Here is a 113,118-nt window from a genome sequence, read left to right as displayed (position 1 = left end):
ACCCGGCCCCACGACCCGCCGACCGGCCTGGCCGAGGCGGCCGAGATGGCCCTGCGCGTACGAGCCCACTACGAGCAGCTCGAACAACGCCTCCTGGGCAGGACCTGGACACTGCCGGAACTCGCGGTCGGCTTCACCAACGACGCCGCCTACGTCGGCCGCCTGGTGCTGGCCGCCGAACGCACCTGGGACATCGACGGCGACGTGGACGCCGAACTACGCCACAAGCTGGCCGAATGCCTTTGGTGGGCGTTCGTCCTGGCCGACAAGCTCGGCGTCGATCTCCCGGAGGCCTACGAGGCCACGATGGACCGCATCGACACCGGCCTGCGCAAGACGCTGCGCGGCACCCCTTGGGACGGACAGTGAGATCCGGACTGCACGGCGTCGACACCGCGCCCTGCGTGATCTCGCAGGGCGCTTTCGAGATCAGCTACGGAGGTACACAGAATGGGTCAGCTTGACGGCAGGACTGCGGTGGTCACCGGGGGCAGCTCGGGCATCGGGCTTGCCACCGCCCGGCGGTTCGCCGAAGAAGGGGCGCACGTTTACCTGACGGGCCGCCGCGCACCCGAGTTGGCCGTCGCGGCGGAGCAGATCGGCGAGCGGGCGACGCCCGTGCGGGCCGACATGGCCGAACCGGCCGACATCACCCGGCTCATGGACACGATCGCCGCCGCCGGGGAAGGGATCGACGTCCTGTTCGTCAACGCGGGCGGCGGATCCTTCGCCACGCTGGAGGAGGTGACCGAGCAACACCTCGACCAGATCTTCCGGACCAACGTACACGGCGTCGTCCTCACCGTGCAGAAGGCATTGCCCCTGCTCCACGAGGGCTCCTCGGTAATCTTGAACGGATCCACCGCCGCCTTCACCGGCACACCGTCCTTCGGGGTGTACGGGGCGTCGAAAGCGGCCGTGCACGCCCTGGGCCGGGTCTGGGCCAACGAACTGGCTCCCCGCGGCATTCGAGTCAACACCCTGGCTCCCGGCTACATCGAAACGCCCGGGATCCTCACTGACGCCGGCGACGACGAGACCGCTCGCGCCCGTCTGCGAGACCGGCTCGCCGAGGGCGTGCCCCTCGGACGGCTGGGGCAGGCGGCCGAGGCCGCCGAAGCGGCGCTCTTCCTGGCCACCGATCGCGCCGGCTTCGTCACCGGAGCCGAACTCGTCATCGACGGCGGCGAGAGCCGTCGGCGTTGACGCCCGAGTCGCACCTTCGCCGACAACTCAGGAGGACCCATGGACAACACCGGCACCACCGGCAACACCGCGATTCCGGCGACAGCGCACCTGCACGCCGCCGACACGCCCGAGCTCGTGCGGGCACCGCGCGCCACCTTCGTCTCCACCACCGGTAAGGGGCGTCCGGGCACCGACGGCTTCTACCGCAAGAAGGCGCTCGTCGCGGCGGTCGCCGCCGCCCTCCCACCCGCCCTGCAGCCGGACGACACCGCGAACGTCGTCGAGATCCTCTACCGATACCCCGCCGACGCCGTCCCCGTCGAAATCGCCGACTTCTACAGCGTCAATCCCGTCGACACACTCGAATACCGCGTGCTGGCACACGTCAGCGACGACACCACCGCCGCTGACCTCGCGTCCGCGCGACGCGCGGTTCCCTCGGCCGACGACGAGCTGACGCTCTTCGCGCTGCCCGAACAACTGGTCGTGCAGATCATGCACCACGGCCCTTTCGCGGACGAATTCGGCACCCTCGCGCGGCTCGGCGCCTTCGCATCGGAGCGCGGCCTGCGGCGCGTCGGCGCGCACCACGAGATCCACCTGGACCCCTTCACCGCCACCACCCCGCAGGAGCACCTGCGTACCATTCTGCGGGACCCGGTCAGATGACACCGCGCGGTCGCCGACGATGCGGGGTCGCATCATCGGCGGCCGGGTCTGCACGGCTTGGACCTCCTGTAGCTACGGCGAGCCGCCACCCTGCCGGTCCTGGAACCGTTCGAGCGATATGCGAAGCGTTAGCTATCGGTTTCGACAACCCCTCACCGTGGCAGTGCGCGACTTCGGCACGTTATCCGGTACATCACCGCCGACGTGGCGCGGCGGCCGGAATGAGCGCCGTCCCGAAGGTCGCCGCGCCACGGGGTGGTGATGTCAGTCTCGCCGCGGCCGCCGACGTCTTCTTGGCCACTTCGCGCACGGCCAACTCGAACACCCACCGCGCCTACGCCTCGGCCGTCGCCCGCGTCATCGCCCTGCTTGGCCGTGACCGGCCACTGGCCGAAGTCTCCGCCGCCGAGCTCGGCACCGCGCTCACCGAGTTGCGGGGCGCGAGCGCGTAGGCGACTTGGAACCGCAACCGTGCCGCCGTCACCTCCTGGCGGCAGCGCAACACCGTCGAACGCTGTTTCCAGAAGATCAAGACCTGGCGCGGTCTGGCCACCCGCTACGACAAAACCCTGGAAAATTACGAGGCCGGGCTTTACCTCCGAGGCTCGATCATGTGGCTGAAGCTCCTCACCTCAACCACATGATCCAAACCTCGAACAGCTCCTGGAGGAGTTCCGGGCCGTCACCGACGACGCCATGCTGTCCATGACCCTGCACCTACGCCAACAGAACCTCAGCCTGCGCGAGATCGCCGCCCGTCTCGTGATCACCAAAGGCGAGAAGAGAGGCCGGCCCTCTCCCCAGCCACGGTCCTGCGCATGCTCCGCGAACACGACGAAGCCGTCCTCGCATCGACATCCGTCACAGGCTGACCGCAGCATCAGTGGTCGCCAGAGCTGACCCAGATCCGCAAACACACACAGTAGCCATAATCACGCAGAGCTACTTTGGGGGCCCATCGCACGAACCCGAGCGGAGGGCCTACTCGGCCGGGTCGCGCCTCGGTGCCGCACGGACGTGCGCGCGCTCGCCCTGTTTGCCGATGAGGCTCAGGAACTCGACGGGACCGGAGCCGGTGGCGCCGAACCAGTGCGGGGTGCGCGTGTCGAACTCCGCGGCCTCCCCCGGCTTGAGGATGAGGTCGTGTTCCCCGAGCACGAGGCGGAGCGTCCCGTTGAGGACGTAGGCCCAGTCGTAACCCTCGTGGGTGCGCAACTCGGGTTCGGCGTCGTCCCTTCCGGCCGGGAGGACGAACTTGTAGGCCTGGATCCCTCCGGGCCTGCGGGTCAGTGGCAGGACGACCGAGCCGTCGCCGCGGGAGACGGGCCGCAGGTTGACGCGGGGGTCGCCGGTCGGCGGCGCGTCGACGAGCTCGTCGAGCGTGACCCCGTGGGCGCGGGCGAGCGGAAGCAGCTGCTCGAGCGTGGGACGCCGCAGGCCCGCCTCCAGCCGCGACAGGGTGCTGGTGGAGATGCCGGTCTCCTCCGCGAGGTCGGCGAGCGTGACGTCCCGCTGCAGCCGGAGGCGCTTCAACCTCGGTCCGACGGCGTCAAGGGTGCGGTCGATGGCTTCGTCCATCCTTCCATTTTGCCATTCGGCAACAGGGTTTGCCCATCCGCCTTCCCCGTCGGCACCATGAGGGACGAACCGGGGGACGCGCCCGCGGCGGGGCCGTCGGCGCGTCGCCACGGCGGAGAGATCATCGCGAACGAGAAGGACGACCTGTGACGCACGCATTCGACAAGGACTTCTGGGAGCGGCACTGGCAGGAGGGACGAGTCGAGGGTTCCGCATCCATGGGCGGCAACCCGCCGAACCCCTACCTCGCCCGTGAGACCGGCGGCCTGACACCGGGCACGGCGCTGGACGCGGGGTGCGGCGGCGGCGCCGAGGCGATCTGGCTCGCCTCCCACGGCTGGCACGTCACCGCGGCCGACATCTCCTCCGAGGCCCTGGCCCGCGCCGCCGAGCGCGCTGCGGCGGTCAGGGCCCCCGAGCACCTGCGGTGGGTCGAGGCGGATCTGAGCGTCTGGGAACCGGACACGCGGTTCGACCTGGTCATGACCCACTACGCCCACCCGGCGACATCCCAGCTGGATTTCTACGACCGCATCGCCGGATGGGTGGCCCCCGGCGGCACGCTGCTCATCGTGGGGCACCTGCGCACCCCGGACTCCACCGGCCACGGGCACGGACATGAGCACGAGCACGAGCACCACCATCCCCCCGCCGAGGCGTCGGTCACCCCCGCGGCCATCACCGCGCGCATGGACGGCACGCGGTGGGAGATCGTCACCGCCGAGGAGCACCTGCGCACGCTCACCGGCCACGAGGGCCGGGCGGTCACCCTGCACGACGTCGTCGTACGCGCCACCCGGCGCCGGTGATCACACCGTCCGGCGCGCGGAACCGGCGGCGGCCGTGCCAGGAGGCGCTCGTCCGCCGCCGCCCACGAGGCTCCGGCCGCGGATCGCCCGGCCGGGGAGCCGGTCAGCCCAGGCTCGCGGTGATGGTGATCTGGTCCGGCGCCGCGTCCAGGAGGATCAGGACTCCCGCTATCGCGACGATCCAGCGCAGCGTCGAGCGGGATCCGGAGGAGAGCGTGGCGCGCCACCGTTCGAACCGGCCGCGCGTCCGTTCTCCCAGGGCGGCCCAGGCGGCGAGGAGCAGCAGACCCGGAAGCACCATGACGGTCACGTACGCGCCGAGGAGCGGCGACCACTGGACGGCGGGCAGGCCGGCCGCGGTCATGACGCCGATCGCGGCGAAGTACGGCACGGCGGTGGCGAACTCGAACAGCCAGGTCCCCAGCCCCAGCAGCAGCATGGAGCGTACGGTGAAGGACCGGGTTTGGACGGGCGCGCGTCCGGGGTCCTTGTCGGGGATGAAGTAGCTGCCCACGAAGAGCGCCACGCCGAGGACGGCCTGCCCCCAGGCCCACACGGTGTCGTCGACGACCGGCACGACGGCGCCCAGGCCGAGCATGAGCAGGACGCCCAGGGCGAAGTAGGCGATCGCGACCGTCCCGAGGTACACCCCCAGCAGCGCGCCCACGCGGCGTGGCCCGGCCAGCAGCAGGTAGAGGGTCACTCCGATCACGGTGGGGCTCAGCGTGTCGAGCAGGGCCAGTCCGAGCACCGCCCCGATGGTCTGGATCGACAAAACCGTCCCCTTCCGGGAGTCGGCGAACCGTAATAACACGCCTGTGTTAGCTAAAGTAACACACCCGTGTTAGCATGTGAACGTGCCTCGACTCGTTGATCATGACCGGCGGCGGGCCGAGCTGGGCGAGGCCGCCATCCGGGTGATCCTGCGCGAGGGTCTCGCCGGTGTGACCGTCCGCGGGGTCGCCGCCGAGGCCGGCTGGTCCACCGGGTCCCTGCGGCACTACTTCGGCAACCAGCACGAGCTGCAGGCCTACGTCGTCCAGGCCACCACCGACACCCTCCGCCGGCGAGTCCTCCCGCGCGTCCAGCGGCCCCGCGCCCACGGCTCGCCGATCGAGCGAATCGCCACGATCGTGGAGGAGATGCTGCCGCTCGACGACGAGCGGCGCGAGGAGTACGCGCTGTGGTCGGCGATCGTGGAATGGGAACGCCTGCACCCTCCGGCGGGAGGCTCGGTGACGTGGGGCGACCAGCGGGCGCTGCACCGCCAGTGCGTCGCCGCCCTGTACGGGTACGAGTCGGCCCGCGAGCCCGAGCGGGCCAGGCTCCCCCACCCCGACGACCAGGTCGAGTTCTGGGCGGCACTCCTGCACACGTTCGTCGACGGGCTCGCCGCCCAGATCGTGAACACCCCCGGCGAGATGTCCGCGGACACCGCCGCGCGGCTGCTGCGCTCACTGCTGCACGCCGTGCTCCGCGCACGGCAGGACCGGCACGAGCACCCTCCGGGAGCGGAGAGCGCGGCGCGGGCCGCCGGCGAGGCCCTCAGGCGTGGAGGGTGAGGGGGGCGGGCATCCCGTCGGTGAACAGCCGCGCGTCGACCTGGTCCAGGGCGACGCGCAGGGCGCCGAGGGCGACGCTGTCGGCGCCGAGGTCGGAGGCCCTGATCTCCGGGACGCGCAGGCACAGGCGGCCCAGCTCCTGCTCCAGGGGGTCGATGAGCAGGTCGGCGGAGCGGGAGTAGCCGCCGCCCAGGATGACGACCTGCGGGTCGAGGGTGAGCACGAGGGCCGCGGCCCCGACGGCCAGGTCCTTGACGTAGCGGCGCAGCGCGGTCCTGGCGTCGCGGTCGCCCTCGCGGGCGCGTTCGAAGACCCAGGCTGCCTTGTCGTTCGGGTGGATGTCTCCGGGCACCCCGGGACAGTTCTCGAGGCGGGAGGGGGCCGACAGCCACCGGAGCGTCTTGAGCGCGCCGATCTCGCCGGCGGCTCCCCCGTAGCCGCGCCGCAGGGTGCCGTCGATGATGAGGCCCGCGCCGATTCGCATGCCCGCCAGCAGGTAGACGATGTCGTCGGCGTCCTGCGCGGCGCCCTGCCAGCGCTCGGCGACGGCGGCGAGCTTGCAGTCGTTCTCGACGAGGACCGGGCAGGTGAACCGGGCCGCGAGGTGCTCGGCGGGCGAGACGCTCGCCCAGCCCGGCAGCGGGGTGAACAGCGTGGTGCGGCCGGTCGCGTCGACGGGGCCGGTCACCCCGACCGTCACCGCCCAGATCTGGTCGGGCCGCATCCCTGCGGCGTCCAGGCACTGGGAGATGGCGGTGTCGACGGCCTCCAGCCGGGCGGCCGGGTCGGCGTCGGGCTCGACCGGCAGCCGGTGGCTGCGCAGCACCCGTCCTTCGAGGTCGGCGAGCAGGACGAGTATCTTGTGGCCGCCGACGTCGACGCCGAGCACGTGCCCGGCGTCGGCGTTGAAGTGGTAGCGGCGGGCCGGGCGGCCGACGCTGCTGCCGTCGGGCTCGACGATCTTCACCCACCCGTCGGTGACCAGCCCGCGGACCACGACGTCGGTCCCGGGCCGGGACAGGCCGGTGCGGGCGGCGAGCTCGGTGACGGTGGCGGGCGGCTGCCCCCTCATCGCCCGGACGATGCTGAGCGAGTTGAGTTCGCGGAGCTTGCTGACGTCGGCTCCGGCCGCCTCGGGCACCACTACCCCCCCAATTATGCTTTGTTAAAGCGAAATTCTAGCGGCCCGTCACGAGATCGGATACTGCTGTCCCGGGTTCAGCGCGGCGGTGAAGTCGACGACACGGCCGTCGATGGCGAAACGGTACCTGCCTTCCTGGACGATCTCTGGCTGTTCGGCGAGATAGGCGGCCATGTGATCGAGTTCGTCCGGGCTGAGCCAGGACGGCGGGTCGGAGACGGCCTTGAACCCGCAGATCGCGGCCAGGTCGCGCAGCCAGTCCTTCTGGACGTCGGTGAGCAGGTTGAGGCGGCTGCGGAAGTAGACGATGTCGGGGTCGACCTGCAGGAGGGGCGACTGCCACAGCCGGTGCAGCGTGTTGACGACGGCGTTGTAGGCCATCGCGTCCGAGGGGTCGTCGGTGGCGTAGTTGGTCCACAGCGGGGCGACGTCGGGGCCGCTGCGCAGCCCGTCGACGAGCCCGAGCGAGGGCAGCGGCAGGCCGCCGCTGCCCAGCAGGTAGACCTCCGGCCCCGCGACGCGCCGGATCAGGGCGAGCGCGTCCCGGTAGGCCTGCTCGCGGGGCGCCCCGGAGTGCCTGACACCGGGGACGGCGCCGGCGTTGATGAAGTCGATCTTGAGGTAGGTGAAGCCCCATTCGTGGACCACGCGGTGGATCATCTGTGTGAGGTGTTCCCGGGCGCCGGGGTGGGTGAGGTCCAGCGCCCAGTAGCCGGTGCCCCAGTTGTGACCGGCGACGACCGGCTCCCCGCCGGCGTCGCGCAGCAGGAACTCGGGGTGCTCGCGCGCCGTGGCCGAGGTGGGCAGCACGATGAACGGCGCGAGCCACAGGCCGGGGCTCATCCCGGCGGCGGTGATCCGCTCGGCCAGGGCCCGCATGCCGGAGGGGAACTTGTCGTTGGGCTCCCAGTCGCCGACGGCCCGCTCCCAGCCGTCGTCGATCTGGGCGACGTCGAAGCGCAGGCCGGTCAGGCTGGCGATGTCCTTGTTCAGCACCTGCTCGGTGATGCCCTCGTAGTAGGCGTACCACGTGCACCACACGTTGCCGGCGCGCCGGTCGCTGCTGCCCAGCCGCTCGGCCAGCTGCTCGGCGTAGCGGGCGAAGACCTCCTGCTCGGGACCGTAGGCGAGGAACCAGGGGGCCCCGTCGTCCTCGCACCAGCCGGCGAGGGTGTCGTGGTCGGCGGCCAGGCGGGGGGTGCCCAGCCCGAGGGAGCCCAGCAGCAGCACCTGGCCGTCGGCGCCCTGCAGCGCGGCCACGGCCGAGGAGTGGTGGCGGGCCGGATCGTCCCAGACGGTGTCGTCGGCGGTCAGGCGCCGTACGGGATTGGCGATCCGCAGGGGCGGCTCGCTGAGGCGGCGCCACCCGCACGGGCTCCAGGAGTTCTGGCCGTGGCGGTAGAACAGGGCGTCGCCCAGACCGTGCAGGATCGCGACCCGGCCTGGCGGCAGGACCAGACCGCCGCCGACGGGCTCGGGGGGTTCGGAACCGGTGAGTTCGACCGCGAGGGTGCGGCCGGCCAGGTCGACGAGCAGGGGCATGGTTCTCCTTCGAGCAGTGGTGCGGTGGCCGTTCGGCGGGACGCTCAGGGGATCCCGCCGAACGGGGCAGAGAATGGAACGGTCAGCCGAACAGGGCGTTGACCTGCTGGTTGGCCTTCGTCAGCGCCTCGGCGGGCTCTGACTGGCCGAGGATGACCGACTGCAGGGCGTCCTGCACGATCTGGCTGACCTCGGTGCCGTGGTCGGTGATCGGCAGCAGGAACGTGCCGCCGGGGGTCTTGGTGTAGTCGACGTAGACCTGCACGTCACGGCCCTTGGCCTTGTGGGCGGCGAGCGCCTTCTCGGTCGAGGTCTTGATCGCGGGGAACACCGCGGCGTTGCCGCCGACCACGTCCTGGCAGTCGGCCGACCCGAGGTACTTCACCCACTTCCACGCGGCGTCCTTGTGCTCGGTGCCCGCCCAGATCGCGTCCGACAGGCCGTTGATGGCGCTCTTGCGGGCTCCGACCGGGCCGACGGGCAGGGGGGCGAGCGCGAACTTCTGCTTGGCGTCGGGGCCGAGGTAGGTGTTGATGGTCCAGGAGCCCGCGATCGTCAGCGCGGCCTTGCCCGCGTTCATCACCGCGTCGATGCCGAGCGTCGACTGCTTGTCGAAGCGGGGGGCGTACCCCTTGTCGGTCAGCGCCTTGTACCAGCCGATGGTCTCGATCAGCTTGGGGTCGTCGTACCTGAACTTGGTGCCCCAGGGGTTCTTGTCCAGGTAGGTGAAGCCGTTGGCGGCGGCCAGCTCGCCCCACCCGTTCTGGCCCTGGGAGCCGTCGTTCCACTCGGGCTGGTACCCGTAGACCGCGACGTTGTCCTTGTCGAAGTCCGGGTCCAGGCCGTTGCGGCCCTTTTCGTCGACGGTGAGCTTGGCGATGACCTGCTCGAAGCTGCCGCCGTCGGCGGGGTTCCAGGTGAGGTCGGCCAGGTCGGCGGCCTTGACGCCGGCCTTGTCGAGCATCTCGCCGTTGTAGACGATCGCCTCGGTGTCCCAGTCCTTGGGCAGCCCGTACCGCTTGCCGTCCTTGGTCCAGAGGTCGGCCAGCCCCTCCTGGTACTGGCCCAGGTCGACCTTGTCGGCGTCGACGTAGGGCTGGATGTCGAGGATCTGCTGGCTGGAGACGAACTGCGGGTAGTACGAGACCTGGTTGGTCCACACGTCCGGGGCCTCGCCGGCGGCCAGCTGCGTGGTCAGGTTCTGCCAGTACTGCGCCCAGGCCGTCTGAGTGATCTTGACGGTGATGTTCGGGTTCGCGGCGTGGAAGGCGTCGGCGCAGGCCTGGTAGGAGGCCTGCTGCTTGTCGTCCCACAGCCAGTAGTCGAGCGTGACCTGGCCGTTCGCCGGCTCGTCGGTCTCGGAGCCGGCGCACGCCGTGAGCGCGGTGCCCACCAGCAGCCCGCACAGCAGCGCCGTACCGACCCGCTTCCTATTGATCATCGAGGTGCCTCTTCCTGGGGGGTGGGGCCGAGGGTCGGAAAAAGTTCCCTCTTGCCTTGTTCGCTCTCTCGAATAATGATGTGGCTCATCGAAAATTTGTCAAGGCTAGCTCATAAATGCTTTGGCGAACGTCATGTGGAGGCTTCGATGGTCCACCCCCCGGTCAACCGGCTCGCCCGAATGGCGCTGGTCACCGTCCTGGCCGCGACCGCGGCGGCACTGCCCGCCCCGAGCTCGGCCGCCGCCACGCGGCCGGACTCCCGGCCGGACTGGCGGCCCCTGGCGGCGGCGGAGGCTCCGGACGCCAACCCGCTGCAGGGCTTCATCCCCTACGCGGGCGCCTATTCGACGTTCCCGCACTCGATGGAGTGGTTCTACCTGCCGCTGAACGCGGTGATGACCGGTCCCCGCCGGTTCGACTGGCGGGCACTGGAGGAGCAGCTGGACGCGATCGCCGCCCGCGGCCACCAGGCGGCGTTCCGCTTCTACCTCGACTATCCGGGCAAGCCCAGCGGCATCCCGAAGTTCCTGCTCGACCAGGGCCTGCTCACCCGCCCCTACGACGACTTCGACAACAACGGGCAGAGCGTCTCGCCCGACTACGACGACCCGAACCTGGCCGCCGCGCTCGACCGGTTCATCGCCGCGCTCGGGCACCGCTACGACGGCGACCCCCGGGTGGGGTTCGTCCAGCTCGGCCTGCTGGGATTCTGGGGCGAGTGGCACACCTGGCCGCACAACGGCGACCCCGGCACGGAGAACTGGTTCGCCTCCCAGGCCGGGCAGGTCAGGGTCCTGAACGCCTTCGACGCGGCCTTCGACGAGACCAGGCTGATGGTCCGCTACCCCGGCGCCGACAACAAGGCGCTCGACATGGGCTATCACGACGACTCCTTCGCCTACTCCACCCTGCCGGGGCCCGGCTGGCACTTCATGGACCTGATGGCGCAGGCCGGGACCACCGACAAGTGGAAGACCTCCACCGTCGCCGGCGAGCTGCGGCCCGAGCTGCAGGGGTGCATCTTCAACACGCCGATGGACTGCGCCGGCGACGGCGACAAGGACTTCGCCGGAAGCGTCGCCCAGACCCACGCCACCTGGCTGCTCAACCACTACGCCTTCAGCCCCGGCTACACCGGCGCCGCCTACGACAAGGCCCTGGCCGGCGCGAAGTCGCTGGGCTACCGGCTGCGGGCCACCGCGGTGCGGACCGGCCGGCGGCACCACGGCCTCGACCTCTCCGTCCGGATCCAGAACGACGGCGTCGCCCCGTTCGCCTACGACTGGCCCGTGCAGGTGGCCGCCGTCGGCCGCGACGGCCGGATCGCCAGGACCTGGACGACGTCGTGGAAGCTGACCGGCCTCATGCCCGGCGCCCCGGCCGAGCTCGACGCCGCCCTGCCCGCGGGGGGCCTGCGAAAGGGCGACTACACCCTGGTGCTGCGGGCCGCCAACCCGCTGCGCGGCGGCCTGCCGCTGCGCTTCGCCAACGCCGGCCAGGACACCACCGTCCCCGGCTGGCTCACCCTCGGCCGGACCCGGGTCTCCTGACCCGGGCCGGTTCGCCCTCGGCCGGACCCGGATCTCCTGACCCGGGCCGTCCACCCGTCAGGAAACTCCACCCACCTCACACCCGGCCGGTCCCGGGCCGTCCGCCCATCAGGAAGCTCCACCCACCTCACACCCGGGCGGACCCGGGTCTTATGACCCGGGCCGTCCACCCATCGGGGACCCCATCCATTTCCTCACCGGAGGTCACCACCCCATGCATCCCCTCCTGGCGCGGTCCTGCCGTGCCGCCGTCGCCCTCGCCGTCGGGGCGCTGCTGGCGCTGTCGCCGGCGGCCCCCGCGACGGCGGCCCCCCAGGGGCCGCCGCCCAGGCCGGCGCCCCCCGCCTCCCCCGACCCGTCCCTGACCGTCCACCCGCTCACCCCGGCCGACGGCCCGGTGGACAACCCGCTGAAGGGCTTCGCCCGCTTCTACAGCCCCGGCGGCAACCAGAACCTGGGCTACCCCCACTCGCTCACCTGGACCTACTTCGGGCTGTCGGAGGTGATGACCAACGCCTCCAACTGCGGCTCCTACGACTGGTCGCTGGTCGACAGCGCCCTCAACGAGAGCGCCTCCTACGGCAACCAGGTCGCGATGCGCTTCTACATGGAGTATCCCGGCGGCAGCGGCAGCCACCCGGCCAACGCCATCCCGCGCTGCTTCGACGGCCACGTCAATTACCGGACCAACACCTACTGGGGCACCACCAGCCCCGACTACGACAACGCCTACCTGATCAGCGCCCTGAAGAACTTCATCGCCGCCTTCGGCGCCCGCTACGACGGCGACCCGCGCGTCGGCTTCATCCACACCGGCCTCGTCGGCCTGTGGGGTGAATGGCACACCTGGCCCTACGACACCGACACCGGCGGCGACAGCTACCCCAACTACATGCCGACCGACGCCAACGGCACGCAGATCCTGCAGGCCTTCGACGACGCGTTCGACACGACCAAGCTCGAGGTCCGCTATCCGGGCGCCGGCGGGGCCGGGGCCAAGAACCTGCGCATCGGCTACCACGACGACTCGTTCTGCTACCGCGAGGGAAGCCCCTTGGCCGGGGTGACCCTGCCCCAGTCGCTCGGCGGCGCGAGCTACTCCCAGCTCCAGCGGGCGATCGACCAGGGCGTGGAGAACAAGTGGATCACCGAGTCGATGGGCGGTGAGGTCAGGCCCGAGATCCAGTCCCAGGCCTTCTCCTTCTGGCCCGGCGGCTCCGGTCAGGTCGACAACATGAAGGCCTGCATCGAGCTGGAACACGCCACCTGGAAGATGAACGAGCAGAGCTCCGGGTACAGCGCGTCCGATCCCAAGGTCGCGGCCGCGGTACGGCTCATGGGCTACAACCTCGGCGTCACCAACGCCTACTACCCGAACTCCGCGACCGGCACCGCGCAGGTCGGCGTCCAGATCAGCAACGACGGCGTGGCCCCGTTCTACTACCCCTGGACGGTGACGCTGGGCCTGAAGAACGGCTCGGGAAGCGTCGTCAAGACCTGGGACACCCCCTGGGACCTGCGTACGGTGATGCCCCGCAAGATCAGGGCCTTCCCCGACTGGAACGTGGGCTCCGACCCCACCTACCTCGACTACGGCTACCCCCAGTACTTCGCGACCACCGTCAACCTCTCCGGCGTCGCAGGCGGTGCCTACCAGCTCGTCATGCGGGTGAAGAACCCGCTGGAGACCGTGAGCGCCAACGCCAAGAAGCTGCGCTTCGCCAACGCCACCCAGAACGCCGACGGCTGGCTCGGGCTCGGCGCCATGACCGTCGGGACGGGCGGCGGCGACCAGACCGCGCCGAGCGTGCCGACCGGCCTGACCTCGCCCTCCTCCACCACCACCTCGGCCACCCTGGCCTGGAACGCCTCCACCGACAACGTCGCCGTCACCTCCTACCAGGTGCTGCGCAACGGCTCCCCGGTGGCCACGACCGCCGCCACCACCCACACCGACACGGGCCTGACGCCCGCCACCGCCTACACCTACACGGTCAGGGCCCTCGACGCCGCGGGCAACTCCTCGGCCGCCTCCTCCCCCCTCACCGTCACCACGCAGTCCACCTCCACCCCGCCGGCGGGCACGGTGGAGGCGGAGAGTTCCGCCAACACCCTGACCGGCGGTGCCGCGACCGCCTCGTGCCCGGCCTGCTCGGGCGGCGCCAAGGTCGGCTACCTCGGCAACGGGGCGACCCTCACCTTCAACAACGTCAGCGCGAGCACCGCCGGATCCCGCACGCTGACGATCTCCTACCTGTCGGCGGCCGCGCGGACCGCGACGGTCAAGGTCAACAACGGGACCGCGGCCACCGTCGACTTCCCGGCCACCGCCGACTGGAACACCGTCGGCGTACGTACCCTGACCGTCACCCTCGCCGCGGGCAACAACACCGTCACCATCGCCAACCCCGGCGGCTGGGCCCCCGACATCGACAAGATCGGCGTCACGTCCACGTCCACCCCGCCCGCCGGTACGGTGGAGGCCGAGAGTTCCGCCAACACCCTGACCGGCGGCGCCGCGACCGCCTCGTGCCCGGCCTGCTCGGGCGGCGCCAAGGTCGGCTACCTCGGCAACGGCGCGACCCTCACCTTCAACAACGTCAGCGCGAGCACCGCCGGATCCCGCACGCTGACGATCTCCTATCTCTCCGCGGAGGCCCGCACGGCGACGGTCAAGGTCAACAACGGGACGGCGACCACCGTCAGCTTCCCGGCCACCGCCGACTGGAACACCGTCGGCGTACGCACCCTGACCGTCACCCTCGCCGCGGGCAACAACACCGTCACCATCGCCAACCCCGGCGGCTGGGCCCCCGACATCGACAAGATCAACATTGCGGGCTGAGAACCCCTGGACGCCCCCGGACCGGTCACCGGTCCGGGGGTTCCCGCGTTCCATCAGGAAGGAAGACCATGACCGACTCCTGCGACCTGCGCCTGGGCGTGATCGGCGCGGGGCAGCGCGGCATCCTCGCCGCGGCCGCCCACCGGCCCGGCCGGGGCTCCCGCGTCACCGCGCTGTGCGACACCGACCCCGCGACGCTGGCGCACAGCGCGCGGCGGTTCGGCGTGGAGGACGCCGCCCTCCACGCCGACCACCGTGCCCTGCTGGCCCGGGGCGACGTGGACGCCGTCCTCATCGCCACACCGGACGACACCCACGCCGCGATCGCCGTCGACGCCCTGACCGCGGGCAAGGCCGTCTACCTCGAAAAGCCCCTCGCCATCACCGTCGACGACTGCGACGAGGTGTTGCGCGTGGCGGCCAAGACCGGGACGCGCCTGTACCTCGGGCACAACATGCGGCACATGGGCGTGATCCGGCTGATGCGCGACATCATCGCCCGCGGCGACATCGGCGTCCCCAAGACCGTCTGGGTACGGCACTTCGTCGGCCGCGGCGGCGACTACTACTTCAAGGACTGGCACGCCGACCGGCGGCGTACCACCGGCCTGCTCATCCAGAAGGCCGCGCACGACATCGACGTGATCCACTGGCTCGCCGGCGGCTACACCGAGCGCGTCAACGCCCTGGGCGACCTCATGCTCTACGGCGGGCTGCCCCGCCGCGCGGAGGGCACCCCGCCGGCGGAGGGCTGGCTCACCGACTGGCCGTGGCCGCCGACGTCCTCGACCGGCCTGCACCACCACATCGACGTCGAGGACGTGTCCGTCATGAACATGCGCCTGGACAACGGCGTCATCGCCGCCTACCAGCAGTGCCACTTCAGCCCCGACTACTGGCGCAACTACACGGTCATCGGCACCCACGGCCGCCTGGAGAACTTCGGGGACGAGGAGGGCGCCGTCGTCAAGGTGTGGAACCGGGGCCCCTCCTCCTACCGGGAGGACTGCGACGCCGCCTACACCGTCCCCCCGGCCGAGGGCGGGCACGGAGGAGCCGACGAGGCCATCATCGAGGAGTTCCTGCGCTTCGCCCGGCACGGCGGCCCGACCGACACCTCACCGGTGTCGGCCCGGATGAGCGTCGCGGCCGGCTACCTGGCCACCCTCTCGCTGCGCGAGGGCGGCACCCCCCACACCGTCCCGCCCCTGGAGCCCGAGCTCCTGGACTACTTCGCCCGCCACCAGAACCCGGGCCCGCAGGCGCCAGGGCGATGAGCCGGCCACCGAAGCCCCGGCCCGCGGGTACGAGGGCGACGGGCCGGCCGCCGGAGCCCCGGCCCGCAGGCGCCAGGGCGACGGGCCGGCCACCGCGGGCGCGGCGGCCGGCCCGTCGCGGGTGCCGTCAGGGGTTCGTCACTTCATGCCGGAGAAGTTCATCGACTGCACCAGCCGCTTGCCGAGGAGGATCAGCAGCAGGAGCACCGGGACGATGGACAGGACCGATCCGGCCATGAGCCCGGTCCAGTCCGGTGCCGTGTTCGGCGACTGCTGGAGGAACACGCCCAGGCCGACGGTGAGGACACGGGTGCTCTCCCCCTTGCCCACCAGCAACGGCCACAGGTAGTCCTTCCAGCTCCACACGATGGTGGTCAGCCCGATGGTGATCAGCGGGCCCCGGCTCATCGGAAGCACGATCTTCCAGAACATCCCCCACCGGCTGATGCCCTCCAGCTTCGCGGCCTCCTCCACGTCCCTGGGGATGGACAGGAAGAACTGGCGCAGGAAGAACACCGCGAACGGCGTCATCAGCAGGCTGGGCAGCACCAGGCCCGGGATGGTGTTCAGGATCCCCAGCTGCTTGACCAGGACGAAGTTCGGCAGCAGCGTGAAGATCGGCGGCACCATCAGCGCGGCGACGATGATCCCGAACACCAGGTCCCTGCCCGGGAAGCGCAGCCGGGCGAAGGCGTAGCCCGCCATGGCACAGCAGAAGGTCTGCACGACGGCGATCAGCCCGCTGTAGATCAGCGAGTTCACCGTGTACAGCAGGAAGTTGATCTGCGCGCCCGACCCGCCCGCCGCCCTGGCCTCCTCGGGGCCGACCAGCCCCAGGATCCGGGCGAAGTTGATCATTGTGGGGTTCTCGGGCCACAGCGCGGTCGAGTCGCGGTAGAGGTCGGCCGCGGGGGTCAGGGCCGTACGGACCATCCAGTAGAAGGGGAAGATGGTGAGTACGAGCGCGGCGATGAGGACGAACCAGGTGACGCCTCTGCCGATCTTCAATCCGGAGAACATCCGATGGCTCCTTAGCCCAGGTCCGAGCGCGAGGCGCGCAGCATCCGCATCTGCACGGCGGTCAGCACGCCGAGGATGAGCACCAGGACCATCGCCACCGCGGCGGCGTATCCCATGTGGAAGTAGGTGAAGGCCTGCTGGTAGATGTAGTAGTAGATGACGCGGGTCTCCGGGATGGGCGCCTTGCCGCCGTAGACGACCGCGACCGTGTCGAAGATCTGGAACGAGCCGATCAGCGACACCACCAGCACCAGCGCCAGGATCGGCCGCAAGAGCGGCAGGGTGATCGACCGGAACATCCGCACCTCCCCCGCGCCGTCGATCGCCGCTCCCTCGTACAGGTGCTGGGGTATCTGCAGCATCCCGGCGTAGAGCAGCAGCGCGGTGTAGCCGGTGTAGGCCCAGCTGTTGACCAGCGCCACCAGGGGCATCGCCCAGGTCGGTGAGTTGAACGACAGCGTCGTGTCGAGCCCGGCCAGGCCGATGAGGTGGTTGACGAACCCGAGGTCGGGATCCAGCATCCACGCCCACAGCAGGCCGATCGTCACGTTCGGCACCAGCCAGGGAACCAGCAGCGCCGCGCGCAGCACGACCGACCTGGTCAGCCGGTGCATCAGCGCCGCCAGCCCCAGCGCCACCACCGTCTGCGAGACGATGTTCACGACCACGTAGTAGCCGGTGGCCTTCAGCGCGTTCCAGAACTGCTCGTCGCCGATCAGCTGCCGGTAGTTGTCGGCGCCCACGTACGACGGGTCGTTGAGCAGGCTGTAGTCCGTGAACGAGTACCACACGCCCCGGAGCGTCGGGTAGGCGTAGAAGACGACGAAACCGACGATCACCGGCAGCAGGAACAGCCAGCCGACCAGCCGGTCGTCCCGCTGTCCCCGCCGGCCGCCTCCACGGCCGAGGGTCCCCGGATGCCGGTCGGCTCCGGCATCGAGTCGTGTCCCAACCGCGTGCATGCGCGCTCCTTATCGAGAGCCACTCACCGGCCTTCCAGGGCCGGCCATCGGTTAATAATGATGTGGGCTAGCGATAATTTGTCAAGAGCTAATCATATATATCGGACGGGCCGGGGAACGGGACGGCGGAGCCCGGTGGCGGGGCCAGGCAGGAACAGGCGGGATCACGCGGGACGGTCCCCGCGACGGCCGTCCTGACCGGCCCGGCCGTCACCGGAACCGGCGTCTCACCGCCGGGGTCCGCCCCGGCCGGCAGTGCCGTCGGCGGACGGCGACGGGCGGCGACGGACGGCGACGGACGGCGACCGGCGGCGGCGGGCCGCTTTCGCCGCGCCCCACGCTCTCATGCCGGCGTCGACGGGCGGTCGGCGACCCCCGCGCGCCCCCGCGCCCCGGTCGTCGGCGATGTCGGCGGCACCGGCGGCATCGGCGTGCGGAAGCGTGCCCGACCGGCGGGGTGTCGCCATGCACGGCGCGTCACCGCTTCGAGAGGGGCCTGTCCGTTCATAACGGACGACAAAAAGAAAAAGCAAGGAGATTTCGCACTCCTTGCCACTCTCAATGTATAGCGCACCGGGGGGCTTGCGGCAAGACCCCGGTCGTGCTGCAGAATCGTCGGCCGAGGCCGGTACCTGCGGAAATCAGGGATTCGCGAAGCACGTGCGCTTTGCCGGCACGTGGATCGGGGCACGCGTGCCCTGTCGGCGTGTGGATGGCGTGTGGGTCTCGCGGGACGCAGGAGCGCCACCGAGCTCGGCGTCGCGACGGCGGCACCCCGGGGCGGGGGTGGGCGTGCCACGGGACCGCGCGGGGCGACCGGCCGGGAAGCAGTCTGTCGAACGGGGGATTTCATGATCGACGTGATCGTCGCCGGTGGCGGGCCTACCGGCCTGATGCTCGCCGCCGAGCTGCGGCTGCACGGCGTGCGCACACTCGTACTGGAGAAGGAGACCGAACCGGCCGCGTACGTCCGCTCGCTCGGCCTGCACGTGCGCAGCATCGAGGTGATGGACCAGCGCGGCCTGCTGGAGCGGTTCCTCGCGCACGGCAGGAGGCACCCGCTCGGCGGTTTCTTCGCCGGCATCGTCAAGCCCTCGCCCGGCGGACTGGACACCACGCACCCCTACGTCCTCGGCATCCCGCAGCCCACCACCGACCGCCTGCTGGCCGAGCGCGCCACCGAGCTCGGCGCCGAGATCCGGCGCGGCCGCGAGCTGGTGGGGCTGGACCAGGACGAGCACGGGGTGAGCGTCGAGCTGGCCGACGGCACGCGGCTGCGCTCGCGCTACCTCGTCGGCTGCGACGGCGGCCGCAGCACGGTGCGCAGGCTGCTCGGCGTCGGCTTCCCCGGCGAGCCCTCCAGGAACGACACCCTGCTGGGCGAGATGGAGGTGGCCGCGCCCCCGGAGACGGTGGCCGCCGTGGTGGCCGAGGTCCGCAAGACCCATCTGAGATTCGGCGTCGGCCCCTTCGGGGAGGGCGTGTACCGCGTCGTCGTGCCCGCCGAGGGGGTGGCCGAGGACCGCTCGCTCCCGCCGACCCTGGAGGAGGTCAGGCAGCGGCTTCGGGTCTTCGCCGGCACCGACTTCGGCGTGCACTCGCCGCGCTGGCTGTCCCGCTTCGGCGACGCCACCCGATTGGCCGAGCGCTACCGGACCGGCCGGGTGCTGCTGGCCGGCGACGCGGCGCACATCCACCCGCCGATGGGCGGGCAGGGGCTCAACCTCGGCGTCCAGGACGCGTTCAACCTCGGCTGGAAACTGGCCGCCGAGGTGAACGGCTGGGCGCCGGAGGGGCTGCTGGACAGCTACCACGCCGAACGGCACCCGGTGGCCGCCGACGTGCTGGACAACACCCGCGCGCAGGCGGAGCTGATGTCCACCGAGCCGGGCCCCCTGGCGGTACGCCGGCTGCTGGCGGAGCTGATGGACTTCGAGGAGGTGAACCGCCACCTGATCGAGAAGATCGTCGCGATCGGGGTCCGCTACGACCTCGGCGAGGGGCACGACCTGCTCGGCCGAAGGATGCGGGACGTGGCGCTGAAGCACGGCCGCCTCTACGAGCTGACGCACGCCGGCCGCGGCCTGCTGCTCGACCGGACCGGCCGGCTGTCGGTGGCGGGCTGGGCGGATCGGGTCGACCACGTCGTCGACGTCGGCGACGAACCGGACGTGCCCGCGGTGCTGCTGCGGCCGGACGGCCACGTGGCGTGGGTGGGTGACGACCAGCGGGATCTGCTCGACCGGCTGCCCAGGTGGTTCGGCGCCGCCACCGGCTGAGCGCGGGCCCGGCCCGAGAGGGCGGGGCCTCAGCGCCACACGTGACCGCCGCTCGCGCCGGTCGGCGGTCTCGCCACGCCGGTCGAAGGACCGCGGGGCCCGTGACCGGCCTTCGAGGGGACCGGGTCGCCGTCCGGTCCCCTCCGAGCGCCGGGGACGCGGAGCGCGGGGTCAGGGTTCGGCGTGCCGGTCGATGCCGAGCGTGGCGATGAGGTCCTCGTGAAGCTCGAACCAGACACGGTGGCAGGAGTCGACATCGGTACGGTCGACCCAGTCGCCCTCCCCGGCCCGGGCGCGCGCCAGAGCCGTGGCGAACCGTGCGTCGTACCCGCGAAACCGCGTCAGGACGCTCCCGAGCCGGTCGGCCAGGGGCGAGAGCGCGCGTTCGACACCGGCGAGCTCGTGGAGGATCCGGGCGTCCCAGGCGGGATCGGAGTGGTCGTTGACGGCGAGCCGATCGCCGGCGACGGGCCGGAGTTGCCAGTCGGTGCAGGCCCGCAGCAGGAGGGTGTTCAGCGGCAGGAACTCACGGTAGACCTCGCGGACCTCGTCGGCACCGCCGGCGTCCGCGAGCTCGGCCGCCAGCCGGCGCTCGTCCTCGGCCCGGCCCGCCTCGGTCAGCGACCACCCCCCTGTGCCGGCGAAGGCGGTGTGCCCGACCCACCCGAACGCCTGGGCGTCGCGCAGCGTCTCCTCCGTCTCGGCCGCGTCGAGCCCGTACCGGCGAGCGATCACCGGGGTGTCCGCGAACCCGGTGACGCGCACGGCGTGCAGGACCAGGAGGTCCGGCGAGGAGTCCCGCGTCACGAGCCGGCCTCCTGCCGTGCCGTCAGGCGGGTGTAGTGCTGCTGGCACGCCTGCGGGGAGTTGAATCCCATCACGTGCGCCATCTGCGTCCAGGTCAGCCCCGCGCTCCGGGCCGTGAACAGCAGGGCGGACTCCAGCCCCTCGACCTCGGCGCGCGCGGCGGGCAGGAGGGCGAGCGCGCTCAGGACGTCCTCCGGGCCCAGGTCGGCGCAGCGCCAGACGGCGAACTGCGCCAGGTCGACCGCCGACGGCGGGACGGGCGAGGGACGCCACGGGCGGGCGTCGAGCGCGTCAGCGCCCATACCCATAAGACGCTCACGCGCGTCCTGCTCACGGCGGGCCTGGGCATGATCGGCGTGCATGGTGTGACTGATGTCCTGCTTGCGTGGCATGCGACTCATGATTCACAATCGGCGGAGCATCGTCAACATTTTGTTGAAAGGTCAGGGCTGGATGATCGTCCCCCTCACGAGGGCCACCGCCGACACCTGCGGGGGCAAGGCCGGCACGCTCGGCACACTCCTTCGCGCGGGCCTGCCGGTCCCTGGCGGCTTCGTCGTCCCGTTCGCCGCCTACCTCGCCGCCGTCCACGACCTGGACCTCGCACGGCTCACCGGCGACCCGGACGACCCCGGCGCGGCCCGGCGGGCGATCGAGGCCCGCCCGGTCCACGCCACCGTGACCGCCGCGCTGGGACGCGCGCTCGACGAGCTCGGCGATCCCCCCGTGGCGGTGAGATCGTCGGCGGCGAACGAGGACACCGCCCAGGCCTCGGCGGCCGGTCAGCACGACAGCTTCCTCGCCGTCCACGGCATCGGCGAGGTCACCGACGCCGTACGCGCCTGCTGGGCCTCGCTGTTCTCGCCACGCGCCGTCGGCTACCGGGACGCGCCCGGCCGCGACGACGACCTCGCGATGGCCGTCATCGTCCAGCGCCACCTGGACGCCGAGGCGTCCGGGGTCATGTTCACCCCCGGCACCCCCGGCACCCCTGGCGGCACGACGGAGATCGAGGCGTCCTGGGGCCTGGGGCCCAGCGTCGTCGGCGGCACGGTCACCCCCGACACCTACCGCGTCACCGCGGACGGGCAGGTCACACGCACCCTCGCCGACAAACGGACCCGCCTCGACCGGCACGGCAGGCGACTCGTCGTCCGCGACGTGCCCGGCCACGCCCGGAACCGGCCCGCGATCGACGACGCGACCGCCACGCGACTCGCCGAACTGGGCGAGGAGATCGCCGCCGTCCTCGGCGGACCGCAGGACATCGAGTGGGCGGTCGCCGACGGTCGCGTCTGGATCCTGCAGGCACGACCGGTCACCGCCCCGCCCCCGCCCCCGGCCCCGCCGTCCTCCGGCACCGCGAGCACCCCGGCCGCCACGCTCACCGGGACACCGGGCAGCCGCGGGACCGTGACCGGCACCGCGAGAATCGTCCGCGGTCCCGGCGACTTCGCACGCGTGCACCCGGGCGACATCCTCGTCTGCCCCTTCACCGACCCCGCATGGACGCCACTGCTGCGCATCGCCTCCGGCGTCGTCACCGAGACCGGAGGCGTGCTCTCCCACGCCGCGATCGTCGCTCGCGAGCACGCCATCCCCGCCGTTCTCGGCGTCCCGGACGCGACGAGCAGGCTCCGCGACGACACCGTCGTCACCGTCGACGGCACCGCCGGCACCGTCACGGCGGCGAACGCGTGACCACCGGCACCGTCACGGCGGCGAACGCGTGACCACCGGCACCGTCACGGCGGCGAACGCGTGACCACCGGCCATCCCACCCCCACGAACCGGAAGGAGACGGGAACCGGGTCCGCACGGACACCGCGCCCCTGAACACCCATGACGATGCGACGCCTCTACCTGGCACGCCACGGCGCGGCCGACGCTTTCGGAGAGCTCACCGACACCGGCCGCCGGCAGGCGGGCCTGCTGGGCGAACGACTGGCCGGCCTGCCGGTCGACGCCGTGTGGCACTCCCCGCTCCCGCGCGCCGCGGCGAGCGCGCGCGAACTCGCCCGGCACCTGCCCGGCGTGCCCGTCGCCGAGGCCGCCGAGCTCGTCGACCACGTGCCCTACGTGCCCGGCCCGGCCGAGACCCTCCCACACTGGGCCGGCTTCTTCGACGGCTACGACGAGGCCGAGGCCGCCTCGGGCCGGAAACTCGCCGATGCCCTGGTCGCCCGGTTCGCGAAGACCCCCGGCACGACCGCGGAGGACCCCGGGACCGACACGTACGAGGTCCTGGTGACGCACGCCTACCAGATCGCCTGGCTGCTGCGGCACGCGCTGGACGCGCCGCCGTCCCGCTGGCTCGGGCTGAACAGCGCCAACACCGCCCTGACGGTCATCGACTACCGCGGCGGCCTGCCGCCCACGATCGTGATGTTCAACGACATGAGCCACCTCCCGGCCGACCTGCGCTGGACCGGGTTCCCCGGCGGCACGAAACCCTGAGACGGCTCCCGCGCAGGACGCGGATCGCCTACCCTCCCACCGCGTCCGCACGGTGCGCCCGGGCCCCGAACCAGGTGGCCGACGCGGTGGAGAGGGTGGTGACGGGTTGCGGATCGGCCTCGGCGGACACCCAGACGGCGTGCCCGTCGGGACGGATCAGCACCCCTTCGAGGCCGGGCCACTCGGGACAGCGGGCGCGGCAGGTCTCCACCCCGCCACCCGAGACCGGCGGCAGGACACGCTCGCCCAGCTGGAGCATGAGCGGACGGGCCGGCCGCAGCAGCTCGGCGACGCCGGTGTGCCGCTCCCCCACGACCAGCTTGAGGTTCGGCACGAGCCCGCCCAGCCACGGATGGTCACCGGGGATCTTCGGGTCGTACCTCGTACTCACCCCGGTCACCATCTCGGCGAGATACTTGCCGACCGCCGGCAGCCCGGTGAGCTCGCCGAACAGGTCCCGTACCGCGTCGAGGCCGGGGTCGCGCCGCCCGAGGGCCGCCTGCGCGCGGGTGGTACGCAACACGCGCGCCCCCACCTCGTGCCGCTCCCGGTGATAGCTGTCCAGGAGACCGTCCGGAGCGTGTCCCAGCGCGGTGGCGGCCAGCTTCCAGCCGAGGTTGACCGCGTCCGCCAACGCCACGTTCACCCCCACCGCCCCCGCCGGGGGATGGATGTGCGCGGCGTCCCCGGCCAGCACCACCCGCCCCGCGACATAGCGATCCGCCTGCCGGGCCGCGTCGGAGAACCGCGTGAGCCAGCGCGGCTCGCGAAGCCGGACCGGACGACCGAGCTCCTCGTCCAGCAGCCGCTGGAAGTAGGCCGGCGACACCGGCTCGGCACGGTCGGCGGGCGGCGACGGCTCGTCGAGCACGATGCGCACGTAACCGGGCCGCGGGATCACGAACACCGCCCCGCGCTCGCCCTCGGTCACGCCGAACGGCAGATCGGAGGGATCGACCGGCTCCACATCCGCCAGCAGGCCGAACGCGGTGGCCCGCGTGCCGGGAAAACCGATCCCCGCGAGCTTGCGGACCAGGCTGCGGCTGCCGTCGCAACCCACGAGGTAATCGACCCGGCAGCGCCGGCGCTCACCGCCGGCCAGGAGGGTCACATCGACCCCGTCGCCGTCCTGGTCGAGGCCGACGACCTCCTGCCCCCAGCGCACCGTCACCCCCAGCTCGGCCAGCCACCGCTCGAGAAGCTCCTCCACCCGCGTCTGCGCGATGCCGAGCACGTACGGATGGTCGGTGTCCATCACCGTCATATCCAGCGGCCGGCGCGGATCGGCGAACATGCCGTACGGCACCGTCGGCCCCTCGGCCAGGAAGCGGTCGGCGATGCCGCGCCGCTCCAGCAGTTCCAGGCTGCGGGCGTTGAGGGTGAACCCCCGGCAGTACGGCGAGCGTCGCGGCAGCCGATCCACCACCGCCACCTCGACCCCGGCGAGCGCGAGCTCCGCCGCGAGCATCAGACCGGCCGGACCGGCACCGGCCACCATGATCGTCATCGAACCTCCGCCTCTCCGTCTCCCGGTTCCTCTCCGTCTCCCGGTTCCTCTCCGTCTCCCGATTTCTCTCCGTCTCCCGGTTCCTCTCCGGCGCGCACCCAGCCGGTCACGGGCTCGGGCCAGGTCAACCGGCCCGCCTCGACGTCACCGACGATCTCCTCGATCCAGGCCAGCTCGGCCTCCTGCATCCGCACCGCGTACTCCGCCTCCACCACGAACAGGCGCGGCACCCCGTCGACCTCCAGCGCCTCGCGATACCCCCGCCGGATCTCCTCCAGCGACGCGCGCACCCGCCCGGCCCGCTCCCGCAACGCCTCCACGGCACCCTCCGGCCCGAGCGCGCCCAGATAGCTGACCGCCGACAGGAACTTCGGATACTCCTCGGCCGGGACGCGGATCAGCTCGTCCACCCAGCGCACGAACTCCCCGCGCCCCAGCGCGGTGTGCCGGTAAACGGTCCGCTCCGGCCGGGCACCGACCCGGACCGTCTCCAGCGACTCGATCCACCCGGCCCTATCCAGGGCTCGGACCACGTCATACAGGGAGCCGGTGGTCACCTTGAACACCCGGTCCAGGCCGCGCTCCCGCAGGGCCGCAGCCATGGCGTGCGGATGCATGGGGGCCTCCATCAACAGGCCCAGCACCGCCAGCCCCAACGAATTCGACACCGCACGACGAACACCAGGACTCAATTACTCGCCTCCTATCACTCGGATCCGAGTATTTAGACGCCGACCATGCCTGTCAAGAGCCGCAGCACCGGCAACGGACCGGCGGAGCCCCTGCCGGCAACCGACTCTCGCCCCCCGGACTCTCGACCCCCAGACTCTCGACCACCCGCGCCGGCCCGGTCGCGCTTCGACGAACGGAGGCGAAATACATTCGCCCGCTCCACCGGGAGCCCGTTAGTGTCGCGCGCACAAGGAACGTCCTCCTACCGGATTGGAGACGCGGGATGACCTCTCAGCTCTTCGCGCTCTGCTTCGACGCGAACGACCCGCACCGTCTCGCGCACTTCTGGGCCGGACTCCTGGGCTGGAAGACGGCCGACGACCCCCACGAGGGCATCACGCTCCTGCCGAACGACGACACCGGGTTCCGGATCCGATGTCTTCCGTCCCAGGAGAGGAAAACCGGCCCGAACCAGATGCACTTCGACCTGACGAGCACATCCCTCGAAGACCAGCGGCGAACGGTGGCCAGAGCACTCGAACTCGGCGCGCGGCACATCGACGTCGGCCAACTCCCGGAAGAGGAGCACGTGGTGCTCGCCGACCCCGAGGGCAACGAGTTCTGCGTCATCGAACCCGGCAACGAATTCCTCGCCGACTGCGGATTCATCGGGGCGCTCGCGTGCGACGGCTCGCAGGAGGTCGGATACTTCTGGAGCGAGGCGCTGGGCTGGCCACTGGTCTGGGACCAGGACCAGGAGACCGCGATCCGCTCGCCGCACGGCGGCCCGAAGATCACATGGGGCGGCCCGCCCGTGGCACCGAAGACCGGGAAGAACAGGCTGCACTTCGACCTCGCCCCGCCCGCGCACGGCGACCAGGAGGCGGAGGCCGACCGCCTCGTCTCCCTCGGGGCGACCCGCATCGACACCGGCCGTCACGGGGCCGGCCAGGTGGCGATGACCGACCCCGACGGCAACGAGTTCCTCGTACTGCCCTTCCGACAGGTGTGGCCGGAGTAACCGGAAAAAGCTCCGCGGGTTCCCCGCCACGATCCGACCTCCGCGGCCGGAAACGCGTCCACGAGACTGGCGAGAGCCACCGTGACGCCCGGCCTCCCGCCTGTCGAGGTCTGGTTTTCGAGGGCTTTCGTCGATCTTGAAACCACCAGACGCCTTTACGATGTAGATTTCCACGAAAGACCGTCCCGGCCCTCCTGGACGGTCTGCCACGATAGGGCGCGTGTCTGATCTTCGATCCGGCCCCGGCGGCGTGTGGGCCGACAACGAGAGCCCGCTCCCCCCTGACTCCTGGGGGCGTACGGGCTCGGCGGGCGGCGCCCTGCCCTGGGGGTTCGCGCTCGTCGTCGTCCTGCTGGTGGTGGGCCGCCTCGTTCTCGCGCCGTATTTGACAGCGCCCGCGCTGCAGACGTGGGCAACGATCTTCGTGGCGATCTGCGTGCAGGCGCTGCCGTTCCTGGTCTTCGGGGTGGCGCTGTCGGCGGCGATCACGGCGTTCGTGCCCGCGTCGTTCTGGACCAGGGCGCTGCCCAGGCACCCGGCCGCCGCCGTACCGGTCGCCGGGGTGGCGGGGGCGGTGCTGCCGGGGTGCGAGTGCGCGTCCGTCCCGGTCGCGTCGGGGTTGATGGCCAGGGGGGTGGCCCCGGCCGCCGCGCTGGCGTTCCTGCTCGCCTCCCCCGCGATCAACCCGATCGTGCTGGTCGCGACCGCCGTCGCCTTCCCCGGGCAGCCGCTGATGGTGCTGGCCCGCTTCGGCGCGTCGCTGACCGTGGCGGTGCTGGTCGGCTGGCTGTGGCTGAGGTTCGGCCGCGCCGACTGGCTACGGATCCCCTCCCGGCCGCACGGCGACGGCCGTAAATGGGCGCGGTTCGGCGAGGCGATGCGGCACGACCTGCTGCACGCGGGCGGGTTCCTCATCGTCGGCGGCCTGGCCGCGGCGACGATGAACGTCACGGTCCCCCGCGAGTGGCTGAACGCGATCGCCGAGGTGCCGTGGCTGGCCATCCTGGTCATGGCGCTCCTGGCGGTGCTGCTGTCGATCTGCTCGGAGGCCGACGCGTTCGTGGCCGCCTCGATGACCGCCTTCTCCCCCACCGCCAAGCTCGCCTTCCTGGTGGTCGGGCCGATGGTCGACCTGAAGCTGATCGCGCTGCAGACCGGCACGTTCGGCAAGGCCTTCGCCGTGCGGTTCGTCCCGATGACCTTCGCCCTCGCCGTCGGAGTGAGCACCCTCTTCGGGTGGCTGCTGCTGTGACGCTCCCCGCCCTCCCCTCGCGCCCCGTTACCGCGGAAGGAACCCGCGTCCCCCGATGAACCGTGTGACCCAGAACCTCGTCCTGACCCTGCTGGGCTGCGCCGTGCTCCGGATCTCGGCGTTCTCCACGACCTACCTCAACTACGTCAAACCCGGCTTCCGGCCGTTCCTGATCGGCGCCGGAGCGGTGCTGGTCATCCTCGGGCTCATCGGGCTGTTCCAGGCGAGCCGGGCCGGCGACACCGCGGTGAAGGAGAGCGCGAAGGACGGCGAGCACGACCATCCGCATGATCACGACCGGACGGTCACGAGCGAACACGGGCCCGGTGACGGTGACGGGCATGACCACGCGCACGGCGGCCCCCGGGTCGCGTGGCTGCTGTGCCTGCCGGTGTTCGCGATCTTCCTGATCGCGCCGCCCGCGCTGGGATCGTTCGCCGCCTCCCGCGACGACACCCCGCCGCCCCGCGACCAGACCCTGAGCTCCTTCACCCCGCTCACCGGCACCGGCGCCGTGGAGATGACCATCGGCGACTTCATCGGCCGCGCCTGGGACGACGACAAGAAGTCCCTCACCGGCCGCGAGGTCAAGCTGACCGGTTTCGTCTCCCCCGCGAAGAAGAAGGGGCAGTGGTACGTCACCCGCATGCAGATCGCCTGTTGCGCCGCGGACGCCTTCCCCCTGAAGGTCGCGGTCAGGGGACTGCAGGCACCGCCCGCCGACACCTGGGTCGAGGTCACCGGCACCTGGATCCCGCAGACCTTCGGCAAGATGACCACCGGCGTCGTCTACCCCCAGCTCACCGGCAAGAGCCTCATCAGGATCGATCCCCCCAAGGAGCAGTACGAGTAACACCGAAGAGGACGTACGGGCTCGGGCTCGCCTTCCCGGGCATGGCCGGCCACCAGGCGGTACGACCTCGCCAGGCCCCGGCGGGCCGTCCGCGGAGAGTCGCCGTCGATCCGGCCCATCGGGTTCCTGACCACGTCGGCGGCCGCGCGGCCCGTGTCGACGAGATCCGATGGCCCGCGCCGGAATTTCGGCGGATGGCCGCGCCGCCCCGCGTCTCTCCTCTCTCGACGAGTGGCGCGGCCCCTCACCGCAGGATCAGGGGCACGCCGGGAACTCCCCCAACCCGGGATCGCCTCGGCGGCGGCCTGCCCGCGTTGAGCCCCGGGCGACGACCCGCCGTCCCACTCCCCCGGCCGCCCCCTTGAGCAGGCGGTCTCCCTGGGCGGAGCATCGTGGAGCGTGCGGCGGACACGGGCGCCGGCGATCTCCATGAGCCCCCTCCCGGGTGCGCGACGGGAGGGTCCCATCGCGTGCCCGAGCTCGCGTCGAGGCCGTTCCCGCTCCTGTCGCCGACGATCAGCTCCCGGAGCGGTGGCGCGGCGCGGTCGAGCCCGCGTCCAGAAACCCGGGCGGCGCGGTCACGCGGATCGCCGTCCTTCCGGTTTCGCAAATGAAAACGATTATCGCTATCATTGCATCACCCACCCCTTCAAGGAGTGAAGACGCTTGGCCAGAAACGACGTACGGCCGGTGGTCAAGCTGCGATCCACCGCAGGCACCGGCCACACCTACGTGACCCGCAAGAACCGCCGCAACGACCCCGACCGGCTCACCCTGCGCAAATACGACCCGGTCATCCGCCGGCACGTGCTGTTCCGAGAGGACCGCTGAAGCGGTGAGAGAAGACGTCCAACCCGTGATGTGAGGAAGGAAACCGCGTGTCCGCACACTGCCAGCTCACCGGCGTCAAGCCGGTGTTCGGCAACAACGTCTCCCACTCCCACCGGCGCACCCGCCGCCGCTGGAGTCCCAACATCCAGCCCCGCCGCTACTGGCTGCCCGCCGAGGGCCGCTTCGTACGGCTGACGCTCAGCGCCCGAGCCGTCAGGACCATCGACAAGATCGGCATCGAGGCCGCGGTGGCCCGCGTCCGTGCCCGGGGGGAACGCGTCTGATGGCGAAGAAAAGCAAGATCGCGGCCAACGAGCGGCGCAAGCGCGTCGTCATCCGCTACGCGGAGCGCCGGGCCGAGCTCAAGGAGATCATCCGTACCGGCTCCCCCGCCGAGCGAACCCGGGCCGCCCGCGAGCTGGGCCGCCAGCCGCGCGACGCCGCCGCCGGCCGCGTGCGCAACCGCGACAGCACCGACGGCCGCCCTCGCGGACACCTGCGCAAGTTCGGGCTCTCCCGGATCCGCTTCCGCGAACTGGCCCACCGCGGCGAGCTGCCCGGCGTCACCAAGTCCAGCTGGTAGGAGCATCACGACATGGCAGTCCCCAAGCGCAAGACCTCCCGAAGCAACACCCGCCACCGCCGCTCACAGTGGAAGGCCGCCGCGCCCGACCTCGTCCCGATCACCGTCGGCGGACGCGAGCTGCTGGTGCCACGCCGGCTCGTCCGCGCCTACCGGCGCGGCCTCCTCACCCCCTGAGACCGGCCCGCGCCGTGAACCCCGTACAACGAGAGGAGCTGTCATGTCCGTCCCCGTCGTCATCGTCTCCGGACTGCATCCCGAACCGCGCTCGGCCCTGGTGGACCGCCTGCTCGCCGAGCATCCAGGATCGGTGGCGATCCACCACGACCTGCGGCAGGTGAGCACCGGGCTGGTGCGGCGCGTCGTGCGGGACGCGTCGGGGACGCTGGATCTGCACGAGGTGCGGCTCGCGCACGGCTGCGTCACCTGCACCGTGCGCGAGGACCTCGTCCCCGTACTCCTGTCCCTGGCGGGCTCGGCGCCGCTGCTCATCGTGGAGCTGTGGGACTCGGTGGAGCCCAGGACCGTGGCCGAGGCGCTCGCCTGGCACGAGGACACCGTGCACCGCCTGCGCCTGACCGGGGTGCTGACCGCGCTGGACGCGGCGCGGACGACCGACGAGGTCTGCTGCGACGACACCCTCGCCACCCACGGGAAACACGCGGCGGCGGGCGACGCCCGCCACGTGGCGGAGGTGCTCGTCCGCCAGATCGAGTACGCCACCGCGCTCGTCGTGTCCGGCGCGGACGAGGAGGACGTCGAGCTGGCCCTGGCCGTGCTCGGCCACCTCGCCCCCACCACCCCGGCCGCTCCCGCGGACCTCGCCCTGCCCGCCGTCACCGGCGCGGGGATCGACGTGGAGATGCTCGGGGCCCGCGTCGACCCGGCGACCGCCCAGCTGCCCTGCGACGCGCGGACCGGAGAGATCTCCACCGTGGTCTGGCACCGGTTGCGCCCCCTGCACCCCCAGCGGCTGTTCGATGCCGTCGACGAGCTCGTCACCGAGACCGTCCGCAGTCGCGGCCGGTTCTGGCTGGCCAACCGGCACGAACGCCTGCTCGCCTGGGACGCCGTCGCGGGTGTCATCACCGTCGAGGACGCCGGCCCCTGGCTGGTCACCCTGCCCGAGGCCGCCTGGGAGATGGAGAGCCCCGCCCGCCGCATGGCGGCCACCCTCGACTGGTCCGCCCCGCTGGGCGACCGCGTCCAGCACCTCGTCTTCACCGGCCCCGACCTGGACCGCGACCGTATCCATCGGCTGCTGGACTCCTGCCTGCTCACCGAGGCGGAAGCCCTGGCCGGCTCCGACGTCTGGGCCGGATACCCCGACCCGTTCGCGTTCGTGCTCGACCTCGACCTGAAGGAGACCTCCGCGTGAAACCTCGCCGCGCGCCCCGTGCGAAGACCAATCCGCTGCACGGCGTGAGCCACATCGACTACAAGGACACCGGCCTGCTCCGCAAATTCGTCTCCGACCGCGGCAAGATCCGCAGCCGTCGCGTCACCGGGGTCACCGTCCGGCAACAGCGCCTGCTGGCCACCGCGATCAAGAACGCCCGCGAGATGGCCCTGCTCCCCTACGCCTCCACCTCACCGTCCCGCTGAACCGTCCCGCCGAACCGTCCCGCTGCCCGGGCAGGTGAGCGGTCCTCGGGCTGATCCGCCGGACCTCGGCGCATCAGCCTGAGGCCCCGGCACGGATCCAGCGGTCAGATGGGAGTGCGCCTTCGCGCCGGCCGCCGGACGGGGACGGACGATCGGCCGCCGCGCGCCCGTCCGGTCCGGCGAGTCCCGGTCCTCGATTTCCCAAAATATAATCTCCCTCGAACTCGAAGAAAGACATAAAACCCGCAAAGGCAGAACAGCGGCCGACAATGATTATCCGGATCGAATCGCCGCGCGTTCTCGAATTTTGAAAGACAAATCCCCTTGGGTATCGTCGAATATGGCAAACCAGTTCAGCAGGGGGAGTCATGTCTGTTTCAACCGAGCATCGTCCGCACACCGGACACGACCACCGCCACGGTGAGGGCTGCGGCCACGCGGCGATCCCGCACAACGGCCACACCGACTACGTCCACGACGGTCACCTGCACCGATCCCACGACGATCATGCCGACGAGTGCGGCTCGGCCACCCATGTCGAGCACGCCGGACACGACCACCGCCACGGTGAGGGCTGCGGCCACGCGGCGATCCCGCACGACGGCCACACCGACTACGTCCACGACGGCCATCGCCACGCCTCACACGAGGGACACTGGGACGACCACTGACGTCCGAAGGAATATCACGGCGTTCACACAATCAGCGAAGGGCCGTGAAATCATCATGAAAATCCGGCCTGTGCCGGTCACCGCCACGGACGGTGAATGACCTTCTCCGTGGAACGGCCCGGGTAGACGACGATCAGGTGCTCCTCGACGGGCGCGCCGGGGTCGTCCTCGTCCCATTCGAACGGACGGGCATAGACACGCATCCGGTAGCGGCCGGGACCGTCGACGGCCAGGTTGGGCAACGGCCCGACCGCCCCGCTGTCGCCGCCCTCGGGGTACGGCGGTACGACCAGGCGGCCGGTGCGGCTGAGGACGCCCACCTCGACCACCTTGTCCCAGCCCCTGAGCCGGAGCGGCGGGGCGGTGCCGAAGGCCTTGACCGTGAGGCACATCGGCTCGTTCTCACCGTAGGTGGTGACGACCACGCTACTGCCGGCGGCGTCGACGAAACCGTCGTCGATGGCCTTGAAGAAGTCACCGGCCGGGCCCTCGACGCTGTCGCGGTCGTCGAAGACGAAGTAGCCGCCTCCTTCGAAGAGCGTGTACGCTGCCGTGCCCTGCCGCCCGGTGCGTAGCCTCGGCCAGGGATCGGCGCATCTGGCGTTCATCCCGGCCTTCCATTCGGCCAGCTCCCGCTCCCGCTCGGCCTCCTCGCGCGCCTGTTCACGTGCCTGCTCCGCCCGCTGCCGGGCGACGACGCCGGGGCACAGGAACTCCAGGGCGTCACCGAGTCGGACCGCGTCCGCCGACCCGCCCGCTCGCCGGAGCAGTGCCCGCTGATCCTCGACGCCGGGCACCGCGCACAGCTTCTCGCCGTGAGCCAGGATGCGCTGATCCGGCAGGTCATCGGGGAACATCGGCGTCCCGGTGGAGATGTCGTCCCTGGCGAGGCAGAGGAACGTCCGCCGCCGGTCCTGCGGCCGGGTGTCGGCGTAGGACAGGATCCGCTCGCGGCAGCCGTCGTCCGCGCCGGTGAAGCTGAACAGGGCGCCCTCCTCGGCGCTGACGACGACGAGCGGCAGCGCGAGCGCGGCGGCGACCAGCAGGCGCGGCTCGCGACCGGCGACGGGCCGGGGGACGGTTTCGGCGGCGGGCCCGGCGAGCTCGTGCGCGGTGCGCGCCAGCCACACCGTGGTGAACACGCCGAGCACGTCCACCACGAGCCATGAGCCGTCGAACAGCGGCGGCCTCGCCTGGAAGGCGAGGCCGAGCACGTAGGAGGCCAGCGAGACGACGAGGGCGATCCTCCCGATGGTGATCGTGGCGTCGCTCCACCGCCCGTCGCGGCGCTGCCCGGCGAGGACCGTCGCCGTCCAGCCGAGGCTCGCCAGCCCCAGCAGGCCGATCACCTGGAAGTACGGGCCGTCGAAGAGGAACACCAGCGGCGAGGCCAGCACGTTGATCAGGCCCAGCACGAGAACGACCGCCCGGAACCGGGCCGAGACCCCGGAGAGGACCCGCGCCAGCAGGATCACCGTGGCGGCCCGCAGGAGCAGGCTCGCGAGGTCCTCCACGGTGTCGGACAGCTCCTCAACGAGTTCCCAGAGCACCAGGTCACCGGCGACGCCCGCGTAGAGCGCGCGCCGGAGCCAGACCACGCGGCGCGGCAGCCCCCCGGCGCGCGGCGGCGCGGGACCGCGCAGCACCTGCCACAGCGCCCACGCGTTGAGCCCGCAGACCCCGATGAGCAGGGGCTCCGCCCAGTCCGCCCACATGAGGACGGCCCACGTCCTGGCCGTCGCGGCCAGCGACAGCGCCCACAGCTCGCCGGACACGACGGCGGCCACCCCGGCGACGGCCACGGCGGCCAGGTAGAGCGCGACGGCGGCGGCGGCCACCCGTCCGAAGCGGTATCGGCCGACGGCGGCCCGGATTCGATCGACGATGCGGATGATCTTAGCGACGTGGCCGGGACGATCGTCACGTCGTGCCGTCCGTCGGGCGTACACCGGACGCCGCCGGTCCGCCGGTCCGCCGGTCGGGCATCCGCGCACGGCCGGGCGGGCCGTGCGGGCACCTCGTACGGCAGCCGTCAGGCGGTGCTCGGGCGCCCGCGCTCCCACCAGAGCGCGGCCCCGGTGGCCAGCGCACCCACGCCCTCCCAGATGCCGACGCCGATGAACGGGGCGGGGGCGGCTCCGGTCACCACCAGGAGGGTGAAGACCGTGAACGTCAGCAGGCGGAACGGCACCGTCCACAGGAAGAAGGGCCGGTAGTCGGCCGCGGCGGCCAGGAGGTAGTAGACGCCCATGTTCACCGCGGCCATCGAGGAGGCGGCGAGGTACACCTTCGTGTAGTCGCCGGGGCCACGCGTCAGCGGCGTCTCGAAGCCCAGGAGGGCGAGCATGGTGTCCGGCGACACCAGGCCGAGGACGCCGAGCAGCACGGCGAGCAGGCCGAAGACGGCCATCGTCCAGCCGGACAGGGAACGCGGGAGTCGCATGGGGGGATCCTCCGGATACCGGGGCGGCGATCGTTGGGGGTGGCCTTCCAGCGATCTTAGGATCACCACCCGTGCCGGTCGGCACCACGGGGCGCACCGGAGCCGCCGGCACGGACCGTCCGCTCCCGCCGGCCGGGGACGTTCCACTCCGAAAATGACGGCCCGCTCCAGAAAGGGCCGCTCCAGAAGGGGCCGCTCCGGAAGGACGGTCCACAGAAGGACGGCCCGCCCCGGAGGGGGCGTCCCGCCGCGAAGGGGCCGTGCCGCTCCGGAGAGCGGCGGCCCTCGGAGGAACCGGCGCTTTTCGACGGCACGGGGAGGGTGTTGGATGAGGGAATGCGTGAAGCGGGCGGGGAGTGGGAGCCGGTGCCGGGGGCGGCGGACCCGGAGAGCCCGTCCACCTCGCCGCCGCGTCCGCCCCTCGCCCGCGACGCGGGGTGGCGTCCCACCCGTGGCGCCCCCGGCGTGAGCGGTCCGGGTGCACGCCGGCCCCCCGGAGACGACCCCGGGCCCCGCCCGCGCGCCGGGCTCCCGCCCCAGGCAGGGCCGCCACCGGGCCGGAGCGGGGAGAACCGGTTCCGTCCGGCGCTTCGGGCCTTCAACCAGCTCGCCCTCGGCTCCTACAACGAGAAGCTGGTCATCGAGAGCATCCGGCAGGCCGTGTCGACGAGCAGGGTGGAGATCGCCGAGCGCACCGGCCTCACGCCGCAGGCGGTGTCGCGGATCACCCGCAACCTGCTGACCTCGGGCCTGCTGACCGAGGACGCCCGCCAGCCGGCGGGCGCGGGAAAGCCCCGGGTGCCGCTGCGGCTGCGCCCCGACGCCGGTTCGGCCATCGGCGTCCACCTCGACCCGAAGATGATCACCGTGGTCGCCGTCGACCTGTGCGGCGACCTGCTCGACCAGCGGCACCTGCCCCTGCCCGAACGGCCCGACCCGCAGTGGTGCCTGGCGCAGATGACCCGTCTGACGCTGGAGTCGGCCCAGGCGGCCGGTCCCGCGTCCGAGGCCCTGCTGGGGGTGGGGGTCGCCGTGCCGGGCCCGCTCGACACCCACGCCGGGCTGCTGCTCGACCCGCCGCTGTTCCAGGGCTGGAAGCACGTGGCGCTCAAGGCCGAGCTGGCCACCCGGCTGGACGTCACCGTCATCGTCGAGAAGGACTCCACGGCGGCGGCGATCGGCGAGCGCTGGCTGGGCGCGGCCGACCGCGCCGGTGACTTCGTCTACCTCTACCTGGGCGCGGGCGTCGGCAGCGGCGCCTTCCTCAACGGCGACGTCTACCGGGGACGTACGGGCAACGCGGGCGAGGTCGGCCAGCTGTGCGCGATCGCGACCGGCAGGCTCACCCCGCAGGGCGGTCCCGACCTCGTCCCGGAGTGCGCCCCGACGTCCGCGGTGGTGGAGCGTGCCGGTGCCGCGGGCATGGCGGTCCCGCCGGGTGACGCCGCCTACGAGTGGGTCTGCGCGGCCGCGGCGCGCGGCGACCGGCGGGCGGTCACGGTTATCGAGGAGGTGGCCCGCGTGATCGGCCTGGGCGCCGCCGGGCTCATCGACCTGCTGGACGTCGAGCTGCTCATCATCGGCGGGCCCGCCGTCCTGCCCGCCGTGGCCGACATCTACCACGGGCAGATCGCCGCCGCCGTCAACGGGTTCCCGATGGCCAGGCACCTGCGCGAGGTGGAGGTCGCCCACTCGCACCTCAACCGTGCCGCGGCGGCGGTGGGGGCCGCGTCCAGCGTGTTCCACGAGGTGTTCACGCCCAGCCTGGGCTCACGGACGCGAACGGCGCACCCGGACGCCGTGTGACCGCACCCGCGGCGACGCGGGAACTTTACAGGGACGGTGACCGGGGTTCCGTCGTGGATTGACATAGTCAATCCAATGGATTTACATATTCGTAACCTCCGTCACCCCCCATCGAAGGCTAATCCGTGAATAACCGCCACAAATCTCTCCTGAGAGCGACGCTGGCCGTCTCCCTTCTCGCGACCGCCCTGGGCTGGTCGGCCACGACCCCGGCCCTCGGCGCGCAGGCCGCCGCGGCTCCCACCGTGAAGAACAAGGTCTACGCGGGCTACCAGGGGTGGTTCAACGCCCAGGGCGACGGCTCGCCGCTCAACAACTGGCGGCACTGGTCCCGCGGGACCCAGCCCTCGCCGGGCAACCAGACCTTCGAGCTCTACCCGGACATGAGCAGGTACCCCGCCTCGGCCAGGTACCAGACCGGGTACGCGGCGCTGGGCAACGGCCAGCCCGCGACGCTCTTCTCCTCCTATCCGACGGCCGTGATCGACCAGCACTTCCAGTGGATGAGCCAGCACGGCATCGACGGCGCCGCGATCCAGCGCTTCGGCAGCGACGTCGCCGATCCCGGCTCGGCCAACGCCCAGGTCCGCAACACGATCACCTCCAGGGCCAGGGACGCGGCCGAGAAGCACGGCCGCGGTTTCTACGTCGAGTACGACGTCAGCGGCCTGACCGACGCCAACGTGGAGCAGGTCCTCACCCGGGACTGGACCGACGTGATCACCGGTCAGCTCCACCTCACCGACTCCCCGGCGTACGCCAGGGAGAACGGCAAGCCCGTGGTCGAGATCTGGGGCTTCGGCTTCGAGGACCGGCCGGGCACGGCCGCCCAGGCCGAGCGCATCGTGCGCTGGTTCAAGGACCGCGGCCTGTACGTCATCGGCGGCGTGCCGCGCGAGTGGCGCACCGGTGCCGGCAAGCCCGGGTTCGCCCCGGTGTACCGCGCGTTCGACATGATCTCGCCGTGGATGGTGGGATACGTCGGCGACACGAACGGCCTGCTCACCGGCGACCGTGACGCGCTGAACGCGACCGGCCAGGCCTACCAGCCGGTCATCTACCCGGGCTTCGCCTGGTCCAACTGGAACGGCGGCGCGCGCAACATGATCCCGCGCCGGTCCGGCGACTTCATGTGGGAGCAGGCCACCAGCGTGCGCCGGGCGGGGGTGCCGCAGGCGTTCATCGCGATGTTCGACGAGTACGACGAGGGCACGGCCCTCGCGCCGGGCGCCGAGGACTCCTCGCAGGTGCCGACCAACCAGTACTTCCTGACCACCAGCGCCGACGGCAAGTACGTGGCGTCGGACTTCTACCTGCGCCTGGCGGGCAAGGCGACCCGCATGATCACCGGCCTCGACCCGCTGGTGAACACGGTGCCCATCCCGCTCAGCACCGGGCCGGTCTTCTTCCGCACCAGCGTGGAGCAGGGAACCGACGCCCAGCCGACCTGGAACAACACGCCGGGCGGTGGCGGCACCACCAACGTCACCGGCCAGTCGCTCGCGGTCGCCACCGGGGAGGACAACCAGATCGGCTCGTCCGCCCTGCGCATCCAGGGCAACGCCGCCTCCGCCGCGGCCTCGCACGCCTACTTCCAGGTGTTCGACGTGAACATCCCGGTTGCCGCCGCGACCAAGCTGCAGTACTCCTTCCTGCCGAAGGACGCGGGCGGGCGCAACGTCGCGGTCGACTTCGTGATGACCGACGGCACCACGCTCCGCGACAGCGCCGCCGCCACGACCACCGGCGTCGACATGCACCCGGGCGCGCCCAAGGGCACGGTCGGCTCGTGGACGCGGATCCAGAGCGACCTCGGCTCCGCGCTGAACGGCAAGACGATCGACAAGATCCTCGTCGGCTACGACCGCGGCGGCACGGCGGGTCCCTTCACCGCCTACATCGACGACATCACCGTCACCAACTCCTGACCCCGCCCCCGGCCGGACGGCGTCACGACGTCACAGCGTCACTGCGTCACGGCGTGCCTCGCCGGACATCTCGCGTCCGGGAACGTCCGGCCGGCCGGAACCGAAGAAGCGGGACGCGTGGGCGCCGAGGGCGTCGTGCTCATGTGGCGACGCGGCAGGGCTGAAGGAGGGAGAAAGAGGACTACAATAGATCCTCGCTCTGAAAACAAAAACACTCCCTTTCCATTATCCCACGGAGGGCCCAAAGTGTCAATTCCCGAGGAGATCGCCCAGGAGATCGCCGAGGAGCGGGAGTACGTCACCGGGTTGTACGGCCGGCTGGACGAGCTCCGGAGGCGGGTCTCCGGCCGGTTGGACGCGGCCCTGGCCGACAGCGCGGGCGGTCCCCAGGCACGGGCCGAGCGGGAGGCCGCCGCGGCGAGGTACGCCGAGCGGCTCGCCGGGCTGCGGGCCGCCGAGAACCGGCTGTGCTTCGGCCGCCTCGACCTGCACGACGGCGAGCGCCGCCACATCGGCCGGGTCGCGCTGCACGACGAGGACTACGAACCGCTGCTCGTCGACTGGCGCGCCCCCGCCGCCCGGCCCTTCTACCTGGCCACCGCCGCCGCCCCGGACGGCGTGCGGCGGCGCAGGCACATCAGGACGAGGCAGCGCACGGTCGTCGCGGTCAGCGACGAGATCCTCGACCTCGACGCGGCGGACGCGGAGAAGGGCGGGGAGGCGGCCCTGCTCGCCGCGCTCGCCACCGGCCGCACCGGGCGGATGGGCGACATCGTCGAGACCATCCAGGCCGAACAGGACCGGGTCATCCGCTGCGACCACCGGGGCGTCCTCGTCGTGCAGGGCGGCCCGGGCACCGGCAAGACGGTCGTCGCCCTGCATCGGGCCGCCTACCTGCTCTACACGCACCGGGAGGTGCTCGACCGGCGCGGTGTGCTGATCGTCGGCCCGAACGCCACCTTCCTGCGCTACATCGGCCAGGTGCTGCCCTCGCTGGGCGAGACCGGCGTCCTGCCGGCCACCGTCGGCGAGCTCTACCCGGGGGTCGACGCCCGCCGCGAGGAGGCGCCCGAGGTGGCCGCGATCAAGGGCAGGGCGGAGATGGCCGACGTGGTGGCCGCGGCCGTACGGGACCGGCAGTGGGCGCCTGACGACGCGCTGGAGGTCGTCACCGACGACATGACGCTGCGGCTGGACCGCGCGGCCTGCCTGCGCGCCCGCGACGCGGCCCGGCGTTCCATGCTGCCCGGCGACGAGGGCCGTACCCACAACCAGGCCGCGCCGATCGCCGCGCGGGAGATCGTGCGCGCGCTGGTCCGCGAGGTCGCCGACCGGCTCGGCGGGGACCTGCTCACCGACGCCGACCTCGACCTCATCCGCGACGACCTGCGCCACGACCCGGGGGTGCTGCGGGCGATCGACGCCGTGTGGCCCGTCCTCACCCCGCAGCGCCTGATCGAGGACCTGTTCGCCGTGCCGGAACGGCTCGCCCGCGCCGCGCCCGGCCTCACCGCGGCGGAACGCGGCCTGCTGCGCCGCGACCCCGGCGGCGGCTGGACCCCGGCCGACGTGCCGCTGCTCGACGAGGCGGCGGAGCTGCTCGGCGAGGACACCTCCGCCGAGCGGGCCGCGGCCCGGCTCCGGCACCGGCGCCGGGTCGCCTACGCCCAGGGGGTGCTGGACATCTCCCACGGCTCCCGCCCCACCGACCTGGAGGAGGGGCAGGTGGCCGAGATCCTCACGGCCGCCGACCTGGTGGACGCCGAGCGGCTGGCCGAGCGGCACGAGGAGGCCGACACCAGGACCACGGCCGAGCGGGCCGCAGCCGACCGCACCTGGAGCTTCGGCCACGTGATCGTGGACGAGGCGCAGGAGCTGTCCCCGATGGCCTGGCGGCTGCTGATGCGGCGCTGCCCGGGACGGTGGATGACGCTGGTGGGTGACGTCGCCCAGACCGGCGACCCGGCGGGCGCGTCATCCTGGCAGGAGGTCCTCGGGCCGTACGCGGGAGAGCGGTGGCGGCTCGCCGAGCTGACCGTGAACTACCGGGTGCCCGCCGAGATCGCGGCCCTGGCGGCCGAGGTCCTCGACGCGCTCGGCACCGGGCTCACCCCGCCGCGCCCGGTGCGCGGCACCGGCATCGAGCCGTGGCGGGTCCGCGCCGACTCGGCGGGCGCGGTCGCGGACCTCGTCGTCCGCGAGGCCGCCGCGCTCGGCGAGCCGCCCGACGGGCGGCTGGCGGTGATCGTGCCCGCCGGGCGGCTCGCCGAGCTGGGCGCGGAGATCGCCGCCGCGCTGCCGGACGCCTCGATCGGCGAGGACCCCGAGCTGGAACGCCGGGTCGTGGTGCTGGACGTGCGCCGGTCCAAGGGCCTGGAGTTCGACACGGTGCTCGTCGTCGACCCGGCGCGGATCGCGGCCGAGTCGCCGCGCGGCCCCAACGACCTCTACGTCGCGCTCACCCGGCCCACCCGGCGGCTGGGCGTGCTCCACCCCGGCGAGCCGCCCGCCCTGTTCGCCCGCCTGTCCGCACCCCCCGGAGCGGACGACCGGGAACCGGCGGGGCGGGCTCACCGGCAGGGCCCCGCCGGCCCGCCCTGACGCTCCCGCCCACCCTGACGCTCCCGAAGGCGCGAACCGGGTACGCGCGCACGGCGTCCGGGGCAGGATGATCACATGACAGGGAAGAACGGCGGGCGATGGAACCACAACATCCATCACCACCCCCACATCCTGCGCGCCGTCCCCGGCGACGCCCGGCGCGCCCTCGACGTCGGCTGCGGCGAGGGCACGCTCGCCCGTGAGCTGCGCCGGGCCGTGCCGCACGTCACCGGCATCGACCTCGACGCGCCCAGCATCGGCCAGGCCCGCGAGCACCGGGACGACGTCGACTACGTCCTGGGCGACTTCCTCACCCACCCCTTCGAGCCCGCCTCGTTCGACGTCGTCGCCTCCGTGGCCACCCTTCACCACATGGACGCCGCCACCGGGCTGGCCCGCATGCGCGACCTGCTGCGCCCCGGCGGCGTGCTGGCCGTCGTCGGTCTCGCCCGCAGCACCATGCCCAAGGACCTGCCGCGCGACCTGGCCGGCGTCGCCGTCGGCACCTTCCACCGTGCCACGAAGGGCCACTGGGAGCACCCCTCCCCCGTGGTGTGGCCGCCGCCGGTGACCTACCCGCAGATGCGGGCGCTGGCCGCCGGGATCCTGCCCGGCTCCCGCTACCGCCGTCACCTGCTGTTGCGCTACAGCATCACCTGGCGCAAGCCTCGGGACTGAGCGGGGCCGCGGGAGCCACTCCTCCACCGGTGTTCATCGCAGGGTGAGCGAGGTCTCGGATTCGACGCGGGTCAGCTTCGCCGGGTTGCGGACGTAGTAGAGACCGGTGACGCGGGCGTTCTCGACGCGGACCGCCATGACGCCGTCGATCTCGCCGTCGAGGCGCAGGATGAGTGCCGGGTTGCCGTTGACCACGGTGGGAACGACGGTGAACGTGCCCTCGGTCCTGCCGAGACCACCGGTGATCATGCGGACCACCTTCTCGGCGCCGACGACCGGCCGCGGCACGGCCTGCCTGACCCCGCCGCCGTCGCCTATGAGGACGACCTCCGGGGCGAGCACGTCGAGGAGGCCCCGCGGGTCGCCGGTCTCCAGCACGCGCCGGAACGACTCCAGGGCCGCCCGTACCTCGCCCGGGGAGACCACCTCGCGCGGACGACGGGCGTCGACGTGCCGGCGGGCGCGATGGGCGATCTGGCGGACGGCCGCGGGACTCTTGCCGACGGCGGCCGCGATCTCGTCGTAGCCGAAGTCGAAGGCCTCGCGCAGCACGAAGACGGCGCGCTCGGTCGGCGACAGCGTTTCGAGGACGAGCATCAGCGCCATCGACACGCTCTCGGCGAGCTCGGCGTCCTCGGCCACGTCCGGCGCGGTGAGCAGCGGCTCGGGCAGCCAGGAGCCGACGTAGGCCTCCCTGCGGCGCCTCATCGCGCGCAGCCGGTTGAGCGACTGCCGGGTCGTGATCCGCACCAGGTAGGCGCGCCGGTCGCGCACCCGCCCCAGGTCGACCTCGGCCCACCGCAGCCAGGTCTCCTGCAGGACGTCCTCGGCGTCGGCCGCCGATCCGAGCATCTCGTACGCGACGGTGAAGAGCAAGTCGCGGTGGGCGACGAACGCCTCGGTCGCCGGGCCGGCGGCGCGGTCGCCCGTCTCCCGCTCCCCCTCCTTCGCGGCCGGCCCGTGCTCTCCGGCGGCGGTCAGGCGCGCGTCCATGACGTGGTCCCCTCTTCCCCGATGTCCGATCCGGCGGCCGTGACACGCCGGTTCAACGGGCCGGCGCCTCGGCGCGCCCGTCCCGCAGCGACCGCCGGCGCCCGTCGCCCGCGGCCCAGGCCGGAACCCTGAGCGAGCCGGGCCTGCTCGCCTCCATGGCCATCTGCTTGACCGTGCCCCAGCAGATGAACTCCTTGAGCCTCGCGGCGGGGCGGCCGCCGAGGTGGAACCTCGTCGCGGTGTCGTCCCTGTGGGAGAACTGGAAGATGCCCGCCCCGCGGCCCAGGCTGACGCACTGGCCGACGAACAGCATGGCGAGAGGCGCGGGCCGCTCACCCGCGATCCGGCTGAGCACCGTGTCGGCGGCGTGCGCGCCCAGCGGCCCCGCGGCCTGGCAGCTCATCCGGAACGGCAGGCCGGAGGGCGCCGCCGAGTCCCCGGCCGCGACCACGCGCGCGTCGTCCACGCTCGTCAACGTCTCGTCCGTGAGGAGGCGGCCCAGGGCGTCGGTGCTCAGCCCGCTGCGGCCCGCCAGGTCCGGCACGCCGAATCCGGCGGTCCAGACGGTCACCGCGCTCGGGAGCTCGCGGCCGTCGCCGAGCCGCACGGCGTCGCGCGTCACGCCGGTCACCTTGGCGGCGGGGCCTTCGAGCACGGTCACCCCGAGCTCGGCCAGCCGCCCGGCGACCGCGCGCCGCCCCCGGGGGTGCAGGTACGGGCCGAGCACCTCACCGCAGACCAGGGTCACGGCGCGGCCCCGCTCCGCCAGCTCGGCGGCGACCTCGATGCCGGTAGGGCCCGCTCCGACGACCGTCGTCGCGGCCGTGGCGGGAGCGGCGCCGACGGCGGCCCGCAGCCGCTCCGCCTCCTCCAGGGTGGCGATCGGGTAGGCGAACTCGGCCGCCCCGGGCACGCCCGGGTCGGCGCTGCCGCTTCCCACCGCGTAGACCAGGTAGTCGTAGCCGACCGTGCCGCCCGTCGCCAGCCGCACGCCGCGCCCGGAGACGTCGATCCGCGTCACGGTGTCGACGACCAGCCGGACGCTCCCGGCCAGGACGTCCCGGTAGCCGACGACCGCGTCGTCGGACCCGCCCACCAGCTGGTGCAGGCGGATCCGCTCGACGAAGCTCGGGCGCGGGTTGATCAGGGTCACCGTCACGTCGTCGCGCCGGGTCAGCCGGTTGGCCGCCATGACGCCGGCGTACCCGCCGCCGACCACGACGACCTCGGTGTTCTCTGCCATGGTGTCTCCTCCGCTCCAGGGGTTCGACCACAAGACACCGCGTGGACGGCCGCTGTGACACGGCGCGCGAAATCCTCACGGCATCCTCACGGCCGGAGCCGGCGCTCCGGGGACGCGCGCCGGGTGCGGGGCGGGCGTATCGTCTCACGGTGCGCGTACGAACGCACTCGAGGCCATCTCCCTGCGCCCGTCCGCCTTCCTGCGGTCCTCGTGGCCGTGGAGGTCGCTGGCGTACCTCTTGTCGAGCGTCCTGTTGTGCGGTCTCGCCGGGCTGGTCGCGGCGGCCCTCGCCCTCCTGGAGCCGGTGCCGGTCCGGGTGACCGCCGGGCTGGTCGTCCTGGTGGCGGCGGCCCCGCTGGTGGCCGGGATCGAGCGCCGGCGGCTGCGGCTGGTGGACACCGTTCCGGTGGCGGGCACCGGCGGGCACCGCCGCGTGCTCGCCGTCCTCGCCTATCTGGGCGTCTGAGGGTAGTGCCGGCTCTACCCCGCAGGCTCGCCCCAGCGCCAGTGCGGCGGCCGGGCCGCGCCGGTTGAATCTCGGGCATGACGAGAACACACGGCGTGCCGTCCGCCTTCCGCCTCCCCGGCCGCTGGACGGAGGGCGCGGGGCTGGTCCTGGGCCCGGTCCTGGTCCTGGCGGGCGTGCTGCTGCGCCTGGGAGCCGGAGACTTCTTTCCCGACCAGCTCGCGGCCTTCTCCGACGCCCCCGCGCTGATGACCGCCTCCTACAGCGCCTTCGCCGCCGGGATCGTCCTGCTGGCGCCCGCGGCGATGGCCGTGGCCGGACGGATCGGGGTCTCCCACCCCCGCTGGGCGCTGTGGGGCGGGGGGCTGGTCCTGGCCGGGCTGTTCGCCCGCGTCTTCCACGCGGGCGTCGACCATCTGGCGTTCCAGCTGGTGGACGTGCGGGGATTGGAAGTCGCGCTGAAGGTCGTGGGTGACCAGTACTCGGCGTTCCACATCTTCCAGACGTTCAACGTCGCGATCGTCTCCGGATGGGTCGTCCTGGCCGTCGGCGCCCGGCGGGCCGGCGTGTTCGGCACCGGGGTGACGGGGACCGCGCGGTCCGTCGCGCTCGGGCTGATGTCGGCCATGCCTCTGGGCGTGCTCAAGGGAACGGGCCCGATGTCGGTCCTCGCCGCGGCGGGCCTGTGCGCCGCGCTGGTACCGCTCGGCGTCACGGTCCTGAGGGAGGGGAAGGCGCCCAGGTGGTGGGTGTACCCGGTGGCGGTGGCCGTGGCGGCCGGGGCCGCGTTCCTCGGCACCCTGGGCTAGCGCCTCGTACCTCGCGGCGGCCGGTACGGGTGAGCGGCCGAGAGAGTCATCCAGGCCACTTCAACCCCAAAACACGCAGTTAGCTAGCATTCGGTCGAAAAAGCGAGATCGGTCACAAAGGTCTGGGGTTGCTATTTTGGGTAGCCTAACCTAACTTTGGGGCGAAGTTTTTTCTTGTGAGATAGGAACACCGCATGCGCACGTTGCGTCGGGTTCTCGTCGTGGCGACGTTGGGCCTTGCGCTCAGTGGTTGCGGTGCGCAGAACTCCCCCGGCACGCAGAACTCCTCCGGCACCCAGCCCCCGTCGGGTGCCCAGCCCCCGTCGGCCGGCCCGTGGTCGTTCACCGACGGCTCCGGCGAGACGGTCAAGGCCGACAAGGTCCCCACCCGGATCATCGCCCACTCGGGTGAGGCGGCCGCGCTGATGTCGTTCGGCATCAAGCCGGTCGGCATCTACGCCGACGAGTCGGTCAAGACCGACCCCAACCTCAAGGACCTCGACCTCTCCGGGATCGAGCTCCTCGGCCAGGAGTGGGGCAAGATCGACGTGGAGAAGGCGGCCGGGTTGCGGCCGGATCTGATCGTCGCCGACTGGTGGCCCGCGGAGAAGGCGCACAGCGGCCTGGAGGAGGGCGTCGACGAGAAGAGCAAGAAGCTCGCCGAGCTGGCCCCCGTCGTGGGCGTCTCCCAGGGCAAGTCCATCGAGGACCTGGCCGAGGGGTACGAGAGCCTCGCCAAGAGCCTGGGCGCCAAGGTGGACGCCCCCGAGATCGCCGCGAACAAGAAGCGCTTCGAGGAGTCCGTCGAGAAGTTCAAGGCCGCGGTCGCCGAGAAGCCCGGCCTGACGGCCCTCGGTATGTCGCCCGCCGACGACAAGCTGTACGCCGCCAACCCCGAGTACGCGCCCGAGCTGCTGGACTTCCAGCGCTGGGGCCTGAAGGTGATCAACCCGGCCAAGCCGGACCCCGGTTTCCCGTACTGGGAGAACCTCAGCTGGGAGAACGCCGACAAGTACCAGCCCGACCTGATCCTGTGGGACGGCCGGTCCTTCACCCCGACGGCCAACGCCGAGTGGGGCAAGAAGCAGCCCACCTGGTTCAAGATCAAGGCGGCCAAGGCCGGCGCGGTGGCGGCCTGGCCCGCGTACTGGCTGCACACCTTCGGCGACTTCGCCACCGAGGTGGACAAGCTCACCGAGGCGATCAAGACCGCCGACGAGAACCTCGGCGACTGATCCCTCTCGATGTCCAGCACGATTTCACCGCGACGAGCCCCGGTCCTCGGACTCGGGCTCGTCGCGCTCTGCGTCCTGCTCGCCGCGGTGGCGTTCCTCAGCGTGACCCTCGGCTCGCGTGACATCGGCCTGCCCGACGTCCTGCGGGCACTGGGCGGCCTCGGCGCCGACGAGTCGATCGCCGGCACGGTGACCCTGGAGCTGCGCGTGCCGCGCACGCTCCTGGGCGTCCTGGTGGGCGCGGCCCTGGGCCTGGCCGGCGCGATCCTGCAGGGCGTCACGCGCAACCCGCTGGCCGACGCCGGGATCATGGGGATCAACTCCGGCGCCGCCGTCATGGTGGTCTTCGCGTTCACGGTCCTGGGAATCCGGGGCGTGGGCGTCTACATCTGGTTCGCCTTCGCGGGCGCGATCATCGCGACCCTGCTGGGGTACGCGATCGCGTCGCTCGGCCGCGAGGGCGCCACCCCCGTCAAGCTGGCCCTGGCCGGCGCGGCGGTCACGGCCGGCCTCGGCTCCGTCACCACGGGCATCGTCATGACCAACGTCGACGCGCTGAACGAGCTGCGCTTCTGGCAGGTCGGGTCGCTCGCCGGCCGGTACGCGCCGGTCCTGGAGAGCGTCGCGCCGTTCCTGCTCGCCGGCCTGGCCGCGGCGCTGTGCCTGGGCAGGGCGCTCAACGGGCTCGCGCTCGGCGAGGACGTCGCGCGAGGGCTCGGCCAGCGGGTCGGTCTCACCAGGGCCGTCGCCTTCGGCGTCGTCGCGGTGCTCGCCGGCGCGGCCACGGCGGCCTGCGGGCCGATCGTCTTCATCGGGCTGGTGGTGCCGCACCTCGCGCGGGCGCTCTGCGGCCCGGACCACCGGTGGATCCTGCCGTACTCGATGCTGCTGGCGCCGGTCGTGCTGCTGCTGGCCGACGTGCTCGGCCGGGTCGTGGCCGCTCCCGGGGAGCTGCAGGTCGGCGTGGTCCTCGGGGTGCTCGGCGCGCCGGTCTTCGTGGTGATCGTGCGCTACGGCCGGCTGTCGGAGGTGTGAGGACATGACTGAGAACACGGCAATGACCCACGACGCCCTCACGGCCGTCTCCGACGCCGTCCGCGCCACCCGGCGCGGCCGTACGGCCCGGAGCGTGGTGGTGACCTCCGCGCTGACCGCGACCGTCGCCGCCCTGTTCGTGGTGACCATGATGGTGGGCAGCTTCCGCCTCTCCGCCGCCGAGGTCCTCGGGTCGCTGCTGGGCACCGTCGACGACCCGAGCCTGGACTTCGTCGTCCTGGGCCTGCGGCTGCCCACCGCCGCGACCGCCCTCGCGGTCGGGCTCGCCCTCGGCGCGTCCGGGACGATCTTCCAGCACCTGCTCCGCAATCCCCTCGCCTCGCCCGACTTCGTGGGCATCTCCTCGGGCGCCAGCCTGGCCGCGGTCACCGGCATCGTGTTCCTGCAGGTCAGCGGGATCGCCATAGCCGGGCTCGCGCTGGCCGGGGCCATCGTGTCCGCCCTGCTGATGTATCTGCTCGCCTGGCGCGACGGGGTGAGCGGCTACCGCTTCATCCTGCTCGGCATCGGCGTGGCGGCCTTCTTCGAGGGGCTCACCGGGTTCGTGCTGACCCGTGCCCAGCTGTTCGAGGCGCGCCAGGCGATGCACTGGCTGACCGGCTCGGTCGGGCAGGCCAGCGACGCCGAGCTGCGGCTCCTGCTGGGCGCGCTGGTCGTCCTGCTGCCCCTGGCCATGCTGCTGCAGCGGCAGCTTCGCGTGCTCGAACTCGGCGACGACGCCGCGCGGGGGCTGGGCGTGCCCACCGAGCTCGCCCGCGCGGGCCTGCTCGCCACCGCCGTGGTCCTGGTCGCGCTGGCCGTCGCGGCGGCCGGGCCCCTCGTCTTCGTCGCGCTCGTCGCGGGGCCGATCGCCAACCGGCTGCTGGGCCCCGCCACCGGCGGCATCGTCGCCGCGGCCCTGGTGGGCGCGATGGTCCTGCTCACCGCCGACCTGGTCGCCGTACAGCTGCTGCCGACCGCGCTGCCCACCGGCGTGGTCACCGGAGCGGTCGGCGCGCCGTACCTTCTGTGGCTGCTCGCCACCACGAACCGACAAGGAGCAGGCGGATGAGCCGTCTCCGCGCCGAGGGCCTGTCCCTGGGCTACGACGATCGAGCCGTCATCACCGACCTCGACGTCTCCGTACTCGACGGGAAGGTCACCGCGATCGTCGGTGCCAACGCCTGCGGCAAGTCGACGCTGCTGCGCGGCCTGGCCCGGCTCATCAAGCCACGCCGGGGGACCGTCTATCTCGACGACAGGACGCTCGCCGAGCTGAGCACCCTCGACGTGGCCAAGGTGCTCGGCCTGCTGCCGCAGACCCCCGTGGCGCCCGACGGCATCACGGTCGCCGACCTGGTCTCCCGGGGCCGCTACCCGCACCAGGGCTGGTTTCGCCGGTGGACCGAGCGCGACCACGAGGCGGTGACCCGGGCGCTGGCCGCGACCGACACCGCAGACCTGATCGACCGCCCGCTGCGCGCCCTGTCCGGCGGGCAGCGGCAGCGGGTCTGGGTCGCCATGGCGCTGGCCCAGGACACCGACCTGCTGCTGCTCGACGAGCCCACCACGTTCCTCGACATCAACCACCAGGTGGAGCTGCTACGGCTGCTGCGCGGGCTCAACGCCGAGTCCGGCAAGACCATCGTCGCCGTCCTGCACGACCTCAACCTCGCCTGCCGCTTCTGCGACCACATCATCGCCATGGCCGGCGGCACGATCGTCGCCGAGGGCCCCCCGTCCGAGGTGATCACCGCCGAACTGGTCGAGAAGGTCTTCGGCCTGTCCTGCCTGATCGTCCCCGACCCGGTCGCCGGGACTCCCATCGTGGTGCCCGCCTAGAAGGCTCACCGGAGCCCCCGTGACGCCGAGGGCCGGGCCGTCGTCGAGCCGCCCGGCTCTCGGCGTCACGGAGGACCGCCGGGAGGCCGACGCGCCTCCCGGCGTGACGGCGGCCTGGCCGCCGCGCCGCGGGGAACCGGCGCGGCCCTTTCTGACTGCGGAGTTGACCAAGGCGTAAGTCTTCTGTTTCCCCTATGTACGGCCGACCCCGGGCGATGCACGATCGACATCCGGCACCCCCCAGCCAGAGGTAGGTCCCTTGTCGAAACGCCATGCCCTCCGCATCGCCCTCGTCCTCGCCGCGGCCCTCGGCTGGGCCGTGGTCCCCGCGGCCCCCGCGGTGTCCGCCACCTCGGACACCGTCGCGCCGCCCACCTCCATGTCCGGCCTGGGCGACTCGATCACCCGCGGGTTCAACGCCTGCGGCTGGTTCGCCGACTGCACCGGCCGGTCGTGGTCGACGGGGTCGAGCACCTCGGTCGACAGCCATCGCAACCGGATCAGGGCGCAGAACCCCGATCTCACCGCCTACAACGACGCCCGCTCGGGCGCGAAGATCGCCGATCTCGCCGGGCAGGCGAGGACCGCCGCCTCCCGGAACGTCGACTACGTGACGATCCTCATGGGCGCCAACGACGCGTGCACCTCCTCGGAGTCGTCGATGACGTCGGTGGCCGACTTCGAGAGCCGCTTCCGGGAGGCGATGCGGGAGCTGGCGGCCGGGATCCCGCAGGCGTCGGTGTTCGTCGCCAGCATCCCCGACCTCAAGCGCCTGTGGTTCGTCGGCAAGGACAGCTCCTCGGCGCGTACGGCCTGGGCCGCCTTCTCCATCTGCCGCTCGATGCTGGCCTCCCCCCGCTCGACCTCCGCCGAGGACGAGGCACGCCGTGACCGGGTCAGGCAGCGGGTGATCGACTTCAACGGCGTGCTCGCCCGGGTCTGCGCGGAGTACAGCACCTGCAGGTACGACGGCGACGCCGTCTTCTCCTACCCCTTCACCCTCGGGCAGCTCAGCACCTGGGACTACTTCCATCCCAACACCAGCGGGCAGCGGGTCCTCGCCGAGGTGACCTACCCGGTCAGCCAGCCCGGCTCGCCGCCGGTGCCCGCCCTGTAACCGGCCGCCCCCCGGCCCGCCGAAAGGACCCCGCCCCGGTCCTGGAGGCGGGCCGACGGTTCGCCTCCAGAACCGGGGCGGCCCGTGAGCGCCGGTCCGCACGCACCGGAGACGGCGGCATGCCCCTCGCCCGCCCGCACCGCTACCCGTCGGAGGATCGCGGGGTGCCGGGGCGCCGGTCGTAGGTGAGGAAGGCCACCCCGCTGTCGAGGACGGTATGGCCGGCGAGCTCCCAGGCGGCGGGCGCGAAGACCGCCCTCCGCCCGAAGAGGGGGATGCCGGTGCCGGCGGTGAGCGGGTTGAGCTTGACGACCAGGCGGTCGATCTCGCCGTAGAGCGTGCCGGCCAGCTCGCCGCCGCCGACGAGCCAGACGTCCTTGCCGCCCTTGCCGCCCTTGCCGCCCTTGCCGCCCTTGCCGCCCTCGCGCTTCAGCTCACGCACCGCCGCCACCGGGTCACCGGCGACGAGCTCGACGCCGGGGTCCGGGCTCTCGGCGAGGGTCCGGGAGAAGACCAGGTGCCTGAGGTGGGCGTAGGCGTTGGTCACACCGGCCGCGAGGCCGACCTCATAGCTTTTACGGCCTTCGACGACGGTGTCGAAGTGGACGCCTTCGGCGGTGACACCGAGCGCGGCCCGGGCCGGCCCCGGCAGGGTCTCGGGGTACTCCTCGACGAGGTGGCGGACGTAGTCCTGGGACGGGGAGAAGAAGCCTCCGGGGCCGGTGGGGTCGGAGCCGTCGGGGCCGGCGACGAAACCGTCGAGCGTGGAGGCGACGAAGTACACGAGCTTGCGCAAGACAGGTCCTTTGTCGATCGCTCAAGGTGAAAGGTGGCGGGGAGCCACCGGGGGTCACTTCGTGACGGCAGGGAACGGGGTGACGATGCGCTCCACCGCCCGCGTGACCAGCTCCTCACGCTCGGCGTCGGTGAAGACGTCCGGCAGCGTGAGCTGCTCCACGACCAGCCAGTTCATGGCCAGGTACATCAGCAGGACGGCGGTCGCGCCGCCGGGCAGGCCGGCGGCCTCGTGCCGGGCGACGTTCTCGTCGATGTCGGCGCGGACCCGCTCGGTGAGCAGCGTACGCAGCTCCGGCCTTCTGGTGGCCTCCAGCCGGAGCTCCAGCAGCGCCAGGTGCCCGGCCCGGAAGGCGGTGACCCTGCCGACGCTCTCGCGCAGCATCACGCCGTACGACGCGGCGTCGCGCGCCCGGCCGAACATCTCGGCGAGCGCGTCCTCGTCGGGCCTGAGCCGCTCGTAGACGCGGGCTCCGGCCTGGACGAGCAGGTCGTCGCGGTTGCGGAAGTAGTTGGACGCGGTGCCCACGGGCACCCCCGCCTCCTTGTCGACGGCGCGCTGGGTCAGGCCGCGCGCGCCCTCGCGGGCGAGGACCTCGATGGCGCCGTCGAGCAGCGCGGCCCGCCGGGCCGGATTCTGGCGCATCCCGCACCCCTTCCTGGTTCCGAAGCACTCCAAGTAGAGCACTCCGATTGAAGTACGTCAATTGAAGTGGTTTGGATGCCGGACGCTCCGCCGGACGCTTCGCCGGAAGCGGGCCCCCGATCCACGACGGGAGCCGTTCCGGCTTAAATTTGCACGACACGCATCGATGCGCGTCGTGTACGTTTGACGCCTGGACTGCCCCTTCGCCGCGAGCGGCCCGACGGCCCGCCCGAGAACAGGACGTGCGGATGAACGACGACAACCTGACCGAGGAGTCCCCGAGCGCGAGCCCCACCGCGATGCGCCGGATCCTGCCCCCCGAGATGGTGGAGCGCGGCCGGTGCCCGTTCGACCCGCCACCCGGCCTACGGCAGCGGGACGGCCAGGAGGCGGTCCGGCCGCTGCCGTTGCTCAACGGGGCACAGGCCTGGCTGGTGACCGGCTTCGAGGAGGCCCGCACCGTGCTGGCCGACGCGCGCTTCAGCGCCGACAAGATGCGCCACCGCGACGCCACCTCGCTGCAGCCGCACGAGGTGGCCGAGCTGGCGGGCAGGGCACCCGAGCCGCCGGGCGTGGAAACCCGCGAGGACGGGTTCTTCGTCTTCATGGACCCGCCGGAGCACACCCGGTTGCGACGGCTGCTGACCGGCCAGTTCACCGTCCGGCGGATGCGCGAGCTGGAGTCGCGGGTCACCGAGATCGCGGTGGAGCACATCGAGGCGATGAAGGCGGCCGGCACCGAGGCCGACCTCGTGCCGGCGTTCGCGCTGCCGCTGCCCTCGCTGGTCATCTGCGAGCTGCTCGGCGTCGACTACGCCGACCGGGGCGAGTTCCAGGAACGCACGGCCGTCTCGCTGGACTCCACCAGCAGCGCCGACGAGCGGGCCCGGGCCGGCGCCGAGCTGTACGCGTTCATGCAGCGGCTGGTGGCCGCCAAGCGCGCCGATCCCGCGGACGACCTGCTGTCCGGGCTGATCCACGACGCGGACCCGCCGCTGACCGACGCCCAGCTCGTCGACGTCGCCCTCGTCCTGCTCGGGGCGGGCCACGAGACCACCGCCAACATGCTCGGCCTGGGCACCTTCGCGCTGCTGGAGAACCCCGGCCAGCTCGCCGCGCTGCGCGCCGACCCCACGCTGATCGACAACACCGTCGAGGAACTGCTGCGCTTCCTGAGCATCATCCAGCTCGGCGTCAGCCGGGTCACCACCGAGCCCGTCACCCTGGGCGGCGTGGACATCCCCGCCGGCGCGACCGTGGTCATCGCCACGCCCGAGGTCAACCGGGACCCGCAGCACTGGCCCGACCCCGACCGCCTCGACCTGACGCGTTCCCGCACCCCGCACCTGGCCTTCGGCCACGGCGTCCACCAGTGCCTGGGCCAGCAGCTGGCCCGCGTCGAGATGAAGGTCGGGCTCGGCGAGCTGGTCACCCGCCTGCCCGGCCTGCGCCTGGCCGTACCCGTCGGCGAGGTTCCGGTCCGCAACGAGATGCTCATCTTCGGCGTGCACTCGCTGCCGGTGACCTGGTCCTGACCCCCTCCCGGCCCGGCGGGCCGCCCCGAGACCGGCCGGCCCGCCGGGGAGCCCATAATGGGAGCGGTCACGGGGCGTGAGGAGGTCGGATGGTCAGCTCGGCGCCGGTCGGCGAGGAGGCCCGCTCCGCGGCGCCGGCGGCCGGACGCCGCGAGCGCAAGAAGCAGGCCACCCGGGCCGCGCTGCGCGAGGCGGCCCTTCGCCTGTCCATCCGCCACGGCGTGGAGAACGTCACCGTCGAGCAGATCGCCGAAGAGGCCGACATCGCGCTGCGCACCTTCTTCAACTACTTCTCCAGCAAGGAGGAGGCCGTGCTCGCCTCGTCGGCGGCGGCGGCCGAGGCGCTCATCGCCGAGTTCCGGGCGCGGCCGCGGGCGGAGTCGGTGCTGCGGGCGTTCCGCGAGGCGGTGCTCGTCATCATGGACCAGGGCGACGCCACCCGTGACCACATCGAGGCGCTGCGGCTGATCCGCAAGGCGCCGTCGCTGGTGCCCCAGCAGCTCGCCGTGCTCGCCGCCCAGGAGAAGGCGCTCGCCGGGGCGATCGCCGAACGCGTCGGACTGGCACCGGCGAGCCGGCCCCCGGAACCCGTCTACCCCGCGCTGTGCGCGGCCGCCGCGCTGGCGGCGCTCCGCGTCGTCCTGGACCAGTGGCTGGTGCCGGGCCTGGAGGAGACGCCGCCCACCGCCATGCTGAGCCGGCAGATCGACGAGGTGATCGCCGAGCTCGCCAGGGGCCTCGACCGCCCCAGCGTCACCGTCACTCCGGTGCCCGAGGGATGAGCCTTTCAGGCCGGTACGGCTACTCGTGGCTGCCTTCCGGAACCGTGTCCGCGGACATGCCCCCTTCTCCCGGGGCGCTCGTCAGGTAGACGTGCTGGTGACCCTTGCCGGCGTCGATGTTGATCTGGTCGAGCTGTGTCGCCGCGACGGACCACGTCGTGACGGCGGCGGACCGCTGGCGGGCCGCCAGATCGAGGAAGGGCTTCCGCAGGTCCGCGGGAAGCTCCCGGCCGGCCGCGTACGCGTCGACCGCGATCGCCATGGCGTCCACCGCGCTGCGAAGCCCCGCACGGGCCACGTTGGTCGCGGTCGTTCCCGAGGGGGTCTCCGCGTGCCTGTCGACGGCCTGCCGCATGGCGCGCTTCCAGCCGTCGACCTCCGCCTGCTCCGCCGACCGCGTGCCGGGCGCCCCGTCCCGGGGAAGCACCTCGGCGAGCCCGGCGAGCACCCCGTTCAGCTCCTCGACGGTCTTCCGCGCCGTGGTCGTCAGCTCGCCGATCTGCTGGACGTCCCGCTTCGTCTCCGCCGCCCGCATGTCGGCGACGGCGACCTGGGAGGCGTCGGGGAGAGCGAGGAAGTAGCCCAGCGGCCCGGCTATCGCGACGGCGGCGAGAGCGGTCACGAGGTAACCCGTCCAGCTGGACGAACGGGCATCCGGCCGGGCCGGAACCCGAGGTCGCCTCGCCGTTTTCGATGACATCCAGCAGCTCCCGTCGCCATGACTACGGGGTCGACGCTACCGCCTTCAACGATCTACGTCCATATGCCCGGTATCTCCCTCTTTGGGGCTCCGCACGGACGTACCCCCCGGGGGCGGTGAGGCTCACACAAGCACCTGGAAAAGCGATCGGATCCGCCCGGCGAGCTCCTCCGGTTCCCCCTCGGCGAGCGCCGTCGTACCCAGGACCCTGCGCATGAGCCACACCCCCGCCTGGACGGCGAGCATCAGCTCCGCCCGGACCCCGGCCCCATCCCCATCCCCGTTCCCGTCCCCGGACAGCTCCTCGTGGAGGTGGCGCCCGGCATGCCTGCCGATCGCCTCGCGCATGATCCGCGCGGCCCCGGGGTTGGCCGCCGACCTCAGCATGAGCAGGAACGGCCCGAGCTCCTCCGCCTCCGGCGCCGTCCGCGCCACCAACGCGCGCGCGGTCTCGCCGGCCAGCTCCGCGCCGGTGCCCGCGATCACGGTGCGCGGCGCGAAGGCGACGTCGACCGCCTCCGCGAACAGCCGCTCCTTCGAGCCGAAGTAACGGTTGATGAGCATCGCGGTCACGCCCGCGCTCTGGGCGATGTCGCGGACCCCCACCCCGTCGTAGCCGAACCGGGTGAAGGCCTCGACCGCCGCGTCCAGGATGGCCTGCCGGGTGGCGGCGGCGTCGCGGCGTCGCCTGCCCGGGGCGTCGCCTCCCCGCTGCGGCCGGTCCGAGGGGGCGCCGGACCCGGTGTCATCACTCATGTCTACAAGCGTATACTCAAATTAAGTCTACGAGTGTAGACATAGCGGGGCCGGGTCGTGCCGGCACCCGGACCACGATGTGAGGATGAGATGGATCTTCAACTGACAGGTAGGCGCGCGCTGGTCACCGGCTCCAGCTCCGGCCTCGGCGAGGCCGTCGCCAGGGCCCTGGCCGCCGAGGGCGCCGACGTCGTCGTCCACGGCCGCGACCGCGCCCGCACCGAGGCCGTCGCCGACGCCGTCCGGGCGGCCGGTGGCGGCGCCCACGTCGCCATCGGCGACCTGACCACCGACGCCGGCGCCGACGCGACGGCCGAGGCCGCGCTGGCCGGGGGCCCGATCGACATCCTCGTCAACAACGCCGGCGCCTACCCCCACCGCGGGTGGAAGGACGCCACCGCCGAGGACTGGCTCCAGACCTACGAGCTCAACGTCGTCTCCGGCGTCCGCATGATCCGGCGCCTGGTCCCCGGCATGCACAGGCGCGGCTGGGGCCGCGTCATCCAGATCGGCGGCGGGCTCGGCCTGCAGCCGGGCGCCGACCTGCCCCACTACAACGCCACCCTCGCCGCCCGCCACAACCTCACGGTCTCCCTGGCCCGCGAGCTGAAGGACACCGGGGTCACCTCCAACACCGTCGCCCCCGGCGCCATCCTGGTCGACAGCGTCCAGCGCTTCCTCACCGACCTCGCCCCGGCCCGCGGCTGGGGCGAGGCGTGGCAGGACATCGAACGCAACGCGATCGCGGAACTGGTGCCCAACGACGTCGGCCGGATGGGCCGTCCCGAGGAGATCGCCGCCGCGGTCCTCTATCTCAGCGGCCCGCTCGCCGACTACGTCACCGGCACCACCCTGCGAGTGGACGGCGGCACCGTCCGCGGCGTCCACTGACCGCCTTCGGGAAACCGGCCGCCGTCCGCGAGAGGACGTCCGCGGGCCGCCCTTTACGAAAAGGCACCACGAAAAGGCACCACGAAAAGGCGGCACGGAACCGGCCGGACCGGCTGGACGCCCGCGCGGGTGGACGACCGCGCGGGTGGACGACCGCCCCCGGGACGCGGCGCCGCGGGGGTCACCCGATCGGGAAGCCGACGATCCCGTCGGCCCAGCGGTCCAGCAGGACCTGGTCGTGGCTGATCGCCAGCACCCCCGCCCCGGTGCGCTCCCGGTAGGTGTTCACCACGCCGACCAGGTGCGCCTGGGTGGAGGCGTCCAGCATGGTGGTCATCTCGTCGCAGATCAGGTAGCGGGGTTCCAGGGTCAGCGCCCTGGCCACGCAGGCCCGCTGCAGCTGCCCGTCGGAGACCTCGTGCGGCCACCGGGTGAGCAGCTCACCGGTGAGGCCCGTCTCCTCGGCCAGCTCGGCGACGCGTCCCGCGCCGGGCCGCCCGTTCGCGGCCAGCGGCTCGCCGATCACCTCGGCGAGCGTGAGACGCGGGTCCACCGCGAGCCTGGGCTGCTGGTAGATCAGTGCCACCCGGGTACGCAGCTCGCGCGCCGCGCGCTGCCGCCAGCGCGTCACGGGCGTGCCGTCCACGGCGAGGGTGCCCGACGACGGGCGCAGCATCATCGCCATGACCCTGGCCAGGGTCGACTTCCCGCAGCCGCTCGGCCCGGCGAGGCCGGTCACCTCACCGGGCCTGACGGTCAGGGACGCCCCGTCCAGGGCGGTGTGCGCGCCGTACCTGACGGTGACGCCGGCCGCTTCAAGCATGCCTGTCCTCCAGGGGGTGGTGGCAGGCCACGCCGCCGTCCATCGGCGGCGGCGCGGCGCACCGCTCGGTGTGGCGGCCGCAGCGCGGCCGGAACGCGCATCCCCGGGGCAGCCGGGTCAGCTCGGGCGGCATCCCGGGGATGGGGACGAACTCCCGGTCCGGCTGGGCGGCCACCAGGCCCGCCGTGTACGGGTGGCGGGGGCGCCCGAGCACCTCGGCCGCCGGTCCGGCCTCGACCAGGCGGCCGGCGTACATGACCGCGAGGTCGTCGGCGACCCGCTCGGCGGCGCGCAGGTCGTGCGTGATCAGCAGTACGGCGCGCCCCTCGTCGCACAGCTCGCGCAGCGTCGCCATCGCCCGGTCCACCAGCGGCCGGTCCAGCCCGCTGGTCGGCTCGTCGGCCAGCACCAGCCACGGGTCGCCCGCCAGCGCGATCGCGTTCGCCACCCGCTGGGCCATGCCGCCCGACAGCTCGTGCGGGTAGCGGTCCAGCTCGTGCGGGCTCAGGCCGTACCGTGCCGCCAGGTCGTCGGCGGTGGCGGGCGAGCCCAGCTCGCGGACGACCTCCTGGAGCTGCGCCCGCGCGGTGCGCACCGGCGTGAGGTGGGTGGCCGGGCTCTGCGGGATGAGACCGATCGCGCGCCCGCGCACCCGCCTCGCCAGTACGGCCCGCGAGGCGCCGACCAGCTCCACCGGCTCCCCGCCCCCGTGTTCCAGCCAGGCCTGGCCGGAGACGGAGGCGTTGGCGGGCAGCAGGCCGAGCAGCGCGTGCGCGAGCACCGACTTGCCGCAGCCGGACTCCCCCACCAGCGCCAGGCACCTGCCCTGGCGTACCTCGAAACTCGCGTCGTTCACCGCCCGCACCGTCGCGCCGGGGACGCGGAAGCCGACGCTCAGGTCCCGGACCCGTAGCCGTCCCTGGTCGGTCACAGTTCCAGCTCCGATCTCCAGCGGGGGGTGTGCCGGTCGCGCCAGCGCTGGGCCAGCACCGACACCGCCAGCGTGGGTACGAGGATGAACAGCCCCGGCAGCAGGCTCGACCACCAGTCACCGGTGAGCAGCGACCGCTGCCCGTCGTTGATCATGTTGCCGAGCGAGGCGAGGTGCGGCGGGAGTCCCAGGCCGAGGAAGCTCAGCGCGGTCTCGTGCCAGATCGCGTGCGGCACCATCAGCACCGTCGCCAGCACCAGATGGGGAAGGAGGTGCGGCAGCAGGTGGCGGCGGATGACGCGCGTCCTGGTCGCCCCTGCGGAGACCGCCGCCTCCACGAACGGGCGCGAGCGCAGCGAGAGCACCTCGGAGCGGACGATCCGCGCCGCCGTCGTCCAGTGCGTCACGCCGACGGAGACCACCACCGCGGCGGCGCTCGGCGCGAACAGCGCGACGATGAAGATGCCGAACAGCAGGTGCGGCAGGGCGTTGAAACCGTCCACCACCCGCATGAGGACGCGGTCGGCCGCTCCCCCCAGGCTGCCCGCCGCCAGGCCCACGAGCCCGCCGATCACCATGCTGACCAGCGCGGCCACCAGCCCGACGAGGAAGGATACGCGCAGGCCGTAGATCGACCTGATCAGCACGTCCCGCCCGACCTCGTCGGTGCCGAGGAGATGGGACGGGGAGGGTGGCTGCCCGGCCGCGCGCAGGTCCACCAGGCTCTGGTCGAGCTGCACGATCGGCGGCACCAGGAGTACGGCCAGCGCCAGCACCACCAGGGTGCCGGCCGCGAGTCTCACCGGCATTCAGCCCACCTCCGGAGTTCGTGCCTGTGGAACCGGCATTCAGCCCACCCCCAGCGTTCGCACCCGCGGATCGGCCACGGTGTAGGCGATGTCGGCCAGCAGGTTGCCGGCCAGCACCGCCGCCGTGCCCAGCAGCGTGAGCGCCGCCAGCAGCGGGAAGTCCATGGCCAGCGCCGCCTGTACGGAGGCCGCGGCGACACCCGGCCAGGAGAAGACCGTCTCGACCAGGATCGCGCCGGTGACCAGTTCCGGGACGCGGGCGCCGAGCAGCGTGAGGAAGGGCAGCAGCGCCGACCTCAGCGCGTGCCGCACGACCACGGTCCGCTCGCGCAGGCCGCGAGCGCGGGCGCCGATCACGAAGTCCTCCCGCAGTACCCCGATGACCGACTCGCGCACGTAGAGCACCAGCCACGACGACTGGGAGACGGCCAGCACCGTGACCGGCAGGATCATGTGCCGGGCCACGTCGAGGGGGTCGACCGTGGTCGACGCCGGGTCGGTCAGGCCGCCCGCGGGCAGCCAGCCCAGCTGGACCGCGAAGACCCAGACGGCGAGCAGCCCCAGCCAGAACACCGGGGCGGCCTCGTTGGCGAACGCGCCACCGGTGATCACCCGGTCCAGCCAGGAGTCACGCCGCCAGGCGGCGAGGGTGCCCACCACCAGGCTGCCGGCGAGCATCAGCACCAGCGCCGAGCCGGTGGCCAGCAGCGTCCAGCCGAGCCGCTCGCCGATGACCTCGGCGACCGGCCGGTGCAGGGAGCGCGACTCGCCCAGCTCTCCGGCGGCCAGGTTGCCGAACCAGGTGGCGAACTGCTCGACGACCGGCCGGTCCAGGCCCCAGTTCCGCCTGATCGACTCGGCCACCTCCGGCGAGGTGACCAGCGCGCGCTCGCCGAGGTACTGCCTGACCGGGTCGAACGGGGACGCCTGGGCCAGCGCGAACATGCCGATCGTGACGACCATCAGCAGCGGTACGGCGAAGGCCGCCCGCCAGGCGATCATCTTCAGTACCGCCCTCACGCGGCCGGCTTCCAGGTGTGGATTCCGGCGAACAGGCCCCCGGTGGCGTGCTCGTGCGCGTCCACGCCCGGCACGATGCCCTCGTACTCGCCGCGGACCACGTACACGTGCTTGAGGAAGACCAGGTAGGAGAAGACCTCGTCGTCCCTGACGATCTTCTGGAAGCCGGTGTAGGCCCGTTCGCGCTCCGCCTTCTCGCCCGCGGCCCTGCCCCGCTCCAGCAGCCTGTCGACCTCGGGGTTGTCGTAGCGGCCCGGGTTGAGGAAGCCCCGGCCCTTGAAGTCGGAGTGGAACAGCTCGTAGTTGACGTAGTCGGGGTCGTAGGGGCTGCCGAACCCCATGACCGCCGCGTCCGTGCCCAGCCGCGCCTCGATGGCGTCCCAGTCCAGGCCGGCAGGCTCGACCAGCAGCCCGATCCCCTTGGCGTCGGAGGCGGCGGCCAGGGCGAGTTCCTTGCGCAGCGAGTCGCCCGCCGGATACATCAGGGTGAACCGGGCCTTCTTCTCGTCCTTCTCCCTGACGCCGTCCTCACCCAGGGTCCAGCCCGCCTCGTCGAGCAGCCTGCCGGCCGCCGCGGGGTCGGCGGCGCCGCCGGTCACCTCGGGGTCGTGCCACCCGGTGTCGGGCGAGATCGGCCCGTAGGCGGGGGTGCCCGCGCCGGCGAGGATCGTGTCGGCCATCGCCTGCCGGTCCAGGGCCAGGCCGAACGCCTTGCGCACGGCCCGGTCGCCGGTCACCGGCCGGGTCATCGGGAACATGACCGCGCGGTAGTCGGCGCTCGGCACGTCGTACACGGTCACGCCCGGCTGTCCCCGCAGGCCGGTGGCGGCCTTCGGCGGGAGCACGGTGGCGTCGAAGTCGCCCGCCCGGATCCGGGTCGCGCGCACGTTGTCGTCGGGCGCGAAGGCGAGCACCAGCCTGGGGATCGCCGGGGCGCCGCCCCAGTACTCCCTGTTGGCCTCCAGCACGATCTTGTCGCCGGGCGTCCAGGAGACGAACCGGTAGGGGCCGCTGCCGACCGGCCTGGTCTTCTCCAGCGTGCCCTTGGGCACGATGCCGAGCGTGGTGCGCTGCACGAGCGGCGCGTAGGGGTGCTTGAGCCTGAACACCACGGTCCGCGCGTCGGGAGCCGCCACGTCCTCGATCGCCGAGTAGTCGCTCCTGATCGTGGAGTTGTTGGCGGGATCGAGCAGCGCCTCGTAGGTGTACTCCACGTCCTGGCTGGTCAGCGGCTTGCCGTCGTGAAACTTCAACCCTTCCCTCAGGGTGAAGGTGACGCTCTTCCCGTCCTCGGCCACGACGGGCTCGTCGGTGGCGAGCGCGGGCTTGAGCGTGAGGTCGGGGGCCCGGGTCATCAGCCCGTCGAAGATCAGCGAGCCGCCGTCGGGGGAGAATCCGAGCACCGGGCTCAGGTTGTCGAACTCAGAGCTCAGGCCGATGACGAACGTGTCGTCCGGCGCGGTGGACGGGCCCCGGGGCGCGGAGCAGGCCGTGACCGCCAGGGCGAGGGCGGCGCACAGCGTGGCGTACTTCTGGGGAAGCTGAGTCACATGGGAACTTCTATCACTTGCAAATAGCTCGCAATAGTCCGGGTGGCTCTTCCCGCACGGTTCACGACCGCACCGCTCGTGACCGGTCCCGGCACGCCGTTCACCGGCACGCGTTCCGTCTCGGGCGCTCACCACCGGTCGCCCCCCGGCCAGAAGGCCACCCCCGGAGCCGGGCACCTCTCCATGATCTTGGTCTGGCCGGACGGAATGGTAGGGTCGCGCCATGAGCCCGGAAGACCTCGCCAACCTCGCCCACCTGCGCCGGGCTCGGGATCTGATCGACCGGGAGTACGCACGGCCGCTCGACGTGCCGACGATGGCCCGCCGCGCGCTCATGTCCCCAGCGCACTTCTCGCGCCGGTTCCGGGCGGCCTACGGCGAGACGCCGTACAGCTATCTCATGACCCGCCGGATCGAGCGGGCGATGGCGCTGCTGCGCGGGGGGATGAGCGTGACCGACGCGTGCATGGCGGTCGGCTGTACGTCGCTCGGCTCGTTCAGCTCGCGGTTCACCGAGATCGTCGGGGAGACGCCGAGCGCCTACCGCGGCCGGGAGCACCGGGCCGTGGCGGCGATGCCCGCCTGCGTGGCGAAGGTGCGCACCCGCCCGACGAGGAACCCGCCGAGCAGGATCCGAGAAGCGGACCGCGCCGCCGCCGCCTAACGTTGGCGACATGAACATCGCACTCCGCTACTCTCACATCACCGTCAACGACCCGGACGAGTCGCTCGCCTTCTACCGCGACGCGCTCGGCCTCGAGGTGCGCAACGACGTCGCCTCCGGCGGATTCCGCTGGATCACCCTCGGCAGCCCGACCCAGCCGGGCCTCGAGATCGTGCTCTCGGAACCGCATGCCGGCCGTTCCCAGGCCGACGGCGACGTCGTGCAGGAACTGCTCACCAAGGGCACGCTGTCGATGAGCGTCTTCAGCACCGACGATCTCGACGCGACCTTCGAGCGGGTGCGGGCGTCGGGCGCCGAGGTGCTGCAGGAGCCCATCGACCAGCCCTGGGGTCCGCGCGACTGCGCCTTCCGCGACCCCTCGGGAAACATGGTGCGGATCGAGCAGGAGGCCAAGGAGTCCAAGGAGTCCAAGGGGTGACGTCCGGCCGTGGCGGGCCCGCCGCGTGAGCCGGTACGCACCACCCCCGGTCGGCGAGGGAACCTCGCGACTCACCGGCCCCCGGGCCCGGGAGGCGCCTCCGGCCGGCCCCTGAGCCGGGGAAGCACCTCGGCGCCCAGGCGGCGGATGTTCTCCAGGGTGCGGGCATGCTCGCCCGCACCCTCGACCATGAGGATCAGGTGTTCGAGCCCGGTCGTCTCCCGGGTGCGCCCGATCGTCTCCACGCAGCGGTCGGCGTCCCCCACCGGATGGACACCGGTCAGGAAGTCAACGTACTCCCCCACGTCCCGTGCGGGCCGCCGCCGCCCGTCCACCGGCACGTACCCGGCCAGTCCGGGCTCCAGCCACCGTGGCATGGCCGCCCTCAGCTCCCGCACCGCTCCCGCCGTGGAGTCGGCCACGTACCCGACGACGGCCGCCACGTGCCCGCCCGCGCCCGGTGAGATCGTCTCCGGAACGGGCGGGTGCGGCGGCGAGGCAGCCCGGTAGTCGGCGAGCATCGCGGCCTTGCCCTCGTCGTCCATGTGCATGCCGAGCAGCATCGGCAGCCCCCGCCCGGCCGCCAGCCGTGCCGTCCCCGGTGAGGTGCACGCCACGACGGGCCGCATCGGCGCCGCCGGTACCATCGCGACCTCGCGGAAGGCGAAGAACTCCCCCTCGGCCGACACCGTGCGCTCCCCCAGGGCCCGGCACAGCAGGTCGAGCGACTCGGCGAAGCCGCACTCGAAGCGTGCCAGGCCGGTGCCGAACACCTCCAGGTCCACCCAGGGCCCGCCCCTGCCGACCCCCAGCGTGAAACGCCCGCCGGACAGGTGGTGCAACATCGCCGCCTGCTCGGCCAGCGCCACCGGGTGCACCGTGGACAACACGCTCACCGCCGTCCCCACCCCGATCGCCCGCGTACGCCCCAGGGCCACCGCCGCCAGCGTCGCCGCCGACGGGCACACCCCGTACGACATGAAGTGGTGCTCGGCGATCCACGCGTCGTCGAACCCCGCCTCCTCCGCGACGACGATCGCCTCTACGCAGTCACGCAGCACCTGGCCCGGGGGCCTGCCGGGGAAACCCGCCGCGACCAGGAAGATTCCGATCCGCACCCCGCTCATGATTCCCTACCCGCCGGGCGTGTGACAGGGGCCGCCCCGCAGAGACCGATCGCCTCCTACCCCGTCACCACGCCTCTCCCGCCCGGCCCTTCGACAGGTGGCCCGCCACCGGCGGGCGTCCATGATTCCGGGATTGGGCTGATCGTATTCGATCAAATATTGACACGTAGTTGTTTCAAAGTATTCACTTTTGATCACCCCCCTTGTGGGCGCTCGCCACACCGCCCCGTGGCGAGGCGCCCGCGGAACCACGCAGTAGGGAGACCGCCGTGGTCATGGAACGCCGAGATTTCCCGCGGAACACCATCGGAGCGGTCGCCCTCCGGCAGCGTCACGCCCGCAGGATGGATCAGGCACCGGCTCGACCTGCGGCTCAACGGGCTGAACGGATGTCCGCCGCCGACAGCGGCACCCCCGACCACCTGTGGCGATTCACCTGAGCCCAGGTCCAAGCCCAAGCCCAAGCCCAAGCCTGATCCTCCGCCACCAGGTCCCGCATCTCCGAACCCCCACCCCCCTGAGGAGATCCCATGCAACGAGTACGCCCTTGGCGACGGCTGCCGCACGCCGTCGTCGCCTGTGTCGTCGGCCTCGCCATGCTCGTCGTCGGCGCGCCGCAGGCCGTCGCGGCCCCGGCCCAGCCGTCGCCGCTGACGACGCCGTGGACGGGCCAGGCGTTGAACGGCACGCCGCTGCCCGAGTACCCCCGCCCGCAGATGACCCGGCCGGACTGGCTGAACCTCAACGGGGAGTGGCAGCTTCGGCAGTCGACCACGAACGACGCCCCGGCGTTCGGGCAGACGCTGCCGGAGCGCGTCAACGTGCCGTTCCCGGTGGAGTCGGCCCTGTCGGGCATCAAGCGGCCGGCGAACGACAACCGCTACTACCTGTTCTACCGCCGGACGTTCACCGTTCCGGCCGGCTGGAGCGGCCGCCGGGTGCAGCTGCACTTCGGCGCCGTGGACTGGCAGACGACCGTGTGGGTGAACGGCGTGCAGGTCGGCGGGCACACCGGCGGCTACGACCGGTTCGAGTTCGACATCACCCCGCAGCTCAACGGCGGGACGAACGAGCTGATCGTGCGGGTCTTCGACCCGTCGGACTCCGGGGCGGGCGGGACCAACCCCGCCCGCGGCAAGCAGGTCCGAAACCCCGGCGGCATCATGTACACGCCGTCGTCGGGCATCTGGCAGACGGTGTGGCTGGAGCCGACGCCGACCTCGTCGATCCACAGCGTCGACTTCTACCCCAACCTCGCCAACAACACCCTGCGGATGCGCGTGTTCACCCGCGGCGACGTCTCGGGGCACTCTGTGTACGCCGAGGCGCTGAACGGCTCGGCCGTCGTGGGCACCGCGACCGGCGGGTTCACCGACTTCAGCGTCCCCGTCCCCAACGCGCGGCGCTGGTCGCCCGACGACCCGTTCCTGTACAACCTGCGGATCTCCCTGCGGAACAACGCGAACGCGACCGTCGACCAGACGACCCACTACTTCGGGATGCGCGAGGTCGGCAAGGCCGTGGTCAACGGGCGGCTCGCGCTGACGCTCAACGGCCAGTTCGTGATGCAGAACGGCGTGCTGGACCAGGGCTTCTGGCCGGACGGCCTGTACACGGCGCCGACCGACGCCGCGCTCGCGAGCGACCTGCAGAAGACCAAGGACCTCGGCTTCAACATGGTCCGCAAGCACATCAAGGTGGAGCCGCAGCGGTGGTTCTACCACGCCGACCGCATCGGCCTGCTGGTCTGGCAGGACATGCCGAGCATGGGCGGGGGGAACGCCACCCACCACGCGCAGTGGGAGAGCGAGCTGAGGGAGGTCGTCGACGAGCACCGCTCGTCGCCCTCGACCGTCGCCTACGTCCCGTTCAACGAGGGCTGGGGCGAGTGGAACCTGGCCGACACCACCCGGATCATCCAGAACGTGAAGAACCAGGACCCGACCAGGCTCGTCAACGGGCACAGCGGCTACAACTGCTGCGCCTCCAAGGGCGACCCGGGCAACGGCGACATCATGGACTGGCACATCTACGTCGGCCCCGACGCGCCGACACCGACGAGCACCCGGACCTCCGTGCTCGGCGAGTACGGCGGCCTGGGCGTGCGCGTCCCCGGTCACGAGTACAGCCCCAACGGCCAGTTCGGCGCGTACGAGATGCACCCGAACACGCAGTCGATCACCGACCGGTACGTGAGCCTCGTCACCCAGTCGGCGAACCTCATGCACGTCCGCGGGCTCAGCGCGCTCGTCTACACGCAGCCGTTCGACGTCGAGGGCGAGGTCAACGGCTTCTGGACCTATGACCGGCAGGTGGTGAAGTTCGACGCCGCCCGGGTCCGGGCGGCCAACCTCGGCATCATCGCGGCGTCGAAGCGGCTGAACACCTCCGCGCCCCCGCCCGGACGGCCGATCGGCACCCCCGGGAACAAGTGCGTGGACGTGGCCGCCGACGACACCGGCGGCAACGGCTCGGCCGTGCAGGTGTGGGACTGCCAGATCCAGGCCGCCGACCAGCACTGGACCCGGGACGGCAACACCCTGCGCACGCTGAACCGGTGCCTGGACGTGACCGGCAACGCGACGGCGAACGGATCGCAGGTCCAGCTGTGGGACTGCAACGGCGGCGGCGCCCAGCAGTGGGTCCCGCAGTCCAACGGCGCCCTGCTCAACCCGCAGTCCGGCCGCTGCCTCGACTCACCGAACGGCTCCTCGGCCAACGGGACCAGGCTCCAGCTGTGGGACTGCAACGGCGCCGCGGCGCAGGTGTTCCGGCTGGGCGGGGGCTCCACCGGGGCCACGTTCGTCAACGGCCCTGGCGGCAAGTGCGTGGACGTGGCCGCCGACGACACCGGCGGCAACGGCGCCGCGGTGCAGCTGTGGGACTGCCAGCCCCACGCGGTCGACCAGCACTGGGCGTGGGACGGCACGGCGCTGCGCACGCTGAACCGGTGCCTGGACGTGACCGGCAACGCGACGGCGAACGGATCGCAGGTCCAGCTGTGGGACTGCAACGGCGGCGGCGCCCAGCAGTGGGTCCCGCAGTCCAACGGCGCCCTGCTCAACCCGCAGTCCGGCCGCTGCCTCGACTCACCGAACGGTTCCACGGCCAACGCCGCGAGGCTGCGGCTGTGGGACTGCAACGGCAGCGTGGCACAGACGTTCCGGAAGCAGTGAAGCAGCGAAGCAGCGGTGAAGCGGTGACGTACTCCCCCTGAGGCACTCTCCCTCAGGACTCCCCGCCCCGACGTGTTCCCCACACCGACGGGCGGGGACTCCCGCCCCACCGGCGTCCGCCACCGGGGGCGGGCCCTACGAACGGCTCTTCGTGAAGACGTGAAGGGCGAGGATGTCGGGGATCGGCGCGAGGCCGGGGCCCCCGGCCCGGATCCAGGCGGCGATGTCCTCGACGGCGCCGGGCTGGTTCACCAGGCCGAGCCACACCGGCCGCCCGCCCGCGGCGCGTCCGGCCGGCGAGGGCCGCACGACGACCACGTTGGCCTGCTCGCACACGTCCAGACAGTCGCTGACGCGTACCTCGGCGATCTCCGACAGGCGGCGGAGTTGCTCGTCGTGGTCGAGGGAGGAAATCTTGCGGGTGCTGCCGCAGCAGCAGTCCCGGCAGACGGTGAGCCTGCTCATGCGCGTGTGAATCCCTTTCCGAGGCGATCCAGCGGGTCGGGTCCCGGCCCGAACCGCATGGCGACCGCCGTCCTCTCATGGGGAGATCCGCCCCGTTTCCCGAGGGGCGACAGCGTGAGTCTCCTGGCTCTCGGGTCGATGCTCCTCCCGGCCTTCCCACCCTCGCGGGCAGTGGCCTCGTCGGGATTCGCTCGCCGATCACAGTGGCGGGACCGCGCCGGATTCACACCGGCTTCCTCGTTCCGCCGTCGCCTTCGCCGACCATGGTCGCACAACCGCCACAGGCGGCAGGAGCAGGGGTCGCGACGATCCCGGTAGCCGGAGAAGACCCGGCTCCCTACCTGGCGTGATCGCGAAATGTACGTGATCATTGACCCACCATGCAGCGCCGTGCCCTCGTCCGTGCCATCGCCGCGGGATCGGGTGCCGTCGCCCTCTCCGCCTCCCGCCGGCGTCACCGACGCCGTGCCGCGTTCGTCCGCGACGACCGGGCACCGCCGCCCTGACCCGCCCACCCGCCGCCCACCCGCACTCTCACGTACGCCACCGCCCCCCGCCCCATCCGAGGAAAGAGGACACACCCCCCATGGCCCTTGCCGGTGTCTTCCTGCCCATCGCCCTCGCGATCATCATGTTCGGCCTCGGCCTGAGCCTGACGATCGCCGACTTCCGCCGCGTCGTCGCCTACCCCAAGGCCACCCTGGTCGCGCTCGTCTGCCAGGTCCTGGTGCTGCCCGCGATCTGCTTCGGCCTGGTGCTCGCCTTCGGGCTGCCGCCCGCGCTCGCCGTGGGCATGATGCTCCTGGCCGCCTCCCCCGGCGGGACGACGGCCAACCTCTACAGCCACCTGTTCGGCGGCGACGTCGCGCTCAACGTGACGCTCACCGCCATCAACTCCGTGCTGGCCGTCGTCACGCTGCCGCTGGTCACCAACCTGTCGCTGGGCTACTTCGCCGCCGACTCGGCCGGGCTGGGCCTGCAGTTCGACAAGACCGTCCAGGTGGTCGCGATCGTGCTCGTCCCCGTCGCGATCGGCATGGCGGTCCGGGCGCGGCTGCCGCGCTTCGCCGACCGGATGAACACGCCCGTGAAGATCGCCTCCGCCGTCATCCTGGTCCTGGTGATCCTCGGCGCCCTGCTGCAGGAGCTGGACAACCTGAGCGGCTACATCCGCTCGGTCGGCGCGATCACGCTGGTGTTCAGCGTGATCAGCCTGGCCATCGGCTACTGGGTGCCGCGCCTGGCCGGGATCGAGCGCGGCCAGGCAATCGCCTCCTGCATGGAGATCGGCATCCACAACGCCACGCTGTCCATCGCGGTCGCGCTCACGCTGCTGAACAACACCCAGATGGCCGTGCCCGCCGCCACCTACGGCGTGCTGATGTTCTTCACCGCCGCCGCGGCCGGGTTCCTCCTCAGGTCCCGTGCGGCGAGGCTCACCCCCGACGCGGCCCGGTGAGACCCGTACCCCTCGGATGACCGATCCGCCGACGGGGGTCGTCGTGAACCGGGCACGGCCGCCCGGTTCACGACGACCCCCGTGGCGGGAAGCGTCTGGACTACCCTATGTTTACGTGAACATAAGCCTGACGATCTCCCTGTGATGACAGGCAGGAGTGGTAGTGACAGCTGATCACGGACCCCGCTGGCTTCGCTGGCCCTCGGAGGCCTCCCGGCGCCGCCTGGCCTTCGGCGCGGACTACAACCCGGAACAGTGGCCCCGGGAGGTGTGGCGGGACGACGTCCGGGCGATGCGCCGGGCCGGGGTGAACATCGTCTCGCTGGCGATCTTCTCCTGGGCACGGCTCCAGCCGGCCGCCGACCGCTGGACCTTCGAGTGGCTGGACGAGGTGATGGACCTCCTCCATGAGCACGGCGTCGCCGTGGACCTGGCGACCGCCACCGCGTCCCCGCCGCCGTGGCTGGCGGCCAGGCACCCGGAGATCCTCCCCGTCGACCACGAGGGCCGCACGCTGTGGCCGGGCGCGCGCCAGCACTGGCGCCCGACGTCACCGGTCTTCCGCGAGCACGCCCTGCGCCTGGTGGAGGCCATGGCGACGCGCTACGGGAGCCATCCGGCCCTGGCCGCGTGGCACGTCTCCAACGAGCTCGGCTGCCACAACGTCTACGACTTCTCCGAGGACGCCGCCACGGCGTTCCGCGCCTGGCTGCGCGACCGGTACGGCACGCCGGAGGAGCTGAACCGGGCGTGGGCGACGGCGTTCTGGTCCCAGAACTACGGCGACTGGGCGGAGATCCTGCCGCCGCGCCTGGCCGCCTCCTACCCCAACCCCACCCAGCAGCTCGACTTCAAGCGGTTCTCCTCGGACGCCCTGAAGGACCACCTGCGGGCGGAACGCGACGTGCTGGCCGAGCTGGCACCCGGGATCCCGGTCACCACCAACTTCATGGTCATGGGAAACACCAAGGGCATGGACTACGCCGACTGGGCGCGCGAGGTCGACTTCGTCTCCAACGACCACTACCTGCTGACCGGCCCGCAGGCCCAGGACGAGCTGTCGTTCTCGGCCAACCTGACCGGCCGGATCGCCGAGGGCGAGCCCTGGTTCCTGATGGAGCACTCCACGAGCGCGGTGAACTGGCAGCCGGTCAACCTGGCCAAGAAGCCCGGCGCCATGGCCCGCGACTCGCTGACCCACGTGGCGTACGGGGCGGACGCCGTGTGTTTCTTCCAGTGGCGGCAGTCGGCGGGAGGGGCCGAGAAGTACCACTCGGCGATGGTCCCGCACGCCGGCACCGACAGCGAGACCTTCCGCGCGGTCGCGGACCTCGGCGCGACCCTGGAGCGGCTCGCGCCGGTCGCGGGGACGCGCCGCCGCCGCGCCGCCGCCGCGATCGTGTTCGACTGGGACTCCTGGTGGGCGAGCGAGCTGGACTCCCACCCCACCTCGCGGCTGCGCTACCGGCAGGAGGCGCTGGACTGGTACTCGGCGTTCGCGGCGGCCGGGGTGCGGGTCGACGTCATCACCGCCGCCGACGCGTTCTCGCACTACGACCTGCTCGTCGCGCCGATCCTGCACGTCGTCCCGCGAGGGCTCGCCGACCGCCTGGGCGAGTACGCGACCGGCGGCGGCCATCTCGTCACCACCTACTTCTCCGGCATCGTGGACGAGAACGACCACGTGTGGCTCGGCGGCTACCCCGGCGCGCTGCGCGAGCTGCTCGGCATCCGGATCGAGGAGTTCGGGCCGCTGCTGGACGGCGACCGGGCGGACCTCGACCTCGGCGTCTCCGGCACGCTGTGGAGCGACCGGATCGACGTCACCGGGCCGGACGTCGAGGTCGTCGCCCGCTACACCTCCGGCGCGTACGCGGGCCGGCCCGCCGTCACCACCCGCCCGGCCGGGACCGGCTCGGCGTCCTACGTCTCGACCAGGCTCGGCCCCGAGGGCCTGGGCCCGGTGCTCTCGCGGTTCCTGGCCTCCGCCGGGGTGCGCGGCGAGCTCCCGGCCGCCGTCGCCGGGGCGGTGGAGCTGACGATCCGCACCGGCGACGACGCCGACTACTGGTTCCTCGTCAACCGCACCGACGAGAGCGTCACCGTGGAGGGCGTCGCGGGCGAGGTCCTCCAGGCGCCGTGCCTGGCCGGGGACCTCACCCTGGCGCCCCGCCAGGTGTGCGTCCTGCGCCGCCCGCACGAGACCCCGCCCGTCCCCTGACGGCCGGACCCCCGTACGGAGTCCTGCCGCCGACGAGCTCGGCGGCAGGACGGGGGACGGTGAGGTCACTGGACGGTGAAGCCCTGTTCCCTGCCGTAGGTGACGGAGGCGTCCTGCCAGGCCTTCAGGCCGTCCTGCAGGGTGACGCCGCTGATGTAGGCCTTGCCCGCGGTGTCGTTGAAGATCCTGTTGGCGTAGACCTGGTAGGGCAGGTAGGACCAGCCGTCGACGACCTGGCCCGCCGACTCCGCGAGGATCTGGTTGACCGGCTGGTCGCCGAAGTAGGGGAACTTCTTGTCCTGGAAGGTCTTGGAGGCCAGCTCGGCGGTGGTCGCGGGGAACGCGCCCTCGTCCAGCCGGGTCTGCACCCCCTCGTCGACGCCGGCGTACTTCAGGAAGGCGTAGGCGAGCGCCTTGTTGGGGCTGGCCTCGGGGATGGCCAGCGAGCTGCCGCCGCTCTCGGAGGTGGCCTTGCCCCCGCTCTCCCACTGCGGCATGGGGGCGACCCGCCACTTGCCGAACCCCGCCTTGACGCCGGTCTCCAGGTTGGCGGGCATCCAGGCGCCGATCACGAGCGAGGCGATGGTGCCGTCGCCCAGGCCCTTGTACCAGGCGTCGGTCCACCCGTTGACCGGCGCGAGAAGCTTGTCGCTGACGAGTTGCTGCCAGGCCGAGGTGAACTTCCGCGTACCGGCGTCGCCGAAGTTCACGCTCACCGTGGTGCCCTCGACCTTGTACGGCTTGCCGCCCGCCTGCCAGATCATGCTGGTGACGAACCCGGGGTCGCCGGTGTCGCTGGTGATGTACGCCTTGGGGTCGGCGGCGTTCAGCTTCCTGGCCGCCTCGATGTACTCCTCCCAGGTGGCCGGGACCTCGATCTTGTGCTTGTCGAAGACCTCCTTGTTGTAGAACAGGGCCATCGGCCCGGAGTCCATGGGCATGCCGAAGATGCCGCCGCCGGAGCGGACGGCGTTCCAGGGGCCGGGGGTGAAGGTGCCCTCGAGCTTGTCCGCGCCGAACCCCGTCAGGTCGGCGACCGACTTGGCGAGCACGAACTGCGGCAGGGCGAAGTACTCGATCTGCGCGATGTCGGGTATGCCGGACCCAGCCTTGATCACGTTCTGCAGGGCGGTGTAGTGGTCGTTGCCGGTGCCCGCGTTGACCAGGTTCACCTTCACCTTCGGGTACTTGGCCTGGAAGCCGGTGACCACCTGCTTCAGGGTCGGCTCCCAGGCCCAGACCGTGATGCTGCCACCGGCGTCCAGCGCGGCCTGGAGATCCGTGGCCGACGCGCTCTGGGGAGGCGCGGCGGCCCCGGAGCCGCCGTCACCGGAGGGGGCGCAGGCGGTGGTCACCAGCGACACCGACAGTGCGGCGCCCAGCAGAAGGGCGAGGCGGCGGGTTATCGTCATGGATGTCCCTTTCGTGGTTGTACCTGGGGACGGTCGGGCCCGGCCTCGGTCACTCCTTGACGCTTCCGGCGGCGAGACCCGACTGCCAGTACCGCTGGAGCAGCAGGAACGCCGCGATCAGCGGGACGATGGTGAGCAGCGAACCGGTGATCACGAGGTTGAAGATCGCCTCGCCCCCGATGGTGGACGCCTGGGCGTTCCACTCCTTCAGGCCGAGGGTGAGCGGATACCAGTCCGGGTCCTTCAGCATGATCAACGGCAGGAAGTAGTTGTTCCACGTCGCGACGACCGTGAACAACAGGACCGTGACGATCCCGGGCGCCAGCAGCGGCAGGCCGATGCGCAGGAACGCCTGGAACTCCCGCGCCCCGTCCACCCGCGCCGACTCGAGGATCTCGTCCGGGACGGCGTCGGCGGCGTAGGTCCACATGAGGTAGAGGCCGAACGGCGAGACCAGCGACGGGATGATGATCGCCCACGGGGTGTTGGTCAGGCCCATGCCGGAGAACATCAGGAACGTCGGGACGGCCAGCGCGGTGCCGGGCACCGCCACCGCGCCGATGATCACGGCGAACACGGCCCTCTTGCCGGGGAAGTCGAACTTCGCCAGCCCGTACCCGCCGATCGTGGCCAGCAGCGTCGCGCCGCCCGCGCCCACGACCACGTAGAACAGGGTGTTGAGCAGCCAGCGGGTGAAGATGCCGTCGCCGTAGGTGAAGGTGTCGGCGATGTTGCGGAACAGCGCGAAGTCGGAGTGGAACCACAGTCCGAACGAGCCGAACAGCCCCTCCTGCGTCTTGGAGGCGTTGATCAACAGCCAGACCAGCGGGAGCAGCGTGTAGACCAGCATGATCGACGTCAGGACGGTCAGCGTGACGCTGCGCCGCTTCCGCCGGGGCGGGTGCCGGCGACCGCGCCGGATCACCAGCGGACCGGACGAGGCCCGCGCGGGGGGCTTCCTGTCAGAGGCGGAGGTGGTGGGGGTGGCGGTCATGGTCGGTCCCCCTTCCTCATGCCGCGGAGCTGGACGACGTAGGCGATGATCATCGTGATCACGCCCATGACGATGGCGACGGTCGCCGAGTAGTTGAACTGCTGGCCGTCGAAGGACAGCGAGTACGCGTAGAGGTTCGGCGTCAGATAGGTCGTGATCACGTTCGGCGCCAGGGTCTTGAGGATGCTGGGCTCGTTGAAGAGCTGGAAACTACCGATGATCGAGAAGATCGTCGCGATCAGCAGCGCCCCGCGCAGCGCGGGAAGCTTGATCGCGTAGATGATCCGGACCTGGCCGGCCCCGTCGATCTCCGCGGCCTCGTACAGGGACGGATTGACCACGCGGAGGGCGGAGTACAGGATCAGCATGTTGTAGCCGACGAACTCCCACGTCACGATGTTGCCGATCGAGGCGAGGATCAGCTCGGCCGACAACGGGTCCGGCAGCGACAGCCCGAACGTCTCGTTCAGGTTGCCGACGAGGCCGAAGCGGGTGCCGTACATGAAGCCCCACATCAGCGTCGCGACCACGGCGGGCACGGCGTAGGGAAGGAACACCGCGATGCGGAAGAAGCTCGTCCCGTACAGCCGGCCGCTGTCGATCGCGAGGGCCACCAGGAGCGACAGGAACAGCATGATCGGGACCTGCACGACCAGGAAGAGCGTCACGTTGCCGAACGCGGACCAGAAGCGCGGGTCGCCCAGCGCCGCGAGGTAGTTGTCGGCGCCGACGAAGGCGGTCCCGCCGACCAGCCGGGTGCGGAACAGGCTCAGATGGATCGAGTACGCGATCGGCGCCAGGAAGACGAGCGCGAACACCGCCATGAACGGCGCGACGAACCGCCAGCCCGCCCACGACCGTCTCCCCCGGGGCACCGGGCCCCGGCCGACCGGCGTTCTCACCTGTGGTGTTGCGACCACCGGCTCACTCCTCCCTACCGCTCCGTGCGATGTTTACGTAAACATCACCTCCAGAGGAACTCGCCACCTAAACCAACACAGGGTGATAAGTAGTAATCTGCTAGTAATGATTACGTAAACGTCCGTGCGGTATCGTGACACCGGTCACACAGGTCGTCAAGGTATCCCCCGGCGCCAACGGCCATCCGAGAACACGCGAAGGGCGGAGACGATGAACGGCGGTGGCCGACAGCAGCCGGGCACGCCTCCCGGCGGCGCGCAGCGCGGCGGGTCGAGCGTCCCCGGCGGGCGCCGCAAGCAGCGCGTCTCCATGGCCGACGTCGCCACGCTGGCGGGCGTCTCGTCCCAGACCGTGTCCCGGGTCTCCAACGGCCACCCCGGGGTGGTCGACTCGACCCGTGAGCACGTGCTCGCGGCGATGCGCGAGCTGGGCTACCGGCCCAACAGCGCGGCCCGCGCGCTGCGCTACGGCCAGTTCAACACCATCGGCGTCATCCTCTTCAGCCTCGCCTCCACCGGCAACAGCCGCACCGTGGAGGCGATCGCCACCCACGCCGCCACCGAGGGGTACGCCATCACGCTGATCCCCGTCGACATGCCGACCCAGGACAACGTGCTGGGCGCGTTCACCCGCATCGGCGAGCTGGCCGTGGACGCGTTCATCGTCATCACCGAGACACACCTGCTCGACGCGGCCACCGTGCCCCTGCCCCCCGGAGTCCCCATCGCCATCGTCGTCGACTCCGACGCCGGCGACCGCTACAGCGTCGTCGACACCGACCAGGGCGACGGGGCCCGGCGGGCCGTCCACCACCTGCTCGACCTGGGGCACCGGACCGTCTGGCACGTGACGGGGCCGCGGACGTCCTACGTCAGCCAGCGCCGCGCCCAGGCCTGGCGCGCCACGCTGGAGGAGGCCGGGCGCCCGGTACCTGCGCCCCTGTACGGCGACTGGTCGGCCGGATCCGGCTACGCCGCCGGTCTCGCGCTCGCGGACGAGCCCGGCTGCACGGCGGTGTTCGTCTCCAACGACGAGATGGCCCTCGGGCTGCTGCGCGCCCTGCACGAGCGCGGCCGGGTGGTCCCGGACGAGATCAGCGTGGTCGGCTTCGACGACATCCCCGACTCCGCCTTCTTCATCCCGCCCCTGACGACCGTCCACCAGGACTTCGCGGAGGTGGGCAGGAGGTGCGTGGAACGGGTCCTGCTCCAGATCCGCGAGAACCAGACCTCCCGGCCGGGCGCCGATCTCGTCCCGACCCGCCTGGTGGTACGGAACAGCACGGCCGCTCCCCGCGCGGACCGCGGACCGGGAACGCCCGGCGGCCCCGGAGCCGTTTCCGGGGACCGCCGGACGTCCTCGCCGCCCGCGCCGCCCGGCTAGCCGCCGAGCGTGACGTGCAGGATCCTCTCGTTGCTGTTGTTCGGGGTGCTGTCCTTGTCACCGGTGTTGGAGGTGGTCAGCCACAGGCCGCCGCCTGGGGCGGGCTCCACGGTGCGCAGCCGGCCGTACGTGCCGTTGAAGTACTCCTGCATGCTGGGCAGGCCGGTGCCGCTGATCGGCGAGCGGTACATCCTGGTGCCGCGCAGGCAGGCCACGTAGACCACGTCACGCACGACGGCGATGCCCGAGCAGGAGCCGGCGGCGGTGGAATAGGTGCGCTTGGGGGCGATGAACCCGGCGGTGCCGCAGGCGCCGCTGGTGCCCTCACACGCCGGCCAGCCGTAGTTGCCGCCCCTGGTGATGAGGTTGGTCTCGTCCATCACGCTGTTGCCGAACTCCTGCTGCCACAGCCGGCCCTGGGAGTCGAAGGCCAGCCCCTGCGGGTTGCGGTGCCCGTAGCTCCACACCTGGTTGCCGAACGGGTTGTCCGACGGCACGCTGCCGTCCGGGTTGATCCGCAGGATCTTGCCGCTCAGGTTGGAGGTGTTCTGGGCGTAGTCACCGTTCTGCGCGTCGCCGGTGGCGACGTACAGCTTGCCGTCCGGGCCGAACCGCAGGCGGCCGCCGTCGTGGTACTTGTTGCGCAGGATCCCGCTGAGCAGGACCTGGGCGCCGGAGGTGGTGAGCCTGTCGTTCTCCAGCTTGATCCGCACGACCCGGTTGTCGGTCGGCGAGGTGTGCATGATGTACACCCAGCGGTCGCTGTTGAAGGTGGGCGAGATCTCCAGGCCCATGAGGCCGCCCTCGCCGTCGGTGCCGGCCACGTTCGGTACGGTGCCCACGTTCGTCTTCGCGCCGGTGGAGGGGTTGAGGCGGATGATGTCGTCGGCGTCGCGGCGGCTGTAGAGGATCGTGCCGTCGGGAAGCGTGACAAGACCCCAGGGCACGTCGTTGTCGGTCGCGACCTGCGTCACCGTGCACACCGGGTTGCCGCACGCCGCGCCGGTGGTCGCCGTCGCGGTGTTGCTGCGCCCCGAGACGTTGGCCTGCGCGTCACGGGCCACCACGTAGTACTGGTAGCTCGTGTTGCCCGCCAGCCCGCTGTCGGTGAAGGTGGTGGCCGGCGGGGTGCCGTTGACCGCGCCGACCTTGGCGCCGCCGCGGTAGACGTCGTAGGCCCGGACCCCGATGTTGTCGGTCGAGGCGGTCCACCTCAGCGTCACCGTGGTCCCCGACGCGGAGGCGGTGAGCTGCGTCGGGGCGCTCGGCGCCTGGGTGTCGGCCTGGCACTGCGGCGGGGTGATCGTCACCGTGGTGCTCGCCTGCGAGACGTTGCCCGCGGCGTCGCGCGCGTTGACGTACAGGCCCCAGGTCGCCCCGGGGACCACGGTGAGGCCGGTGGACAGCGTGGTGCCGCTCACCGTCTTCATCTGCTGGCCGTCGTGGTAGATGTCGTAGAAGGCCACCCCCACGTTGTCCGTCGAGGCGTTCCACGCGAACGTCACCGAGTCGCACGTCAGGTTGCTCACCCTCGGGCCGCCCGGCACCGTCGGGGGCTGGGTGTCGGCGCTCCCGGTGGACGTCGTCCACTTCTGGTTGTTCCGCCCGGTACAGGTCCACAGCCCCACCAGGGTGCTGTTCGCCGTGCCCTCGCCGGTCACGTCCAGGCACAGGCCCGACTGCACGCCGGTGATGGTGCCGTCGGAGTTGATCCTCCAGCGCTGGTTGGCGCCGCCGGTACAGGTGTAGATCTGCAGCGCGGCCGGGGCGGTGGTGTCCTGGCCGACCACGTCCAGGCACATCGTGTCGCCGTACACCCGGAACTCACCGGCCGCGGTGAGGTTCCAGGACTGGTTGGCCTGCCCGTTGCAGTCGTAGATGTTGACGCCGGTTCCGGACGCCGTGCTGTTGCCGACCACGTCGAGGCAGCGGCCGGAGGCCACGCCGACCACGGTCGCCGGCGCCGCCGAGGCGGGGGCCGCGCCCGCCACCGTCATGGTGAGCGCGGTCGCCACCGCGGCCAGCGTGGCCAGCAGCACACGCGGCCACGGCCTCCGGCGGTTGATCGAGGGGGATGTTCGCACCGGTTCTCCAAGGGGGGACGTCCACGGGATTTCCGAGGAGGTGACGGTCGGCATCTATGGCGATACCGACCGTTTTGGGAGCTTCGTGCTGCCCCCCCTCTGTCCTGAAAGATCAGCGGGAAACCGCCCGCTGGTCACCGGGGATCATGACGTCACCCGGAAGGTGGCATCGCTACGCCCCTGCGCGTCGGTGATCGGGTCGAGCCGGAGCAGGTAGTTGTAGTGCCGGATGTGGCGGTCGGGATAGTTGTAGGACTGGAAGGACGTCCACGACGAGCTGGCGAGCCCGGCGACCTGGCGGAACGTGGCGTCCCCCGCGAAGGTGGCGGTGCCGTCGTCCTGCGCCAGGACGAAGTCGAAGCCGTAGTGCCGCAGGTAGTAGCCGGGGTAGTTCACCGACGCGAAGGACACGTAGCCGTTGCCGTTCGCCAGGCCCGGCACCAGCCGGAACTGCGCGTCCTGGGCGGGGCTGACGTTCGCGTCGATGCGCACGTCGAGGTCCGCGTGCCGCACGTACCGGGTCTGGTTGTTGTACGACTGGATGCGGTTGACCGGCACGGTGGTACCCCAGCGGCCGAGGACCCGGTTCTCCTCCGCGGCGGTGAGGTTGAGGATGGAGCCGTGGCGCTTGCGGTTGGCGCCCATGCCGTAGTCGGAGCGCGCCTGGAAGTTCCGCGTGCTGCCCAGGTTGGTGGAGGTGATGGGCATGTAGCCGCGGCCGGTGGCGTACTGGTCCAGCCACAGGGCCCACTCGTTGCGGCCGTTGAACTGCGCCCACATCGGGCCCTCCACGACGTTGCCGCCGCCCGTGCCGTTGGAGATCCCCATGTGCGACAGGTTCCCCAGCGTCGTCCAGGATCCCAGGATCGAGTTGCTCGCCTCGATCGTGATGTGGCCGTCGGCCGAGGCCCGGTAGTAGCGGTAGCCGCCGACGGAGCCGGGCACGTCGACGATCTGCGTGTCGATGAGGCCCTGGCTGCCGCCGCGCTCGATGTAGAGCTGCGGTGCGGCGAAGCTGCGGAAGTCGCTGGTGCGCGTGTACCAGATGCGGTGCTTGGTCACGCCGTTGCGGGGCGAGTTCGTCGCCCAGTACAGGACGTAGTCGCCGGTCGCGGGGTTGTACAGGGCCTCGGGCGCCCAGGCGTTGCCGGCGCCGGAGATGCCGCCCGCGACGTTGATCAGCCACGGGGCCGACCAGTTCACCAGGTCGCTCGACTCCCACACGACGAGCGAGGTGCTGCCCCGGTTCGCGGCGTCGCTCCACGACGTCCCGGCGGCGATGCGCAGGTCCGTGGCGACGATCCAGTACCGGTCACCGGCGGGAGAGCGGACGAGGGCGGGGTCGCGGACCCCTCGCGTGCCGACCGTGGAGCGCAGGACCACCGCGCCGTTGTTCAGGTCGCTCCAGCGCAGCCCGTCGTCGCTGTGGGCGAGATAGATCTGCTCGCCGCTCGCCGTCTCACCGGTGAAGTGGGCCATCAGGTACCCGGTGAAGGGGTCGAGGGCGGACGCGCTCGCCGGGACGGCCGGCCACCACGACGTGAACATCAGGCAGGCGGCGAGCACCGCGCCCAGCCGGGACAGGGCTCTTGACATGTGTTCCTCCTCAGGGGGCGGGCACGACGGAGCGGGTGGTGCCATCCGCGGCGGACCCCGTCCGGCCGGCGGCGCTCCCCCGGCGGTGCCGCTCACCGTCGCCGGGGCGGCGCCCGGGGGCACCCGGGGGCACCCGGGGGCGCAGATGCGTCACCCTTCGCCCTGCTTACCGAGCCGCGAATGTTAGCGTTAACACTCTGTGTCGCACAGATTCACCTGTCGCACATTTATGTGGTCGCCGGAGCGCCGGAATACACGGCATGTAACCGTGGCGAGCGAAGGTTACATCGGCGTCACATCAGTGTGATCGCTAACATCTGGCCGGTCAATACCCTCCTGACACATGACCGGCGAAAGGTCCTCGCCGAACGGCCGGTGAGGGGCCGCAGCCCTTTCAAAAGCGCAGGTCGGAGACGCCGTATCGACATGTGGGCGGCACGCGCCCCCGGCTCCCCGTGTGACCCGGGTGTTGACATCTTTGCTGTGAGCGTTAACACTCTGCGAAACGCGCCAGAAACATGTACGCGATCCGATCACCGCCGTCCCATCGGGGATGCGGATATCCGGTCACAGTCCAAGACCTGCCGAGGTCTGACGACAGAAAATGTTAGCGCTAACAACACTTCGCCCCGCCGGCGACCGCATCTGACCGTGGATTCCCCCGGACGGCTTCCCGAAGGGCCTCCCCCCTCCCCTCGTAGAAGGGTGCCTGTCGTGTCCCTGCCTGTGTCCCCGGCTGTCTCCCCGCCCGTGTCCCCGGCTGTCTCCCCGCCCGTGTCCCCGGCTGTCTCCCTGCCTGTGTCCCGGCGCCGGACGGTTCTCGCGGTCGTCGCGTCGCTGGCGGCCGTGCTGAGCTGCCTCGTCACCCTCACCACCGAACGGCCCGCGTCGGCCGCGACGTACTCGGCGTACGTGATGGGCTATTTCAAGGAGTCGCCGAACCAGTCCGGCGACAGCTACGCCCTCCACCTCGCGGTAAGCTCCGACGGCCTCGACTGGACGCCGCTGAACCAGAACAACCCGGTCGCCACGCCCACCGCCGGCATGCAGGGCCTGCGCGACCCCTACATCCTGCGCAAGCGGGACGGCACGTTCACGGTTCTGGCCACCGACCTGAAGGGTCGCGTGTTCGACCTGAACAACCAGTACATCCACGTGTGGGACTCGGCGAACCTGACCGGCTTCACCAACTACCGCCGGGTGCGCCTGCACACCATGAACACCCATTCCTGGGCGCCGGAGGCCTTCTGGGTGCCGTCCCGCAACCAGTACGCGGTCATCTACTCGGCGAACAACGGCACCCGCGACGTGTTCATGGTCAACTACACCAGCGACTTCGTCGACATGGGCACGCCCCAGGTGTTCTTCGACCCGGGCTTCAGCGTGCTCGACGGTGACGTGCTCGTCGACGGGAACAACTTCTACCTGACGTACAAGAACCTCAACGACCAGAACCTCTACGTGGCCCGGTCGACCACGGGGGCGCCGAACAGCTTCACCACGCTGACCGGCGGGCTGCGGCAGGGCGGCGGGATCGAGGCACCGATCCTGGTCAAGTCGAACACGAGCGACACGTTCTGGCTGTGGGGCGACTCGTACTCCCCCGCCAACGCGGTCTTCTACGCCTGGCAGTCGGCCAACGTCAACGGCAACGCCTGGTCGGCGATCGGCCGGCGCGCCTACACCGCGCCGATCAACGCCAAGCACGCCACCATCACCCCGATCACCGAGGCCGAGCGGGCCGCGCTGGTCGGCCGCTGGGGAGCGCCGCAGTGGAACCGGCTCAAGTCGTACAACCTTCCCGGCCGGTACGTGCGGCACGCGAACAACATCGCGCGGATCGACCCCTTCCCGATGGACCCGACGGCCGACCAGCAGTGGCGGCTGGTGCCCGGCCTGGCCGACGCGGCCGGGGTGTCGTTCGAGTCGGTGAACTTCCCCGGCCGCTATCTGCGGCATTCGAACTACGCCGTCAGGCTCGACCCGAACGACAACACCTCGGCGTTCCGGGCCGACGCCACGTTCCACCGGACCGCCGGCCTGGCCGACGGCGCGTGGGCGTCGTTCCGGTCGCACAACTTCCCGGACCGCTATCTCCGGCACTCCGGCTACGAGCTGCGCATCGACCAGCTCGGCTCCGGCTCCGCCCTGACCGCCAGGCAGGACGCCACCTTCCAGGTCACGTACTGAGCCGCTCCGGCGCTCCACCCGCCGCGCGTCGGCCGTGTCAGCCGCGCCGACCGCGTCAGCCGCGTCGGGCGCGTCAGCCCGGCGCGGCGCCGGTGCTCTCCCGCACGATGAGCTCGGGTTCCACCAGCCGCCTGGTCTGGCTCGGCCTGCCCGCCATCTGGTCGAGCAGCAGGTGGAAGGCGTGGCCGCCGACCTCCTCGAAATCCTGCCGGACCGTGGTGAGCGGGGGCCAGAAGTAGGCGGACTCCGGCACGTCGTCGAAGCCCACCACGCTGACGTCCTCGGGAACGCGCCGCCCGGCCTCGCGCAGCGCTCTCAGCACGCCGAGGGCCATCTGGTCGTTGCCCACGAAGATGGCCGTGACCTCGGGATCCTGTGCCAGGCGGCGGCCGAGCTGGTAGCCGGAGCGCGAGCTCCAGTCTCCGCGCAGCACCTCGGGAACCCGGTGCCGCCCGGCTTCCAGCACCTCGCGCCAGCCCTCGACCCGGGCGTTGGCGTCGATCCAGCTGGCCGGGCCCGCCACGTGCCACACCGTCTCGTGGCCGAGGCTGAGCAGGTGCCTGGTCGCCCGCGTCGCCCCCGCCCGCTGGTCGACCATGACGACGGGGACGGAGAGGCCGACCCCGGCGTCGACCGCGACCACGGGAATCTTCGACGACAGGTGGCGCAGGCCGTCGGCCGCCGACTCGTGCGGCGCGACGATGATGACGCCGTCCACCGCCTGCGACTGCAGCTGGCGGAGGCTCTCCTCGATCGAGCGGCGGTTGAGCATGCTCAGGCTCGCGATGCTCACGGCGTAGTCGTTGAGCCTGGCGGCCCGTTCGATGCTGTAGAGGGTCGAGGCCGGGCCGTACAGGGTGGTGTCGATGCTGACCACGCCCAGCACCCCGGACCGTCCCGTGGCGAGCTGCCGGGCGGCGGCGTTGGGCCGGTAGTCGAGTTCCTGCACCGCGGCCAGCACGCGCGCCCGGGTTTCGGTGTGCACCCTCTCGGGCGCGTTCAGCGCCCGGGAAACGGTCATCGCCGACACTCCGGCGAGCGCGGCGACGTCTTCCAGCACCGCGGGTCTGGATCGCGGCGGGCCGTCGTTCGATTTCGCCTTCAAAGCAGCTCACCCCCTATGCGATAACGCTAACAGGAGTTACGAGCTCGCTCCGCTCCAGCGGGCGTCGTTCGTGTCCGGCTCAGGCCACGAAAACGTCCTCTCCGGCTCGGGGCCGCGAGTCCGGACCGCCGTGAGTCCGGACCGGCCGCGAGTCCGGACCGCCATGAGGACGGCCTCTCCGTCGGCGGGACCGCGAGTCCGGAAACCTCTCGGACCGCGAAAGGCGCCGGAGACGGTCACCGGCTCCGCCGCCGTCGGCGAGCACGACCTGCGCGCCTCGGGCGACGGACCCGGCCGGTGGACCTCCGGCTACTCGAAGAGGGACGGGTCTCCGGTGCCTCGGCGGATGATCTCGGGCTCGTCCTGCGAGAAGTCGACGACCGTCGTCGGGACGGCGCCGCACTCGCCCGCGTCGATGACGGCGTCCACCGCGTGGTCGAGCCTCTCCTTGATCTCCCAGCCCTGCGTCAGGGGCTCGGCCTCGTCGGGCAGCAGCAGGGTGCTCGACACCAGCGGCTCGCCGAGCTCGGCCAGCAGCGCCTGCGTGACGACGTGATCGGGGATCCGGACGCCGACCGTCTTCTTCCGGGGGTGCAGCAACCGCCGCGGCACCTCCTTGGTCGCGGGCAGGATGAACGTGTAACCGCCGGGGGTCGCCGCCTTGAGCGAGCGGAAGAGCGCGTTGCTCACATGCACGAATTGACCGAACTGCGCGAAATCACTGCAGACCAGGGTGAAATGGTGGTCACTGCCGAGGTCGCGAATCTCCCTGATCCGGTCGATGCCCTCCTTGTTGCCCAGCCTGCACCCCAGCGCGTAGCCCGAGTCCGTCGGGTACGCGATCAGCCCGTCCGCCCGCAGGATCTCGGCCACCTGGCTGATGAGCCGGGGCTGGGGACTGCTCGGATGCACATCAAGGTATTTCGCCATCCCCAGAGCTTAGAAGCGAATACCGGCCCGCGTGACACGCGGCCCTCACGACGGATGGCGGGCCCTCGTCGGACCGTGCCGGGGGTTCGGCGCCACCACGACGACGGCCCGGCCCCATGACGACGGCCCGCCCCACGACAGCGGCCCTCCTCGCGAAGACGGCCCGCCCCGCGACGCACGCGGGGCGGGCCGTCACCGGCGCGGCCGGGGTGAGGTCGACGGGCCGGTCTCACCCCGCTTTCACCCCGGCCTCACCCCGCTTTCACCCCTCGTCCTCGCCCTCGTCCTCGAAGATCTCGTCGACGACCTCGGCGGCGACGAAGCCTCCGGCCACACCGGCCGCGACGCCGCCCCAGCCGGGCCCGCCGTGGCCGCGGTGACCACCGTGATGGCCTCCGTGGTGACCGCCGTGGTGGGCGTAGGGGTCGTGGCCGCCGGAGCCGTACTGGGACAGGGCGGCCAGCCAGGTGTTGATCTCGGAGACCCAGTCGCGGTGCGGGGCCTGGTCGTGGCTGGTCTGCCAGCGGCCGAAGGCGTCGGTGCCGGAGCCGTGGCGGCCGCTGCGCTTGTCGGCCTCCGCGATGACGTCCAGGCCCGCGGGACCGGCGACGAAGGTGAGCTCGACCTCGTTGATCCGCCCGGAGTACTGGGCGGGCGGGTAGAACTCGATCTCCTGGTAGAACGGCAGCTGCTGGTTGACGCCGTAGAGGTGGCCGTACTCCAGGTCGGCGCTCTTGAAGCGGAAGCCGAGCCGCACGAAGGCGTCCAGCACGGCCTGCTGGGAGGCGAGCGGTGCGATCTCGACCGGGTCCATGTCGCCCTTGTCGACGGCCGCGGCGATCGCCAGCTCGGTGCGCACGCCCATGACCATGCCGCGCAGGCGCTGGCCCGTCACCTCGGTGACCGGAGCCTCCCACGGGACGGGGAACTCGAACGGCACCACCTTGTCCTCGCCGGTGCGCAGCCGGAAGGGCCCGCTGACCTGCGTGCGGAAGAACTCCACCAGGCCGGTCTGCTCACCCTCGCCGTGCTCGGACTCCATCCTGGTGACCAGGCCGAGGGCGATGTACTCGATGTCGGCGTCGAAGTCGCCGCCCTTGACACGCACCTCGCCCCGCAGGAACTCGCCGGGCCGCACCCGCGGCGCGGCCAGCACGGTGTCAACCGAGGGGGCTCCGACCCCGAGAGCGCCCAGCATCCGTTTGAAGATCACGATTTTCTCTCCTGCCTCATGTGTCGTGCGGTGATCGAGAGAGAAACGATCACCGCACGGCCGGGGTTCCCGATGCTCCATACCGGATCGGCAGGTAAAAAACGTCTCTCACCTGGGGCTGGGCTCAGGTGCGCAACTTTGTCGGCGTATGGCTGTCATGCCCGTTGTGCTCGCCGTCCTGGGGTGCCCGCATCGCCTCGATCTTGGCGTTCAGCCGGGCGAGCTCCTCCAGCACGGCGGTGAGCTGGTTCTCGGTCCGCTGCTCCTCGGCGGAGGTGTTGTTGTCGTCCATCGCGTTGACCACCACGGCGATGAACAGGTTGAGCACCACGAAGGAGGACATCAGGATGTAGCCGACGAAGAAGACCCACGCCCAGGGCTTCTCTCCCATCACCTGCTCGGCGATGGCGGGCCAGGACTCGCCCGTCATGATCTGGAACAGGCTGAACAGCGAGGTGGGCAGCTCGTCGAAGTAGTCGGGGGCGACCTCGCCGAACAGCTGGGTGGCCAGGACCGCGGAGATGTACATCACCAGGACGAGCAGGCCGATGATGGAGGCCATGCCCGGCATCGCGGCCAGCAGGGCGTTGACGACCTTGCGCATGCTGGGAACGGCCGAGACCAGCCGCAACGCCCGCAGGATCCGCAGCGCCCGCAGCACCGAGGCCGGGCCCGAGGCGGGAAGCAGCGCGACGGTCACGATGACGGCGTCGAACCAGTTCCACGGATCCCTGAAGAACGCGCCCCGGTAGACGTAAAGGCGGGCGAGGAGTTCGACGACGAAGACTCCCAGCACGATCCGGTCGACGGCGTGCAGCAGGCCGCCGATCCGCTCCATGAGGTAGGAGGAGGTCTCACAGCCGATCGTGACGGCGTTGAAGACGATGACGGCGATGATGAACCGCTGGAAGGAGGGGGTCTCGAGGAAAGAACGCACCCGTTCTCGTTCTGGCACGTGGTCAGCTCCTACAGGGGTGGTAAGACTGCGACAACGATGATCGTAAACACGTTCCGGGAGAGACTCGCGAGACGGGCGGGGTATGACCTGCCTCACAAACGACACTCGGCCGGTGGGCGGGACGTCGTCGTGGGCAGGCGGGTTGTCGGCACCGGTTTGTACCACTGGGTCCGATAGCGTGGCGGCAACACCCTGGGCCGACCGCGTCCGGGTTCGGCGGGACGGCTCACCGGAGCCACAGGAAGGGCAAGGTGGTGCCCGTGTCGTCGGACCCAGGCCATGACACGATCCGCGCCGGGAGCCGCCGACCGCGGGACGGGGACTCGCGGTGAGCATCGCGCTCGGCCTGCTCGCCGTCCTGGTGCTGACCCTGGCGACCGGCTACTTCGTCGCCCAGGAGTTCGCCTACGTCACCGCCGACCGGCTGACCCTGTCCCAGCAGGCCGCGGCGGGCGACAGGAGGGCCGCCAAGGCCGTCAAGGTCATGGAGCGGCTGTCGTTCATGCTCTCGGGTGCCCAGCTCGGCATCACCGTCACCGCGCTGGTCGTCGGCTTCATCGCCAAGCCCGCGCTGGCCGAGCTGGTGGCTCCCGCGCTGCGCGCCGCGGGCCTGGGCGGCGGCGCGGTCGACGCCATCGCCCTGGTGATCGGGTTCGTCATCGCCACGGTCGTCCAGATGGTGCTGGGCGAGCTCGCGCCCAAGAACCTCGCGCTGGCCAGGCCCGAGCCGCTGGCCCGCGCGCTGGCCTCCTCCACCCTGGTCTACCTGACGATCGCCGGGCCGATCATCAAGCTGTTCGACTCGGCGGCCAACAGGTTGCTGCGGGCGGTCGGCATCGAGCCGGTCGAGGAGCTGCACCACGGCGCCACCCTGGAGGAGCTCGGGCACATCATCGGCGAGTCCGAGGCCCACGGCCACCTGCCCGGCGAGCAGGCCGACCTGCTGGAGCGGGCGCTGGCCTTCTCCGACCACACCGCCGAGGAGGTCATGGTCGCGCGCGCGAACGTCGTCGCCGTCAGCGGCTCCGCGCTGGTCCCGGAGCTGGACGAGATCATCGCCCGTCACGGCCATACCCACTACCCGGTGCTCGGCGGCGACGGCGTGGACGACCTGGTCGGCATGGTGAGCCTGCGCGAGCTGGCCGTCCTGTCACCGGAACGGGCCGCGGGCACGCGGGTCGCCGACATCGCCCGCGAGGTGCTTGTGGTGCCGTTCTCGACCTCGCTGCCGGACCTGGTGGCGCAGATGCACGCGCGCGGGCAGGAGGTCGCCTGCGTGCTGGACGAGCACGGCGGCCTGAGCGGGCTCGTCACCTGGGAGGACGTCGCCGAGGAGCTGGTCGGCGAGATCGCCGACGAGAACGACCTCGACATCCCCGCCGTGGTCCACACCGGCGACGACTGGGAGATCGAGGCGGAGCTGCGCATCGACGAGATCGCCCTGGAGACCGGGCTGGAGCTTCCCGACGAGGACGACTACGACACCGTCGGCGGCCTGGTGCTGGACCGCCTGGGCCGTTTCGCCGTCCCCGGCGACGTGGTCACCGCCGAGCTGGTGCCCTCCATGGCCGATGACGCGCCCACCCACGTCGAGATCGAGGTACTGACCCTGGACAGGCACGTTCCCGAGCGGGTGCGGCTGCATCCCCTGCGCCACCTCGACCCGACCGGCGAGCGGTCCCGCGAACAGGCCCCCGGGCCGGACGGCGGGCAGGCTTCCGAGCCGGACGGCGGGCAGGCTTCCGAGCCGGACGGCGGGCAGGCTTCCGAGCCGGACGGCGGGAGTGAGGACAGGTGAACCTGCCCCTGGGCCTGACCCTCACCGTCGTCCTGCTGGCCGGCAACGGCTTCTTCGTCGCCTCCGAGTTCGCGCTGGTCGCCGCGAAACGGCACCGGCTGGAGAAGACCGCCGCGCACGGCAGCCGCGCCGCCGCCGCGGCGGTCAAGGGCATCCGCGAGCTGTCACTGATGCTCGCCGGTGCGCAGCTGGGCATCACGTTGTGCTCGCTGGGTCTCGGCGTGGTCTCCGAGCCGCTGATCGCGGGCACCCTGGCCCCGCTGTTCCACACCCTGGGCCTGCCCGAGGCCGCCGCGCACGCGGTCGCCTTCGTGATCGCGCTGGCCGTCGTGACGTTCCTGCACATGGTCATCGGCGAGATGGCTCCGAAGTCGTGGGCCATCGCCCACCCCGAGCGCTCGGCCACCATCCTGGCGCTGCCGTTCCGCGGCTTCACCGTGGCGGTACGACCGATCCTGACCGCGCTCAACGGCGTCAGCAACCTGCTGCTGCGCATGGCGCGGGTCCAGCCGCGCGACGAGATCTCCAACCCGCGCACCCCAGCCCAGCTGCAGCGCCTGGTGGAGGAGTCGCGGCGCCTGGGCCTCATCGAGACCACCGACCACGCCGTGCTCACCCAGATCCTGCGCGCCCCGGCCGCCGGGATCGCCGCGCTGGTCGCCCCCGCCGGCGGCATCGTCGCGGTCGCGGCGGACGCCTCCTGCCAGGAGGTGATCGACGCCTGTGCCCGTACCGGCCGCACCCGCCTGATCGTCCAGGACGGGTCCGGGGCTCCGGCCGGTGTCGTGCACGTGCGCGACGCCTACCTGGCCCGCCGGCGCGGCGCCGGCTCACGCGCGGGCGACCTCGCCTACCGCCTGCCCGAGCTGGCCTCCACGACCTCGGTGTCGGAGGCCGTGGCCGCGCTGCGCGCCGCCCACAGCCAGCTGGCGGTCGTCCGTACCCCCGACGGCGCCCTCGCCGGACTGATCAGCCTGGACGACCTGCTGAGCACGCTGCTCATCCCCGCCTGACGGAAGGTCTGACGGGAAGCCCCGGCGGGAAGACGCCGCGCGGGACCCGGACGGTCTCCTGAGCCGCCGCTGAGCGCACCCGCTCCCGGCGGCGGCTCAGGAGGACCAGACTCCCAGATCACCGGCCCCTCAGATCGCCAGCAGCAGTTCGTAGCCGTTGAGCAGCCACAGGGCCGCCCACAGCACGACGGCGGGCGCGCGTCTTCCCCAACGGCCCGAGCCGCCCCCCGTACGTCCGGTCATGATGTCCTCCCCGCGACCACGACCACACTCGACACCTGCCACTCTGCCGTTCGCGTCCCGGTCGCGGGGGAACGCGGGCGAACCCGGGGCGACGTCGCCCGCGGTTCTCTTTCCCGGGAACCCGTGTTTCTCCCCTGGGAAGCCGGGCGACGGGCTGTTAGCGTGTGCTGGTGAACCAGCGCGAGAACCTCCGGTGGGCCAGGCTCACCGCGGCCGTGCAACTCGCCCTGACAGCGGTCATGATCGCTTTCCTGCTCGCGATGGTCGCCTTCGTGACCCTGTTGATGACCGCCGGGCCTGACTGACCCGGCCCGCGAACACCCCCGTTCGCGCACCGAACGTCCCGGATGCGCACCTGCGGGCGCGTCCGGGACTCGGCATGGGAACGACCTCGCCGGCCCGCGAGCCCCGGACACTCCACCGCCCGGGCGCATGGGCATGGGCTCTCCCGATGGCACCAAGAAATGTCGGAATGATGGACACATATGCGTAATTGGCCGCTATACAACCTAAGACTGATCACGCCTCGGCTCGAACTGCGGCTGCCCTCCCTGGACGACCTCGACGAGCTGGCCGACCGGGCTCTGGAGGGTGTCCACGACCCCGACCTGATGCCGTTCGGCGTGCCGTGGACCGACGCTCCCGCGGACGAGCTCCCCGGCAACGTCGTCCGGTTCCATCTCGGCGTCATCTCGCGGTGGCGGGCCGAGCAGTGGTGCTGCAACTTCGTCGTCGTCCACGAGGGACGCGTGGTCGGTGTCCAGGATCTGTCCGCCGTCGACTTCCCGGTCACCCGCGAGGTGCATACCGGCTCATGGCTGGGCCGCGCTCATCAGGGCGACGGGCTCGGCACCGAGATGCGCGCGGCCGTGCTGAGTCTGGCCTTCGACGGGCTCGGCGCGCGGACGGCGGTGTCCGGCGCCTTCCTGGACAACCCGGCTTCGCTGGCCGTCTCCGGCAAGCTCGGCTACCGGCCCGACGGCCTGGCGGTGTGCCAGGTGCGCGGCCGGCGAGCCGTCCAGCAGCGCCTGCGCCTCGACCGGGACGACTTCACCAGTCCGGTTCCGGTGGAGATCCGCGACCTGCGACCGTGCCTGCCGCACTTCGGCCCGCGCTGACCACGCCCGAGGCCTTGTCCCCGCCGCCACGGCGGGCGCCTGAAACCCCGGTGCTCTCCATCGAGGCGCCGGGACCGGACGGCGTCTCCCCGGCTGTCCTGACAGCCGGGGAGACGCTACCGTGGTGCCATGGAGTGCTTCGCCGCCTGGCGTACCCGTAACTGAGGGCCTGCTCGCCGCCGACACCGGGCCGTGAGCGGGCCGATCGATGCCCCCTTTTTTCTTCCGGGTGTCAAGCCCTGGGTTCGAAAGGCACTTCCCCATGCTCATCCGCCCGTTCGTCCAGCACGACCTGGCGCGGCTCACCGCGCTGACCATCGAGACGTTCCGGCCGTTCTACGAGGACCACTTCCGTCCCCTGGTGGGCGAGGTCGTCTTCGCCAACCAGCACGGGAACTGGCGCGACGACTATCGCGAGCAGGTCGCCGAGCTTCACGACCCGGAGCGGCACAGGTACGTCGCGGTCGCGGAGACCGGGGACGTCATCGCCGGCTACGTGGCCTGGAGCGTCGACCCGGCCCGCCGGAACGGAACCGTCTCGCATCTCGCCGTCTCGGCCGGGCACCGCCGGCACCGCGCGGGCACCGCGCTGTGCGAGCACGCCTTCGACGAGATGCGGGCCCTCGGAGCCGAGGTGGTCGAGATCGGCACCGGAGGCGACCCCTTCCACGCGCCCGCCAGAGCTCTCTACGAGCGGCTCGGGTGCACCCCGCTTCCGGTAACCGTCTACTACCGGAGGCTCTGACCGGATCCCTCTCCGGGACGGGCGCCTTGGTTCCCGTCCCGGAGAGGGCGGGCACCCATGTCCGGCATCCGGGCCACCCCTGCCGGAGGGGGTGGCCGGTCACCTCACGGCCGTTCACCTCACGGGCGGTCACCTCCCGCGGCCGTTCACCTCACGGGCGGTCACCTCTTGCGAGCGGTCACCAGGGTGAAGCCGAGGTGCTCGCCGCCGTCCGCGACGAGCATGTCGATCACGGGCTGGTGCGAGGCGCGGTCCTCCGGGTTGTGGTCGGCGCAGGCTCTGGCCCACAGGAGCCAGTCGTGCCAGCCGCCCTCCTGCAGCCGGGCGGAGGTGACCTCCACCAGCTCGGTGATCTCCCACTGGAAACGCCACCACTGCGGCGTGTGCCAGGCGATGGCCTCCCAGCCGACCACCTCCTTGATGTGCGCGGGGATCGCCCCGAGTTCGCGGACCTCGCGCGTCATCCCGGGGGTGGCCATCCCGAGCAGCCCTCCGGGACGCAGGAACCGCACCAGGTAGGGCAGGTAGCTGTCGGCCGTGCCGAAGTACTCGAAGGCGTCGACGCTCACGACGGCGTCGAAACTCTCCTTCTCGAACGGCAGGACGTGGGCCTCGGCGTGCACCGCCTCCACCCGATCGCCCACACCGGCCTGGGCGAAGACCTCCGCCGCCTCGTCCGCGCCGACCCACCAGTCGGCCGCGACGACCTGGACGCCGTACTCGCGGGCCAGGAACACCGACGTCGCGCCCTTGCCGGAGCCGAGGTCCAGCACCCGCATGCCGGGTCTCAGGTCGAGGTCGCGGGCCAGGTCCTCCAGCATCCACAGCGGGTGGGGACCCATGTCGAGCCGGAGCAGCCAGGCCGGATCGTAGGCCGACGAGAGCGGGTAACGGTCGGGGCGTACGAGCGCGTCGAACGAGGTCACGGGACCAGACCCAACATCATCCCGATCCCCGCGCGCAACCGGATTTCCCGGCCGCTGGATCCTCGTCCGCACCGGCCGGGCCTCTTGCGGAGTAACCGGCCGAGCCTCTTGCGGAGTGGTCGGACACGAACGGCTCCGGGGTCACCCGCCCCGCCCCCGCTCGGCACCCCTTCGGCCGCGGCCCTCGCCTCGCGGGTGGCGATGGGCGGCGACCGGCGGGTCATGCCGCCGCCGACGGTTGCTTCGCCGGAATTAGTGTGGCATATATTGAAAAAATGGACAAAAGCAACCTTTTGGGCGAATTTCTTCGCGCCCGGCGCGAGATCACCGCCCCCGCGCGGGTGGGGTTGCCGGACGGAGGTCCACGCCGGACGCCGGGGCTGCGCCGGGAGGAGGTGGCCATGCTGACCGAGGTCAGCACCGACTACTACATCCGCCTGGAGCAGGGGCGCGAGCAGAACCCGTCCGACCGGGTGCTGGACGCCCTCGCCCGGGTCTTCCAGCTCGATCCCGAGGCCGTCAAGCACCTCTACCAGCTCGCGCATCCCCGGCCCCACCGGCGCAGGTCCACCGGCCGGACGACGCCGGTCAGCCCGAACGTGCTGCGGTTCATGGAAAGCTGCGACCACGCGCCGGCGTTCGTCACGGGCCGCTGGATGGACCTGCTGGCCAGGAACTCGATGGGGGCCGCGCTCCACAGCGGGCTGGACCACGTGGACAACATCCTCTGGATGACCTTCCTCGACCCCGCGGCACGCGAGTTCTTCGTGGACTGGGAGGAAGAGGCCCTCTCCCTGGTGGCCCACCTGCGCGCCGCCGCGGGAGCGGACCTCGACGACCCGCACCTGACCGAACTGGTCGACGACCTATCGTTCGAGAGCGAGGAGTTCCGCCGGATGTGGGCTCGCCACGACGTGCGGACCAAGGCCGACGGCCCCAGGCGCCTGCACCACCCCGACGTCGGCGACCTCACCCTCTGGCCCGAGACGTTCCACATCGCCGGTACCCCGGGCCAGCAGCTCATCGTCGCCCAGGCCGAGCCCGGCAGCCCGTCCGAGCACGCCCTCACCCGGCTGCGCACCCTCGCCGCCTCCTGAACTGCGCCTCCTGAACTGCGCCTCCTGAACTGCGCCTCCTGAACTCCGGCTCCTGAACTCCGCCTCCGCGCTCTCGCCGCCATGATGTTCGGAGACGGTTTCCGGGGATCCCGGCGGCGGACGCGCCAGGACCGGCCGCCGGTCGCGCGTGATCGGGAACCGCGCGGGGTGCCCACGCCCCGCGTGACCGGGCCGGTCACCCTCAGCCGGCCGAGGGCGGGGACGGCCTGGTGTCGGTCCAGCCGGACTCCAGCACCACCTCGACCCGGTCGCCCTTCATCGGCATGCCGATCACGTCGAAGGTCAGCACCTTGGAGGTGTCGGGGTCGATGACCAGCCTGCCCACGGTGGGCTGCCCCTCCTGGATCGGGAAGGTCACGGCGACCCCGGGCCGCCCCCGCGGATCGGTGGCCGGGCCCTCGACCCGCACCCGGGGCAGCGTCGCCAGCGCCTGGTAGGCGGCGGCGCGCACCCCCGGGGAGGTGGGCAGTTCGTACAGGAGCGTGGCCAGGGTCCCCGGCAGGCCGTACTCCACCGAACCGGCGAAGTCCTTGTCCACGGTGATCGCCTCGGCGGCCCGCCTCTTCAGCTCCTCGGGGTCGGCGGGCAGCGCCTCGATCTCCTCCAGGGTCAGGGGCATGGCGCTCCAGTAGAGTCGCTGCTTGCCCTTGGTCCGGATGAGCCTGCCCTCGCCGGGCGAGGTGGAGTAGACGCCGCCGTCCTCCCCCATCGGCCATTCGGTCGGCGAGCCGTCCCGGCGCCACGCCTCCGTGTCCAGCGGGCGTACGCCCAGCTCCCGGTGGCCGAGCCAGCTCCGGCCGTCCTTGGCCACCCATGTCTCCACGAGGTTGGAGGTCTCCAGGCGGTAGGTGCTGCCCTCCTTGCCGAACGGCCGGGCCCACCGCATCGTGTACTGCCGCTTGAGGCGCCAGTAAGCCCCCTCGGGTGCGGCTTCGGCCTTGGCGGCGGCGGCCAGCAGGATCGAGGCGCCCGGCAGGGAGGTGTCGCCGGCCGTGGCCGCGGGAGGGGACGGCGGGGCGGGGACGGCCTGGCCGAGGAGGACCACCGTCGTGGTCGCGGCCGCGACCAGCCCGGCGGCACCGGCCCACCACGGCAGGTGCCGCCAGGCCGTCCGGTGCGGGCGTGCCCGGGTCGCCATGATCGCCTCACGCAGCTCGCGCGCGCCGGGCCCCTGATCCGGCGCGTGCGGTGCCGGGTCGATGGCCCTCACCAGGTCGTCGATGTCACTCATGCTTCTCTCCTCGCGATCGTCAAGGACGTCCGCCCTTCCAGCGCCGCCGCCAGCCGCTTGCGCGCCCGGTGCAGCCGGGTCCGGGCGGCGATGGCCGTACATCCCACGACTCTGGCGATCCGCTCGCTGGTCAGGCCCTCCCAGCAGGCCAGTGCCAGGACCTCGCGGTCACGTTCGGGCAGCGTGTCGAAGGCGGCGCGGACGTGGTCGAGCTCGACCGGCCTGACCGGGCGGTCGGCGGCCAGTTCCCCGCGCAGCCGTTCGGCGAGCACGGCCCTGCGGGAGGCGCCGCGCTGCTGGTTGGCCAGCACCCGGCGGGCCACCCCGTACAGCCACAGCAACGCCTCCTCCCCCTCGGGCACGTCACCGATGCGCCGCCAGGCGGTGAGGAACGTCTCGGAGATGACGTCGGTCGCGTCGTCGGGCGACCCGGTGCGGCGGGCGGCGTACTGGTGTATCGCCGGGTAGTACGCGTCATAGACCGCCTCGAAGCGATCTCGGTGTGTCACAGGATCTCCTTGCCGAAGGGTGCCGGACGTCTAGTACATGTCCGGCACTTTTTGGAATGTTGCAGATCGCCGTGAGCGGTTCGCGCCCCCTGTCTCAACCCGGCCGGGGTCCGGGAGCGACGGCGGCGCGACGGGTCCGGTTCTCCTCTCACCGCTCTGACCGCCGCCGGAGGTGGCGGGGCCCCGCTCCCCGAGCCCCGCCGGGCGCGGCTCCCGTCCGCCTCGGTTGACAGACGCTCCGTACGGTGTACGGTATCTCGTACGGTTCATGGCGTGCCGCCGGTCGATGCCCGGCGAGGACCGGCGGGACGCGTCATCGACGAAGGAGCGGAATCGTGTCAGAGATCCAGGAATCCCCGTTCGGCAGCGGCGCCTTCACGCCGACGGCCGAAGACAGGGTGAGCGTCGAGGCGTGGTTCGCCGAGTACGACGCCCACAGCGCGAAGGCCGACGTCGAGCGCATGGCGGACATGGCGATGTTCCCGCTCAACGTGGTGACCGACGGTCCTGAGGGCGAAGGCCTGGCCGACCGGTGGACGAGGGAGCGGTTCACGCGCACGATGGCCGAGGTGATGGGGGGCGGGGAGCCGGGCGACCTCGCGATGGAGTCGGTCCGCACGCCCCACTTCCTCACCGCGAACCTGGTCGTCGTGGTCACCGACGCGACGGTGACGGCCGGCGGTGAGGCGTACGCCATGCGTTACGCGGACCTGCTGGTGAGGTCGGGCGGCCGGTGGGTCTTCCAGACCATGGTGCAGGGAGGGTGGGCCGACGCCTGGAAGGAGGGCGCGCCGGGCACCTGACCGGCGAGGGGCGGAGGGGGCGGGCCGTCCCGCCCCCTCGCCCCTGAGGGGAGGCAGGGGGCCTCAGTTCTTGATGCCGGTGAGGGTGACGCCCTCGATGAAATAGCGCTGCAGGAAGAGGAAGAGCGCGATGATCGGGGCGATGACGGCGGCGGAGGCCGCCATGAGGTATCCCCACTGGGTGATGTACATGCTCTAAAAGGAGGCCAGGCCGAGGGAGAGCGTGTAGTTCTCCTCGTTCTGGAGGTAGAGCAGGGGTCCGAGGAAGTCGTTCCAGGTGCCGATGAAGGTGAAGATGGTGACCACGACGATCGCGGGTCTCGACAGCGGCATGACGATCGTCCAGAACACCCTCCAGGGCGAGGCCCTGTCGATGTAGGCGGCCTCGTCCAGCTCGAAGGGGATGGTCAGGAAGAACTGCCTGAGCAGGAACACGTTGAACACCCCGCCGCCCGCTCCGGCGAACCAGCTCGGCACGGTGAGGGGCAGGATCGTGTCGAGCGCGCCGAGTTCCTGCCACATCACGAAGGTGGAAATGAGGGTGACCGCGTAGGGCAGCATCACGCCGCTGAGCAGGACCGCGAACACGACGTCGCGCCCGCGCCAGCGGAGCCTGGAGAAGCTGAAGGCGGCGATCGAGCAGGTGAGCACGGTGCCGAGGACGCCGACCACGAGGTTGTAGAAGATGGTCGGCGTCATCATCGGCGGCGTCACGTGCCAGAAGCGGCGCAGCGGCCCGCCGCCGTCGATGGCCACCGCCTCGTACAGGTGCCTGGGCACGCCCTGGAGCCCGGCCAGGAAGATCACCATGGTGTTCCCGAACCCCCAGGTGCTCATGATGATCAGCGAGGGGATGGCGGTGCCCTCGTCGTAGATCCACTGGGAGCCGGGCAGGCCTGCCTGGCGGAGCAGCGAGTTGAGCAGCCCGAAGTCCGGGTTGAAGATCCAGATCCAGAGGACCACGTTGGCGATCGCGGGGACGAGCGTCGGCAGGTAGAAGATCGTCCGCCACAGCGACAGGCCCCGTACCCGCTGGTTGAGCAGCATGGCCACGGCGAAGCTGACGATCAGGACGAGCGGGACGGCGCCGAGGGTGTAGTAGGTGGTGGCGCCCAGCGACTTCCAGAACAGCTCGTCGTCGAGCATCGAGGTGTAGTTGCCCGCTCCGACGAAGGGGCCATCACAGGGCCTGGGTGTGGTGCCAGCCCTGGAGCATGCCGGTGATCTTCGGGGCGACCTCCTTGAGCACCTCGCCCGCCGGGCGCTTGCCGGACTCGATCTCCTGCAGGGCGGGGGTGAGCACGTCACTGGAGATCGCCGACAGGTTCCTGACCCGGTTGCGGATGTCGGGCACCCCGTGCTCGCGCGTGTAGTCGACGACCGCGGTCCGGAACTCCGGCGGGTGCGCGTCGTTCTTCGTCCAGGCGTCGATGGCCGCCTGGTCCTCGTAGTACTTCTTCTCCTGCGGCATCCACAGGCCCTGCTCGAACAGGTCGACGTAGCGCGGGTCGTTGTGGAAGGCGAACAGCTCCACCGCCTCCTGCTCGTGCCTGGTGCCCGCGAAGATGGTCGAGGCGCCCGCGACCTGGGTCGCGGTGAACGGCTCCCCGTACTTGGGGAGCACGCTGGCCCAGGCCGGGCTGCGCTCCGCGGGTGAGCCGTTGTTCGGCGAGTGGAGCGAGGAGTGGGGCCGCCAGGGCGCCGACATCCTGCTGAGGGCGCACCCCGAGGTCGACGCGATCTTCTGCGGCAGCGACCAGATCGCCCGGGGGTCTGCGAGACCCTCAGGGAGCGCGGGCGGCGTGTCCCCGAGGACGTGGCGCCGGTGGGGTTCGACAACTGGGAGCCGATGGCGATGGGCCGCAGGCCCCCGCTGACCACGGTCGACATGAACCTGGGCGAGATCGGGCGGGTCGCCGCCGAGCACCTGCTCGGCGCCATCGGCGGCGCCCCCGCCCGAGCGGCGTGCTGACCGTGCCGTGCGGGCTCGTGCTGCGCGAATCCTCCCGGGCCAACCCCACGTAACCGGCGGACGGGAACGGTCCCGGCCCGCTCCGGCGAAGAAGGCTCAGGTGAGGATCGGCGTGGTCTGGGCGGAGGCGATCCTCCAGGCGCCGTCATCCTTGACCATCACGTAGGTGAGCCGCCCCGAGGTGGCGGGCAGCGCGCCCACCGGGGCGTCGCCGTCCTGCCGCCGCCCGTCGTGGATGTGTTTGACGCTCGCCACGATCGCCACGTCCTCGCGCAGGAAGCGGATGTCCTCGATCTCGACCGTGGTGAGCACGTCGGCCAGCGGCGACGCCAGAGCCTGGCGCATCGCCTCGGCCAGCACCTCGCGTCCCGCCACCCTGCGACCGCCGAAATTGACGATCGCCGCCTCGGCGGTGTGCAGGGGGACGAACCTGTCCACGTCGCTCTGGAACTCCCCGGCGTCCGCGACCACCCGGCGGATGGCGGCCTCTTCGGACGGATCGGCGCTCATGTCGGTTCTCCCCTGTTCGGTCACTCGGTGGCGCGGGGCCGATCGCCCCCGGGAAGAACCATGCATCCTCAACCTGACATGAGGTCAAGCGCGATCCGCCTTCCCCCCGTCCCGCCGACGCCGGGACCGAGGTCGAGGTCGAGGCCGGGACCGAGGACGAGGCCGGGGCCGGGGCCGGGGCCGGGGCCGGGGCCGGGGCCGGGGCCGGGGCCGGGGCCGGGGCCGAGGAACCCGAACGAACCGGGGGTCGTGCGCGGCCGTTCGTTCTAAGCAACTTATGTTGACCAATTCCGGATTAGTCAACTAGTGTTGCCTACATGCCCGCGAGCGACATTCCCGCACCCCAGGACCCCGCCGACGCGCTGGCGGCCGTGGTGGCGCTGCGGCGCCTGGCCGACCAGCTGGAGGACGCCTCCGTCGAGCAGGCGATGCGCGCGGGCTGGAGCTGGCCGCAGGTCGCCGAGGCACTCGGCGTGACGCGTCAGGCGGTCCACCGGAAGCACGCCAGGCGGCTCATCGTCGCGGGCGTCACGCTGAGGAGACGTTCCCCATGAAAACGTTCGACAGATACCTCCACACGGTCATCACGGAGGGGGCGACCGAGGCACGGCGGCACGGATCGGCCACGGTCGAGGCGCAGCACCTCCTGCTGGCCGTCGCGGCCCAGGAGGGCACCGCCCCGCAGCGCGTCCTGGCCTCCGCCGGCCTCGACCACCGGGCGATCCTGGCCGCCCTCGACCGGGAGTTCGAGCACAGCCTGAGCACGGTCGGGGTGTCCCCCGCCTTCTTCGGCCTCCCCCCGTCGAGCACCGCGCCCAGGCGCTCGCCCACCATGGGCGCGACGGGCAGGCTCGCCCTTGACCGCGGCTTCGCCTCGGTCCCCCGCAAGAGGGACCTGCGACCGGCGCACGTACTGCTCGGCATCCTGCGGGCCGAGGTCGGCGCGGTGCCACGCGCGCTGGCCCTGGCCGGCGTCGACCGCGCCGACCTGGTGACCCGCGTCCAGAGCACCATCGAGAACGGCGACATGGGGTGACGTGGGGTGGCGTGATGTAAGGCTCTCGCCGGAAACACCCCCACCTCCAGCACCTCCAGCGGGTACGCCTCGCCGGCCATGTCCCCGCGCTCCCGCTCCCTCTTCCGGCACGCTTACAGGCGGCGTGACGGCCCGGCCACCGGCGCCTCCCGCGTCTCCCGCGTCTTCCATGACTTCCGCGACTTCCGCGACTTCCGGCCGCCCGTCACGCTCCCGCCCGCGCGGCCCCGTTCCGGGTTCCGGCGTGCCGTGTGCCCGCCCCTTCCGACCCCCGCTCCTCTTCCATGCCCAGGAGGCAACATGTCGATGTTCCATGCCCGTGCCGGCCTGCTCGCCGTCGCCCTGACGGTGGCGGGGGCCGCCATGACGGCCCCCGCCGGTCGCGGCCGGGGCGGCGGCGAGCCTGACCATGAAAAGGACCGGGCCCGGATCCGGCGTGCGCTCGACCGGGTCGTGGCCGGCGGCGGCGGCCCCGGCGTCATCGCCGAGTTCAGGGACGCCCGCTCGGCACCGTGGTCCGGCACCGCGGGGGTGGCCGACCTGGCGACCGGCCGCGAGCGCCGGCCGGACGAGCACTTCCGCATCGGAAGCCTCACCAAGGCGTTCACCGGCACGGTGGTCCTGCAACTGGCGGCCGAGGGAAGGCTGACCCTCGACGACACGGTGGCGAAGTGGCTGCCGGGGGTGGTGGAGGAGCACCTCGGCGCGGACGGCACCGCGATCACCGTCAGGCAGTTGCTCAACCACACCGGCGGGCTCCCCGACGCCTTCCCCGGCCAGGAGCCTCCGAGCCCCGGGGAGCCGGGGACGCGCTTCGTCTACTCCAAGGTCAACTACAGCCTCGCGGGAATGATCGTCGAGCTCGCGGCGGGCGCGACCCTCGCGGAGGAGATCGAGCGCCGCCTCGCCCGCCCGCTCCACCTGACGGGAACCTACCTCCCCGCCGCCGAGGAGACGGTCCGCGCCCCGCACGCCCGCCACTACTCCACGACGGACGGGAACGGCCTCGACGCGGAGATCCACGACGTGACCGAGATGGACGTGAGCTGGGCCGGGGCCGCGGGCGGCATGATCTCGACGACCTCGGACCTGCACCGGTTCCTGGAGGCCCTGCTGGGCGGCCGCCTCCTGCCGCCCGACCAGCAGCGGGAGATGTTCACCACCGTCTCGACGGAGGGCTCGGGCTGGGTACCGGACAGCGAGTACGGTCTCGGCGTCTACTCCCAGAGGCTCCCGGGCGGGGTCACGCTCTGGGGCGGCGGCGGCTTCATCCGGGGCTCGATGTCGTACGCGATGGGCGACCGTCAGGGCACCCGCGTGCTGGTGAGCAACCTGAACGGCGACTGGAACGACTTCCGGGAGACCTTCACCACGCTCTTCGAGCCGCTCTTCCCCCCGGGCACCTCGCCGTCGGGCGACACGGACGGGTGACCGGAGGGCGACCATGAACCAGACGTCCGGTTTGTCGAAATTGGCCGGATCCAGTTAGTCTCCCAAAATTAGGAAAGGCTAACCTATTTCAGGCGAGCTCTCCGTCCCAGCCTGTCCAGAGCCGCCACGAAAGAGTCTTCCCATGTCCCCCGCAGGGTCCCTCACCCGCCGTACCGGCTGGCTCTGGGTCTGTCTGGCGCTGCTGGTCGTCGCGTGCGTGCTGAGCCTCACCCTGGGCACCCGGACCATCGCCCCGCACGCCGTCTGGGACGCCCTGTTCCACTTCACCGACACCGACGAGCAGGCGATCGTCCGCAACCTGCGCGTCCCCCGCACCGTCCTCGGTCTCCTGGTGGGCGTGGCGCTGGGGGTGTGCGGGGCGCTCATCCAGGCCGTGACGCGCAACCCGCTGGCCGACACGCAGATCCTCGGCGCCAACGCGGGCGCGGCGCTGTTCGTGGTGGTCGCGGTCGGACTGTTCAGGCTGACCGACATCTGGTCCTACGTCTGGTTCGCCTTCGCCGGGGTGGCCGTCGCGATGGTGGCGGTCTACGCGCTGGGCTCGATGGGCAGGGGCGGCGCGACCCCCCTGCGGCTGACGCTGGCCGGGGTCGCGCTGGGCGCGATGCTGGACGGCGTGTCGGGCGGGATCAGGCTCGTCCGCCCCCGCGCCTTCGACTACCTCCGTTTCTGGGACGCCGGCACGCTCGGCGGGCGCGGCCTGGACATCGCCGTGGCCATCACCCCGTTCATCGGCGCCGGCCTGCTGCTGGCGCTGCTGGCGTCCAGGTCGCTGAACGCCGTCGCGATGGGCGACGACGTGGCGCGTTCCCTGGGCGCGAACGTCATGACCACCCGGCTCCTGGCCCTGGTGGCGGTGATGCTGCTGGCCGGCGCGTCCACGGCCGCGGTGGGGCCGATCGGGTTCGTCGGCCTGATGGTCCCGCACGCGGTCCGCTGGCTGATCGGCACCGACCAGCGCTGGATCCTGGCCTTCACCCTCGTCTGCGCCCCCATCCTGCTGCTGGTCGCCGACGTCGTCGGCCGCCTGGTCATCAGGCCCGCCGAGCTGCAGGCGGGGATCGTCACCGCGTTCGTCGGCGCACCCGTGCTGATCTGGATGGTCCGCCGGGCCAGGGCGGGCGCGCTGTGACGGCGCGCAGGACCGTGGTGGTACGCCCCTGGCCCGCCTTCTCGACGCGCGTGAACGTACGGACGGCCGTGGTGTGCGCGGTCCTCGTCCTGGTGGCGGCGGCGGTGGCGGTGCTGGCGCTGGGCACCGGCGAGTTCGAGCTCTCCCCCGCCGAGGTGGTGCGGGTGCTGACCGGTCAGGAGAGCGGGTTCGCCCGGCTGGTCGTGCTGGACTGGCGGCTGCCGCGCGTGCTGCTGGCCCTGCTGGTCGGGGCCGCGCTCGGCCTGAGCGGCGCGATCTTCCAGTCGCTGCTGCGCAACCCGCTGGGCAGCCCCGACGTGATCGGTTTCAACATCGGCGCCTACACCGGGGTGCTGTTCACGATGGCGTTCGTGGGCCGCGGCTACTGGCTGAGCGCCGGGGGCGCGCTGGTGGGCGGGCTGGCCACGGCCGTGGCGGTCTACCTGCTGACCCTGCGGCGCGGAATGCCGGGCCTGCGTCTGATCATCGTGGGCATTGGGGTGGGCGCGATCCTCGACTCGGTGAACCAGTGGTTCGTCGTCAAGGTGAACCTGCGCGCGGCCTACGCGGCGGCGCTGTGGGAACAGGGCAGCCTGAACGACCTGCGCTGGCAGCAGGTCCCGCCCGCGGCGGGGGCAGTCGGCGCGCTCTGCCTGCTGCTGCTGGCCATGGGAGCGCGCCTGCGCGTCATGGAGCTCGGTGAGGACACCGCCACCTCGCTGGGAGTGCGGGGCGGGCCCACCAGGCTGGCCTACCTGGCGGTGGGCGTCGCGCTGACCGCCGTCGCGACCGCCACGGCCGGGCCCATCTCCTTCGTCGCGCTCGTGGCCCCGCAGATCGCGGCGCGCCTGACCCGGGCCCCGGGGGTCGCCCTGGTCCCCGCGGCCCTCACCGGCGCGCTGTTGCTGCTGGTCGGCGACTTCCTGGCGGTCCGGCTGTTCTCTCCGACGCAACTACCCGTGGGAGTGGTGACCGTGAGCCTGGGCGGGGCCTATTTCGCGTGGCTGCTGGCCAGACAGGCGCGCGCATGACAGGGACACGCGTGACAGGGACGGGTACGACGGGAGCGGGCATGACCGAGGCACGTACGACCGGGGCGGGCATGACCGGGACGGGCGTCCTGCGCAGGACCCTGAGGCGCAACGCCGCGCGCCTGGGCGCGGGCACCCTGCTGCTCAGCCTGCACCAGGTGTGCGAGGCGAGCGTGCCGATCCTCATCGGCGTGATCGTCGACCGCGCGATCGGGCCGGGCGACGGCGGGTCGCTGCTGTGGTGGCTGGCCGTGCTGGCCGCGCTGTTCACCGCCCTGAGCCTGGCCTACCGGTACGGCGCGCGGACCATCATGCGCGCCATCGCCCGCGAGGCCCATCTGCTGCGCCTGGAGCTCGCCGCGAAGATCATCGACCGGCGCGGCCTGGACACCGGCCTGCGCGCGGGCGAGCTGCTCACGATCTCCTCCAACGACGCCGACAACACCTCCGAGCTCCTGGACTACCTGCCGCGCGCGGTCGGGGCAATGGTCGCGGCGGCGGTGTGCGCCGTGACGCTGCTGCTCATCGACCTGCCCCTCGGCGTGGCCGTCCTGGTGGCCACGCCGCTGACACTGCTGGCGCTGCACGTCGGCACGCCGTACATCACCCGGCACGTCGCCGCCCAGCAGGAGCTGGCCGGTCAGGCCGCGTCGCTCGCGACCGACCTGGTCAGCGGGGTGCGCCCGCTGCGGGGCATCGGCGCCGAGGCGGCGGCCTCCCAGCGGTACACGCGGGTCAGCAGGCTCTCGCTGGCGGCCGCGCTGCGGGCGGGCCGCACCCAGGGGATCTACGCGGCCGTCTCCGGCGCGGGCGGCTCGCTGCTGGCGTGCGGGGTCGCGGTGCTCGCCGGGTGGTTCGCGCTGCGCGGCCAGATCTCCGCCGGCGAGTTCATCACGGTGATCGGGCTGGCCCAGTTCCTGATGGAACCGGTGGGCACTTTGACGCTGGTACCCGGCTGGGTGGCCGAGGCGCGTGCCTCGGCCGACCGGGTGGCACGCGTGGCCGGCGCGCCGGTGCTGCTGCCCGGCGGTCCGCCGCCCGGCGACGGCGGCGCGACGGACCGGCCGGACGGAGGTCCTCCCGGGCTGGAGATCTCCGGTCTGAGCTACGACGCGCTCACCGGGGTGGACCTGGTGGCCGGGCCCGGCGAGTTCGTCGGGGTGATGGCCCACCGGCCCGCCGACGCCGACGCGCTGGTACGGGTGCTGTCCGGGCGGGTGAGCCCCTCCGAGTACGGCGGAAGCGTGCGGATCGGCGGCCGGATCCTCGTCGAACCCCACCACACCGACCTGTTCGAGGGCACCCTCGCCACCAACCTGACCGTGGGTGGCACGCCGGACAGTCCCGAGGAGCTCGCGGCGGTCCTGGCCGCCTCGGCGGCCGACGACGTGGTCGCGGCCCATCCCGACGGCCTGGAACACCAGGTGGTGGAGCGGGGCGCGAGCCTGTCGGGCGGCCAGCGCCAGCGGGTGGCCCTGGCCAGGGCGCTGCTGGCCCGCCCGCCGGTCCTGGTGCTGCACGACCCGACCACGGCCGTGGACGCGGTCACCGAACAGGGCATCGCCTGGGGCCTGCGCTCCCTGCGCCACCCCGGGGACGGCGACACCTTCACCACGGTGGTCGTGACCAGCAGCCCCGCCCTGCTCGCCGCCGCCGACCGGGTGTTCGTGCTGGACGGCGGCAAGGTGGTCGCCGAGGGATCGCACACCGGCCTCGGGGCCACCGACGACGACTACAGGCGGGCGGTACAGCGATGAGCACGCCACAGGAGCAGGACCTGCTGCCGATCGCGAGCGGCGGTGAGACCTGGCGCTGGTTGCGCGCCCACCTGCGCGAGCGCCGCGGCGCGGTGGCCGTGACGCTGCTCGTGGGCCTGCTCGGCGCGACGGCGTCGGTCATCCCCGCGTACGTGCTGGGAATCCTCGTCGACCGGGTGCGCGAGCAGTCGGGCACCGCGGTGATCGTCGCGGTCGCCGTGACCATCGCGGTGTCGGCCCTCGTCGGCGGCGCGGCCACCGGGCTGACGTCCTACCTGGTGGCCAGGCTGGGCGGCCAGATCCTGGCCGTCCTGCGCGAGCGCACGGTCGCCCGCGCCCTCACGCTCCCGCTCACCAGGCTGGAACGCGCGGGCAAGGGCGACCTGCTGTCGCGTGTCAGCGCGGACGCCGCCGAGGTCACCAAGGCCGTCTCCGACGTCATCCCCGGCGTGATCGCCTCGGTCCTGCTCGGCACGCTGAGCCTGGCCGCGATGGTCGGCCTCGACTGGCGGCTCGGCCTGGCCGGCGCCGTCTCGGTGCCGCTGTACGTGCTGGCGCTGCGCTGGTACCTCCCCCGGGCCGCCCCCTACTACGCGAACCAGCGCGTCACGGTCGCGCGCTCGTCGCAGCGGCTGGTGGAGAGCATGCAGGGCGTGCGCACGGTCCACGCCTACCGCGTGGAGGAAGGCCACCTGCGCGCCATCGAGACCGCCTCGCACGACTCCAAAGAGGTGTCGGTGGGGGTGCTCGACCTGTTCACCCGTTTCGTCGGCCGGGTCAACAGGGCCGAGTTCTTCGGCTTGACCACCATCCTGGTCGCCGGTTTCCTGCTGGTCCGCGCGGACGCCGTCACCGTCGGCGAGGCCGCCGCCACGGCCGTGCTGTTCCACCGGCTGTTCAACCCGATCGGCATGTTGCTGTTCGTCTTCGACGAGGTGCAGGCGGCCGGGGCGAGCCTGGCCAGGCTGGTCGGCGTCGCCCATCTGGAGACCGCCCCCGAACCCGAGGGCGGGCCCGCGCCGGCCGACGCCTCGCTCGACCTGGTCGACGTGCGCTTCAGCTACGACGGCTCCGCGGAGGTCCTGCACGGCGTCACCCTGCGCGTGCCCGCCGGGGCCCGGGTCGCCCTGGTCGGCTCGACGGGCGCGGGCAAGTCGACCCTGGCCGCCGTCGCGGCCGGGTCCCTGCGCCCGACCGGCGGCAGCGTGCTGATCGGCGGGGTCGCCCCCTCCTCGCTGGACACGGCGAGGCTGCGCGGGCACGTGGCGATCATCACGCAAGAGACCCACGTCTTCGCCGGGCCCCTCGTCGAGGACCTGCGCCTGGCCCGCCCCGGCGCGACGGCCGAGCAGGTCACCTCGGCGCTGGAGGTGGTGGGGGCGCTGCCGTGGGCGCTGGCGCTGCCCGAGGGCCTCGACACCGTGGTCGGGGAGGGCGGCCACGAGCTCTCGCCCGCCCAGGCGCAGCAGCTCGCCCTGGCCCGCCTGGTGCTGGCCGACCCGGCCGTCGCCGTCCTGGACGAGGCCACCGCGGAGGCGGGCAGCATGGGCGCGCGCGTGCTGGAGGAGTCGGCCGCCGCGGCCACGCGCGGCAGGACCACCCTGGTCGTGGCGCACCGGCTGACCCAGGCCGTCTCCGCCGACCGCGTCGTCGTCCTGGAGCAGGGGCGGATCGTCGAGGAGGGACCCCACGAACGGCTGGTCGCCGCCGGGGGCCGCTACGCCCGCCTCTGGCAGGCCTGGGAGTCGCGCTGAGCCCTGGGGACGTGGTCCGAGGGCGCGGGGGCTGAACCTGGCCCCGGCCACGCCCGGGGGCGCGCCGGGGAGTGCCCTTACGACAGGTCGCCGACCACGGTGGCCGGGTCGCCGTCCAGGGCGTTGGCCAGCTGCGGGACGAGCGCGTCCAGCGCGTACAGCAGGGCGTCGGGGCCGCTGTAGGACAGCGCGCCGCCCAGCGGGGTGTCGAAGCCGGCGTAGAGGGTGCGGTCGGTCTTGACGACGTCCAGCCGGGAGAAGGCGGGCGAGGCCAGCATCGCCTTCCTGGTCGCGCCGTTGACGAACAGCACGTCCTTGTCGATGAGGTCGAGCCGCTCCTCGCTGAGCTCGTCCTTGACCTCCTGCGCGCCGAACCCGAGCGCGTCGAACAGCGCGCGGCGCGGGTCCTTGGCCGGGAGGATCCAGTGCCGGCCCCGCTCGGGGCCGAAGTCGACCGCCATGACCTTGCCCGCGAACTCGGGGTGGGCCTTCTTCGCCTCGTCGATCCTCGCGTTGACCTTGTCGACCAGCGCCTGGGCCTCGGCGCTCCTGCCCAGGGCCTTGCCGGTGGTCAGCGTCTGCACGTCCCACGGCGTCTGCTCGTCGGGGTAGGCGCCGGACTGCACGACCGTCGGGGCGATCGTCGACAGCTTCTCGTACGCCTCCTTGGTAATCGTCTCGTAGACGGCGAGGATCAGGTCGGGGCGGTCCTTGGCGATGGCCTCGAAGTTCAGCTCGGCGGAGAAGGTGGGAAGGGGCTTGCCGTTCAGCCTGTCCTTGACCCACGGGTAGCCGGCGTACTCCTCGAACCACTCCCGCGTGCTGACGGGGACCACGCCGAGGGACAGCACGAAGTCCTGGTCGTTCCAGCCGACGGTGACGACTCGCTGGGGCTGGGCGGGGATGGTCGTGGAGCCGTACTTGTGCTCGATGGAAACGGGGAAGGCCGTGTTCGCCGTGTTCGCCGTGTTCGCCGTGTTCGCCGTGTTCGCCGTGTTCGCCGTGTTCGCCGCGCCTCCCGCCGGGGGGGCCGGCCGCTCCCCGGCCGCCGGGGAACCGCACGCCGCCAGCGCGAAGGCTCCCGCCGCCAGTGTCGCGACAAGCCGTGCTCGAAGGGATGGAACGCTGCCCGACATCGTGCTCCTTGCGAAGTTCCTTGAAGTTCGCATTAGGTTAGCATTACCTAACTTTTCGACGTCGGACGGGTCCTCCCCACCGCCGGCGACGTCGGCCCAGGTCACCCGCCCGCGCGCCGAGACGCGAAAGAACCGGGAGTCTCCCCTCCTCCCGGAGACGGCCTCGCCGGCGTCACCGGGCGAGCCCGGCGAGCATGCCGGGCAGTTCCGCCTCGTGCACCACGGCGAGGCGCCTGGTGGCCCGGGTGATCGCCACGTAGAGATCGTGACCCCCCTTGGGCGACTGAGCGAGGATCTCGTCAGGGGCCACGACCACGACGGCGTCGAACTCCAGCCCCTTGGACCGGGTCACGGTGAGCACCACCACCGGCGTCTCGAGGTCGACCTCCGCGACCCCGGTGTGACGCGCGTCGGGAACGATGACCGCCAACCGTCCCTCGCCGATCGCGGCGAGCTCGGACTCCACCACCTCCGCGAACCCGAGTGGCGTCCGACGGACGGCGCGAGGCGGGGTCCCGCCGGTACGGACCGACCTCGGGGGGACCTGATCGGGAGCCACGGCGCGCAGGACGTCGGCGGCCACGTCCATGATCTCGGCCGGGGTCCGATAATTGATCATCAGTCGCTCCTCGCGCCAGCGGCCCTCCGCGTAGGGGGCCAGCACCTCCTCCCAGGTGCGGGCGCCCGCCGCCGACCCCGTCTGGGCGATGTCGCCGACCACGGTCAGCGAGCGGGTCGGGATGCGCCGCATGACCGAACGCCAGGCCATCGCCGACAGCTCCTGGGCCTCGTCGACGATCACATGACCGTAGACCCACGCCCGGTCGGCGGCCGCGCGCTGGGCGGTGGTCAGCGCCGGGCCGCGGTCGTGATGGCGGTCGGCCAGGGTGCCGACGTCCAGCAGGTCGGCGAGCCTCGCCCCGGCCTCGTCCAGGATCTCGAAGTCGTCGTTGTAGGTCAGCACGTCCTGGGCGTGGGTCCGCTCGTCGCGCCGCTCGGCGGCCTCGGCCCGATCCCGTTCCCGATCGGCGGTCAGGTCGGAGCCGAGCAGCTCGGCGGCCTCGTCGAGCAGCGGCACGTCACCCACCGTCCACGGCGCGTCCGGCGCACGGAGCAGCTCCCCCGCCTCACCGGCGTCCAGGCCCGCCGAGAGCATCGCCTCCCAGTCGGACAGCAGCTCGCCGACCAGCCGCTCCGGGGTGAGGACCGGCCACAGCTCGTCCATCGCCTGCCGTACCGTCGGCTGCTCCCACAGCACCCGGCACGCCTCCCGCAGCGTCTCCTCCTCGTCGACCCGCATCTCCTCCTCGTCCGGCGGCAGCTCCAGCCACGAGTCGCCGTCGTCGGGCAGCACCACCCCCAGCTCCTCCTCGTCCGTCAGCCACTCGTACTGCGCGGCCTCGGCGGCGGCCAGTGCCCGCAGCATGTCGAGCACGAACACGTGCCGGGCCTCGTTGTGCGGGCCGCGCAGCGCACGGGCGCGGTCGCGGGCGACGACGCAGGTGCCGTGGTCCACGCGGAGCGTCGTCCAGTCGACCACGACCTCCCTGCCCCCGCGCACCGACGTCCGAGCGGGGATCTTGACCTCGAGGTCCCCTTCGGGAACCCGCTGCCGATCCCGTACGGCTCTCGCCATCACCTCGGCCATCCGCAGGTCGCCCTTGATCACGGCCTGGGGAGGGCCGTCCTCCGCCGTCGCCGCGATGCCCGGATAGAGCCGCCCGAGCGTGGTCATCACCACGTCGCTCTCGCCGAGGGAGGGCAGCACCTGCTCGATGTAGCGGGAGAACAGGTCGTTGGGCCCGATGATCAGGACGCCCCTGCGCTCCAGGACGTCCCTGTGCGTGTAGAGCAGGTAGGCGGCCCGGTGCAGCGCGGCGACCGTCTTACCGGTGCCGGGACCGCCCTGGACCACGAGGATCCCGTGCAGGCCCGAGCGGATCACGCGGTCCTGCTCGGTCTGGATGGTGGCCACCACCTCGCTCATCTTGCCGGTCCTCGCCCGGCGCAGTGTCGCCAGGAGCGCCGCCTCCCCGACCAGCGACCGGCGGTCGGCGTCGCTCATCCGATCGAGGTCGAACACCTCGTCGTCGACGCCGACCACGATCCGGTCGCGGGTGTGCAGGTGGCGGCGCCGTACCAGCGAACCCGGGTCGCCGGGCGTGGCGGTGTAGAACGGGCGGGCGGCGGGTGCCCGCCAGTCGATCAGGACCGGCTCGCCGTCGCCGTCGCGCAACCCGATCCTGCCGACGTAGAGGGTCTCACCGCCGGAGTCGTCGATCCTGCCGAAGCACAGGCCGTGCTCGACCCCGTTGAGCCTGGCGAGGCGCCTGGCGTACTCGCCGGAGAACACCTCCCGCTCGACCATGCCCCGGGCGGTGCCGACACCGGGATTCCGGTGCGCCTCCTTCAGGGAGGTCTCGGCCCGCTCACGCGCCTCGTCGAGGTGGCAGTACAGCATGGTGATGTAGGACTGCTCGGCCTCGATCTGAGGGCTTGACAGTTGACGGCTCGACATATCCTTGGTACGCTCCTTTTAGTTGGAGATTTATATGCTTTTTTCATGCTAGAGCGCTAAGAAGACGAGTATAAACCGTTCCGTGCGCCAATGCATCAGCCTGACGCCGGGGAAACGCGACCCCGCCGGGCCCCCGAGGCGCGAGCGAGCCGGGCCACGGGCCGCGATATCGTTCCGTCCGTGATTCAGAACGACGGGGTCGAGGAAACCGGACAGGCGGCGACGGTCGAGGCGTTCCCCGCCGGCCGTTCGGGAGATTCCCCCCGCGTGACCCTGCGCCCGATCGCCGGTCACGACCAGGAAGAGTTCCTCGAACTGGTCCGCGCCAGCGTCGACCTGCACCATCCGTGGATGTCCCTGCCCACCACGGTCCAGGAGTTCCAGACCCTCCTCGCCCGGTACGACCAGCCCGCCGAGGAATGCCTGCTGGTCTGCGTGCGCGACACCGGAGCCGTCGCCGGTGTGATCAACATCAACAGCATCATCCGCGGACGCTTCCAGTGCGGATCCATCGCCTACGCGGCCTTCGCCCCCACCGCCGGCCGGGGCTACATGTCCGAAGGTCTCGGACTGGCGCTGAGACACGCCTTCGAAGTCCTGCGGCTGCACCGCCTGCAAGCCCAGGTCCAGCCCGGCAACGAGTCGTCCCTCAGGCTCCTGCGGCGGCATGGCTTCAGGAAGGAAGGCTACTCGCCCGATCTCCTGTTCATCGACGGCGCCTGGCGAGACCACGAACAGTGGGCCATCACCGCGGACATGACCGACGCCCGCCCGACACCTCCGCACCACACCCGGCCGGCCCGCTGAACCACCGCACCCGCCCGGCCCGCTGAACCACCACACGCGGCCGGTCCGCTGAACCGCCGCCCTCCCGCCACCTGTCACACCTCCACCTCGGCACGCCCGCCGAACCGTCACACCTCCACCCTCGGCGCGGTCCGCCGGACATCGCCCCTCCCGCCTCCCCTGTCACCCCCGCACGTCCCGCCGGGCATCGCCCCCCTGTCACCCCCGCATGTCCCCGCCGGGCATCGCCCCCTGCCACCCCCGCACGTCCCGCCGGGCATCGCCTCCCCTGCCTCCCCCGCGCCTCCCGTGAGCACGGCGACGACGATCCCCACCGGGACCCGTCGCGATACAGGCCACCCCGCTTTGCATAACCATGCGGCTTAATGCATACTCTTGTTTCATGTCCAAGGTTCTCACCTCCCTGCCCACCGGCGAGCGGGTCGGCATCGCCTTCTCAGGCGGCCTCGACACCTCGGTCGCCGTCGCGTGGATGCGCGACAAGGGTGCCGTTCCGTGCACCTACACCGCCGACATCGGCCAGTACGACGAGCCCGACATCGCCTCGGTGCCCGGCCGCGCGCTGGCGTACGGCGCCGAGATCGCGCGCCTGGTCGACTGCCGCGCGGCGCTGGTCGAGGAGGGCCTGGCCGCGCTCACCTGCGGCGCGTTCCACATCCGCTCGGCAGGGCGCCCCTACTTCAACACCACGCCGCTCGGCCGTGCCGTCACGGGGACCCTGCTGGTCCGGACGATGGTCGAGGACGACGTGCAGATCTGGGGCGACGGCTCGACCTTCAAGGGCAACGACATCGAGCGGTTCTACCGCTACGGCCTGCTCGCGAACCCGCAGCTGCGCATCTACAAGCCCTGGCTGGACGCGGCCTTCGTGTCCGAGCTCGGCGGCCGCAAGGAGATGTCGGAGTGGCTGCTCGCCCACGACCTGCCCTACCGCGACAGCACGGAGAAGGCCTACTCGACCGACGCCAACATCTGGGGCGCCACCCACGAGGCCAAGACCCTGGAGCACCTCGACACCGGCATCGAGACCGTGGACCCGATCATGGGCGTGCGCTTCTGGGACCCCGAGGTCGAGATCGCCACCGAGGTCGTGACCATCGGCTTCGAGCAGGGCCGCCCGGTGACGATCAACGGCAAGGAGTTCGCCACCCCGGTCGACCTGGTGATGGAGGCCAACACGATCGGCGGACGGCACGGCATGGGCATGTCGGACCAGATCGAGAACCGGGTGATCGAGGCCAAGAGCCGCGGCATCTACGAGGCCCCCGGGATGGCGCTGCTGCACGCGGCGTACGAGCGGCTGGTCAACGCGATCCACAACGAGGACACCCTGGCGAGCTACCACAACGAGGGCCGGCGGCTCGGCCGGCTGATGTACGAGGGCCGCTGGCTCGACCCGCAGGCGCTGATGCTGCGAGAGTCGCTGCAGCGCTGGGTCGGCACGGCGATCACCGGTGAGGTGACGCTGCGGCTGCGGCGCGGTGAGGACTACTCGATCCTGGACACCTCCGGCCCGGCCTTCAGCTACCACCCGGACAAGCTGTCGATGGAGCGCACCGAGGACTCGGCGTTCGGCCCGGTGGACCGGATCGGCCAGCTCACCATGCGCAACCTCGACATCGCCGACTCGCGCGCCAAGCTGGAGCAGTACGCCGGGCTCGGCATGGTCGGCACCACCCACCCCGCGCTCATCGGCGCGGCCCAGGCTGCCTCGACCGGGCTGATCGGCGCGATGCCGAGGGGCGGCGCCGAGGCCATCGCCTCACGCGGCGAGGTCTCCGGCGACGACGAGATGCTCGACCGCGCCGCGATGGAGTTCGGCACCGACTGACCGGATCGCCGGGCCGGCCGCCGGCCGCCCGGCGAGACTCCCCGAGACCGGCGTGGTGGCCCGCGCCGGCACGTACGCGGAAAGGAACACCCGCGGCGCCCCGCCCGGAACCCCGCCGCGTTCGCGTCCCGCCCCGTCCCGCCCCGCCCCGCCTAGAGCCCCGCCCCGCCGCGTTCGCCCCGCGCGCTGCCGCGCCCCGGTCGCGGAACTGAAACTTTCAGAGCCCCCGCGGTCCCCCGACGGACCGCGGGGGCTCCGTCGCGTGCGGCGCCGGGCGCCCGGGAACGCGCAGGTCGCGCAGCCGGGTGCGGGCCGGAGAACGAGCGGGAAGGCCGCGTGGGACACCGGTCCCGCGCGCCGGGCCTTCCCCGGGGACCGCCCACCGCTTGACGGCCCCGGCGCCGCTGCCGAAACTTGGCACACATCCGCCTCGTGTCTGTGAGGTGCCAGACACACGGCGGAAATGTTAACGCTAACAACCATCGTCTCATGTTCGTAGCGCCGTCGTCCGTAACGAATCGTCACCGCGAATCGTCCGCAACGAGAGGCACCCCCCTGTGAACAGAACCGTAAGCCCTCCCCCACGAGGCGTCCGCCGCCGTACCGGCGCCGCCTTCGCGGCAGCCGTCCTGGCGCTGCTCGCGGTGTGCCAGTCGCTCGTGGCCGCCACCCCGGCCGCCGCCGCGACGATCGACACCAACGCCTGGTACGTCCTGGTCAACCGGCACAGCGGCAAGGCGATCGACGTCCTCGACCTCGCCACCGGCGACGGCGCCCCCATCGC

104 protein-coding genes, 1 pseudogene and 1 riboswitch (1 of these 106 only partly in view) are annotated in these 113,118 nt (G+C 71.8%); of the genes and pseudogenes, 61 read left to right on the top strand and 44 right to left on the bottom strand.

Going from position 1 to position 113,118, the window contains the following annotated elements; all coding sequences use genetic code 11:
• From AC5L38_RS31485 to AC5L38_RS31470, 4 genes are all read left to right on the top strand, one after another.
• A protein-coding gene (locus AC5L38_RS31485; RefSeq protein WP_495246437.1) for a hypothetical protein crosses the window boundary here: on the top strand, window positions 1-369 show its 3' portion. It extends 9 nt beyond the left edge of the window; the window shows 369 of its 378 coding nt (coding positions 10-378); its start codon lies off the left edge, out of view; its stop codon occupies window positions 367-369.
• 81 nt (window positions 370-450) lie between these two features.
• Complete coding sequence (locus AC5L38_RS31480; protein ID WP_495246436.1) at window positions 451-1,206, top strand: SDR family NAD(P)-dependent oxidoreductase; 756 nt, start codon at window positions 451-453, stop codon at window positions 1,204-1,206.
• A 39-nt stretch (window positions 1,207-1,245) separates the two neighbouring features.
• Window positions 1,246-1,857, top strand: coding sequence for a hypothetical protein (locus AC5L38_RS31475; RefSeq protein WP_495246435.1), 612 nt, complete (start codon window positions 1,246-1,248; stop codon window positions 1,855-1,857).
• 221 nt (window positions 1,858-2,078) lie between these two features.
• Complete coding sequence (locus AC5L38_RS31470) at window positions 2,079-2,309, top strand: hypothetical protein (protein WP_495246434.1); 231 nt, start codon at window positions 2,079-2,081, stop codon at window positions 2,307-2,309.
• A gap of 529 nt (window positions 2,310-2,838) precedes the next feature.
• On the opposite strand, the gene AC5L38_RS31465 is transcribed toward AC5L38_RS31470, so the two are convergent.
• A complete protein-coding gene (locus AC5L38_RS31465) occupies window positions 2,839-3,435 on the bottom strand; it encodes a helix-turn-helix domain-containing protein (RefSeq protein WP_495246433.1) in 597 nt (198 codons plus the stop codon).
• 146 nt (window positions 3,436-3,581) lie between these two features.
• Here AC5L38_RS31465 and AC5L38_RS31460 point away from each other — a divergent pair, with 146 nt between their 5' ends.
• Complete coding sequence (locus tag AC5L38_RS31460; RefSeq protein ID WP_495246432.1) at window positions 3,582-4,244, top strand: class I SAM-dependent methyltransferase; 663 nt, start codon at window positions 3,582-3,584, stop codon at window positions 4,242-4,244.
• Window positions 4,245-4,347: 103 nt separating this feature from the next.
• Here the strand turns inward: AC5L38_RS31460 and AC5L38_RS31455 are convergent, their stop codons facing one another.
• On the bottom strand, window positions 4,348-5,019 hold the full coding sequence (locus tag AC5L38_RS31455) for a GAP family protein (RefSeq protein ID WP_495246431.1): 672 nt from the start codon (window positions 5,017-5,019) through the stop codon (window positions 4,348-4,350).
• 82 nt (window positions 5,020-5,101) lie between these two features.
• Here AC5L38_RS31455 and AC5L38_RS31450 point away from each other — a divergent pair, with 82 nt between their 5' ends.
• A complete protein-coding gene (locus AC5L38_RS31450) occupies window positions 5,102-5,806 on the top strand; it encodes a TetR/AcrR family transcriptional regulator (RefSeq protein ID WP_495246430.1) in 705 nt (234 codons plus the stop codon).
• On the opposite strand, the gene AC5L38_RS31445 is transcribed toward AC5L38_RS31450, so the two are convergent.
• The 3 genes from AC5L38_RS31445 to AC5L38_RS31435 form a co-directional block, all read right to left on the bottom strand.
• A complete protein-coding gene (locus tag AC5L38_RS31445; protein WP_495246429.1) occupies window positions 5,790-6,950 on the bottom strand; it encodes an ROK family transcriptional regulator in 1,161 nt (386 codons plus the stop codon). The two genes, AC5L38_RS31450 and AC5L38_RS31445, sit on opposite strands and share 17 nt — an antisense overlap.
• A 45-nt stretch (window positions 6,951-6,995) precedes the next feature.
• The gene (locus AC5L38_RS31440) at window positions 6,996-8,489 is read right to left on the bottom strand and encodes a glycoside hydrolase family 36 protein (RefSeq protein ID WP_495246428.1); all 1,494 of its coding nucleotides are present in this window, start codon (window positions 8,487-8,489) and stop codon (window positions 6,996-6,998) included.
• An 82-nt stretch (window positions 8,490-8,571) separates the two neighbouring features.
• Window positions 8,572-9,930: an ABC transporter substrate-binding protein gene (locus AC5L38_RS31435; RefSeq protein ID WP_495246427.1), complete on the bottom strand. Its 1,359-nt coding sequence runs from the start codon at window positions 9,928-9,930 to the stop codon at window positions 8,572-8,574.
• A gap of 147 nt (window positions 9,931-10,077) precedes the next feature.
• On the opposite strand from AC5L38_RS31435, the gene AC5L38_RS31430 reads away from it, so the two are divergent.
• The 3 genes from AC5L38_RS31430 (at window position 10,078) to AC5L38_RS31420 (ending at window position 15,603) form a co-directional block, all read left to right on the top strand.
• Window positions 10,078-11,481 (top strand): DUF4832 domain-containing protein, encoded by a 1,404-nt coding sequence (locus AC5L38_RS31430; RefSeq protein WP_495246426.1) that lies wholly within the window; start codon window positions 10,078-10,080, stop codon window positions 11,479-11,481.
• A gap of 214 nt (window positions 11,482-11,695) precedes the next feature.
• Window positions 11,696-14,326: a carbohydrate-binding protein gene (locus AC5L38_RS31425; RefSeq protein WP_495246425.1), complete on the top strand. Its 2,631-nt coding sequence runs from the start codon at window positions 11,696-11,698 to the stop codon at window positions 14,324-14,326.
• Between the two features lie 68 nt (window positions 14,327-14,394).
• Window positions 14,395-15,603: a Gfo/Idh/MocA family protein gene (locus AC5L38_RS31420; protein ID WP_495246424.1), complete on the top strand. Its 1,209-nt coding sequence runs from the start codon at window positions 14,395-14,397 to the stop codon at window positions 15,601-15,603.
• A 138-nt stretch (window positions 15,604-15,741) separates the two neighbouring features.
• Here AC5L38_RS31420 and AC5L38_RS31415 read toward each other — a convergent pair whose 3' ends face one another.
• On the bottom strand, window positions 15,742-16,623 hold the full coding sequence (locus AC5L38_RS31415) for a carbohydrate ABC transporter permease (protein WP_495246423.1): 882 nt from the start codon (window positions 16,621-16,623) through the stop codon (window positions 15,742-15,744).
• 11 nt (window positions 16,624-16,634) lie between these two features.
• Complete coding sequence (locus tag AC5L38_RS31410) at window positions 16,635-17,585, bottom strand: carbohydrate ABC transporter permease (protein ID WP_495246422.1); 951 nt, start codon at window positions 17,583-17,585, stop codon at window positions 16,635-16,637.
• Between the two features lie 851 nt (window positions 17,586-18,436).
• Between AC5L38_RS31410 and rox the strand changes: the two genes are divergently transcribed.
• Window positions 18,437-19,864: a rifampin monooxygenase gene (rox, locus tag AC5L38_RS31405; RefSeq protein WP_495246421.1), complete on the top strand. Its 1,428-nt coding sequence runs from the start codon at window positions 18,437-18,439 to the stop codon at window positions 19,862-19,864.
• A 171-nt stretch (window positions 19,865-20,035) separates the two neighbouring features.
• On the opposite strand, the gene AC5L38_RS31400 is transcribed toward rox, so the two are convergent.
• Both AC5L38_RS31400 and AC5L38_RS31395 read right to left on the bottom strand, forming a co-directional pair.
• Window positions 20,036-20,671, bottom strand: a complete 636-nt coding sequence (locus AC5L38_RS31400) for a transcriptional regulator (protein WP_495246420.1) — start codon at window positions 20,669-20,671, stop codon at window positions 20,036-20,038.
• A complete protein-coding gene (locus AC5L38_RS31395) occupies window positions 20,668-21,063 on the bottom strand; it encodes a DNA-binding protein (RefSeq protein ID WP_495246419.1) in 396 nt (131 codons plus the stop codon). Before AC5L38_RS31395 ends, AC5L38_RS31400 begins: the two co-directional genes overlap by 4 nt.
• A 61-nt stretch (window positions 21,064-21,124) precedes the next feature.
• Between AC5L38_RS31395 and AC5L38_RS31390 the strand changes: the two genes are divergently transcribed.
• Both AC5L38_RS31390 and AC5L38_RS31385 read left to right on the top strand, forming a co-directional pair.
• Window positions 21,125-22,372 (top strand): PEP/pyruvate-binding domain-containing protein, encoded by a 1,248-nt coding sequence (locus tag AC5L38_RS31390; protein ID WP_495246418.1) that lies wholly within the window; start codon window positions 21,125-21,127, stop codon window positions 22,370-22,372.
• Window positions 22,373-22,513: 141 nt separating this feature from the next.
• Window positions 22,514-23,128 carry a histidine phosphatase family protein gene (locus tag AC5L38_RS31385; protein WP_495246417.1) on the top strand — a complete coding sequence of 205 codons (615 nt, stop codon included), beginning with the start codon at window positions 22,514-22,516 and terminating at the stop codon, window positions 23,126-23,128.
• Window positions 23,129-23,156: 28 nt separating this feature from the next.
• Here AC5L38_RS31385 and AC5L38_RS31380 read toward each other — a convergent pair whose 3' ends face one another.
• Window positions 23,157-24,635 carry an FAD-dependent monooxygenase gene (locus AC5L38_RS31380; protein ID WP_495246416.1) on the bottom strand — a complete coding sequence of 493 codons (1,479 nt, stop codon included), beginning with the start codon at window positions 24,633-24,635 and terminating at the stop codon, window positions 23,157-23,159.
• Entirely contained in the window at window positions 24,632-25,303 is a 672-nt protein-coding gene (locus AC5L38_RS31375; protein ID WP_495246415.1) for a PadR family transcriptional regulator, read from the bottom strand. The genes AC5L38_RS31380 and AC5L38_RS31375 overlap by 4 nt, the downstream gene beginning before the upstream one ends.
• 287 nt (window positions 25,304-25,590) lie before the next feature.
• On the opposite strand from AC5L38_RS31375, the gene AC5L38_RS31370 reads away from it, so the two are divergent.
• The 10 genes from AC5L38_RS31370 (at window position 25,591) to AC5L38_RS31325 (ending at window position 32,123) form a co-directional block, all read left to right on the top strand.
• The gene (locus AC5L38_RS31370; RefSeq protein WP_495246414.1) at window positions 25,591-26,328 is read left to right on the top strand and encodes a VOC family protein; all 738 of its coding nucleotides are present in this window, start codon (window positions 25,591-25,593) and stop codon (window positions 26,326-26,328) included.
• Window positions 26,329-26,548: 220 nt separating this feature from the next.
• Window positions 26,549-27,580 (top strand): permease, encoded by a 1,032-nt coding sequence (locus tag AC5L38_RS31365; protein ID WP_495246413.1) that lies wholly within the window; start codon window positions 26,549-26,551, stop codon window positions 27,578-27,580.
• Window positions 27,581-27,635: 55 nt separating this feature from the next.
• Window positions 27,636-28,433, top strand: a complete 798-nt coding sequence (locus tag AC5L38_RS31360) for a TIGR03943 family putative permease subunit (RefSeq protein ID WP_495246412.1) — start codon at window positions 27,636-27,638, stop codon at window positions 28,431-28,433.
• A gap of 666 nt (window positions 28,434-29,099) precedes the next feature.
• Window positions 29,100-29,264, top strand: coding sequence for a 50S ribosomal protein L33 (gene rpmG, locus AC5L38_RS31355; RefSeq protein WP_495246411.1), 165 nt, complete (start codon window positions 29,100-29,102; stop codon window positions 29,262-29,264).
• A gap of 47 nt (window positions 29,265-29,311) precedes the next feature.
• The gene (gene rpmB, locus AC5L38_RS31350; protein ID WP_495246410.1) at window positions 29,312-29,548 is read left to right on the top strand and encodes a 50S ribosomal protein L28; all 237 of its coding nucleotides are present in this window, start codon (window positions 29,312-29,314) and stop codon (window positions 29,546-29,548) included.
• The gene (gene rpsN / locus AC5L38_RS31345; protein WP_495246409.1) at window positions 29,548-29,847 is read left to right on the top strand and encodes a 30S ribosomal protein S14; all 300 of its coding nucleotides are present in this window, start codon (window positions 29,548-29,550) and stop codon (window positions 29,845-29,847) included. The genes rpmB and rpsN overlap by 1 nt, the downstream gene beginning before the upstream one ends.
• Window positions 29,848-29,859: 12 nt before the next feature.
• Entirely contained in the window at window positions 29,860-30,024 is a 165-nt protein-coding gene (gene rpmF / locus AC5L38_RS31340; RefSeq protein ID WP_495246408.1) for a 50S ribosomal protein L32, read from the top strand.
• 43 nt (window positions 30,025-30,067) lie between these two features.
• Window positions 30,068-31,225, top strand: coding sequence for a CobW family GTP-binding protein (locus AC5L38_RS31335; protein WP_495246407.1), 1,158 nt, complete (start codon window positions 30,068-30,070; stop codon window positions 31,223-31,225).
• Window positions 31,222-31,452, top strand: coding sequence for a 30S ribosomal protein S18 (gene rpsR, locus AC5L38_RS31330; protein WP_495246406.1), 231 nt, complete (start codon window positions 31,222-31,224; stop codon window positions 31,450-31,452). The genes AC5L38_RS31335 and rpsR overlap by 4 nt, the downstream gene beginning before the upstream one ends.
• 368 nt (window positions 31,453-31,820) lie before the next feature.
• Window positions 31,821-32,123: a hypothetical protein gene (locus AC5L38_RS31325; protein WP_495246405.1), complete on the top strand. Its 303-nt coding sequence runs from the start codon at window positions 31,821-31,823 to the stop codon at window positions 32,121-32,123.
• 77 nt (window positions 32,124-32,200) lie between these two features.
• Here the strand turns inward: AC5L38_RS31325 and AC5L38_RS31320 are convergent, their stop codons facing one another.
• Both AC5L38_RS31320 and AC5L38_RS31315 read right to left on the bottom strand, forming a co-directional pair.
• Window positions 32,201-33,961 (bottom strand): TgpA N-terminal domain-containing protein, encoded by a 1,761-nt coding sequence (locus tag AC5L38_RS31320; protein WP_495246404.1) that lies wholly within the window; start codon window positions 33,959-33,961, stop codon window positions 32,201-32,203.
• A gap of 194 nt (window positions 33,962-34,155) precedes the next feature.
• Entirely contained in the window at window positions 34,156-34,566 is a 411-nt protein-coding gene (locus tag AC5L38_RS31315) for a hypothetical protein (protein WP_495246403.1), read from the bottom strand.
• A 336-nt stretch (window positions 34,567-34,902) separates the two neighbouring features.
• On the opposite strand from AC5L38_RS31315, the gene AC5L38_RS31310 reads away from it, so the two are divergent.
• From AC5L38_RS31310 to AC5L38_RS31295, 4 genes are all read left to right on the top strand, one after another.
• Window positions 34,903-36,372, top strand: a complete 1,470-nt coding sequence (locus AC5L38_RS31310) for an ROK family transcriptional regulator (RefSeq protein WP_495246402.1) — start codon at window positions 34,903-34,905, stop codon at window positions 36,370-36,372.
• A gap of 125 nt (window positions 36,373-36,497) precedes the next feature.
• Entirely contained in the window at window positions 36,498-38,300 is a 1,803-nt protein-coding gene (locus AC5L38_RS31305; RefSeq protein ID WP_495246401.1) for a glycoside hydrolase family 99 protein, read from the top strand.
• Between the two features lie 246 nt (window positions 38,301-38,546).
• Window positions 38,547-40,901 (top strand): HelD family protein, encoded by a 2,355-nt coding sequence (locus AC5L38_RS31300; RefSeq protein WP_495246400.1) that lies wholly within the window; start codon window positions 38,547-38,549, stop codon window positions 40,899-40,901.
• A gap of 75 nt (window positions 40,902-40,976) precedes the next feature.
• On the top strand, window positions 40,977-41,579 hold the full coding sequence (locus AC5L38_RS31295; protein ID WP_495246399.1) for a class I SAM-dependent methyltransferase: 603 nt from the start codon (window positions 40,977-40,979) through the stop codon (window positions 41,577-41,579).
• 33 nt (window positions 41,580-41,612) lie between these two features.
• Here AC5L38_RS31295 and AC5L38_RS31290 read toward each other — a convergent pair whose 3' ends face one another.
• Entirely contained in the window at window positions 41,613-42,572 is a 960-nt protein-coding gene (locus AC5L38_RS31290) for an RNA polymerase sigma-70 factor (RefSeq protein ID WP_495246398.1), read from the bottom strand.
• Between the two features lie 52 nt (window positions 42,573-42,624).
• Window positions 42,625-43,815 carry an NAD(P)/FAD-dependent oxidoreductase gene (locus tag AC5L38_RS31285; RefSeq protein ID WP_495246397.1) on the bottom strand — a complete coding sequence of 397 codons (1,191 nt, stop codon included), beginning with the start codon at window positions 43,813-43,815 and terminating at the stop codon, window positions 42,625-42,627.
• 238 nt (window positions 43,816-44,053) lie between these two features.
• Here AC5L38_RS31285 and AC5L38_RS31280 point away from each other — a divergent pair, with 238 nt between their 5' ends.
• The 7 genes from AC5L38_RS31280 to AC5L38_RS31250 all read left to right on the top strand — a co-directional run bounded on the left by AC5L38_RS31280 (window position 44,054) and on the right by AC5L38_RS31250 (window position 50,319).
• Window positions 44,054-44,281, top strand: a complete 228-nt coding sequence (locus AC5L38_RS31280) for a hypothetical protein (protein WP_495246396.1) — start codon at window positions 44,054-44,056, stop codon at window positions 44,279-44,281.
• Between the two features lie 77 nt (window positions 44,282-44,358).
• Entirely contained in the window at window positions 44,359-45,090 is a 732-nt protein-coding gene (locus tag AC5L38_RS31275; protein ID WP_495246395.1) for a hypothetical protein, read from the top strand.
• Between the two features lie 194 nt (window positions 45,091-45,284).
• The gene (locus AC5L38_RS31270; RefSeq protein ID WP_495246394.1) at window positions 45,285-46,325 is read left to right on the top strand and encodes an ABC transporter substrate-binding protein; all 1,041 of its coding nucleotides are present in this window, start codon (window positions 45,285-45,287) and stop codon (window positions 46,323-46,325) included.
• Between the two features lie 9 nt (window positions 46,326-46,334).
• Entirely contained in the window at window positions 46,335-47,360 is a 1,026-nt protein-coding gene (locus tag AC5L38_RS31265; RefSeq protein WP_495246393.1) for a FecCD family ABC transporter permease, read from the top strand.
• Window positions 47,361-47,364: 4 nt separating this feature from the next.
• Window positions 47,365-48,432, top strand: coding sequence for a FecCD family ABC transporter permease (locus AC5L38_RS31260; protein ID WP_495246392.1), 1,068 nt, complete (start codon window positions 47,365-47,367; stop codon window positions 48,430-48,432).
• Entirely contained in the window at window positions 48,429-49,202 is a 774-nt protein-coding gene (locus tag AC5L38_RS31255; RefSeq protein ID WP_495246391.1) for an ABC transporter ATP-binding protein, read from the top strand. Before AC5L38_RS31260 ends, AC5L38_RS31255 begins: the two co-directional genes overlap by 4 nt.
• Window positions 49,203-49,461: 259 nt before the next feature.
• Window positions 49,462-50,319: an SGNH/GDSL hydrolase family protein gene (locus AC5L38_RS31250; RefSeq protein WP_495246390.1), complete on the top strand. Its 858-nt coding sequence runs from the start codon at window positions 49,462-49,464 to the stop codon at window positions 50,317-50,319.
• 142 nt (window positions 50,320-50,461) lie between these two features.
• Here AC5L38_RS31250 and AC5L38_RS31245 read toward each other — a convergent pair whose 3' ends face one another.
• Window positions 50,462-51,115: a dihydrofolate reductase family protein gene (locus tag AC5L38_RS31245; RefSeq protein ID WP_495246389.1), complete on the bottom strand. Its 654-nt coding sequence runs from the start codon at window positions 51,113-51,115 to the stop codon at window positions 50,462-50,464.
• A 54-nt stretch (window positions 51,116-51,169) separates the two neighbouring features.
• Window positions 51,170-51,760 (bottom strand): TetR/AcrR family transcriptional regulator, encoded by a 591-nt coding sequence (locus AC5L38_RS31240; RefSeq protein WP_495246388.1) that lies wholly within the window; start codon window positions 51,758-51,760, stop codon window positions 51,170-51,172.
• Between the two features lie 248 nt (window positions 51,761-52,008).
• Here AC5L38_RS31240 and AC5L38_RS31235 point away from each other — a divergent pair, with 248 nt between their 5' ends.
• Window positions 52,009-53,295, top strand: coding sequence for a cytochrome P450 (locus AC5L38_RS31235; RefSeq protein WP_495246387.1), 1,287 nt, complete (start codon window positions 52,009-52,011; stop codon window positions 53,293-53,295).
• A gap of 89 nt (window positions 53,296-53,384) precedes the next feature.
• Window positions 53,385-54,077, top strand: a complete 693-nt coding sequence (locus tag AC5L38_RS31230; RefSeq protein WP_495246386.1) for a TetR/AcrR family transcriptional regulator — start codon at window positions 53,385-53,387, stop codon at window positions 54,075-54,077.
• Between the two features lie 19 nt (window positions 54,078-54,096).
• Here the strand turns inward: AC5L38_RS31230 and AC5L38_RS31225 are convergent, their stop codons facing one another.
• Window positions 54,097-54,699, bottom strand: coding sequence for a hypothetical protein (locus AC5L38_RS31225; RefSeq protein ID WP_495246385.1), 603 nt, complete (start codon window positions 54,697-54,699; stop codon window positions 54,097-54,099).
• A gap of 201 nt (window positions 54,700-54,900) precedes the next feature.
• Window positions 54,901-55,533 (bottom strand): TetR/AcrR family transcriptional regulator, encoded by a 633-nt coding sequence (locus AC5L38_RS31220; RefSeq protein WP_495246384.1) that lies wholly within the window; start codon window positions 55,531-55,533, stop codon window positions 54,901-54,903.
• 90 nt (window positions 55,534-55,623) lie between these two features.
• Here AC5L38_RS31220 and AC5L38_RS31215 point away from each other — a divergent pair, with 90 nt between their 5' ends.
• A complete protein-coding gene (locus AC5L38_RS31215) occupies window positions 55,624-56,424 on the top strand; it encodes an SDR family NAD(P)-dependent oxidoreductase (protein WP_495246383.1) in 801 nt (266 codons plus the stop codon).
• A 181-nt stretch (window positions 56,425-56,605) separates the two neighbouring features.
• Here AC5L38_RS31215 and AC5L38_RS31210 read toward each other — a convergent pair whose 3' ends face one another.
• The 5 genes from AC5L38_RS31210 to AC5L38_RS31190 are packed head-to-tail and all read right to left on the bottom strand — an operon-like array spanning window position 56,606 to window position 61,557.
• Complete coding sequence (locus AC5L38_RS31210; protein WP_495246382.1) at window positions 56,606-57,247, bottom strand: ABC transporter ATP-binding protein; 642 nt, start codon at window positions 57,245-57,247, stop codon at window positions 56,606-56,608.
• Window positions 57,240-58,178: an ABC transporter ATP-binding protein gene (locus tag AC5L38_RS31205; RefSeq protein WP_495246381.1), complete on the bottom strand. Its 939-nt coding sequence runs from the start codon at window positions 58,176-58,178 to the stop codon at window positions 57,240-57,242. Before AC5L38_RS31205 ends, AC5L38_RS31210 begins: the two co-directional genes overlap by 8 nt.
• The gene (locus tag AC5L38_RS31200; RefSeq protein WP_495246380.1) at window positions 58,175-58,987 is read right to left on the bottom strand and encodes an ABC transporter permease; all 813 of its coding nucleotides are present in this window, start codon (window positions 58,985-58,987) and stop codon (window positions 58,175-58,177) included. Before AC5L38_RS31200 ends, AC5L38_RS31205 begins: the two co-directional genes overlap by 4 nt.
• 39 nt (window positions 58,988-59,026) lie before the next feature.
• Window positions 59,027-60,007, bottom strand: a complete 981-nt coding sequence (locus AC5L38_RS31195; protein ID WP_495246379.1) for an ABC transporter permease — start codon at window positions 60,005-60,007, stop codon at window positions 59,027-59,029.
• Window positions 60,004-61,557, bottom strand: a complete 1,554-nt coding sequence (locus AC5L38_RS31190; RefSeq protein ID WP_495246378.1) for an ABC transporter substrate-binding protein — start codon at window positions 61,555-61,557, stop codon at window positions 60,004-60,006. Before AC5L38_RS31190 ends, AC5L38_RS31195 begins: the two co-directional genes overlap by 4 nt.
• A gap of 223 nt (window positions 61,558-61,780) precedes the next feature.
• On the opposite strand from AC5L38_RS31190, the gene AC5L38_RS31185 reads away from it, so the two are divergent.
• The gene (locus tag AC5L38_RS31185) at window positions 61,781-62,221 is read left to right on the top strand and encodes a helix-turn-helix transcriptional regulator (protein ID WP_495246377.1); all 441 of its coding nucleotides are present in this window, start codon (window positions 61,781-61,783) and stop codon (window positions 62,219-62,221) included.
• A gap of 10 nt (window positions 62,222-62,231) precedes the next feature.
• Window positions 62,232-62,660 carry a VOC family protein gene (locus tag AC5L38_RS31180; protein WP_495246376.1) on the top strand — a complete coding sequence of 143 codons (429 nt, stop codon included), beginning with the start codon at window positions 62,232-62,234 and terminating at the stop codon, window positions 62,658-62,660.
• 71 nt (window positions 62,661-62,731) lie between these two features.
• Here AC5L38_RS31180 and AC5L38_RS31175 read toward each other — a convergent pair whose 3' ends face one another.
• On the bottom strand, window positions 62,732-63,778 hold the full coding sequence (locus AC5L38_RS31175; protein ID WP_495246375.1) for an LLM class flavin-dependent oxidoreductase: 1,047 nt from the start codon (window positions 63,776-63,778) through the stop codon (window positions 62,732-62,734).
• A gap of 539 nt (window positions 63,779-64,317) precedes the next feature.
• Between AC5L38_RS31175 and AC5L38_RS31170 the strand changes: the two genes are divergently transcribed.
• The gene (locus AC5L38_RS31170) at window positions 64,318-66,963 is read left to right on the top strand and encodes a ricin-type beta-trefoil lectin domain protein (RefSeq protein ID WP_495246374.1); all 2,646 of its coding nucleotides are present in this window, start codon (window positions 64,318-64,320) and stop codon (window positions 66,961-66,963) included.
• Between the two features lie 135 nt (window positions 66,964-67,098).
• Here the strand turns inward: AC5L38_RS31170 and AC5L38_RS31165 are convergent, their stop codons facing one another.
• Complete coding sequence (locus tag AC5L38_RS31165; protein WP_495246373.1) at window positions 67,099-67,428, bottom strand: hypothetical protein; 330 nt, start codon at window positions 67,426-67,428, stop codon at window positions 67,099-67,101.
• Between the two features lie 101 nt (window positions 67,429-67,529).
• Window positions 67,530-67,705, bottom strand: a riboswitch (cobalamin riboswitch).
• A 309-nt stretch (window positions 67,706-68,014) separates the two neighbouring features.
• Between AC5L38_RS31165 and AC5L38_RS31160 the strand changes: the two genes are divergently transcribed.
• Together AC5L38_RS31160 and AC5L38_RS31155 are read left to right on the top strand one after the other, a co-directional pair.
• Window positions 68,015-68,887 (top strand): bile acid:sodium symporter family protein, encoded by an 873-nt coding sequence (locus AC5L38_RS31160; RefSeq protein ID WP_495246372.1) that lies wholly within the window; start codon window positions 68,015-68,017, stop codon window positions 68,885-68,887.
• A gap of 163 nt (window positions 68,888-69,050) precedes the next feature.
• Window positions 69,051-71,108, top strand: coding sequence for a beta-galactosidase (locus AC5L38_RS31155; protein WP_495246371.1), 2,058 nt, complete (start codon window positions 69,051-69,053; stop codon window positions 71,106-71,108).
• A 65-nt stretch (window positions 71,109-71,173) separates the two neighbouring features.
• Here AC5L38_RS31155 and AC5L38_RS31150 read toward each other — a convergent pair whose 3' ends face one another.
• Genes AC5L38_RS31150 through AC5L38_RS31140 form a run of 3 tightly spaced genes read right to left on the bottom strand, consistent with a single transcriptional unit; the run spans window position 71,174 to window position 74,434 of the window.
• The gene (locus tag AC5L38_RS31150; RefSeq protein ID WP_495246370.1) at window positions 71,174-72,520 is read right to left on the bottom strand and encodes an ABC transporter substrate-binding protein; all 1,347 of its coding nucleotides are present in this window, start codon (window positions 72,518-72,520) and stop codon (window positions 71,174-71,176) included.
• A gap of 49 nt (window positions 72,521-72,569) precedes the next feature.
• Window positions 72,570-73,514, bottom strand: coding sequence for a carbohydrate ABC transporter permease (locus tag AC5L38_RS31145; protein ID WP_495246369.1), 945 nt, complete (start codon window positions 73,512-73,514; stop codon window positions 72,570-72,572).
• Window positions 73,511-74,434, bottom strand: coding sequence for a carbohydrate ABC transporter permease (locus AC5L38_RS31140; RefSeq protein WP_495246368.1), 924 nt, complete (start codon window positions 74,432-74,434; stop codon window positions 73,511-73,513). Before AC5L38_RS31140 ends, AC5L38_RS31145 begins: the two co-directional genes overlap by 4 nt.
• 211 nt (window positions 74,435-74,645) lie before the next feature.
• Between AC5L38_RS31140 and AC5L38_RS31135 the strand changes: the two genes are divergently transcribed.
• A complete protein-coding gene (locus AC5L38_RS31135; protein WP_495246367.1) occupies window positions 74,646-75,818 on the top strand; it encodes a LacI family DNA-binding transcriptional regulator in 1,173 nt (390 codons plus the stop codon).
• On the opposite strand, the gene AC5L38_RS31130 is transcribed toward AC5L38_RS31135, so the two are convergent.
• Together AC5L38_RS31130 and AC5L38_RS31125 are read right to left on the bottom strand one after the other, a co-directional pair.
• Window positions 75,815-77,902, bottom strand: coding sequence for a PQQ-dependent sugar dehydrogenase (locus tag AC5L38_RS31130; protein ID WP_495246366.1), 2,088 nt, complete (start codon window positions 77,900-77,902; stop codon window positions 75,815-75,817). The two genes, AC5L38_RS31135 and AC5L38_RS31130, sit on opposite strands and share 4 nt — an antisense overlap.
• A gap of 144 nt (window positions 77,903-78,046) precedes the next feature.
• Window positions 78,047-79,498 carry a glycoside hydrolase family 43 protein gene (locus AC5L38_RS31125; RefSeq protein ID WP_495246365.1) on the bottom strand — a complete coding sequence of 484 codons (1,452 nt, stop codon included), beginning with the start codon at window positions 79,496-79,498 and terminating at the stop codon, window positions 78,047-78,049.
• 798 nt (window positions 79,499-80,296) lie between these two features.
• Here AC5L38_RS31125 and AC5L38_RS31120 point away from each other — a divergent pair.
• A complete protein-coding gene (locus AC5L38_RS31120) occupies window positions 80,297-81,688 on the top strand; it encodes an AbfB domain-containing protein (protein WP_495246364.1) in 1,392 nt (463 codons plus the stop codon).
• Window positions 81,689-81,761: 73 nt separating this feature from the next.
• Here the strand turns inward: AC5L38_RS31120 and AC5L38_RS31115 are convergent, their stop codons facing one another.
• From AC5L38_RS31115 to AC5L38_RS31100, 4 genes are all read right to left on the bottom strand, one after another.
• The gene (locus AC5L38_RS31115; protein WP_495246363.1) at window positions 81,762-82,748 is read right to left on the bottom strand and encodes a LacI family DNA-binding transcriptional regulator; all 987 of its coding nucleotides are present in this window, start codon (window positions 82,746-82,748) and stop codon (window positions 81,762-81,764) included.
• Between the two features lie 354 nt (window positions 82,749-83,102).
• Complete coding sequence (locus AC5L38_RS31110; RefSeq protein WP_495246362.1) at window positions 83,103-83,723, bottom strand: L-threonylcarbamoyladenylate synthase; 621 nt, start codon at window positions 83,721-83,723, stop codon at window positions 83,103-83,105.
• Between the two features lie 262 nt (window positions 83,724-83,985).
• On the bottom strand, window positions 83,986-84,936 hold the full coding sequence (locus AC5L38_RS31105; RefSeq protein ID WP_495246361.1) for a sporulation protein: 951 nt from the start codon (window positions 84,934-84,936) through the stop codon (window positions 83,986-83,988).
• Between the two features lie 124 nt (window positions 84,937-85,060).
• Window positions 85,061-85,873, bottom strand: a complete 813-nt coding sequence (locus AC5L38_RS31100; RefSeq protein ID WP_495246360.1) for an ion transporter — start codon at window positions 85,871-85,873, stop codon at window positions 85,061-85,063.
• 349 nt (window positions 85,874-86,222) lie between these two features.
• Here AC5L38_RS31100 and AC5L38_RS31095 point away from each other — a divergent pair, with 349 nt between their 5' ends.
• From AC5L38_RS31095 to AC5L38_RS31075, 5 genes are all read left to right on the top strand, one after another.
• Window positions 86,223-87,692, top strand: coding sequence for a hemolysin family protein (locus AC5L38_RS31095; RefSeq protein ID WP_495246359.1), 1,470 nt, complete (start codon window positions 86,223-86,225; stop codon window positions 87,690-87,692).
• Complete coding sequence (locus tag AC5L38_RS31090) at window positions 87,689-88,705, top strand: CNNM domain-containing protein (RefSeq protein WP_495246358.1); 1,017 nt, start codon at window positions 87,689-87,691, stop codon at window positions 88,703-88,705. Before AC5L38_RS31095 ends, AC5L38_RS31090 begins: the two co-directional genes overlap by 4 nt.
• Before the next feature lie 413 nt (window positions 88,706-89,118).
• Window positions 89,119-89,253 carry a hypothetical protein gene (locus AC5L38_RS31085; protein WP_389926527.1) on the top strand — a complete coding sequence of 45 codons (135 nt, stop codon included), beginning with the start codon at window positions 89,119-89,121 and terminating at the stop codon, window positions 89,251-89,253.
• Between the two features lie 180 nt (window positions 89,254-89,433).
• Window positions 89,434-90,066, top strand: a complete 633-nt coding sequence (locus AC5L38_RS31080; protein ID WP_495246357.1) for a GNAT family N-acetyltransferase — start codon at window positions 89,434-89,436, stop codon at window positions 90,064-90,066.
• 262 nt (window positions 90,067-90,328) lie between these two features.
• Window positions 90,329-90,811 (top strand): GNAT family N-acetyltransferase, encoded by a 483-nt coding sequence (locus AC5L38_RS31075; protein ID WP_495246356.1) that lies wholly within the window; start codon window positions 90,329-90,331, stop codon window positions 90,809-90,811.
• Window positions 90,812-90,972: 161 nt separating this feature from the next.
• Here AC5L38_RS31075 and AC5L38_RS31070 read toward each other — a convergent pair whose 3' ends face one another.
• Window positions 90,973-91,737, bottom strand: coding sequence for an SAM-dependent methyltransferase (locus tag AC5L38_RS31070; RefSeq protein WP_495246355.1), 765 nt, complete (start codon window positions 91,735-91,737; stop codon window positions 90,973-90,975).
• A gap of 275 nt (window positions 91,738-92,012) precedes the next feature.
• Here AC5L38_RS31070 and AC5L38_RS31065 point away from each other — a divergent pair, with 275 nt between their 5' ends.
• The gene (locus AC5L38_RS31065) at window positions 92,013-92,834 is read left to right on the top strand and encodes a helix-turn-helix transcriptional regulator (protein ID WP_495246354.1); all 822 of its coding nucleotides are present in this window, start codon (window positions 92,013-92,015) and stop codon (window positions 92,832-92,834) included.
• Window positions 92,835-93,036: 202 nt separating this feature from the next.
• Here AC5L38_RS31065 and AC5L38_RS31060 read toward each other — a convergent pair whose 3' ends face one another.
• Entirely contained in the window at window positions 93,037-94,086 is a 1,050-nt protein-coding gene (locus tag AC5L38_RS31060; RefSeq protein ID WP_495246353.1) for a CU044_5270 family protein, read from the bottom strand.
• A complete protein-coding gene (locus AC5L38_RS31055; protein WP_495246352.1) occupies window positions 94,083-94,595 on the bottom strand; it encodes an RNA polymerase sigma factor in 513 nt (170 codons plus the stop codon). The genes AC5L38_RS31060 and AC5L38_RS31055 overlap by 4 nt, the downstream gene beginning before the upstream one ends.
• 335 nt (window positions 94,596-94,930) lie before the next feature.
• Here AC5L38_RS31055 and AC5L38_RS31050 point away from each other — a divergent pair, with 335 nt between their 5' ends.
• The gene (locus AC5L38_RS31050) at window positions 94,931-95,398 is read left to right on the top strand and encodes a nuclear transport factor 2 family protein (protein ID WP_495246351.1); all 468 of its coding nucleotides are present in this window, start codon (window positions 94,931-94,933) and stop codon (window positions 95,396-95,398) included.
• Window positions 95,399-95,461: 63 nt separating this feature from the next.
• On the opposite strand, the gene AC5L38_RS31045 is transcribed toward AC5L38_RS31050, so the two are convergent.
• From AC5L38_RS31045 to AC5L38_RS31035, 3 genes are read right to left on the bottom strand one after another with little or no spacing between them, the layout of a single operon-like run.
• Window positions 95,462-95,590: a hypothetical protein gene (locus tag AC5L38_RS31045; protein WP_495246350.1), complete on the bottom strand. Its 129-nt coding sequence runs from the start codon at window positions 95,588-95,590 to the stop codon at window positions 95,462-95,464.
• A gap of 3 nt (window positions 95,591-95,593) precedes the next feature.
• On the bottom strand, window positions 95,594-96,544 hold the full coding sequence (locus AC5L38_RS31040; protein ID WP_495246349.1) for an ABC transporter permease: 951 nt from the start codon (window positions 96,542-96,544) through the stop codon (window positions 95,594-95,596).
• A gap of 34 nt (window positions 96,545-96,578) precedes the next feature.
• Window positions 96,579-97,106: a hypothetical protein gene (locus AC5L38_RS31035; protein ID WP_495246348.1), complete on the bottom strand. Its 528-nt coding sequence runs from the start codon at window positions 97,104-97,106 to the stop codon at window positions 96,579-96,581.
• On the opposite strand from AC5L38_RS31035, the gene AC5L38_RS31030 reads away from it, so the two are divergent.
• Complete coding sequence (locus AC5L38_RS31030; protein WP_495246347.1) at window positions 97,071-97,370, top strand: substrate-binding domain-containing protein; 300 nt, start codon at window positions 97,071-97,073, stop codon at window positions 97,368-97,370. The genes AC5L38_RS31035 and AC5L38_RS31030 overlap by 36 nt on opposite strands.
• A 96-nt stretch (window positions 97,371-97,466) precedes the next feature.
• Here AC5L38_RS31030 and AC5L38_RS31025 read toward each other — a convergent pair whose 3' ends face one another.
• Complete coding sequence (locus AC5L38_RS31025) at window positions 97,467-97,880, bottom strand: SgcJ/EcaC family oxidoreductase (protein WP_495246346.1); 414 nt, start codon at window positions 97,878-97,880, stop codon at window positions 97,467-97,469.
• Between the two features lie 317 nt (window positions 97,881-98,197).
• Between AC5L38_RS31025 and AC5L38_RS31020 the strand changes: the two genes are divergently transcribed.
• The 7 genes from AC5L38_RS31020 to AC5L38_RS30990 all read left to right on the top strand — a co-directional run bounded on the left by AC5L38_RS31020 (window position 98,198) and on the right by AC5L38_RS30990 (window position 106,042).
• A complete protein-coding gene (locus AC5L38_RS31020; RefSeq protein ID WP_495246345.1) occupies window positions 98,198-98,434 on the top strand; it encodes a hypothetical protein in 237 nt (78 codons plus the stop codon).
• On the top strand, window positions 98,431-98,916 hold the full coding sequence (locus tag AC5L38_RS31015) for a Clp protease N-terminal domain-containing protein (protein WP_495246344.1): 486 nt from the start codon (window positions 98,431-98,433) through the stop codon (window positions 98,914-98,916). The genes AC5L38_RS31020 and AC5L38_RS31015 overlap by 4 nt, the downstream gene beginning before the upstream one ends.
• 300 nt (window positions 98,917-99,216) lie before the next feature.
• A complete protein-coding gene (locus AC5L38_RS31010; RefSeq protein ID WP_495246343.1) occupies window positions 99,217-100,347 on the top strand; it encodes a serine hydrolase domain-containing protein in 1,131 nt (376 codons plus the stop codon).
• 142 nt (window positions 100,348-100,489) lie between these two features.
• On the top strand, window positions 100,490-101,500 hold the full coding sequence (locus AC5L38_RS31005) for an iron chelate uptake ABC transporter family permease subunit (protein WP_495246342.1): 1,011 nt from the start codon (window positions 100,490-100,492) through the stop codon (window positions 101,498-101,500).
• A gap of 50 nt (window positions 101,501-101,550) precedes the next feature.
• Window positions 101,551-102,531 (top strand): FecCD family ABC transporter permease, encoded by a 981-nt coding sequence (locus AC5L38_RS31000; RefSeq protein ID WP_495246341.1) that lies wholly within the window; start codon window positions 101,551-101,553, stop codon window positions 102,529-102,531.
• A gap of 41 nt (window positions 102,532-102,572) precedes the next feature.
• On the top strand, window positions 102,573-104,288 hold the full coding sequence (locus tag AC5L38_RS30995) for an ABC transporter ATP-binding protein (RefSeq protein ID WP_495246340.1): 1,716 nt from the start codon (window positions 102,573-102,575) through the stop codon (window positions 104,286-104,288).
• A complete protein-coding gene (locus AC5L38_RS30990) occupies window positions 104,285-106,042 on the top strand; it encodes an ABC transporter ATP-binding protein (protein WP_495246339.1) in 1,758 nt (585 codons plus the stop codon). The genes AC5L38_RS30995 and AC5L38_RS30990 overlap by 4 nt, the downstream gene beginning before the upstream one ends.
• A 77-nt stretch (window positions 106,043-106,119) precedes the next feature.
• On the opposite strand, the gene AC5L38_RS30985 is transcribed toward AC5L38_RS30990, so the two are convergent.
• Together AC5L38_RS30985 and AC5L38_RS30980 are read right to left on the bottom strand one after the other, a co-directional pair.
• Window positions 106,120-107,178: an ABC transporter substrate-binding protein gene (locus AC5L38_RS30985; RefSeq protein ID WP_495246338.1), complete on the bottom strand. Its 1,059-nt coding sequence runs from the start codon at window positions 107,176-107,178 to the stop codon at window positions 106,120-106,122.
• 172 nt (window positions 107,179-107,350) lie between these two features.
• A complete protein-coding gene (locus tag AC5L38_RS30980) occupies window positions 107,351-109,696 on the bottom strand; it encodes a HelD family protein (RefSeq protein ID WP_495246337.1) in 2,346 nt (781 codons plus the stop codon).
• Between the two features lie 180 nt (window positions 109,697-109,876).
• On the opposite strand from AC5L38_RS30980, the gene AC5L38_RS30975 reads away from it, so the two are divergent.
• The 3 genes and pseudogenes from AC5L38_RS30975 to AC5L38_RS30965 all read left to right on the top strand — a co-directional run.
• Window positions 109,877-110,503: a GNAT family N-acetyltransferase gene (locus AC5L38_RS30975; protein ID WP_495246336.1), complete on the top strand. Its 627-nt coding sequence runs from the start codon at window positions 109,877-109,879 to the stop codon at window positions 110,501-110,503.
• A 382-nt stretch (window positions 110,504-110,885) separates the two neighbouring features.
• Entirely contained in the window at window positions 110,886-112,334 is a 1,449-nt protein-coding gene (argG, locus tag AC5L38_RS30970) for an argininosuccinate synthase (RefSeq protein WP_495246335.1), read from the top strand.
• Between the two features lie 557 nt (window positions 112,335-112,891).
• Window positions 112,892-113,118 (top strand): annotated as a pseudogene (locus AC5L38_RS30965) (RICIN domain-containing protein); the annotation flags it as partial.

It is taken from the genome of Streptosporangium nanhuense (genome assembly GCF_059358815.1).
This window is presented reverse-complemented; position numbering and strand designations above follow the sequence as displayed.

Bases quoted from the DNA above. Each gene is read 5' to 3' on its own strand.
- AC5L38_RS31060 (WP_495246353.1), bottom strand. From the start codon at position 94,086: ATGAGTGACATCGACGACCTGGTGAGGGCCATCGACCCGGCACCGCAC.
- AC5L38_RS31290 (WP_495246398.1), bottom strand. From the start codon at position 42,572: ATGGACGCGCGCCTGACCGCCGCCGGAGAGCACGGGCCGGCCGCGAAG.
- AC5L38_RS31065 (WP_495246354.1), top strand. From the start codon at position 92,013: ATGGACAAAAGCAACCTTTTGGGCGAATTTCTTCGCGCCCGGCGCGAG.
- AC5L38_RS31135 (WP_495246367.1), top strand. From the start codon at position 74,646: ATGAACGGCGGTGGCCGACAGCAGCCGGGCACGCCTCCCGGCGGCGCG.
- AC5L38_RS30990 (WP_495246339.1), top strand. From the start codon at position 104,285: ATGAGCACGCCACAGGAGCAGGACCTGCTGCCGATCGCGAGCGGCGGT.
- AC5L38_RS31005 (WP_495246342.1), top strand. From the start codon at position 100,490: ATGTCCCCCGCAGGGTCCCTCACCCGCCGTACCGGCTGGCTCTGGGTC.
- AC5L38_RS31075 (WP_495246356.1), top strand. From the start codon at position 90,329: ATGCTCATCCGCCCGTTCGTCCAGCACGACCTGGCGCGGCTCACCGCG.
- AC5L38_RS31150 (WP_495246370.1), bottom strand. From the start codon at position 72,520: ATGACGATAACCCGCCGCCTCGCCCTTCTGCTGGGCGCCGCACTGTCG.
- AC5L38_RS31200 (WP_495246380.1), bottom strand. From the start codon at position 58,987: ATGCCGGTGAGACTCGCGGCCGGCACCCTGGTGGTGCTGGCGCTGGCC.
- AC5L38_RS31010 (WP_495246343.1), top strand. From the start codon at position 99,217: ATGTCGATGTTCCATGCCCGTGCCGGCCTGCTCGCCGTCGCCCTGACG.
- AC5L38_RS31270 (WP_495246394.1), top strand. From the start codon at position 45,285: ATGCGCACGTTGCGTCGGGTTCTCGTCGTGGCGACGTTGGGCCTTGCG.
- AC5L38_RS31265 (WP_495246393.1), top strand. From the start codon at position 46,335: ATGTCCAGCACGATTTCACCGCGACGAGCCCCGGTCCTCGGACTCGGG.
- AC5L38_RS31230 (WP_495246386.1), top strand. From the start codon at position 53,385: ATGGTCAGCTCGGCGCCGGTCGGCGAGGAGGCCCGCTCCGCGGCGCCG.
- AC5L38_RS31430 (WP_495246426.1), top strand. From the start codon at position 10,078: ATGGTCCACCCCCCGGTCAACCGGCTCGCCCGAATGGCGCTGGTCACC.
- AC5L38_RS31475 (WP_495246435.1), top strand. From the start codon at position 1,246: ATGGACAACACCGGCACCACCGGCAACACCGCGATTCCGGCGACAGCG.
- AC5L38_RS31015 (WP_495246344.1), top strand. From the start codon at position 98,431: ATGAAAACGTTCGACAGATACCTCCACACGGTCATCACGGAGGGGGCG.
- AC5L38_RS31260 (WP_495246392.1), top strand. From the start codon at position 47,365: ATGACTGAGAACACGGCAATGACCCACGACGCCCTCACGGCCGTCTCC.
- AC5L38_RS30980 (WP_495246337.1), bottom strand. From the start codon at position 109,696: ATGTCGAGCCGTCAACTGTCAAGCCCTCAGATCGAGGCCGAGCAGTCC.
- AC5L38_RS31380 (WP_495246416.1), bottom strand. From the start codon at position 24,635: ATGACGATCATGGTGGCCGGTGCCGGTCCGGCCGGTCTGATGCTCGCG.
- AC5L38_RS31415 (WP_495246423.1), bottom strand. From the start codon at position 16,623: ATGTTCTCCGGATTGAAGATCGGCAGAGGCGTCACCTGGTTCGTCCTC.
- rox (WP_495246421.1), top strand. From the start codon at position 18,437: ATGATCGACGTGATCGTCGCCGGTGGCGGGCCTACCGGCCTGATGCTC.
- AC5L38_RS31310 (WP_495246402.1), top strand. From the start codon at position 34,903: ATGCGTGAAGCGGGCGGGGAGTGGGAGCCGGTGCCGGGGGCGGCGGAC.
- AC5L38_RS31180 (WP_495246376.1), top strand. From the start codon at position 62,232: ATGAACATCGCACTCCGCTACTCTCACATCACCGTCAACGACCCGGAC.
- AC5L38_RS31165 (WP_495246373.1), bottom strand. From the start codon at position 67,428: ATGAGCAGGCTCACCGTCTGCCGGGACTGCTGCTGCGGCAGCACCCGC.
- AC5L38_RS31110 (WP_495246362.1), bottom strand. From the start codon at position 83,723: ATGGCGAAATACCTTGATGTGCATCCGAGCAGTCCCCAGCCCCGGCTC.
- AC5L38_RS31160 (WP_495246372.1), top strand. From the start codon at position 68,015: ATGGCCCTTGCCGGTGTCTTCCTGCCCATCGCCCTCGCGATCATCATG.
- AC5L38_RS31125 (WP_495246365.1), bottom strand. From the start codon at position 79,498: ATGTCAAGAGCCCTGTCCCGGCTGGGCGCGGTGCTCGCCGCCTGCCTG.
- AC5L38_RS31470 (WP_495246434.1), top strand. From the start codon at position 2,079: ATGAGCGCCGTCCCGAAGGTCGCCGCGCCACGGGGTGGTGATGTCAGT.
- rpsN (WP_495246409.1), top strand. From the start codon at position 29,548: ATGGCGAAGAAAAGCAAGATCGCGGCCAACGAGCGGCGCAAGCGCGTC.
- AC5L38_RS31480 (WP_495246436.1), top strand. From the start codon at position 451: ATGGGTCAGCTTGACGGCAGGACTGCGGTGGTCACCGGGGGCAGCTCG.
- AC5L38_RS31185 (WP_495246377.1), top strand. From the start codon at position 61,781: ATGAGCCCGGAAGACCTCGCCAACCTCGCCCACCTGCGCCGGGCTCGG.
- AC5L38_RS31335 (WP_495246407.1), top strand. From the start codon at position 30,068: ATGTCCGTCCCCGTCGTCATCGTCTCCGGACTGCATCCCGAACCGCGC.
- AC5L38_RS31385 (WP_495246417.1), top strand. From the start codon at position 22,514: ATGACGATGCGACGCCTCTACCTGGCACGCCACGGCGCGGCCGACGCT.
- AC5L38_RS31215 (WP_495246383.1), top strand. From the start codon at position 55,624: ATGGATCTTCAACTGACAGGTAGGCGCGCGCTGGTCACCGGCTCCAGC.
- AC5L38_RS31240 (WP_495246388.1), bottom strand. From the start codon at position 51,760: ATGCGCCAGAATCCGGCCCGGCGGGCCGCGCTGCTCGACGGCGCCATC.
- AC5L38_RS31360 (WP_495246412.1), top strand. From the start codon at position 27,636: ATGAACCGTGTGACCCAGAACCTCGTCCTGACCCTGCTGGGCTGCGCC.
- AC5L38_RS31080 (WP_495246357.1), top strand. From the start codon at position 89,434: ATGCGTAATTGGCCGCTATACAACCTAAGACTGATCACGCCTCGGCTC.
- AC5L38_RS31395 (WP_495246419.1), bottom strand. From the start codon at position 21,063: ATGCCACGCAAGCAGGACATCAGTCACACCATGCACGCCGATCATGCC.
- AC5L38_RS31275 (WP_495246395.1), top strand. From the start codon at position 44,359: ATGACGAGAACACACGGCGTGCCGTCCGCCTTCCGCCTCCCCGGCCGC.
- AC5L38_RS31435 (WP_495246427.1), bottom strand. From the start codon at position 9,930: ATGATCAATAGGAAGCGGGTCGGTACGGCGCTGCTGTGCGGGCTGCTG.
- AC5L38_RS31440 (WP_495246428.1), bottom strand. From the start codon at position 8,489: ATGCCCCTGCTCGTCGACCTGGCCGGCCGCACCCTCGCGGTCGAACTC.
- AC5L38_RS31425 (WP_495246425.1), top strand. From the start codon at position 11,696: ATGCATCCCCTCCTGGCGCGGTCCTGCCGTGCCGCCGTCGCCCTCGCC.
- AC5L38_RS31420 (WP_495246424.1), top strand. From the start codon at position 14,395: ATGACCGACTCCTGCGACCTGCGCCTGGGCGTGATCGGCGCGGGGCAG.
- AC5L38_RS31390 (WP_495246418.1), top strand. From the start codon at position 21,125: ATGATCGTCCCCCTCACGAGGGCCACCGCCGACACCTGCGGGGGCAAG.
- AC5L38_RS31465 (WP_495246433.1), bottom strand. From the start codon at position 3,435: ATGGACGAAGCCATCGACCGCACCCTTGACGCCGTCGGACCGAGGTTG.
- rpmF (WP_495246408.1), top strand. From the start codon at position 29,860: ATGGCAGTCCCCAAGCGCAAGACCTCCCGAAGCAACACCCGCCACCGC.
- AC5L38_RS31315 (WP_495246403.1), bottom strand. From the start codon at position 34,566: ATGCGACTCCCGCGTTCCCTGTCCGGCTGGACGATGGCCGTCTTCGGC.
- AC5L38_RS30995 (WP_495246340.1), top strand. From the start codon at position 102,573: ATGACCGAGGCACGTACGACCGGGGCGGGCATGACCGGGACGGGCGTC.
- AC5L38_RS30985 (WP_495246338.1), bottom strand. From the start codon at position 107,178: ATGTCGGGCAGCGTTCCATCCCTTCGAGCACGGCTTGTCGCGACACTG.
- AC5L38_RS31145 (WP_495246369.1), bottom strand. From the start codon at position 73,514: ATGACCGCCACCCCCACCACCTCCGCCTCTGACAGGAAGCCCCCCGCG.
- AC5L38_RS31045 (WP_495246350.1), bottom strand. From the start codon at position 95,590: ATGTACATCACCCAGTGGGGATACCTCATGGCGGCCTCCGCCGCCGTC.
- AC5L38_RS31025 (WP_495246346.1), bottom strand. From the start codon at position 97,880: ATGAGCGCCGATCCGTCCGAAGAGGCCGCCATCCGCCGGGTGGTCGCG.
- AC5L38_RS31035 (WP_495246348.1), bottom strand. From the start codon at position 97,106: ATGTCGGCGCCCTGGCGGCCCCACTCCTCGCTCCACTCGCCGAACAAC.
- AC5L38_RS31210 (WP_495246382.1), bottom strand. From the start codon at position 57,247: ATGCTTGAAGCGGCCGGCGTCACCGTCAGGTACGGCGCGCACACCGCC.
- AC5L38_RS31410 (WP_495246422.1), bottom strand. From the start codon at position 17,585: ATGCACGCGGTTGGGACACGACTCGATGCCGGAGCCGACCGGCATCCG.
- AC5L38_RS31220 (WP_495246384.1), bottom strand. From the start codon at position 55,533: ATGAGTGATGACACCGGGTCCGGCGCCCCCTCGGACCGGCCGCAGCGG.
- AC5L38_RS31325 (WP_495246405.1), top strand. From the start codon at position 31,821: ATGTCTGTTTCAACCGAGCATCGTCCGCACACCGGACACGACCACCGC.
- AC5L38_RS31370 (WP_495246414.1), top strand. From the start codon at position 25,591: ATGACCTCTCAGCTCTTCGCGCTCTGCTTCGACGCGAACGACCCGCAC.
- argG (WP_495246335.1), top strand. From the start codon at position 110,886: ATGTCCAAGGTTCTCACCTCCCTGCCCACCGGCGAGCGGGTCGGCATC.
- AC5L38_RS31255 (WP_495246391.1), top strand. From the start codon at position 48,429: ATGAGCCGTCTCCGCGCCGAGGGCCTGTCCCTGGGCTACGACGATCGA.
- AC5L38_RS31235 (WP_495246387.1), top strand. From the start codon at position 52,009: ATGAACGACGACAACCTGACCGAGGAGTCCCCGAGCGCGAGCCCCACC.
- AC5L38_RS31170 (WP_495246374.1), top strand. From the start codon at position 64,318: ATGCAACGAGTACGCCCTTGGCGACGGCTGCCGCACGCCGTCGTCGCC.
- AC5L38_RS31020 (WP_495246345.1), top strand. From the start codon at position 98,198: ATGCCCGCGAGCGACATTCCCGCACCCCAGGACCCCGCCGACGCGCTG.
- AC5L38_RS31040 (WP_495246349.1), bottom strand. From the start codon at position 96,544: ATGCTCGACGACGAGCTGTTCTGGAAGTCGCTGGGCGCCACCACCTAC.
- AC5L38_RS31285 (WP_495246397.1), bottom strand. From the start codon at position 43,815: ATGGCAGAGAACACCGAGGTCGTCGTGGTCGGCGGCGGGTACGCCGGC.
- AC5L38_RS31295 (WP_495246399.1), top strand. From the start codon at position 40,977: ATGACAGGGAAGAACGGCGGGCGATGGAACCACAACATCCATCACCAC.